The organism is Reichenbachiella sp., from assembly GCF_039944555.1.
GTDB lineage: Bacteria > Bacteroidota > Bacteroidia > Cytophagales > Cyclobacteriaceae > Reichenbachiella.
In genome coordinates this window covers 1-115,343 of sequence record NZ_JBDUYN010000020.1, presented here as the reverse complement: position 1 = coordinate 115,343, position 115,343 = coordinate 1, and the positions used below count along the sequence as shown (strand labels likewise).

Here is a 115,343-nt window from a genome sequence, read left to right as displayed (position 1 = left end):
TCTGAAAAAGGGCTGAGATATGACCTCACAGTTCCTTTTGCCAGGTATGTGGTGATGCACCGAAACGAAATCTCTTTCCCCTTTAAGCGATACCAAATCCAACCGGTTTGGAGAGCAGATAGGCCTCAGAAAGGCAGATATCGTGAATTCTATCAATGTGACGCTGACGTGGTCGGTACGAATTCGCTGATTTGTGAAGCAGAGATCATAGCCATGATCAATGAAGTATTTACCAAACTTAAATTGCCTGATTTCACGATTAAAATTAATAACAGGAAAATTTTAATTGGAATTACCGAGGTGATAGGCGCTCAAGGCAAAGAGGCAGAGTTCTGCGTAGCCATTGACAAGTTGGACAAAATAGGTATTGACAAGGTCAATGAAGAATTGCTACAAAAAGGATTTTCTGAAGAAAATATCCAACTACTGAAACCAGTATTTGGGTTCGAAGGGTCGATTAGTAACAAGTTGAGCTTTTTAAGCGACTATTTCAGTTCAAGTGAAATCGGTCTCGAAGGTGTAAGAGAGACGGAAGAAATCTTGAGCTACTTAAAATCCTACCAACTCGAAAATGACCATTTGGAACTAGATCTTACTCTAGCCAGAGGACTTTCATACTATACAGGTACCATTTTTGAAGTGAAGGCCAATGGTGTGCAAATCGGAAGCATTACTGGAGGTGGTCGCTACGATAACCTTACCGGCGTGTTCGGACTAAAAGAGGTCTCTGGTGTGGGCATTTCGTTTGGGGTAGATCGTATCTATGATGTGCTGGAAGAACTTAACTTATACCCGGAATCTACGGCGACTCAGGTGCAGGTCATGATTGTTAACTTTGGCGAAGAAATGACAAGCGTTGGTATTCAGTTGCTTCAATCATTAAGAAACGAAGGCATCCGGGCGGAGATTTATCCAGATGCATCCAAAATGAAGAAACAAATGACTTATGCTAATAATCTCAACATCCCGTTCGTTGTGCTGATAGGTGAAGATGAAATCAATGCGGGTAACTATACTTTGAAAAATATGGCAGATGGCGAACAAGCTGCTTACAAAAGCGATGATCTTATTTCTAAAATCAAGAATAGTCGCTAGATTGATAACTTTTACCCACTAAGTGGGATTTTATGTCTCGATGCTTGCGTCGAATAAACAAAATTTCAGTCAACTCAAACCTTGCGAACATGTCTCAAGGCAGTTGATTTGAAGGATTTCCGAATCAAATTTATAACCATTGAATCTAAGTAATCTCCATTATAAAATTCTGGTTTTGCTGTTTTTGATCACAGCAACGGTTCATGCTCAGCACACGAGTATACAAGGGAGATTTACGATTGATTTTGTGAAAGGATGTACAGGTATGACTGTAAATGTAACTACCGCTACCGGATGGACAGACGCCCAGTACTGGTACGAAGGGTTTGATTTGGGTACAGCCGGGGATGTTTCTGGAAGCTATACCTATACTACACCAGGGGAATTCTATGTGGCCATGTTAGTCTCTAACGACGTGCCAGAAAAACTGGATTCGATTCGAATTGAGGTCCTTGCTCCGGAATTACCTCAATTCACTATTCACAATTGCGCGGCTCATAATGTTCGTATTGAAATAGAAGATACTTATTATGACAGCTATTTTGTCGAATTTACAAATACAGACAACCAAGAAATAGGGCCGCAATCCTTTACTTCAGCTTACAACTATGGCGTGCAAGGCAACTATCGTATAGACGTCACCGGCAGGTTCAGTAATGGCAACAATGCCACTTGCGGAACAGATAATCGGGCATTCAACAGTATCAACACAATAGTAAGTCCGGTTCTTACTTCGGTCGAAACCACAGATGAAGCTTCAAATGGAGAATTACAATTAGGATTTACCCTAGGTGACGATATTATCTACAATCTAGAGAGCTCCACAAACGGAACCGACAACTTCGAGTCCATTTCTGTATTGTCCGGAGCGACCGCTACCCTATCTAACCTCAATACTGAAAGCGCCTTTTATTGCTATAGAATCAATACCTACGACGCTTGCAACGACCTTACACTTTTATCTGACGTTATTTGTTCGGTATACTTTGATGTAGCAGGTACAGAACAAGCCAATACCATTTCGTGGCAAACCGATACGGTGCAAGCCAATTCTTACAACATCATTAGAGATGGAGACCTTTTGATTAATATAACCAATTCATCTACCATCAGTTATGACGACAGTGAGGTGATTTGCAATAAGGAATACGTGTACAATGTCCAGCCTATTTTCACTTCAGGCTCTTCAGTATCAGTCGATACGGCCGTCATTGCCAACAAATCAGCGAGTCTGCCCGCTATCGGATATCCTTCATCTACTGTTAACATTGACAATAATGTTGAGCTCACTTGGGGACCGCCGGACACCGGTGAGATTCCGTTCAGACGATACGTGATAGAAAGAAACATCAGAGACCGTGCCTGGAGGTTTTATGATTCTTCTGAGGACACTACATATACGGATACTGAAGCCACATTTGTCGGTCAACATGCCTATAGAATCAGGTACGATGATGATTGTGGCAACTTAGCGATACCATCACCGGCTACCATACCTATGATTATAGAACAGGGAGCCGTGAGAGGTAAAGAGGTAAATTTCAATTGGAGCAAGTATGAGACTTGGCTCAATGGAATTCGCAGCTACACCATAGAGCGAATAGACGAAACCGGCAACCTGCTAGAGGAGTATACAGTTTTTAGTGGACGCGAAAAGGCAGTAGAATTTTCCCCCAATGACTCTGAGAATAAACTGATAAGAGTTCGAGCTGAATCACTAGACCCAACCCCTCAATTTACTTATTCAAATATTATTCTTACCGAACTAAGTACCACGATGTTCCTACCCAACGTGTTCACTCCCGATGATGATGGGCTCAATGATAAATTCGTTGCCAAGGGACCGAAGGTATTTAACTTTGAACTGGAAGTGTATAGTCGATGGGGCGTTTTAATCTTCTCAACCACGGACAATTTCAATGGGTGGGATGGTAAAATAAATGATTTGGAAGCTCCAGAAGGCACTTATATTTACAAAATATATTATGAAGACGCCGAAGGACGAAAATACGATCAATCAGGGTCGATGTTACTCATGAGAAAAGGATAGCGATATGTTTGATATGATGAAAATGATGGGCAAGGTGAAAGAGGTTCAGGAAAAGATGAAAGAAGCTCAGGAGGCCTTGGCTCAAATAGAAGTAGAAGGGGAATCAGGAGCCGGTCTTGTAAAGGCCGTGGTGAATGGTAAAAAACAAGTCATCAAGGTCGAAATCGATGACTCATTGGTAAATACTGCGGATAAAGATATCGTGCAGGATCTGATTGTTGCAGCCATAAACAAAGCCATGGATGAGGCCGATATTCTCGCCAAGGAGCATATGCAAAAACAGACTGAAGGTATCATGCCAAATATTCCGGGGTTTGACTTAGGAAGTATGTTTAATGGCTAATGTAGCCGTTGTCATATTAAATTATAATGGAGCACAATTCCTGGAACAATTCCTGCCTTCGGTAATCGAGCATAGCCAAGTCGCTGAAGTAATCATAGTGGACAACGCCTCCACTGATTCATCTCTGAAGTTCTTAAAAGGAAATTACCCTGATCTTCGTCTCATTCAATTTGAAGAAAACTTAGGCTATACCGGTGGGTATAATGCGGCGATCAATCAGCTGGATCATGACTACTGCGTATTGCTCAACTCGGACATCGAAGTCACTTCCAATTGGATAGAGCCCGTCGTTGATTACATGGAAAAAAATCCAGACGTAGCGGCCTGCCAGCCTAAAATTCTTGACTACAACGACAAAGAAAAATTTGAATATGCCGGGGCCTCAGGTGGTTTTATAGATACAATGGGTTTTCCTTATTGTCGAGGTCGGGTATTCGATACACTGGAAACTGACAAAGGACAATATGATAACATCGCCGCCATCACCTGGGCCACTGGAGCCTGCATGTTTGTGAGAACGACAGATTTCAAAAAAGCCGGTGGTTTTGATGTAGACTTCTTTGCACATATGGAAGAGATTGATCTATGTTGGCGTTTTCGTCTCATGGGCCGATCCTTGTTCTGTATTCCTGAAAGCAGGGTGTATCATGTTGGCGGAGGCACTTTGAACAAAATCAATCCACGCAAGACCTATCTCAATTTCAGGAACAACCTGTCTTTATTGTTTAAGAATGAAAGTAGCTTCAACCTGCTTTGGAAGTTGCCGTTGAAATTCGGTCTAGACTGGGCCGGAGCAATAAAATTAGGCCTTAGTCAATCTTGGGGACATTCATGGGCCGTCCTAAAGGCACAAGTCGATTTCCTGATTATGCTACCAAAAAACATGAAGAAAAGGAAACGGATCAATAGGACTCATGTCTCTAAAATACAAAACTCTTCATTCCTTTTACCGTATCAATATTTCGTCAAGGGAAAAAATACCTTTGATAAGTTACACCAAAAACCATAGCTGTGTCCGCTGAAGCAACCAGCATTTTGCTCTTCTCTGATACCCACATCGGTTTTGACCATGCACCCAATAATAAGCCAGGTAAAAATCGCAGAAGAGGCCCTGATTTTTTTCAAAACTTCAAATATGTCATTGACAAAGCCATCGAGTTGAAGGTAGACTACCTCATACACTGTGGGGATGTATTCGAAAAGCAAAGCGTACCGACTTTCCTGGTAGATCAGACCTATGCTGAGTTTCTCAGAATTGCCAATGCCGGCATCAAGCTTGTTATTGTACCTGGCAACCATGAAAGATCAGTTTTACCGCCTTCTCTTTTTCTAAATCACGACAACATTTACATTTTCGATTCTCCACAAACATTTTCCTTTCCTGACTTGTCGGTATCAGGATTTCCATATTATCGAGGTGATATTCGAAGCTTGTTTCCATCGTACAAAGAGGAGATAGAAAGTCAATTGAATCCCGAGAATTTCAATCTGCTATGCGTGCATCACGCGATAGACGGTGTGAAAGCTGGGTTCAATTTTTTCGAATTTAGAAACAGAAAGGATACGCTGGACATCAATGATCTACCAGGACAGTTTGATTTGATTCTGTCCGGTCATATTCACAAGCATCAAATTCTTAATACCACCAATTCCAAGGGGGATTCCGTACCAATTATTTATAGTGGGTCAACAGAAAGAACCATGTTCGATGAAATAGAAGAAGTGAAAGGTTGTCATACATTCAAAGTAGAAGGAAAGAAGTTCAAACATCAATTTCACCCTATTACCACTCGATCTATGCATAGAATAGACCTTAAATCTAAATCTATCCAGGTCGAACAAGTAGCTGACTTCCTGGTCGAACAAATAGCAAATTTCGACAGAGACTCTATTGTTCAACTTATTGCCGAAGAAGAGGCCATACTCTATGAATTGTCAAGGCTAAAAACAAATGGTTTTTTCGCCAACACCATGAACATTACCATTTCTGGCTTTTCGGTATTGCACCGCTTCAAACAAGAATAGCGTACAACCTTGCCTAACCATCAATGCCTGAAGCTTCAGAAAATCTTGTGATTAAAAAACTTACGGTGGATCAAGTCAAAAAATTTGAATTAGAATAATTCTAGTTTTCTATTTCCTCCAGATGGTCCAGATCGTATTCATCTGGGAAAGGGCTAATCTTTTCTTTGACCCGTTTTTCTTTGATTCGTTGCTCATCTCCGTTTTCTTCTTTTTCTTTCTTTTTGACTGAGCGCCGTCCGAACAGAAAATTGACTCCAACTCTCATATTGACATTCTGTATCTTGCGCACATCAGTAAAACCGATGACATTGTCGACCGAAGTGTATAACTGCATAATACCCAGTCGAGCTGCAAACCCACCACCAACAGCAAAACCCTGACTTGGCTTTTTAGAGACTGATGTCGAAACTGTAAGCATCTTACCCAACCGATGGGTATATCCAACACCATAGGTAAAACTCATTTTACCTAAATCATTTTTTGTCATGATAGTTGCTGTTACTGTTCCTTTTGGAATTACCTGATAAGAACCAGACAGAAACATCCGGGTATTGAGCTTCGACTTAAAATTATTAGTTGTTTCTACATAGTCAAACAACTGATCTAGTGTGTCAGCCAGTATATCACCTGCATTATCCAAATCACGAAGGTCCAGGCCTCCAAATGCGACTTCCGACTCAATAAGCTCGTAATTCTTAACGCCTTCCTCCCAGTTTATGCTGCCAATATCGTTTATAGCCAATGCTACTTTTAGTTTTGGACTGATTTCGAGATCTGCTCCAAAATCAAAGCCATACCCTTTGTTTGCATTGCTTACCAAATATCCATCTTCGTCAAAAGAGTCAAAACCGGCTGTATTAAAAACAGGTCGGTTTGTTCCTACCTGCACGGTATACGATTGAGCATCAGTAAGGAAACTAACATATGCATCTTCATCCACTTGTGCATGCGCAAATCCTTGAAGATATTTCAATCTAAATCCAACTCTGAGTTTTTTATTACCCATTATCAACAATTGATGAGAATATCCTATACCATATTCCCTATAATAAGTTCCCCCGCCTCGAATATTGTTTTCTCTTACCTCTTCTCCCAAAAACTCACCATTACCATACAACAGATATTCCATTACTCGTTTAGGATAGTAAAAACTACTTTTTGCTCTTTCATTAGCGAAAAGTTGAACAGCACCATTTTTCCCAATATGGAAACCGAGTTGAAACAGGGAAACAGAGGCATTGAAACTTAACCTGTCGCCATCTTTCATATTGGCCAACAAGCGCTCCGAATCGAGTTGCACCGAATCTGTTCCTTCAACGGCGGTAAAAACGTCGTTATAATTAAAGCTGTTATTGATATTTGTACTAACACCCGAAAGAAGCGGTAGTGAAATATAAAAATCAGCATCCGGAAAAAATACAGGGTTGAATATGCTGTTCTGCGGTGTTTGCTCGCCTAAGTGATAAAAAGACAGGTCACTTTGCGCGTTTAAAACCGTTGAGCCTATGAGTGCAACGATGATAAGTATGTTAGTTTTAATCATCTTAATCATAGCTCTATAGTTACTTCGCCCGCAAGAGACAATTCTACTTTCAGTTTATAATCAGCGTAAAGGGTTATAAATCGGTCTTTATCAGATTCGAAAGTGGAGATATTCGCCACTGCTAAAACCTTTTCGGCAATGAGTAGTGCATCTATTCCCTCTTGCGTTAAAGAAATACCGGAGGTGGATATCATCGCCTCTGTACTTTTCCCATCCGTTCCAACCGTCGGAGATTCAATCGCGGCAGCGTCTAACAATTCATACAATATATTGCCATTAGCATCTGCAAATTTGAGATCTATAGAACCAGAAAATGGAATTTCATTCGTTGATATTAGATTGAAGGTTAGGCTTTCTGCTTCATCAATATCGAGACCATCCAAATCAAACTCGAAATCTACAGAAAAGCCATCCATCTGAAACTGCATGGGAATGATGATCACGCTCTTTACTTTTATTTCACTGCTCGCTAATAAAAAATTAGGATCTCTTGTGGTTCCTACAGGATTGGGTACTCCTGAAATGGTGAATTCCATGGCAGTCGGTGCTGAGTTCAGCAGTTCATCTATATTACTGTTCTCATTGTTGATCATAACGGTATCAACCTTAACTTCCCCCTCTATATCCGGAGATGCTACTAGACCATCTATACCGGAGGCCTTCTCTGTCAACACTATTTCACTATTATCAGAAGCAATAGCCTTGACTTCATCAAAAGACAATTCGAAGTCCAAACCATAAGAATTTTTAGTGATCAGTAAGATACTTGGGTCTTCCAGTTTCAATCCGTCTCCCGAAAAATCATCGAGCGAGGGCATGGCAATCGTTTGGCTCTGCAGAGCAATTGGTTCACTGCCAAAATTTCCATATAATTTAGAGAAGCCAGGGTTATTAAATCCGAGGTCAAAAGTCATTTTATGCGAAGGAAGTACCTCCGTTCCTGAATCAAAACTGATCGTCCCGGTCACCTTTACCGCAAATTCATTTTCATCAGCAGAGTTTTTATAAAATTTTGATTTTAAACCACCCAAAGATCTCGAATAGCTATCTGTTACACTTCCACTTATATAGCTTAGTTGTTTAGTCTGAGTTAAATTCTCTTCGGTCTCAACATCCTGAGTTCCCTCAATCACCCATGTATAATCAATGTCACCTTTGAACGTAGATTCCATTTCAAAATCTAGCGTTCCAGAGCTAAAAAATAAAGAGTCAATTTCTTCTCCATTGTTCGCAGGAAATGAAAAGGTAAATGTTTGGTCCACATCAATCTTGTAACCAAACGGAGCTGCCGGTAAATTTACAGCTGGAGCAAATTCCTCCTGATTGGCCACAGAACCTATGGCAATTAGTTCGTTGTTACTACTGAAATCTGTGCTATCCTCAAAATAAAGAGCTATAGTTTGATCTTGGTCATTCACAACCAAGGACTCATTGTCCAGATCTTCAAGAAGCTCTAAAACGGTGTACTCCGAAAACCCGAGGCTGAGCGCTAAATGTGGTGAAATGGTTACTGGTTTTACTTTGTCTAAATCCTCAACGTGACAAGCTGTTGGAATAAACAAACAGGACCATGCGAGTGTCCTGAATAAAATGTTTCTCATAGCAGTTAAAAAAATGAAGCGGAAAATTACACTACACCTTTTCAAGAAGACTACAAACCTAAAGATAATATTTTTAGAATTGAACTTTTTCGATGAATGAATGGTATTCTACCATGTATCCTGTAGATCAGTAGGATTAAATTAAGGGGATTGAAATTATAGGTGGTTTGATTTAACCATAAGCATCAAAATGGTTGCTCTTATTTTCGTTTCAACTTTTGATATTGAGCGTTAGAATGAGTATTTTAGTTAGGTAAATCACACTTAAGCATCTAACCAAAAACCTTAATCCATTTTTCAAATTCCAATCTACTTCCAAAATCGGTGAAAATTAGCTTTGGAACATCAACAAAGAAGTAGAATAAAAGCCACTTGCATAAGTGGCTTTTTGCATTGATGCCATCAATTTATTAGGGCACAAAAACTATCTTACCCATCACTTTTTTGCTCGTAAGCTCATTCATGGCTTTAGCAACATTTTCCAGTGCATATTCTTTATGCACTTTTGCAACCACGGTACCTTCTTCCAACCACTTCACTATTGTTTTAAAGTTTTTTGCATTGACTTCAGGTTCGTTACGAAAGAAGCCTCCCCAAAAGACACCAACAATTGAGCACCCCTTGAGCAATGGTAGGTTGAGTGGAATTTTCGGTATATCTCCTGCCGCAAATCCGACCACTAAATACCTTCCTTTCCAACTAATTGCTCTCAACGCGGGTTCTGTAAATTTATCTCCGATAGGATCGTAAATTACGTCTACTCCTTTGCCATCCGTTAAAACCTTCGCCTGCTTTTTTAAATCTTCCTTCGAATAGTTGATGGTAAGATCCGCCCCCAGTGATCGGCAGTAATTTAGTTTTTCACCTGTGCTCGCCGCAGCGATGACTTTGGCTCCCAGAGCCTTCCCTATTTGTATGGCTGCCGTACCGACGCCTCCAGATGCACCCAATACCATCAATGTTTCTCCAGCCTTCAATTCTGCTCGATTCACTAAAGCATGATACGAAGTGCCAAAGGTCATCATAGTAGCTGCACACTGAACAAAACTGATACTGTCTGGAATTAGAAAGACATTAGAAGCCTTTCCTCTTACCTCCTCGGCAAACCCTCCCCAACCGGTGCCGGCCATAACCCGATCTCCTTCTTTCAGGTGGGTCACGTCCTGACCAACACTTTTAACAATACCTGCAACTTCTCCACCTGGAGAAAATGGCATCTCAGGTTGAAATTGGTACTTGCCTTCGATAATCAAGGTATCAGGAAAATTAAGCCCACTGGCTTTTACCTGTATTATTACCTCGTCCCTAGCCGGAATAAGTGATTCTATATCTCTGACCACCAAATTTTCGGGAGGTCCGTAGGATTCGCATAGAACTGCTTTCATTTTTAATTTTTTTTTAAACCATCATCAACTCAGGTTCAGACAAATAAATTAAATATCCGTCGACCTGATCGTATCCCATTTCACTTAAAATACTTTTGTACTCTTGCACCTGCCTCACATGTCCATCTGCTCGAGCTCCTGTCTTGTAATCGATCACAATCGCCTGATTGTCCTTCACTATCACCCGATCAGGACGCTTTAATTTACCGCTGGTGAGCAAGATAGAAGATTCGTTTTTGACTTCCCATTTCTGATTAAACCAATCCGCAATCTGTGGGATATTCCATATTTCCCGTAATTTTAATTTAATCTCAGCCATTTCATTATCCGTGAGTCCAAACTTTATCTGTGCCTTATTTAAGGCTGGAGTAAAGTCTTTTCGTGACTGAATCAATGAAAATACCCAATGAATGATCTGGCCATAATTAATAGAGTCTATTACCGCCTCTTCCAAGATTTGTCCCTTTTGTCTGAGTTTCAATCGTTGCTCTGGTGGCACAAAATCATTGACATTGAGAAAGACTTGATTAATCAGCGGCTTGTCATAGCTACTATACTCAGGCAGACGACCGATTCGAATGGGTATCAACTCGTCGTCCAGAAGAGATTTTTCCAGGCAATAGCTGTACAAGAGGTCTCCGACGTTGGAAATATTTTTGCTTTTCGCATTGACTTGCGAGACTACAAATAATGCCTCCTCTGCCCGGGTCAACGCCACATATAAAAGGTTAAGGTTATCGAGATAAATATCAGCCTTTTCCAGGTAGAAATCTTTTTCAAATACAGTTTGAGACAAGTCATTTTTGTAGCGAACAGGCACGTACGGCACCTGTTGCAATATCTCGGAGCCGTTCGTTTCACACCATAGTAATTGTTCATTGGTGCCAGAATGATCGAACTTCCATTGACAATATGGAACGATAACAACCTTGAATTGTAATCCCTTTGATTTATGCACGGTCATTAGCCGAATCGCTTCCTGGTCTTCTGAAACTTGTATGGACCGGGTATCGTGATCACTCCACCAATCAAGAAAATCGGTCAGACTATCATTTTCGTATTTCAGATAGTCTAAAACAAGGTCTTGAAATGCCAACAAATAAGCGTGATCATTTTGAACGACATACATTTTGAAATGATGAATAATTGCCTCTACCATCAGGGACAGATTCATTCTCGATAGTTGGTCTAGTGGTAATTCAGGCAGCTTTACCAATTCGCCTTTTGGTTCCAAACTGCTGGCATATTGCCGGTAAGCATACATCAATTGGCTCTTAGCCAGCTCTTGCGCAGGTGATGCTATCATTGCCAAACTCTGAAGGATAAGATGTACCGCCTTGTTGTTCTTTACATAAAGTGACTCATTGGATATCACCTCATATTTGTATCCATCTTCGCCCGAGGCCAACTGACACTCCATTAATCCTTGCACAATTTTCCTGCCTTGAGGATTGGTACGGACCAATATGGCTATATCATTCAATTGATAATTGGCATCTTGAAGCTGTTGCAGTTTTTTCACCAATTCACCGACTACATATTCATCAACATCATCAATGTCTTCATTTTTTTCATAAAAATGCAGGTCTATCAGTCCGTCACCAGATTCGTCAAATAACTCCTGCGAACTGCCGTGATAGGCGGCAATCATATTCAGATTCGATTTCACGGCTTCTCCCAATTGATTGCCCAAATGATTTTCAAGCATTAGAGGCGCGGCATGAAACAAATCATTGTTGAACTCAACAATAGTTTGTTTACTTCTCCGGTTCGTACTCAATCCTTCATCCTTGATCTGACTTTCACCAATGTCCTGTCGAATTTGCTCCAACAAGATTTTCCAGTTTCCACCGCGCCACCTGTATATGGACTGTTTGATGTCTCCCACTACCATTGAGAAATTTCCTGCACTGAGTGTATCCTGAATCAATGGTTTGAAATTGTTCCATTGCAATCCACTGGTATCTTGAAATTCGTCTATCAGGTAATGCTTATATCTGGTACCAACCTTTTCATAAATGTAAGGAGCGTCACTGTCATGTATGATCTCATTTAGGAATACGGGGAAGTCGGAAATCAATAGTAAATCATTGGCCTCCCTATAGTCGTTGATTTCTTCAGATATCCTCGACAATAAACCAAAGGTGTAGATGTACTTTATCACCTGATTTAATGATTGGTACTCTTTGTTATTTTCAAAGTAGTAGTCGATGGCTTTAGATAATTCATCCGCTAATCCTGCCACGAGTGCACTGTCAATAGCTACTCGAGCGTCAGCACCCTTGCTAAACCATTTGCCTTGCTCCAAGGCATCATAGACTCTCTTGCCGGGTTCGGCGAATTCACCATTACTCAATTTTTCCATGTAGCCACCAACGCCTGCGACTTTATAGGAAAAATCATCTCTTGTCAATCCATGTGCTTCCAGAATAGCATGAATACTATTTCCAATTACCGAAAGTCCCTGGACCAATTTTTCGCGACGATCATTAAGGCTTAGAATAAAATCGCTGATGAAATCAGGTTTGCCCAATTGGTCAAAAACCTTGTTTTTGTTCAGCACCAAAAATTCGTTGAATAGTTCTGAAGAAAGGCTTTTGATATCTTTTCGTGTATCCCATGATTTACCTTGATTGATTTGGTAAATAGCAAAGTCTGTCAACCATCTCACCAACTGAGGGTCATCAGCCATTTCGGCCAACATCTGATCGATCACCTCAGATATTACCTTAGGTTGATCAAGCTCTATTTTGAAGCCCGATTGAATCCCAATTTCACGCGCAAACGATCGAACAATTTTCTGAAAAAAAGCATCAATAGTCGTCACGGCAAAGAAGGAATAGTTGTGCAAAATGCTTCGTAGCAGCTTATCAGCTCGAGCTGATAATTGGGTTTCTGAGATACTCAGTTCTTTTGTCAAATCACCAGACATGTGGTGATACCCTTTCGCCAGTTGTTCGAGTGTCTCCAGGATTCTGGACTTCATTTCTTCAGTGGCCTTATTCGTAAACGTCACCGCCAATATCGTCTTGAAGTAATCTGGGTACTGTAGGGCCAGTCTAATATAATTATAGGTAAGAATATAGGTTTTTCCCGACCCTGCGGACGCTCGATATATGCTAAAATTCCTGATAGTGAATAGGAGTTAATTTCTCCTAAGAAAGTCAATATGAGGCTCTGAAACAAAAAAGCCGAAGACTAATTCTTCGGCTTTTTTCATCTGCAATTCTTATTCTTAGTCTTTTTTATCCTCTTTCTCTTTTTCCTCTTGCTCCTTCACATGATCTCCTTCTTCTAGATTCTTGGATACGGCCAGGTATGGCCCGGTGATAACCTTATCAGACTCGTTCACACCTTCCACAATTTCTATATTATCGAAGTCGCTGATTCCTGTTTTAACAATCCTCAATTCTGCCACACCATCCTTGTCCACAAAGACCACTTCTTTCAAATCTTCATCTCTATTTCGTTTGGTCTTATCGTCATCCTCTTCCTCATCACTCTTAGGTACCCTGGTAGTTACAGCACCTAGTGGTACCGAAAGCACATCTCTTTTGGTGTTTGTGATAATATCTACGCTAGCCGTCATACCAGGACGGAATGGAACCTTGTTACTAGCGATAAGGTCTTGATACGAACTGTTTAATATCCGAATCTTAACTTCGAACTCAGTAACTGCATCCGGTGATGCTTTGGCATTAGCTGTATTGGCTATTGCGGTAACTCTTCCTTTGAATTTCTTATCTAGATATGAATAAGCATCGACATCAATCTCTACTTCATTGCCCACTGCTACTCTGACGATATCATTTTCGTTCACATCCACGCGGACTTCCATATTATTCAAATCTGCAATACGCATTAATTCAGTACCGGCCATCTGAGAAGTACCAACGACGCGCTCCCCTTTTTCCACATCCAGTTTGGATACAATACCATTCATAGGGGCCGAAATCGTAGTAAACATCAGGTTTTCATTTGCTTCTTTTACACTGGCTAAGGCACTTTGAACCACGTATCTTGCCGCATCCACATTCTTTTCGGCTGATGTGAGATCTTGCTCGGCAATTTTAAAATTCGCATCTGCCAATTCCATGTCTGCGTTAGATATGGCCTTGGATCCATGTAACTGCTTTTGCCGTTTAAATTCCAACTCAGAACGTTTGAAAGATGCCTTAGAAGAAGCTAATCTTGCCTCTGCATCTGCCAAGTTGGCTTTTTGTTGATTCAGTGCGGCCCGTGTCCTATCCAGTGCCGATTTGAGATTGTCGGGCTTCAATTTGATCAAAACATCTCCTATTGCCACCGAATCTCCTTCTTCAATATTGAGTTCGATAATTTCTGCTGAAACTTCGGGGCTGATCTTTACCTCAACTATTGGCTGAATCATACCTGATGCGCTCACTTTCTCCGTGATATCTACCTTCTTCACCTCACCATAGGTCACTTCAGTTTTATCGCGCTCTCCGATCCAACCCTTCTTTTTCCCTATTACGAGGAAAACGATCAATATTAATGCTCCGCCGATCAAACTATAGATCAGCTTATTGTTGTCTTTTTTCTTAGCCATGAGTTTAAAAAGTAATGGGTTTACCTAAATAGAAATCAAGGATTTTTTGTTTGAATATAAAATCGTATTTGGCTCTGACCAAATCAGATTTTGCCATGTATAAGTTATTGTTAGCAACCTGATAATCAACAAAATTGGCAGATCCAAGATTGAATTGATTTTCTGTCACGCGAAATGCTTCTTCCAGAGCCTCAACCTGTTTTTGGTTGGCAGCGTGTGTCTTAGATGCAGCCATCATATCATTATAGGCAGATTCAATGTTTTGTCTGAGTTGGTTTTTAACCTCTTGAGAAGAGACCTCCGCCCTGTATTTGCTGAGCATAGATCGTTGAACTTCAGCCCTGGTTCTAAACCTGTTGAAAACAGGAATACTTAAATTAAACCCAAGACTCTTGCTAATATTTTCTCTGAATTGCTCACCTATCGGAAAGCCTGAACGAGTATCTACTACATTGGGAATGGTAACGTCTGAAAGCACCGCATCTCCGGTTGTCGAAACATAGCCTACTTGCTGCGTCATAATCGTAGTTCCGTCAAATATATTCCGGTCCTGATCTGCAAAGCTTGAATAATTGGTATTAAATCCCGCCGAAACGGTAAATGTAGGTGAATATGCGCCTTTGGATATCCTATAGTTCAGATCTGCCTCTTCAATTCTAAGTTGAGCACTTTTTATCTCTGGCATAATCGCCTCTGCCGTTGAATAAATTTGACTTGGGTTCATCAAGGCAGTTTCACCAACTTGCAAGTCTATCTCTGGTATTTCTATTTCAAACCGGTCTCCTGCAGGGATCAAAAGTGACTGTTTCAAATTGAGTATAGCCAGGTTATAACTATTTTCAGCATTAATGACATTCACTTCGTTGCTCGCCGCTTGTGCCTGTAAGTCTAATAAATTTGTAATCGGAAGTGCTCCCGCATCTACAAGCTTTTTGGTTCGGTCCAATTGCTGATTGGTACTGTTCAATTGATATTGAGCATTCGCCAATAGTTCCTGATTAAAGATTACATTCAGATACAAGGTAGCCACGTTTAATCCAACGTCATTCTTGGCCTTCTCCAAATCCGCTTCTGTTGCAGCATAATTTACATTGGCCTGTTTGATGCTGTTATTGGTTTGCATGCCATTGAAGACAGTTAAGTTACTCTGTCCATTGATATTGGATGAGTTGTTCTGCTGAGTGATAAACGTATTGGTCGTTGGGTCTATTGAACGCCCCCAATTGGCGCCATAGTTAGCACTCACATTGAAATTAGGTAGCCGTTCGAATTTGGTTTGGTTCTTCGTGACTTCACTCACCTTTAAATCTAACTGGCTTCTCTGAATAGTCAGATTCTTTTCAAACGCTATTCTGATGCATTCCTCTAGAGAGTACTTGTAATCCTGAGCCCAAGTATTGCCCATAATTAGCAGCGCAAAAACAAAAAGCAAACTTCTTTTAAACGGTTTCATTCTCATTGTTATTTACTTATCAATATCTGGTATATATATGACATGATGTATCCATTTGAGATTTCTCAAATACTGTAACGTGATATCATTCAACCCAGAGTCCATTTCCAAAATCTGGCAAGCCAAATCATTTTTACCTTTACGAGAAACAGTCATCGTTGCGATGTTACAATCGTCCTGAGCAATCACACTTGTGATGAAAGTAATACTACCCGGCACATCATCAGCTTCAATAATGATCGTGTGAAGGTTGGCTGAAAATCCGGCGGTAAAACCATTGACTTCAACGATTTTTACCACTCCTCCTCCTCGACTCTCTCCTTCCATTTCCACCACCTGATTACCTTTTTTAAGTTTCAGATGAATGGTATTAGGGTGTTTAGTGGAGGCATTACCTACTGATTTGAAACTGAATTTGAGACCAGACTTCTTAGCCTCGTCAAACGAAGTCTTAATTCTCTTATCGTCCGTTTTATAATCTAGCAATCCTGCAATAATTGCTCGGTCGCTTCCATGACCTTCATAGGTACGTGCAAATGAATTGTAGAAAATTATCTCTGCCTCATCCGGTATACCACCGAGCAATCTCACGCCTACTCTTGCTATTCTCACCACACCTGCCGTGTGTGAACTTGATGGCCCTATCATCACTGGCCCTATCATATCGAATACACTACTTTTTTCCACTTATTTTTTCGGGTTGCATCATCTGATTGACTCGATTAGTTGATCACTCATTAGACTGAGTCATTTAGATAATCGTTACATCAGGTGATTAGTTGTCTGAATGAAATATTTATTACAGCAAGTTAAAATTTAATCTGCTGAATACCGGAATGGCTTGAAAACCTTGCTAATTAGACCGCTACAGCTCCTTTGATATGTGGATGGGGGTCATAATTTTCCAAAGCAAAATCTTCATAGGTAAATCCGAAAATATCCTTTACTTCCGGATTTATCTTCATGTTGGGTAGTGGTCTGCATTCACGACTCAACTGCAGTTCTGTCTGCTCCATGTGATTTGAATACAAATGCGCATCGCCCAGGGTATGAACAAAATCTCCGGGTTCAAGATCACAAACTTGAGCCACCATCATGGTAAGTAAGGCGTATGAAGCAATATTGAAAGGTACCCCTAAAAACACGTCAGCGCTACGTTGATAGAGCTGACAACTCAACCTACCATCAGCCACATAAAATTGAAAAAAAGCGTGACAGGGAGGTAAAGCCATATTGGGCACCTCAGCCACATTCCAGGCATTTACGATCAATCGGCGAGAATTGGGATTATTTTTGATATCATGAATTAACTGGCTGATCTGATCAATGGTCTCCCCATTTTCAGTTGGCCAACTGCGCCACTGCACACCATATACGGGACCTAATTCTCCATTTTCATCCGCCCATTCGTCCCAGATGGATACACCATTATCTTTAAGATATTTGATATTGCTATCGCCCTGTAGGAACCACAGCAACTCATGGATAATAGAGCGAAGGTGTACCTTTTTAGTGGTAACAACCGGAAATCCTTCTGATAAATCAAAACGCATTTGATGTCCAAATACGCTCTTAGTACCAGTTCCTGTTCGGTCTCCCTTCTGAACACCCTCGTCCAGAATTCTTTGCATGAGTTGATGATATTGCTTCATGATTGGCTTTGAAATTATGGATTCTCACTTGAAGTGATAAAGGTAATTGATACCGTCGAAATCCACGAATTTCGAGGCACATATACATACAAAAAGACCTATCCATTCGAACAGGTCTTCCGCTTAGCATACAATTATATTATTTCAGTTGATTTGAGCAGAAGCTTCGTAAAAATTACTTTTCATCCCCTTCACTCCCGGAACTACTATAAAGAGGCTTCCGGCCAATGGATAATCTGTTAGTTCCTCGTCACTCATGTCCACTCTTGCTGTAGTGATAATCAATGAGTCAAGTTGCGTACCGACAAAAGCGCAAGAGGTGATATTGTGAGCCGGCACCTGCACTTTCCCAATCAACTCCCCTGTCTTTGGGTTCCACCGCCCAACCATGTTTCCATTCCATAGTGCAATCCATAGCATATCCTCAGAGTCAATAGCCATACCGTCCGGAAAACCAATGCCTCCAATTTCAATAACTACCCGTCCATTAGAAATATTTCCTGTTTCAAGGTCATAATCAAAAGCTTTAACGTTTTCATCAGGTGTGTCGATGTAATACATTGTTCGATTGTCTTTAGACCATACGATTCCATTTGAAATCGTGATGCTATCCAACTGCTGCCTAGCTGAGCCATTCTCTATACAATAGAGTGAGGCTCTGTAGGGTTTTTGTTCTAATCCCATAGAACCAACCCATAATCTCCCTTGCCGATCGCACTTTCCGTCATTGAAACGAATATTAGCTATTGAGTCTTCCGGACTTGTTATCAGTTCTAGGGTTCCGGACTCTAGGTCATAAGTATAAATTCCATCCTGAAGTGCCACCACCGCCTGGCCTAAAGAATTAGGTACGACTGTCCCTATCCGCTGACCTATGTCAATCATTCTTTGTTCCTTAGACTGGATGTTGGTGGTGAAGAACTTCTTACCTTCTATGTCAATGTGCCAGAACTCATTGGTCTCATGATTCCAAATAGCCCCTTCACCGAGTTCATTCTTCATCTCATAATATAAGGAAGCTGTCCATTCTTGTAGGGCTCCTTTATTTAACTCCTGTACCGCAGTTTCACTTTTGACCTGGCAGAATGAAATCAAACAGGCTAATACAATAATAGAGATGACATTACACAAATTCATACTTACTCGAAATTTAAAATTTTATGCTAAGATGGGAAAAGTGGTGGTCGAATAAGCGGGACATTTATCACAAATAAGTAGGTCAAAGATTACTTTTCCCAAATACTAAAGTCTTTACCTCTGCCTCTTCCAATAAGTTCAGACATATAATAATGCTCTAATGTATTTAGATCCTTAAGTAAGAATTCACGATCTGATTGAATTTCAACTACAGTAAACTCAAACTGCTCACCATAATTGGTCAGGATATATTTCTTATTAGTTCGGATATTATCTAATGCAATACTCATGATTCAAATTCTTTGGCAATATTACAATATTGTTAAATTCCATGAATTGAAATGAAGAATTATTAGTTTGCAAGAAATGGAAAAGCGACTATTATTCGGCCTATTAGTTTTAGCAAACTGCATATCAGTCAGTGCTCAGAACGGAAATTATGGCATGGGAGCAAGATCAGCAGCACTTGGAGGCTCTTCCATAACGATCGGAGACGAATGGGCGCTTTTCAACAATATTGGAGGATTGGCGGCGATTCAGGACAAAATGATATTCACCTCTGTGAAAAACAAATATGGAATATCAGAATTCACCAGTCTTGCTTTCGGAGCGACCTACCCTATTGCAGGCGGTACTGCGGGACTGGGTGTATTCAGATTTGGCGACGACCTCTTTAACGAACAACGATTGAATCTCGGATTTAGCAATCAGTTTGGGATTGTTAGTCTTGGTCTTAATGTCAGCTACTATCAATTGAACATTGAGGGGGCTGGTAGCAGAAAAACCTTACTCATAGACTTTGGAGGACGAGCCAAACTAACCGAACAATTGTTATTTGGCGCTCACGTTTCCAATTTGAATCAGGCCAAGCTTTCGAAGGTGACAGATGAAAGGATTCCAACTATTATGAAGACTGGTCTAAGTTATCGTCCTAATAGCGATCTCATGATCAATGCGGAGGTCGAAAAGGAGATTGACCAGGAGGCGCTGTTGAAATTGGGTCTTGAATATAAAGTATTAGACAACTTTAGCATTCGAACCGGATTCCATACACAACCTTTCGAAAGCAGTTTTGGATTGGGTTTTCATCCAGGTAAACTAAATGCGAATTACGCCTATATCAACAACCCTGATCTGGGTGGCATTCACGAAATATCCATCAGCTATAAGTTCAAGGATTGAGAAGAACACTGGCTATATTGATCGCGTTTGGTGGTATTAGTCATTCTCTACTAGGCCAGCGATTTGACAGGCAAGACATTGATATCCAGGATTTTATTGAAGATTTGTTTCAAGTTCAGGATGAGGATATCAACTACGATGACCAATATGAAACGCTTTATCAGTTATTCGCCAATCCAATTAACCTGAACGAAACTAGTAAGAACGAATTAAACGGTCTCTATCATCTGAATATAGCTCAGATCAACCAACTGATGAGTTATCTTGAAAGAAATGGACCCATGCTATCCATCTACGAACTTCAAGTCATTGAAGGTTTCGATCAAGCAACCATCAATAGCTTACTGCCATTCGTGGAGGTTCGTTCACCCGGAGATGAATCTACAAGAGGTAACCTGATCAAACGCATCACACATGAAAAAAACAACTACCTAATTCTAAGAACCGAACGAGTTTTGGAAGACCAAGAGGGGTATCTTAGGAATGACTCCTCTCGTTACCTGGGCTCTCCATATAAAGTCTATGGTCGGTTTAGATCCAGTCACTCCAAAGACTTCAGTGTAGGTCTGACGTTCGAAAAGGATCCTGGAGAACAAGTAGTTCTAGATGCTGAATCCAAGCGGTATGGATTCGACTACTATTCATTTCATTTATTTCTGGAGAATAAGGGAGCTTTCAAAAGTATTGCGATTGGAGACTACCAAATGCAGTTCGGTCAAGGATTGGTATTAGGCTCCGGTTTTAACCCCGGCAAAGGGGCAGAAACTATTACTACCGTCAGGAGAGGAAACTCAGGCCTACGTCCTTACACTTCCGCACTCGAGACCAGTTTCATGCGAGGAGTAGCCTTCACGTATTCAATCAAAAATTTGGAGATCACATCCTTTCACTCCAGACTGAAGCAAGATGGTATTGTCAGATCCAGAGACTTTTCAGGAGTATATGAAGAATATATCACAGGTATTCAAGATGTGGGCATGCACAGAACCTATTCAGAACTGGCCTCTAGAAAAGGGATTCAAGAAGAATCATTTGGCATGAATGTGACTTACTCTGATTTGAGAAAAAGAAACTTGCAGTTCGGCGCAACTTTCCTTCACAATAGTTTTGCCATTCCCATCCAAAAGACTCCTAATAATTACAACCAATTCGAATTTAAGGGAGACAAAAATTACAACATAGGCCTGTTTGCCAGTTACAACTGGCACAATTTCTTATTGTTTACCGAATTGGCTCGGTCTAAATCCGGAGGTACGGCGTTCGTAGGTGGATTTATGGGTAGTCTGTCACCAATTATATCCATGAGTTTTTTGTATAGAAACTATGCCAAAGACTATCACTCATTCTATGGGAACTCATTTGGTGAGGGATCAAGAAACATAAATGAAATTGGATTGTATTGGGGTCTCAAATTAACTCCGAATAGACGTACTGGGTTTGCGGCCTATTATGACAGATTCAAGTTTCCTTGGCTCCGGTTTGGAGTAAACTCACCTTCTCAGGGATATGAATATTTGCTTCGAGCAGAATATAAACCCAGCAGAAAAATCAAATTATATGCTCAATTTCGGGAACAAGCCAAAGAGGTGTCCATGTCGACTGAGGGAGGTAATCTTCATCGTCTGGAAAGTGGTATAAAACGAAACTATATCACCAACCTCGATTTCACAGCCAATGATTTTTTGATCCTTAAATCTCGCGTACAATTTAGCACTTACAACTTGGACAAAGAGCAGACTAAGGGTATGGCTGTTGTTCAGGATTTGAATATAAAAATCAACAAGTTCACTGTAAGTACAAGATTTGCCATTTTTGATACCGAAGACTTCGAAAATCGTCAATATGTGTTCGAAAAAGACTTACTATATGTATTCTCAGTGCAAGCCTATGCCAACCAAGGGTCTAGAAACTATATCATGCTACAGTATAAACCTACTCGTAAACTCTCACTATGGGCAAGATACGGTAGGTTTAACTATAGGAATCAGTCCAGCGTTGGATCTGGCCTCAATGAGTCACAAGGCAACACAAGGAGTGATATCAAATTTCAGGTTAGGTACAAATTTTAAGGCTTATGGAGTTCTTTTCCGGCTATTCGGCCAGGTAAAATACAGATAAAAAGGAGTTATTTCAATCATGAAGAAATCTTCCAGATTGACAAACAGTCATTATTCTTTTTAGCAGCTTGTCTTCTATTGCGGATTATCTTTTATGAATTCTTTTAGTTTATAGTTTAGGTTTTTAGGTAATTTAACTGCGAGAAAAAGCAGCCAACCGGAAAATGAAAATTATACACCGAATTTTAAAATTCATCCAGAATAAACCCCAAGCATCAGATCAATTGGGTCGTACGCTGGGACTAGGAAAAGAAGATCTACAGCAGAAAGTTTCTAAGGATGGTTCGGTAAGCACAGATGTACTCGAAAAAATATGTGAACTCTATCCTGAGCTCAATCCCATTTGGTTGGTGACCGGTAAGGGAGAAATGCTCATCGACGACTACCACGAAGTAGGCAAAGCAATGGAAAATGTGGAATCTCAGGACGGTATATACAATGTAATCGCCGGAAAAGATGTTGAGATTCAGTTGCTAAAGGAGCACATTCAGGGCTTGAACGAATTGATAAGGGTTAAAAATAAACTTATCGAAGAGTACAAAAATGCTTAATCTTACCTGATCAGGCACGCAATTTTTGATCCATCACCTTTTTCATTTCTTCCTTCTCATTCTTAAACATATCAAGAAGATAGACCATCTCATTAGAGTTTTTGATGAGAGCATGTCCCTTTTCTGTTGACTTGTAATTGTATATTTTCCAAAGTCTCATTGATAACACTCCAGATACAAAGATAAAGGTCATAATAAACGCCATGAGCCAGGAGGTCTTAGCATACTGATCCTTTTCGGCCTTTTCCCTGACATAGTCTTGATATTTGGTTAGTAGTGCGATTTTCTCATCTTCGTCCTCAAGCCAAGTTCTAGTCTCCACAGCTGACAATGCCATATCGTTAATCAACATGGTATAATGCAAAAGGCTATCAGTCTGATTTAGCTTTTCGAACGTTTTTCTCAAAGCATTGTTGGTAATTCCCAGTTCATTAATTTCTACATTCTTACTATTGTAAGCTAGACTCTTTTTAAAGTATTGCCAAGCTTTCTTATACTCTCCCTTTTTATTGCAGATTTTACCCAAGTTATTGTAGGTAACAGAGAGTTGGCTATCGTCATTCTCATATTCCAACGATTTATTAAAATAACTCTCAGCTTGCAAGAAGTCTCCAGCCAATTGATAAATGTTTCCAATATTATTATAGGCTTTCCATTTAAACAAATTGGGGTTCTTCGAGAGTTGCGAGATTTTAATAATCTCTTGAAAATGTTCCAGAGCCAAGCTATGATTGCCCACCTTTTGCTGTAGCAAACCAATTTCTATATAGATATTGGATAGAGCATCATAATTTCTTAGCTGTTCATTTATATCAATTGCAGTCAAGAAATATTCTATACCTTCATCCAAGCGATTAAGTCTTCTCAGGCTCCTACCTATGTTATAGTTGTAATGTCCTTTATTCTGTAAGGTTGTCTCCCCAGACTGATCAAGGGCTAGAAGAAAGTGAGATAAACTTTGCTCATACAACTCAGCTTCCAAGAAAATCAAGCCGATTTCATTGTTTAATTTAGAAATCACATTAACCTGACCGAAGGACTCCGCAATTTCGATTCCCTCTAGATAATCCTGGTAAGCAAGCTTATTTTTATCCTGAAGATAATATGAAAAACCCCTTAGGTACAATGCCTTGATTGCAATCGCAGAATCATTATTGCCATCAAGAATAATATCCAATTTGGCTATTGCCTGATCATATTGCTCATTTTTGTAATTAATGACTGCTTCATTATAGTAATCTTCGTCATCAATATCTGTCAAATCCTGACAAGAAGCAATGATTATGATCAATATGAAATATTTGAATGAATTCAATTTCATACACAAAGATAATTAGGGTTAGGTTGAATTAGGGGTTCTAGTACGTCAAATAAAATACATTTTGCTGTTCCATTCCTACGGATTCCCAACAGGGCCTGAAGTACCGCCACCTCCGGTTGTACTGCCGTCTTGACTTTTCTCTGGAACAATGTTATCATAAATTTCATCTGCTTTTGCATCGATACAACTGGTGAATACTGCACTTGTAAAAATTACTGCTAATAAAAGTGAACCTAACTTTTTCATGATTATAGATTTTGGTATAACTGATTAAAATTCTGAGTTTAAGTGAAGGCCAAAGCCACGCAAAACATATTGAAATAGTGGTTGAAAAAATCCCGCCGGGTCAGGTTGGGTTAGGTAAAAGGGTTAGGTCGGCTTATCTTGAATTTCTTCTTTCAATATCTCTGGTGGCCCTGGTTATTTCACATCTTATTTATCACTTTAGGTTATTCAATATCTTATCGGCGAGGTAGGTACCAGTTTCAAATCAAGCTGCGTATAGCTACTGAAGTTCTTACCGGATAGCAACATGTCCTCGTCATCTATTTTGTAGTACCAATTCACCGTCACTTCCATTCCGTCTTCCTGAAACTCCTTAAGCTGAGTCATCAACTGATAAAGGCAACGTGCCGAACCGGTATTGAAGTAGTCAAAGCTGAAATTGATCGAAAGAGATTTACGTCCTTCTGCCATATAATAGGCCAACAACTTATCTACCTTATTGTAAAAGTCATTCGGATCCTCAGGACTCGAATTCCCTTTAATCAGCAATGTTCGGTTGACCATCTCCAAAGCAACAAAAGGTGTGTTTGCCGTAGCTTTGATTACATAGTTGCGAAACCTTCTGTTATCTAGCGAGACATTCAAACCTTCATTTCTTGGAATTGCGATGATACCGTCCATAGCTGTGCTGTTTTTCAATTCGTACATAACAAATTATAATTTGCTATGTTTCAAAGCTAGGAATCAATGATAGATAGGACAATAGGTACTGATACCAAAATTTAGAATAGGCAAAACACTTAGCGAACAGGTCATATATACCTGTTTATCAATACTTTAGATACCGTGTTTTAGAGCGAACTTAGTTAAGCCCACGGCATTCTTCACCCCGGTCTTTTGTAGTAAATTTCTTCTATGTGCATCAACAGTTCTGATACTGATGTGGAGTTGGTCAGCTATTTCATAGTTGGATTTCTCTTCTACAATTAGCTTCAGAACATCCTTTTCTCTACTTGTTAAGAAACTAATTGGATTTTCTCGCATCTTCTCCTCCTTAGTCTTGGAGAATTCAGACATAATGACTTTTGTGATTTCTGAACCGTGATAAGCCTCACCATTATTGATAGCCTCAAGAGCTTCCAATAACACTTTTTTTCCTGCGTCTTTAGAAATGTAACCATTGGCACCAGCCTTCAGCATATTTACAATATGTTGCTCATCCACATACATGCTCATGGCTAAGACTTTGGTTTCGGCACTTCTTTTTTTAATCGCTCTGGTGCATTCCACGCCATCCAAGTTCGGCATATTAATATCCATAACAATAATATCAATGTCATTTTCAGCCAAAAAATCCAATGCCTCAACTCCATCGGACGCTTCAGCAACTACCGTATACTCACCAGATTCTGTGATTATGGCCTTGATACCATCTCTCATGATCTTATGATCATCTACTAGTAAAATATTGATACTCATGGTTAGACTAAAATTTCTATGGTTATAATTGATCCGTTATTTGACTCAAAGTCAATCTTTCCTCCTAAATATGCAACTCTATTCGCCATATTTTTCAATCCCAAGCCCGAACCCTCTTTGGTCTGACCGTCTTGTGGAAAGCCTACTCCGTCATCTTCTATACTCACGTACAGAGAATTAGGATGTCGTACAACCTGAATCGTGGCATTTGTTGCATGGGCATGTTTGAGTATATTATTCACTCCTTCCTGGCAAATTCTATACAAATTTGTCTCAAATTCTTCTTCAAATCGCTGGTCGATCTCGTCTTGAATAAGGTTATGAATAAAACTAAAGTTCACTTCCGATGACCTATTCACCTGACTGATCATAGTTTCTAATGCCGGAATGAGTCCATAGTCTACCAAAGCGGGTGGCATAAGATCATGAGAAATAGCTCTACTTTCCTGAATGGCACCTGAAATTAACCCGGATACACTAATCACTTTTTCTTTAAATTTATCGTCACTATATAACTCTGACAAAGAATCAAGTTCTAAACGTGCCACAGAAAGTGTCTGTCCAAGGCTATCATGAATTTCAGAGGCTATTCTTTTACGTTCGCTATCTTTTGCCTTTATCATGGCTCGAATTCTTAGGATTTCAGCTCTTTTTTCATTGTGCACATTTTTTATCACACCAATTACCCTCTCAGCATTTCCGTCAGCATCAGAATGCATAACACCTTCTATACGCAACCAACTAAAATCTCCTTGAACACCTTCGAATTGGAAATCTGAAGAGAATTTTTGGTCTGCCTGACGATTCATCACAAAGTATTCCTCCAGCACGGCTCGGTCGGAGGGATGAACTTTGTCAAGAAAGAAATCGAGCCTCATTCCCATTTCTTCTTTGCTGCAGCCAAACACTTTGTTTGTAGCCCCAAACCAGGAGATTCTTTTTTTTGTAATTGAATAATCCCAGGTTACTTCGTCAAGTGATTCAAGAATTGAGGTATTAAATTCACTTAAACTCTCTCTTTCTTTTATTACCCGGCTCTTTTCTAGCTCTACCGATAATCTTTGCCCAACTACATGAACCAAAGCATAGTTTTCTTCATTGAATTCTCCCAAATCAGCTACAGGAATTATAATCAAAGCGATAACTGTCATATGACTATCTAAGCATGGAAAAACGTAGTAGTGAGCTTCATGCATGATTTCCACAACTATTGTAGCTTTGAAAATTGATGAAGAAGTTAGGGCCGGTTTTTTCATTTGGCTAATTTTATTCATCAAATCTTGCTGCCCTGTAATTTTCTTACCTGGTCGCTCCATTTTACCTTTTGCCAAAAAGCGTTCAACGTAAAAATCTGTTTCTTCAATTCTTAATATGGCAGCACCTTTCACGTGCAACACATCCGTGATCACCTTTAAGGTTTTATCATATATCAAATGAATACTTCCGCTCACAGTATTTTTTTAATTGATATATGCAAATTTGCTATAAAAACTATCAAAAACCTCAAAAATTGAGTGGTGGCGCGTAGGTATAAAGCTGGTCATGTTATTCAAACAATGAATTAAGAACTGAGCCAGAAATTAGTAAAATCCATCTCATTATTACAATTTTCAGGTCAATTTATTTCGCAATGGCCGTATTGAATCACTCGATTTAGGTTTCAAATGCTTACAACTAAAGTGCGATTCCTATAGTTTCGCGGTGTATTCAGCAAAACTTCGCATACTTGTCTTTCAATTATAAAAAAATCGACCTGCCAATTATTGAATCCGTCCCCGAGATTCAAAATAATTTTGTAACCAATAATACGCAAATAGTAAATGCTCCACCCGGAGCAGGTAAAAGCACACTGCTTCCGTTGGCTTTTTTGGATCAATCCTGGCTCAATGGGAAAAAGATAATGATGTTGGAGCCTCGACGGCTGGCTGCAAGAACTGTGGCCAACCGAATGGCGGAATTATTAGGTGAAAAAACAGGGCAAACCGTTGGTTTTCGTATTCGCTTCGAAAACAAAACCTCTGATCAAACCAAAATTGAAGTACTTACTGAAGGTATCCTCACCCGAATGATCCATTCGGACAATTCATTGGAAGGTGTTGGTTTGGTCATCTTCGATGAATTTCATGAACGTAGCATTCATGCGGACGTAGCACTTGCACTCTGTAGAGAGGCTCAGCAGGTATTACGTCCTGATTTAAAGATATTGATTATGTCAGCTACATTAGACATGCCAGAGCTGAGTAAGCTGTTGCAGTGTCCTGTCGTAAAGAGTGAGGGACGACAATATCCGGTTGAAATCAAGTACACCGGTGACACAGACATGATGATGCTACCTGAATTAGCAACACGAGTCATTACTCAAGCGGTCAAGGAAAATGACGGAGATGCTCTGGTTTTTTTCCCCGGACAGGGTGAAATAAGAAAATGTGAAGAAATATTACGAGGAAAACTTAAAGGGTTTGCCATCCATACTTTGTACGGTCAACTACCTCATGGCAAGCAAATGGCTGCTATCAGGCCAGATATCAATGGTAAACGTAAAGTGGTTTTAGCGACCTCTATAGCAGAAACTAGCCTAACCATCGAGGGTATAAAAATAGTGGTAGATACAGGCTACGGTCGAACTTCCAAGTTTGACCAGAAGTCAGGACTTTCTCGACTACATACCATTCAGATCTCAAAAGATTCGGCTGATCAGCGTGCAGGACGTGCGGGAAGACTGAGCGCAGGAGCCTGCTATCGCATGTGGTCGAAAGCAACCCAGGACAGACTGGAACTGCATGGAACGCCCGAAATATTGGAAGTCGATCTTTCTTCCCTGGCATTGGATTTAGCCAAATGGGGTATCGTGGATTCAAATCAATTGACTTGGCTCACCCCGCCCCCGCAGGGAACCATGAAAAGAGCCACTGATTCACTTCATGAACTTCAAGCCTTAGATAACGGCAGAATCACTCCGCATGGCGAATTGATGCATGCCCTGCCCTGTCATCCTAGAATCGCTCATATGTTACTTGAGGCAGAAGATCAAGGACTGTTAACTTTAGCGACAGACCTAGCAGCTCTGATAGAAGAACGAGATCCGTTAGGACCAGAGGCTGGTATCGATATCAATGAGCGTGTTATTGTACTGCGCCGTCAAAGAGGAGAAAGCAGATTAGGTAGAAAATTCAACCGAATAGAAAAAATTGCATCTTCATACAGGATGCTTTTCAAACTAAATGAAGCAGATAACGCCACAGTCGACCCATATGAAACAGGACAACTTTTGGCGCAAGCCTACCCAGAAAGAATAGCTTTTGCAAAACCCGGAAACAATGCACAATTCAAATTATCTAATGGCAAAATTGCCATGGCCGGCCATCGAGATGATCTGGCTCACGAACCTTGGCTAGCAATTGCACATATGGACGCCAGAGAGGGAATGGGAAAGATTTTCATGGCCTCTCCCCTCAATCCCAAAGACCTAGCTCCAATGGTCAAAACACTGGAGGTGATTAAATGGGACACGAAAGATGGTGGGTTAATTGCCAATAAAGAAATGCGAATAGGCAGCATAGTACTTCAGTCCATACCACTCCCTGATCCTGATATCGAACATTTGGAACAAGCCATTTGTGATGCGGTCAAATCTGAAGGCAGACATTTACTCAACTGGGATGAAAATGTAATCCAGTGGCAAAACAGGGTGCTGAGCCTCAAAAAATGGAACCCTCAGGGCCAATGGCCAGATGTAAGTATAACCACCTTGATTGCCACGAATGAAGAATGGCTTAAGCCTTACCTAAATCAAATCAAACGTCCTGAAGACTTAAAAAAAATCAACCTACAAGATGTATTGCATCATCATCTGCCATTTGAATTACAAAGTGAATTAAACCTGTTGGCACCACAAAAGATCAACGTACCTAGCGGCTCACAAATCCAAATTCAGTATTTTGAAGATGGGGCACCTCCAGTTTTGGCTGTTAGACTTCAGGAAGTATTTGGCATGATAGAAACTCCAAAAATCAATAACGACCAAATCACGCTGCTGATGCATCTACTTTCACCAGGTTTCAAACCTGTACAGGTCACGTCGGATTTACAAAGTTTCTGGAGCGATACTTATTTTGAAGTCCGGAAGGAGCTCAAACGACGTTACCCCAAGCATGCCTGGCCGGATGATCCGCTCGTTGCACGAGCCATCAGTGGAGTGGAGAGAAAGAACAAAAAAAACCCTAATACATAAGCATCAGGGTCTGTCTTGGTTAATATTTGAGGTATAAGCTAATACTTTGCCATCTCTGGATCTAATTGATCTGCCCACGCTAAAATGCCCCCTTTTAGATTGTAGAGATTTTTGAAGCCTAGCTTTTCAAGTGCGACAATAGCATCAGCGCTACGCTTGCCACTACGGCAATGTACCACTACATCTACATCTGACCTGATATCGTTTACATGATCGGTAATCTCACCTAGAGGAATCAATTCCCCTTCTAAATTTGCAATCTCGTATTCATAGGATTCACGTACATCGATCAGCTGAAATTCTTTCTTTGTGGCCTTCCACTTACTCAATTCTTCCACTGTGATCTCATTCACTACTTTCTCTTCTTCTTTTTCACCGAGACCGCAAAAAATCTCATAATCTATCAATTCGGTAACCGCCGCAGTATTTTTGTTTTTATGAATCTTCATCACCCGAGTCTCAAAAGACAAGGCATCGAATAAAAACAATCTACCTGCCAATGGATCACCAATACCACTAACTACCTTTAAGACTTCATTGGCCTGCAAGGACCCAATGATACCTGGAAGCACACCAATCACCCCTCCTTCTGCGCAGCTTGGCACCAATCCCGGTGGCGGCGGTGTTGGGAACAAATCTCTATAATGAGGCCCATATTCACCTTCCTTATTCTTATAATTGAAAACCGAGACTTGACCTTCGAATCTGAAGATTGAGGCATAAACGTTTACTTTGTCTAAAATCACACAGGCATCATTCACAAGATATCTGGTAGGGAAGTTATCCGTTCCATCTGCAACAACATCATAGTCTTTCACAATATCCAATGCATTTTCTGAAGTAAGCATGGTATTGTGGACAGTGAAGTTGACATGAGGGTTTAATTTTTCCAAACGTGCCTTGGCAGCTTCCGATTTCGGTTTTCCAACATCATCTACAGTAAACAAAACCTGTCTCTGTAAATTACTATCGTCCACCACATCGAAATCAAGAATGCCAATATTGCCAACGCCCGCCGCTGTCAGATATAGTAACAGTGGACTGCCTAAGCCACCTGTGCCTACCACAAGCACTTTAGCCTCTTTTAATCTTCTTTGCCCTTCAATATTAAACTCAGGGATAATCAAATGTCGACTATACCGTTCAAGTTCTTCTTTTGAGAAATTAATTTCTGCCATTGCTCTTAGTTTTATCGTATTCCTCCTGCGATAGCAGGAATGATACTGATGACACTATTGCCATCTACTTCTGTATTTTCATTGTTCAAAGCATTGATATCTTCGTCTCCAACATAAATTCTGATGAATTGGCGAATCTTGCCTTCGGCATCAAAAATATGTTTATTCAAATCCGGGAATTGTTTTGCCAGATCCTCTACTGATTCTTGAACAGTTGTTCCATTAGATTCAACAGATGCTTCGTTGTTTGTGAATTTTCTAAGGGGTGTAGGTATAATAATATTTGCCATGATTCTATGTTAATTGCTATTCAATAATTCTTCTTCAAATCGGTTTTCTTCATTCAATTGCCAAGAAGTTGTTTTTTCCACAATAGTTTCATTTACGGAGGCTATAATGTATGAAAAAAAAGGTACCGCCTGCTTCAGGTCATGTTCCGAGGGAATGGCCGGATGCAAAGGATGAGAATGAAAGATTCCCAACAATTCGATTTGATTTGACAGTGCATATTTCTCTGCTTTCATATAATCTAGAGGATCCACTTCAAATCTTCGACGTTGGTCGCCTTCTTTGTTGTTTTCTAACGGAGCATATTCGGTTACAGTTTTCGACTTGCCATTGGACTTGCCATAAAAAAAACCTACACACTCATTGGGAAAGTCTGCTAGTGCATGTCTATGCATTTCTTCCAAAACTTCTGATGCAACTTTGACTTGCCTTTCCATTAAAACAAAGACTTAATTACTTCACTGTATTTCTCAGCGTTATCCGGAAAGAGAGTTACGATTACGCCCTCGTCTATTTCATCAGCCAATTGCAAGGCTCCTTTGAGATTAGCAGCAGCTGATGGGCTAATCATCAGTCCTTCTTTTTTGGCCGCAAGCTTCAAGGTTTCATAGGCATCAAAAGTGTCTACATTCATAAACCGATCAGCCAAAGACGGGTCATAAATGGTTGGAACTTTGGCCGTTTCCATATCTTTCCAACCCTCTAAACCGTGCAATGCACCATCAGGTTGCAAGGCAATCGTTGTGATACCTTCATTCACTTCCTTGAGTGCCTTACTTATTCCTGTAAAAGATCCTGTGGTACCCAAGCCAGTAACAAAGTGAGTCAAACTCCCATTCACTTTGGAAATTATTTCCTGACTGGTCGTCTCGTAGTGTGCTTTCCAGTTATTTTCATTTCCGTATTGATCTGCCAGAAAGTATTTATCCGGCTCATTTTGATAGAGTTCCAGAGCTTTCTCCTGAGCTTCATCGGTTGATCCAAATTTTGATGTATAGACAATCGATACGCCGAGACCTTTGAGTAACATTTTCCGTTCCCAAGAAGCATTCTCAGGCAAACAGATGGTGACAGGAATGCCTAATCTGGCACCGATGGTAGCATAAGCTATCGCCGTGTTGCCACTCGAGGCATCCAAGAGAATTTTACCATTGCCCAAGTCTCCATTCAAGACCGCTTGTTTGATGATATTATAAGCAGGTCTAGCTTTCACGCTGCCTCCAAACTGCATCCATTCAAGTTTAGCTAAAATCCGTACGGATTTTTTGGGAGAAATGTGCTGAAGCTCGTACAAAGGCGTATTGCCAATGTGACTTCCTAGAGTTAGCACGCTTTCAATAATTTCTGATTCCTGACTGATTACCATTGTAGATTCTAAATTTTTAAACGAAAAAGGCCTTTCTCTAGTTGAGAAAGGCCTTTTTATATTTTTATCCTATGATATTTCTATAAACAATTACTTTCCCATAAACACCAATTAGGTGCACAACAGCAACAACATGCCATCATCGCGTTTTGAATTGTGTTTACGGTACTTTTTATTTTCAATGTCTTAAATTTTGACTTCTTCAACGCAAGTTTCTAAGATAAGTTTATGATATCATAATTTTTTAGAATTTATTTTAGTCAAATGCTAATTATTTAACATTTTAGTAATCAATACCGATGGTTATTAACAATATCAAAATCTCTTTATCACCCTACTAGCGATTTCATCTCCGATTGCCAGAGATGATGTTGCCGCTGGTGAAGGAGCATTACATACATTCACAAAATGATCACTCTCTAGAATATGAAAATCGTCCAACAGCCCTCCGGACCTGTCGCAAGCTTGTGCTCTAACACCTGCCCCTCCTGGCTCTAAATCAGATTCTCTGATATCCGGTATAAGTTTTTGTAAGGCTTTAGTAAAGGCTCCTTTAGAGAATGATCTATACATTTCACCAAAACCTGTTTTCCAATATTTCATTGCAACCTTTTGAAAGCCCGGCCAAGCCAACGTTTCTAACAGTTCAGAAACATTGATGTCGAATTTGGTATACCCCTCCCTTGCAAAAGCGAGCACTGCATTGGGTCCTGCCTCAACTCTACCATTCATCATTCGCGTAAAATGTACACCCAGGAAAGGGAAGTTTGGATCTGGCACCGGATAGATTAAGTTTTTCACCAAATGCTTACTACTTTCCTTGAGTTGGTAGTACTCTCCTCTGAAGGGTACAATTTTCAAATCGGGCTTAAGAGGCGTCATTTTTGACACTTTATCAGAATAAAGTCCTGCGCAATTCACAACCAGCTTTCCGTCATATTCACTGGTAGACGTAAAGACGCGACTGCTTGTACCCATATGGTTTATTTTCCTGACTTGCTGATTGTAATATATCAATACACCTGATTCCTGCAGGTTAGACTCAAGTTTTTTGCACACTTGTTTGTAATCGATGATACCGGTTTGAGGAACATATATACCTTTTACTCCATGTACATAAGGTTCGTGTTCTTTGATTTCTTCTGTGTTTAACCATTGCATATTGGCTAAGCCATTTTCTTCACCGCGTGCAAAAAGTGTTTCTAAATATGGAACTTCATGATCGTTTGTGGCTACAACAACTTTTCCACAAAGATCAAAATCAATATCTTCTTTTCGGCAGAAATCGAGCATGAGATCATATCCCTTGATGCAGTTTAAGGCCTTCAAACTTCCTGGCTTGTAGTACAACCCAGAGTGAATTACACCACTGTTATTGCCCGTCTGATGTTGTGCGGCCCCAGCTTCTTTCTCAAGTATTGTAATGGAGAGGTTAGGCGATTGCTGTTTGATTTGCCAAGCAGTGGACAAACCAACTATGCCTCCACCTATAACAAGTACATCTTTCATGTTAGCGCGTATTTCTGGCGAAATTAGCCAATGAAAAATGGAATATTAAGTAGTGTCTTACTTTTTGGTAAAATTCAAGGCCGTAGAATTAATGCAGTAGCGTTGACCTGTCTCTGTGGGACCGTCGTTAAAAACGTGACCCAAATGTCCTCCGCAATTTGAACATGTGATTTCTGTTCTCATCATGCCATGAGACTTATCGAAAGTTTCTTTTACAGCCAGCTTGTTTATTGACTGATCGAAGCTTGGCCACCCACAACCTGAATCGAATTTAGCCTCCGACTCAAAGAGTTCGTTTTGACAACCCGCACACAAATACTTTCCATCTTCCTTATGGTCATTGTATTTACCGGTAAATGGTCTTTCGGTGCCCTTTTGTCTAAGAATATGGTATTCTTCCTTTGAAAGTTCCTCTTTCCACTCTTCCTCTGACTTTTCCATGATTAAAGATTAAAGTAAATACCTAGCGAATATGATGGATTGGCAAAGATTAATTCTCCTGAGTAAACAGAACCGTAGTTAAATGTAGCACCAAATTTCTGGGTGATATTGTAAGCTACTTCATAGGTATAACCTACATATTCCGTGTTGTTCGAAAATATACTAGCTCCATTTTCAATATTTGAATCTCCATTTTGCAAGGAATTTAACCATCGAAGCTTATAGGCCAATATCAATTTATCTTTGATCACAGCACCGGCCTCAAAATTGACGCGAGTTTCATCGGAAAATCCATTGGTTCGGTTGTTAAATTCAAACCCAAGGCTAACAAAAGCATTAACACTCCCAAATGATTTGGCTGTGCTCGCGGTAAGTCCAACAATTTGATTGAACTCACCATCTCCAGTAAGCAATGGTATCGTAGCAGCGTCATTAGTATCAAAATCGTTTTTACCTAGCGGCAACCCTAACCATAGATGTGCACTCAAAACAACAGGTTTGCCCACAATCAGCCCATACTTTAGACCAATATCCGTATCTCCAATTGAGTTGACTGCTCTACCGGAAATATTTGTCGATCCTGTTGTTCCAGAAACAACTTCATTGTGATAAGATCTCGCAAAGAATGGAAAATATACCTGTGCATTTAGCCGATCTGTAATCCCATATTCTCCGTAGAAACTTGTATTGAAAGTTCCTATGGTTACATTCGGGTCAACGTCACCTGTGGTTGTGTAATGCTTATTGGCTATCACCCACCATTGTCCAATTTTAAAGTATCCCTTACCTTTGGCGTGCACCCAGCCACCACCGGCAAAAGATCGTTGACTAGTCACTAATATGCATAGTAGCACAAGGGTAAGTTTAATGATTTTCATATTTTAGTTTTAGTCCAAAATTTCACCATGTCCAACTTTGACGTTGAATGGTTTGCAAAAATAGAGGAGGTAGGCATAAGTATCTACAGTAAGTTCCTCCGCTGATACAGCGTAACTATGAGCCCCGGAAAATACCGTTACAGCTCCAATCTCAAGGGCTCCACTTGTTGTAGAAGGATTATTAGATAAATAAACATATAGACCTGGCAAACCAGTATCAGCTGTATAATTGTCGGCCACATCGATTTTGACTCCTCCATCTACATTTGTAATGACAAAATCACCAGTTAAAGGGTAGCTACTTGTGGTAGCAATTACACCAGACTTCGCACCTGAAGTAAGCACCACGGTTTCGCTAGATGCCTCCACGGAAATCTTATCCATGATCTGATTGTTTTTGGTGAGTACAACGGATATTTCTGATTCTCCAGCTTGCAAAGCTGTGACGGAGCCATTTCCATCTATAGAAAGTGCTGCTTCATTAGATGAAATCCATGTCACTTCAGCAGCTTCCTCCATGCCAACATTATTAAGATAACGGTGCATGAGCATATAAGAATCTCCGATTTTCAAACTCATGATTGGATTGGTAATTTCAATTTTTACATCGACCAAATCATCAATTACATCTGTTCCTACACATCCTTGTAGAAAGCCAAGAAACAACAAAAAGTATACTCTTAAATTCATATTATAAAAAAACAAAAAGATTTAAGTATAGTTCCCGAGAGGGGAAATTATTACAATTATTCTTCCTGAAAATGGTGGCGCTTAAAAATATTTGAAGGCGTAACTTTAAAACTGGTAGTTCCACGTACGTGTTTGCAGTTGACTTCCAGGTCGTCGAATCCAAAAACATAAACATTCATTTCCACATTCAAATCTACGTTGTGCGTAAATGCCTTTTTTAGAAGACCCCAATGACTCTTAAACTCTTCCTTCTCCCTTTTATTAAGGCTGCCGACGTTTTCATGAATGGTATTTGTAGATATAAAAGTTTCATTCAGTTCCAATTGAACCTCTCCCATTGTAGTATTCGACGCATTCAACGCCTGATCATATACATGTCCAGCCAAAAGTTCGTGATTTTTAATAGAGAGCAGGGCTGATTTTATTGAGTCGTTTTTAAAGTCGTCATAAGGAAACTCTCGTTGCAGCCAAATGTCACTTACCTCAACTACTGAAAAAAGTATGGTGTCATATACTGCTAGGCTATATATGCTGATTGGCACTAAAATCATGGTGAAATTTTGATGTTCTGTAAAGTGCTTCACATATATATCAACGTCTTCACCAATTCTTACATCTCCCTTTTTAATTTCAACAGATTCAGCATGAATATGACGTTCTTTTTCTAAAAACTGCTTTAAAAAATCTTTAGAAGATGCCAAATTATGAATAATGCTCTCAACCTGCTCTAGATGATTTTCTTGGATATAGGCCTCCATAGACTCACCTACTTCTTCGTATTGACTCAGGGCCTTAGTGGTTGACAAACATAACATGACCAAAAGGAAAGATTTGAAGAGCTGGTCGATCATAGTTATTTCTTAATTCTAACTAAATTGATAATTTCAATCGCAAACGAATGATTCAAAATTGGGCTGTCGGAATTAATAATTACCTACCCCAGTAAACATTAGATAATTTACTCAATTAAAGGAACAAAAATGAGTCTGAGAAAGTTTAACTTAGTTTTAATCCAATCATGCATTTCGCATTATCTCCACTAAGCTTTTCATTAATATGAGCAGATTGCTCTTTCATCGGCATGACTGAATACCCTTTAAGCATTTGTAGAAAATTTTTGCCTTCCACGCTAGGGTCATCAGACGGGATAATTTGATTGATCATATCCTTTGACACCAAGTAAATTATAGAGACTTCTTCAAAAGTTTTCTGTTCAATGCTTCCATCAAAGTTATTTAGATCTATAGCTTCGCTCGAACCCTTTACGGATTTCAGCTCACCAGCTGACCGAGCACAATAGATATCTTGATTCGCACCAGCATAAGAGACTTTGTTTGACTTGTTATCAACCACCACTATGGCAATATCGAAAGAACCAATATCTCCATGTGCACCAAAGCGGTCTTTAATGCTTTTGGCCAGTAGTTGAATAATTTCCGTACTTTTCACTACTCCTTCCTTATATACAATTTCAGTAAGACTCATATTAATGAATGAGTTCAATGCGATAGGATTCATTTTACAACTGGCCCCATTGTAAAATGCGCATATTGACTTGTCGTTAATATTTCCAAACCAGTATCCGTGTTGATTAGTTTTACTTTTATCAAACACTACAAATCCGTCCTTAAATATTTTTTTCACATCCTTCTCTTCCGGAAGGAATGAAAAAGCTAACTCTGTAGGGTCCAGACCCTCTTTGCCCTGTTTGAACTTATTTTCAAGATGTTTTTTCTCTAAAGCCTTATCGAATTCTACTTTAAGTTGATCTCTGTCCCAAGGTTTTACAAGATACTTGTCCAAACCGAACTCATTGACAGCCCTAATAATAGCTCCAATATCACTAAACCCAGTCATAATCATACGTACAATGCTAGGGTGCTTAGGTACAATTTTAGCGAGTAAGTCTACACCTGACATACGCGGCATTTGTTGGTCAGTAATAATTAGATCTACCTTTTTATCATTTAGAATTTCCAGTGCATCAAATCCATTGAGCGCAGTAAATACATTGTAGTCTCTTTTGAATGCATGCTGAAAAATCCTAAGATTTACAGGCTCATCATCCACATATAAAATGCTATACTTTTTAACACTTTCCTTTCTTTGCGGACGTTGTAATACTAATTCCATACTAACCTAATTTCAAATTTTCTTCTTCTAAAATATTGTCGTCAACTTCTAGTTTCTTTGGTAGATTTATAATAAAAGTGGTTCCCACACCCATTTTACTCTCAACTCTGATCTTACCTTGGTGCTTCTCAATAATGCCATGAGAAATCGACAGCCCCAACCCTGTTCCCTTACCAATCTCTTTGGTCGTGAAAAAAGGATCAAAAATTTTATCTTTAATATCATCTGGCATGCCAGACCCATTATCCGATATTCTAATCTCAATTGATTGATCATCAAGATTAAGTGTTTTGATCTTTATTTCTCCATTTTCATCAATTGCATCAATTGCATTATTTATCAAGTTTACAAATACTTGATTGAGCTGCCCAGGAAAACATTGAATCTGTGGTAGACTTTCGTCCATTTCCTTGACAATCTCTGTCTTATTTTTGTACTTATTCTTCAAAATCAAAAGAGCTGAATCAAAACTCTCATTAAGATCGGTCTCTTTGATCTCAGCTTCATCATGTCTTGAGAAACTCCGGAGACCATTGACTATTTCAGTGATTCTTACAATTCCATATCTTACATCTTCGAGCAACTCCTTACTTGCATCTTGAATTTCACTCAAAAAGTCTTCATCTTCCTGCAATACCTTAGCATACTTCTTGATTTCGTCTAATGAATCCAGAGCCAATACTTTTTGATAATTTTCAAGAAAACTCTCAAGTTCTCCAAAATTTTTGGTCAATGACTGGACCCCACTAGATACAAAATTAATAGGGTTATTAATTTCGTGTGCAATACCTGCGGTCAGCAATCCAAGTGAAGACATTTTTTCCGCCTGAACAAGATGGACCTGAGTATTTTTCAAATCAAGGTTTGTTTTCTCCAATTGCTCTTTAGTCGCTTGTTCCTTCTTTAAGAGCACCTTCAAATTGACATGTGCCTTTTTAAGCTTGTTGTTCATTGCAAGCATCGCCTCAGAACTTTTCTTTAATTGGATATTTCGGTTAAGAATGGTTTTCTGCTGCTCAGCCAGGTTTTGATTTTGCTCTCTAATTGTCTTGCTATTATTATAAGTTCTGTAAAAGGCTATACCCAAAATGGCAAGAATCAAGATGGTGGCGCCAATAGCAATAAAATATAGCATTTTGGCTTGGCGGTCACTTTCTAATTTTTCTGCTTGGAGTTCAGTTTGCTGTCTGAGAATCTTTCGCTCCTTTTCTAAAAGTTCTAGTTCTTTAGCACGTTCGGCTTCACTTAACTTTTGCAGTTCGGCATCAATCTGAAGCCGTTCGAGTTCAGCCTCTCTAGTACTGGCCTCATTTGTTTTTTCCGTAATTAGGAGTTCCTGTTTGGCTCTTTCTGCCTCCAATTTTTTCTTCTGCAATTCCTGCGCTTGTAACCTTGCCTGCTGCTCAATAATTTCTATATCTTTCAACTTTTGTTGAGCTTTCAATCTTTCCCTCTCTTGTGCGAGCTTCCTGTTTTCTACTGTAGATATTCTGGCTCTGGCCTCCTGTTCGTAGCTTTCTGCCAGATTCTCTCTGGCTGTAGACAGCTTAGGTGCAATTTTATCGGGGTCACCTATTTGAAGCTTGACAGCCTCATACAACGAACGATACTTTACTTCCTGATCTTCATTTCCTTTTTCCTGATTAACAAGAGCTAACATATTATAGGTATCAAGTAGGGTAATTCTTGTATTCCTTTCTATTCCTATCTTTTCGGCTTTATCCAAATTATTGGCAGCTACTCTTAAATCTCCGCGATCAATAGCCAGTTTTGCCATCTGATTATAATTACGAGCCATCCCCTCAGGGTTTCTTTTCCTTTCGTTTGATTCCAGAGCTCTTTCAAAGTACTCTATTGCCTTTCCATAATCTTCGTTGGCAGCAAATGCCTTACCAAGTGTTTCCAAGGACATAGTATTTTGTCCATCCAGACTAACAGAAATATTGGCAAACTTCAGCGCATTTTTATTGTCCCTGATATTAATATATTGTAAAGCCAAGTTTCTTGTAGTGTTCGATAGATTAGCATTATTTCCTTTATCCTTTATTCGGTCATAATATGCCAATCCATATTTGGTAGATTGCGCTGCATTATTCATTTTAATGTTGTCAAGAAATAGTTGCTTCTGTGCAGAGCTGATATACGAGTACAAACTCTCAGAAATTGCAAGCTTCAGCAATGATTCGAATGTTGTAATGGATTTGCTAAATTGATTAGACTTACTATAATTATAGCCTAATGCTTGAATCGCATTTGCTTTCTCCCTCTTTTTTCCAAGGTTGTTGAAGTTGTCAATGGCTCTCTGGTAATAATCACTGGCCTTCTCATATGCCCGCATGTCAGAATAAGTATTCGCTAATGCTAAATTTCCTTTTCCTAAGTTTTCCTGATCATTCTGACGTTCTGCAGTAAGGATAATGGCTAAGAAAGAAGAGACTGCCTTTTTATAATCCTTTTTAGACAGGTATATCTGACCTATTACCTCCCGGAATTGAATTATCAATTCCTGATTCCCAAGAGTTTCTGCCTGATCCAATCCTAAAAGAGCATGCCCAATGGCCCCTTCCAAATTTCCCCTTTTCTGATTGTATTTAGTTTTTTCGAGAAGAGATGCAGCCTCCGTATAGCTGGCTTGCTGAGCGCGCAACGTCATGGCAGTACACATGACGAGCAAGAATATTAAGGCTGCCGTATTTCTCATAACTTACTTTTGCTTCCTGAACTCAATCTCTGAGCGATTCTTTAGGACATCAAAACAGATCAAACCCGAATATCAATTTTCCAATATTCATTCAATCCAAATTGACTATACAAGTATGATCTTTTTAAAGACATATCAAAAAGATTATAGATAATATGTATCCATTATTCGACCAATTTATGGAATACTTCTATGAATTGAATCGATGATCTAAATATAGCAATTCTTTAAATATTTACTTTGTTATATTAACTTGTATTATTCCAATAAACCAGCAAATGACACATTTGCCTCTCAAATTTCGAAATCCTAGTCTGTTTTGACTCCATTTTTATTGCAAATTGACTTAATAAGGACGGTTGATACTCTCGCATTTTTGATTTGTTGGATATTCACACTATGTTTATTTCTTATAACTAACTGAATGCTATGAAACAAATTCTTATTCTAACCCTAATTATAATTGGCTTTAGTGGCTGGTCTCAGGCTCAAGACGAATCTGAGGACATCACAAAAGTGATTGACGAACTGACCGTAAAATGGGATGCCGAGGCTGTCAGCCTAAAGAAATATGATGGATTGGCTAACTACTGCCAAAACAGAACCTATCGCGTAGAAATGGTGCGTTTATTAAATAAAATTCATCATTACGATACAGTACTTTATCAAACCGTTAAGGCCAAATTTAATACGAATAGCGACCCTGAGGCGAAAGCAACGCTAAATGACATTGAGCATGTCGAAGTCAAGTATACAACCAAAAGCTTTCTCGATTTTCTACACAAGGAATGCAATAAGTTCAATGATGTTGAAAAGAACTACGGTAGTAAGGGTGGCAATAAGTACATCAAAGAGACGGAAGCCTTGGAAAAGGAAGCTGGTAAGTATATTGAGGTGATAACGCAGAGAATAGACCTAATAGATGAACATGTTCATCATTTGGTTGGATTGTAAGGACTAGGTCGAATATTAATTGCCTGACGATGATGCGTTAACCAAACATATTTCTGACAAAAAAGAAAGTTATCACGCGTTATTTGATTTCAGAACCTAAGTCACCAAATTCTTCAAATTGGAAAAAGCCCAGTCTCAAAATGAGACTGGGCTTTTTGTTTAAAGTGTACTTTTCTTTGATGCTAGGCTACAGATTCATGCTCTTCTATCCCTACAATACTTTCTGTCACATTAATAATATGATCACCAATTCTCTCGCATCCGAAGATGATGTCTCTATACACTATACCTGTTTTAACATCGTAGTGGTTTTCCTCTACACTCTTCCAGTGATTCTTGCTAAGCTCTTTCTTTAGCCTGTTGATGGCTTCTTCTTTGGCCATAGCATTTTCAAGCTTTACTTCAGAATAGTCTGACTTTAAATTTGAATGCATTTCAATCAGTGCTTCATCTACCAATCCAAAAATTTCCTTAATATTGGATTTTTGGTCGTCTGTAAAAGTCAAATTATCCTTGTTCTTTCTGTTAATTTCCTTTGACATACGCATCACAATATCTGCAGCTCTTTCTAAGTCACTGGTAATGCTTATAATGGCACGGATTTCTTCAGATGTTGCAGTACTCAGTCTCCCTTCGGAAACTTTGACCAGATAATCATCAATCTCCATTTCCAATTCATCCGTACGGTCCTCATACTTAGATATCTTTTCTGTGAGATATTCTACTCTTTTGGTGTCTTCCGATTCAATCAGCTCCTGAACAAACGCACTCATCTTAACAATATGCTTACCAAACTTAGCTACTTCTTTTCTGGCTTCCATCAGAGACAGTTCTGCTGTTCTCATGAGTTGAGTCCCAATAAACTCCAGATGAAATTCTTCATCTTCATCATCTTTAGAAGATATCATTTTGGTCACAATCTGTTCAATTTGGGGAACAAACCAAATCATTATCAACGTATTAAGTATATTGAAACTAATATGAAAATAGGTTAACCCCCATTTTATAGCTCCTGTTTCCGTCAATGGAGATCCATTGCCAGTGCTGACCATGATAGAATCAATCCCAGTAAGGTAAAAATGGAATATGAGAAGCATCCAAACTACACCAAAAACATTGAACATGAAGTGGGCAAGAGCGGCCCTTTTCGCATGTACATTACCTACCAAGGCAGCAAGGTTTGCTGTGATTGTGGTTCCAATATTTTCTCCAAGTACAATACCCGCGGCCATATCATAAGGAATCCATCCATTATCACACATGATAAGGGTGATTGCCATAGCCGCACTGGATGACTGAACTACAACAGTAAGAACAGTACCTATAAGTACGGCGATGATTACCGATAAAAAACCGAGGTTATTTAAATCAGTGATCCATGCAAGAATTTCAGGATTATGCTTCAAATCGGGCACTGCACCTTTCAAGGCACTAAGCCCCATAAATAAAAGTGCAAAACCAATTAAAAACTCCCCCCAATATTTGATTTCCGGTTTTTTTGCAAAAAGCATAGGAAAGCCTACCGCAATGATAGGAAGAGTGTAGTGCGAAATACTGAATTTTGAGAATCCAAATACCAGTATTAGTACTGCTGTAATCGTCGTACCGATATTAGCACCCATGATTACTCCAATCGCTTGTCTGAGTTTTAGCAAACCAGCGTTCACAAAACTCACTACCATAACTGTGGTTGCAGACGATGATTGGATAATGGCCGTTGTCAAAAAGCCGGTAAAGACTCCACTAATTCTATTAGAAGTGATAATACTCATAACAGATCTCAGAGAATCTCCCGCAACCTTCTGAATTGATTCGCTCATCACCTTCATTCCATAAATGAAAAAGCCGAGCGCTCCTATTAGTTTAAAAATGTCATAAATTCCGTATTCCACGAGATTGTTATTTAATTTTCTGAATTGATTTTAAAATGCTTGCAAAACTAGTAATTAAAAAGAAGCTCAATTTTAAATAATTGTTAAGCATAAACCCAAATTGCACACAGATACCTTTCACATGTTAACAATTTCATAATATACAAGATAGCAAAGTGTTCTAGTTTTGCAGCTTGAATTATGGAAGGTAGTACAACGCAAAAACAACTTAATGTAGTCCAATTTGTCCTGAGTATTTCTCTGGCTCTTTTTGTCTTTTTGTGGTCCCTTGATTTAATGACCAGCACTTTTCAGGTAATTGGAAACGAGACAGTAATAAAAGTGCTGTCAGTTACGTCCAATCCTTTTATCAGTTTATTTATTGGCCTCTTTATTACTGCTGTGATTCAGAGCAGTTCGACCAGTACCTCACTCATTGTAGCTATAGTAGCTTCCGGAGGAATGGCATTGGAAAATGCTGTTCCCATGATCATGGGAGCCAATATGGGCACTACTCTTACTAGTACCATAGTTTCTCTGACTTATATCACAGATAACAAAGAATTCAAAAATGCCATTGCAACGGGAGTCATGCATGATTTTTTTAATATCATGACCGTGATAATTTTATTCCCACTAGAATATTACTATCACGTACTCTCCAAACTTTCAATATTGGTAGCGTCAATTTTTAATCAATCACCAAATTTGAACCCCACCGGACAAGAATCCCGCTTTGGTCTTTTTGATTATATCAACGGCTTTTTGATCGATTCCGTAGCGTACAAAGCTATACTCGTCATTCTTGCATGTATATCCCTATTCGCATCCATTAAAATAATTTCGAAAATAATTTCAAAAAGAATGATCGGTGGATCTGATGACAGGTTTCAAGAGGTCTTTTTTAACAAAAGATTGAAGTCGTTTGGATTGGGCACCATGTTGACCGCAGGCATTCAATCAAGCTCCATCACAACTTCGATCATCGTCCCTCTAGGAGCTACTGGTAAAATCCACCTTGGCAAAATTTTTCCATATATTGTTGGTGCTAATATTGGAACAACTATTACAGCCTTAATTGCGGCTTTTAACAAATCGGAAGCGGCATTAAGCATCGCATTGGTTCATTTTCTTTTCAACTTAATTGGGACACTAATTTTTCTATTCATCCCCTATCTCAATAAGTTGCCGATTCTCTACTCTAGAAAATTTGGTCTGATGACTGCACAGTACAGAGTTATAGGGTTCTTTTATATCCTCTTTGTATTTTTCATATTACCGCTGGCACTGATCTTTCTCAATAGACTCTGAATAGAGCCAATTAATATGTGCTTTCTATTTGTTAACAATTGCTTAACATTAAAGTAATTTTAATGTAAACGCCTGCCAGATTATATGCTATAGCTTCGCGGCTTATATTCAGAAAATATGAAATTAATTTACATCACTTTAGCTTTGGCTACATGTGCCGTTATGGCCCAAGCTCAATCATTCGACGGCAGTAAGGTTGGCAAAGGACTTAGATTCATGCCAAAAGATTCATCCTTTAGTATCCAATGGAATACTCGGTTTCAGAACCTATATGAAGGAAAGTACAACATAGAATCTGAAGAATGGAATGACAAATTTCTAATCAGAAGATTTAGATTAAAATTCAAAGGTTATGCCTTCGACCCAAAGTTGGAGTATAAAATTGAACTGGCGATTTCAAATAGGGATCAGAAGAATTCTTCACCCGAAGATGGTTCTAACATTGTATTAGATGCTGTAGTTAAATATAAGTTTCACAAAAACTGGCAACTATGGGTCGGACAAACCAAGCTACCTGGAAACAGAGAGCGTGTGATTTCTTCTAAAGATTTGCAATTTGTAGATCGAAGCAATCTCAATAGTAAATTCACTATTGATCGAGGCAAGGGTCTGCAACTTAGACATGAGTACTCAGCTGGTAGTATGGTGCTACGAGAGATAGTTGCCATTACCATGGGTGATGGTCGGAACGACATCGATGCAAACAGTGGTGGATATAACTATACAGCAAGAGGTGAAATCCTTCCTTTCGGTAAATTCACGAATAAAGGAGATTATTTTGGTTCTGATTTGGCAAGAGAAGCGTCTCCCAAACTATCCATCGGCGTGACCTATGATTACAATCAGGATGCAAGCAATAGTGGTGGGCAGATTGGAAAGGCACTTGACACAAATAGTACCGTAGCCAATATTGTAATAGATGCCATGTTTAAAATGAATGGTTTTTCTTTTATGGGAGAATATGTCGATAAATGGGTAAAAAGCGGTGATGCCACGTCAGGACTAAATTCTAGTGGAGACCAACAAGCCTTTTATACCGGAAATGCCTTAAATCTTCAGGCGGGTTACCTGTTCAAAAACAATTACGAAGTAGCTGGACGATTCACTTCAACCTCTCCTGAAAATACTGTAAAAGCACTTGGTGATGATTTTGACAACAACAGATACTCAATAGGGTTTTCAAAATATATTTCAGGGCATACGGTAAAGGTACAATCCACCGTTTCTTATGTTGACTATGAAACAGTAGCTGATAGTAAAGATGAATACCAGTTTCTAATGCAAATGGAAATTGGATTCTAAGGGTTCACACCTATAGAAATTTAAAAAAAGCTGTGCCAATCGCACGGCTTTTTTTAATTAGAGTCCTTGAGTTTGATAATTTCGTTTTGGAGGTTTTTTACTATTCCAGACAGCTCCTCAATGGTTAGATCTTCCTTACCATTCGCATCCGGAAAGTCGATACTTATAAATGCTTTAGACTCCCATACCTCGATTATATCTTTTGCATCAACTTGGTATGGCGAATAAGATTTATTGTCCGACACGAGAAAAAGCTTTCCATTCTCTTCTACATAATTGAAAACTCTCTTATAAACTATCCCTTCCTCTTTACTAAGAAGGACATACGTTTTTCCATTCTTAATGTGAGAGATATTTTCTAAATACTCGCCAATAATTACGGTTCCAGGCTGCAATGGCAACATGGAATCTCCAGATATTTCAAAAGCTCTATAGGTCGCATTTTTTGGCAACATGGGCAATTGAAATTTCGGCATGTTCTCAATATAGGTCGGGTCCGCATACCCATTCATGTAACCCGCTGATGCTTTCTGTGGGATCAATTCTATATTCTCGTTTTCCTCACTGTCAACAGTGATAGCAAGAATTCTACTACTCCCTTCCTCAGCCTGATGCAATTCATCCTCTGAAAGTTCGCTAACGACCTTACTGATTAAAGTATCAACACTTACATTGAATAGTTCAGACATTCGAAGAAGGTTGTTCAACCTGGGATCCGCTCTACCCTCTTCATATGCTCCTACCAGAGATCTTTTTATCCCAATAGACTCTGCAAATGTCTCCTGAGTATATCCGAATTTTTTTCTTAAGAACTTTATATTGTCGTTTACTTTGGCTACTTCCATGTTCAAATATGTATTGTTAACAAACTTAACAGAACGTCATGATTTATGCTACTGTCAGGCATCGAATAACACCATACCTGTATCGCTTTGACTGTGCCTTCCGATTGAATAGAGGTTAATGTGATGAAAATTCTTCCTGTTCTTAATTTGATCCAAACGTTTCAGGATTTTCTCGACTACATGCTTCAATGTTTCGCCAGAATCTGCCAGTACATATCCGTACATCTTCTTTGTCTTCTGTACAGATGCATGAAATTTGACCTGACACTTGCCTGACTTTAATTTTTTGGACGTGAGTTTCAATTTGTATTCACCACCTACTGTATACGTTTTCATTACTAATTATTTTGTCATTAAATTAATTAAACCTGTTGATTGATCAATTAATTAGCGCTAATGACAATAAAATTAGCATTATATATTCTAACGGCAAAATTAATTACTAATTTTTTTAGTAAGAAGGAGGCAAACCTCTATTTCTTACTAAATCGGCCTTTTCTCTGTCCGTTCCTTTTTGGCTTGGACGAACGTTGCTTTGGATTGTATTCTGGCCCTTCCCCAATGTGTTCTGGGATTTTGATCTTTTGTACTTCTTTACCAATCAATTCTTCAATATTGGAGAAGTTGTACATATCCTCTTCATTCACAAAAGTGAATGCTACACCATTGGCATCCGCCCTACCGGTACGACCAATTCGATGAACATAATCCGCTGCATCTCCTGGCACATTGTAGTTGATAACCATATCAATACCCTTGATATCAATACCCCTGCTCATCACATCGGTGGCCACCAAGACATTAATTTTTTTATTAATAAAGTCTTGAAGGACAGATTCTCTTTTGGATTGCTCTAAGCCAGAATGAATGGGAGCCGCATTGACTCCCAGGCTGGAAATCTCTCTGGCTATTTTGTCCACTTCGCTTTTACGTGATAAAAAGACAATCACACTGTCCATTTTCTTAGCAGAAAAAATATGCTTGACCAGCTCCGGTTTTTGTCCATCATAAATCATAAATGCACCTTGCAAAATGTTTTCAGATGGCTTGGCAATGGCAATATTTATTTCTTCCGGCTCATTGAGAACTTCTTTAGCTAGTTTTCTGATTTTTGGTGGCATAGTTGCCGAAAACATCAGTCGTTGACAATCTCCTGGAATGAATTTCATGATTTTCATTAGATCATCATAAAACCCCATATCCAACATGCGGTCTGCTTCGTCCAAAATAAAATGTTTTACTTTAGACAAGTCTACATACTCCTGATTGAGATGAGCAATCATTCTGCCCGGTGTAGCAATGATAATATTAGCTCCTTTAATGAGAGCTTTCTTCTGTACGTCCCAACTCATACCATCTCCACCGCCATAGACAGCCAATGAGCTTATTTCCACAAAATAACCCAGCCCTTGTATCTGCTGATCAATTTGAACTGCTAATTCTCTGGTGGGGACTACTACCAATGCGTCTATACTACCATGATCCGTCTGATCGTTGATTTGTTGCATGGTGGGCAACAAAAAAGCAGCGGTCTTACCCGTTCCTGTCTGCGCACAGGCGATTAAATCTTTATTTTCTAATATGATGGGAATGGCTTTCTCCTGAATGGGAGTGGTATTCTCAAAACCCATGGCATCGACTCCATCCAATACTGGAGGGTGAATGCCAACTTCTTTAAATTTCAATGTAGTTATTCGTATTGATAGAACTCAAATCTAATAGTTATTCTCCAGTTTCTCAGGCTTGCCTTTAATTTCTAGTTCATCATTAGTGTTTGGATAGCTATTATTTTTAAAATTAATATCAGCCATACGATGGGTTGGATCAATTTCTATTCGCTCGATATCATCTTTGTTTACATCAATTGTAAACGAATAATAGGGATTTACCCAAGTCCAAGGCGTCATCAACAGCTCACCGTTGCTTAACGTTCTGTTTCCCCGAGACATACCAATTGGAATATGGTAATTTAGTTTTTCGCCATTATTCAAAGTTAAAACTAAATCTAATGGCATCGGCATTAGACCAATTCTCTCTAATTCAACTTTGGATCCTTTGCCATCAACGGCAACATTGGTTATGGCATAGTCAATCGTTTTTGTTGTCTTAATCCAATAGTCAAAAAACCAAGACAATTCCATACCACTCTCTTTCTCCATAATTACTTCAAAATCTACTGCATTAGGATGTTTGAACTTCCACTTATTATAGTAACGCAGCATAGCGGCATCAAACTTGTCCTTTCCCATAATGTATTCCAAATGCAACAACGCCAGGCCTCCTTTTCTGTAAGAGGCCATTGCGTAAGCCAGGTTCGTTTCAAAATGATCCGCATGGGTGGTCAAGGGTTCTTCCAAACCTTCCTCTACAATGTATTTGTAAAACTTGTAGGCTGAACTCATGAAGTTATCAGATGGATAGTTTTCATTAAAAAGATAATCCATAGTCATATCATCATAATAAGTATTGAACCCCTCGTCCATCCAATAGTAATGGCTTTCATTTGTACCCAGGACCATTTGATACCAACTATGAATGAATTCATGAACGGTTACTCCAACCAATCCTTTCAGTGATCTATGTCCGGTCATTAGTGTGGCCATGGGGTACTCCATACCACCATCTCCACCTTGAATTACTTTATAAACCGGGTAAGGATACTTCCCACATCTTTCCTCAATAAAAGGCACTGCCTTTTTTATATAAGTTTCCAATTCTATCCATTGGTTTTCTAAAGTATCAGTCTGATAATAGAGGTGAAAATCCAAGCCTTCTCGCACATTCAACACTTTGTGCTTATAGTCCGGATCGGCTGCCCATACAAAGTCATGAACATTTTCGGCAACGTATCTATGTGAGACTTTATTCTTCTTCCTGGTTGAATTTTGAGCAATTCCTGAGGCTGCAACTACATAGTCACTATCGATACTTATAGTAACATCAAAATCTCCCCAGGGACTATAAAATTCCCTGGCTACGTAGTCATAAGCATGCCAACCAGAGTAGTCATATTCTGCCAATTTAGGGTACCACTGAGCCATAGATAGTCTAATACCTTCACTGTTGTCACGTCCACTTCTCCGAATCTGCAAGGGTACCTGACTTTCAAATGTCATCTCGAATGTAACCTTCGAATTAGGCATAATAGGCTCATTAAGTATTACTTTCATCACCGTTCCATCTATCTCGTAGATTAGCCTCTTGCCATCCTGCGTTAAGGACTTTATTTTGTGATAGCCAATTTCGTCCTCTTTCAAATGAAATATACGGTCTCCTACTCTTTTGTCGGGATCTGGCAGCGTCCTACTTCTTACATCCATCATACTTCCAGGCTGAAAGGCATTAAAATAGAGGTGATAAAATACTTTGGTTAGCGTATCTGGTGAATTATTATAATAATTCAATTCTTGAATACCTGAAAACTGATTAGCCTCAGCGTCCATGTCAATCTCCATTTTATACTCTATCCGTTGTTGCCACCTGTTGGTCTGTGCATTTGCCTGGATTGCAACTAAAACTACCATGCAACCAAATATCCCTTTTGAGATCATACTATATTTTTTTGTTCTTATATGTCAGCAAAGTAAATACAATTCGGTTGCACTCGGATAAAATTGTGATGGATAGAAATATGTGGTGGTCGGCGGTCAACCAAGTAAAAAATTTAAGGCCCGAAAATTCCGGATTTAATACTAAAAATTGATGTTAGGTATTACAAACCTCACTCCAGGCAACTCTTCAAAACTTCCCTGTTTATCTCGTGAATGCCATCGAATGAAATAATCTCTGGTTTTAAGCCAATCACATCTTCCATCTTTGCTACTTCCGGTTGATAATTCCTGTCCAATGCGTAATATTCATCCTGATTTCCTAAAACGACTTTGAGTCTAGCTTTATCGGATACATGTTTAAAATCATCAGGTACTAATTCGGGAGGAAACCCTCCTGCCCAAAGAATTAAAGTACTAAAACTAAGTTTTGAGTAGGCCGCCATGCGGCTGACCATAGATACGCCTTGAGAGAACCCCATAAGATGTACTCTGAACTCATTTAAGTCATAGCTTTGAAACACCTCCTCGATCACTGCGTCAAAGTAGGCTTTTTGATTCTGCATATCCGTTTCACGACCTTCCCTGGTCATCCAGCTTGCCCCAACGTTCTTCTGATCAGGTAGGTAGAATTTGGACAAGCCTTGTAAAGCAACAACGAAATGCTTTTTTGCATCAAACACATCAAAACGCCGAATAAAATATTTGGCCAACTGTCCATAGCCGGGACAGACAATCCATATATCTCTGGTCTCTGCGGTCAGCTCATTGAGTGTATAGTAGGGAGCTGAATAATTAAAACCGATATGATGCTCCATCAGTCGGCCGAGTATGTGATGCGATAGATCACCCCTGCCCGATCGTCGGATACAAGCATAGCACCATCTGGCATAATTAATACATCTACAGGTCTTCCAAAGGCCTCTTGTTCGGCTTCGTCCAACCAACCAAAAGCAAAGGGTTCATAACCTGAGGCCTTTCCATTTTCCATTTTAACTCTTACAATCCTGTAGCCAATTTTTTTACTTCGGTTCCACGAGCCGTGCTCAGCAATGAATATATCATTACGATATGCTTCAGGGAACATGTCTCCAGTGTAAAATTTCAATCCAAGCGGTGCAACATGGGGCCCTAACTTCTGTGCTGGAGCAACGAAATCTGTACAGCTGTATTCTCCTCCATGCGTAGGGTCAGCAATATCTCCTCCATGGCAATAGGGATAGCCGAAATGCAAACCAGCGGCTGGGGCATGATTCAATTCGCATGGTGGTATATCATCTCCCAGCATATCCCTGCCGTTGTCGGTAAACCACATCTCTCCAGTTTCCGGATGCCAAGTAAAACCTACTGTATTTCTGACACCGTTGGCAAAAATTTCAAAACCTGAACCATCCTTGTTCATTCTGGTAATCGTTGCATAAACGTCTTTTTTGCTTTCGCAAATATTGCAGGGTGCCCCAACTGGAACATAGAGTTTGCCATCAGGACCAAAAGCAATATATTTCCATCCATGATGCTTATCGCTTGGGAAGTCTTCTGAGATCAATACTGGCTTATCCACATTATTCAAGTTGGATTCAATATTCGCAAACTTCCAGATTTTGTTTATTTCAGCTACATACAAATCACCATCCTTAAACGCCACGCCATTTGGTGTATTCATACCTTCACCTATGATATACTTTTTGTCCGCTTTGTGGTCCCCATTACTATCTTCCAATGCGTAGACCTTATCATCCTGTCGTGTACCTACATACAGGATACCCGCCGGACTTAGTGTCATTGAACGTGCATTGGGCACATTATCGGAATACAAATCTATTGAAAAGCCTTCCGGAAGCTCAATACGTCTTAGCGCCTCGACTAAAGTTTCATCCTCGTATGACTCCTCACCTTCGACAACAGGGGCGTCATTTTTTGAAGCGGATTCGCATTGGAAAAAAGATAAGGCGCTGACGATCAGGATAAGGATATTGTTAAAATAGGGCATGTTGTAATTAGGTTATCTATAGATAAATTTACAAGGGTTACTATCCAATATCAAATGATCTGAGAGTTTTAATTCCCTACGATCCTTTGCATATTTGCGACATGATTTCAATTAATAATTTATCGTATTATCTGGGCAGCAGGGCCCTGTTTGAAAATGCCTCACTCCATATAAAGCCCAAGGATAAAATTGGCTTGATTGGTCTAAACGGCACCGGTAAATCTACTTTATTGAAAATAATCATCGGACAACTTCAAAAAGACAGCGGAGAGATCAGCATGGCTAAGGAATGTACGATTGGTTTTCTGAATCAGGACTTACTCTCCTTTCAGTCAGATGAGTCCATTCTGTCTGTGGCTATGGAAGCTTTTTCAGAAGTCATCAACATTCAGCACAAAATCGACAAGATTCTGCATAAAATGGAGACCAACTATGAAGATAAGTTGGTAGAAAAACTTTCACGATTGCAGGAAGAATTTGAAGCAAAGGACGGCTACGTACTCCAAAGCAAAGCCGAAGAAGTGTTGGAAGGAATTGGCTTCAAAACAGAGGATTTACAGCGTCCACTAAAGGAGTTTTCCGGGGGATGGAGAATGCGCGTGATTCTGGCAAAACTTCTACTTGAAAAGCCTTCAATTCTTATGCTCGATGAGCCTACTAACCACTTGGATCTTCCTTCTATCCAATGGATTGAAAACTATTTGAAATCTTATGAAGGCGCTGTGATCGTAGTATCACACGACAGGCAATTTTTGAACAACACAATCAACAAAATTGTAGAAGTAAGCGGCCAGGCATTGACTCCTTATCCGGGTAACTACGACAACTATCTTGAAGAGAAAACTCTAAGAAATGAATTGCAAAAGAACGCTTTTGAAAATCAACAATCTAAAATTCGTCAGACTGAGAGATTTGTAGAAAGGTTCCGTGCAAAGGCCACCAAGGCCAGGCAAGTTCAGTCCAGAGTGAAGGCACTGGAGCGTATGGATAAGGTTGAAGATGTAATTGAAGATAATGCTGCTGTCAATTTTAAATTCAATTTTAGCAAGCAATCAGGTAGACATGTCGCCACACTGGACAATATTTCAAAATCCTATCCAGGTATTGATATTCTTAAAAATGCTAGTGGCTTGATCGAACGAGGTGACAAAATAGCATTGATAGGTGCCAACGGAAAAGGAAAGTCGACCTTACTTAGAATCATAGATGGTGAAAAAGTTGAAGGCAAAGCACAAATGGGATTCAATGTTAATCCATCTTTTTACGCTCAGCATCAGCTGGAGTCTCTAAATGTTGACAACGAAATACTGGAAGAATTGAAGCAGTTTGGCTCGGGTAAGTCCGAACAGGAACTGCGTGGGGTATTGGGTTGCTTCCTGTTTTCAGATGAAGACGTGTTCAAAAAAATCAAGGTACTTTCTGGTGGAGAAAAGTCGAGAGTTGCCCTGGCAAAAACCCTGATTTCCGAGGCCAACTTTCTGCTACTTGATGAACCAACCAACCACCTGGACATTCAGTCGGTAAACATTCTGATACAGGCTCTGCAGCAATATCAGGGTTCGTTTATACTTGTATCTCACGACAGGTATTTTGTGACTCAGGTTGCTAATAAAATCTGGTGGATTGAAGACCAACAGATCAAAGAATATCCTGGCACCTACGAGGAATATACCTGGTGGTGTGATAAGCACAACAAGCCTAAGGATACCTTCAAACCTACAATTGTTAAAGAGGAGAAACCTAAAAAAGAGAAGAAGCAGAAGTCCACTGATGGTGAACAAAAGGAATTGTCACGCCTAAAAAAGGAATTGACAAGAGTAGAATCTGATTTAGAAAAACTTGAAGCTGAAAAAACCGAATTAGAATCAAAAATGGCTGATCCTGGCAACTTCAATGATGCCAATAAACTAACTGAAATAAACGAGCGCTATGAAGTCAATGGCGGGTTGCTTAAATCCAAGGATCGGGAATGGGAATCATTGGTGGAGAAGATTGAAGAAATGGAGAACTAATGTCCCTATATTCTCTTAGATTTGAGTGCACATAGGTTTTAACATAGCACGTTAGTATGCCATATCAAATTGATAACAAGGTAACATTAACTAATTTATGACCTTAAAGTAACGATAATGTTACTTTGATTAAGAATTTTAACTGATCCAAAACTATGAAACAGATAACTAAACTACTTCCGATAATTCTTGTAGCACTAATAGCTTATGGCTGCAGTACCGGATCAACTTCTGAAGAAAGAAAGAAAATAGAAAAAATGGCTGCAGAGGAGACCGAAACAAGAACCGTTCATGATATTGATCAGCTTCTTAAGGACCTACCTTCTCCTTCGCTAGTTCCCTTCACTCTCAAATCGATCAATGCAGAGTTTGATAATGATCTCATTAATGATCTGAAAAATTTCGAAAAGTATAAGGGAAATGCTGATAAGATGGCTATGAATATGGGCGTATTCGCTTCAGATGTTAGTTATTTGGCAGCCTATGGTTTTGAAGATGTATGTTTAAATTATTTGAAGACTTCTCACAATATTGCAAAGGCACTCGGGGATTCAACTATCTATGATGATGCACACCTGCAAAATTGCATGGGGCACATTAAAAATCAAGATCAAGAAGAAATTGCTAAGCTGCTAAGTGAGCTTTTCATTACCACTAGCGTGCAAATGGAAAAAGGACATCATCTCAATATGGCAGGGTTGGCACTAGCTGGTAGCTTTATTGAGGGCTTGTATCAAGCGGTTGTTACCATAGATAAGACTCCAGCGACAGAAGAAAATGAAAGACTTTTGAGGCCTCTAGTCAAGGTTGTTTTAGATCAGGAGCCCGCTTTGAAAGAAGTCATTAAGGTACTAAAAGACTTGCCAAATGACGACGCCATAAGTACCGTTGTGACGGAACTACAGATTTTGGATATACTCTATAAAGGAGGGCTCAAAGAAATTGATGAGAAGCTGAAAGAAAACCCAAATTTTGTGGTCAAGAAACACATGCTTGTTGACATCGACTTAGAAATAAAGAGAATTCGACAATGGATCGTTGAATAGATTTCAGCATCTTTCTGCTCACCTGGGTCTTGGCTATAGCCTAGACCACACGAGAAAACAGGTAACTACTTCTTATCCAGAGGCTTATCCATTTTCATAATAATGGATTTGAACATCTCCCAGGCGCGATAGAAGCGATAGTGAATCTTGAAATCAGAATCTTCAACCAAATTTTTTTGTGCATAAAACAGCATCAAACTATTGAGCTTGGCAAAGAGTTCCTCTCCTAGCCTAGTTCGTTTTGTAAATCCAAATGGAACAAAGCCCATCATGGCCACTCGCTGACTACCAAAAGGTTCAACATAGTGTTCTTCCACTAATCCTAATCCTTCCAAACGATCCAAAATATCTTCAATAGACCCACCAAAAAGAGATGCATATTCGAAGATGGGGTCTTCCAATTTTTTTCGTGTTGTATAAAAAAGCATTGAGTTCAGCATTTCCAACATACCTTCAAGCGCTTCGGCCCTGTTGCTCCATCTTGTACGATGGTGAGTGGTCAGCGAGTCTAATGACATCTCAAGAAATATCTTAGTATCCTCTTCTGAAATGTCCAATTTTTCTACTACGTATGCCAAAATGGGCACCCACATGTATGACTGTTTTGAAGTGAATAGCAACTCAGGACTCGGGTCGCTCTCCATTTCTGGTGGAAGATATGGTGTGGTCATGCACAATAAGCCGTACTCATCTACTTTAAGTATGGCTTCATTACGCTCATTGATTAATTGTTCAAGACTCATTAAGGTGAATTAGTTACTTCTTAGGTATGTTGCTGCAGTCAATATTACGAATTATTCACTAGTTATCAAATCCTATTTATTGAACTTCATTTGATGTAACATCAGGCCGGAAGCTGGCGCAATGAAATATTCGGGAGATTCGGAAGGTTTATCCAATGATTCCCTAATATCATCCAATGTGATTTCATGTCTTCCCAAACGGAACAACCTGCCTATCATCAATCGGATTTGATTTCTCATAAAACCCATTCCTTTCACTCGATAGACATAACTCTGATCAGGAAAAAAGTTAGCCGTCCATATATTGTTCTCCACTATCTCACTCAATAGTATTTCGCGATCGAATTGAGTGCCTTCATTTGGCTTGTAACAATATTCTTTAAAATTGTGCTGACCGCTGAATAGCCCCGCTCCTTCTTTCATTAAATCTATATCAAGTTTAGATTGAATGTAAGTGATATATGGTGCAGCAAACGGATGATTCTTCTCACCATACGAGAAGAGATATAGGTATTCCTTTTCTTTCGCATGCTGAATCACATTGAACTGAGCATCCACTTCTTCAATTGCTGTTGCACGGATGTCAGCTGGCAAGTTTTCATTAAACGCTTTCATTAGTTGATCAAGGTCTTCCGGCTCTTGCAAAAAGAGTTCGAAGGCCGCCTGAGTAGCGGAAACCATTGCATCAGTACGGCTTGCTCCTAATATTTTAAAAGGCTTTTCCTTCAATATATACTTCAGCGTTCGTTCGATCATTTCCTGAACGGTTTTTACACCAGGCTGCCGTTGCCAGCCATGATATCGAAAGCCAAGGTATTGAACCTCTATGAGGTAGAAATGATTTTTTTGCATGCTGCGTTAGATGATTACTTCTTCAATGGCAAAGATCATTCTATATACCATCATCTACAACGATCAACGGTGTTCAATTTTTCGGTAAGCCTTAAGTTATTTTAGACAGCCAAGTTACCTTGTGGAAGTAAAATCGTAAAGCATGCCCCTTCACCTAATACGCTCTCTACACTGACACTCCCATCCATAGCTTCTACTTGTCGCTTCACCAAATACAACCCGACCCCGCGACCATTCCGCTCATGAAAGCGTTGATTTAAATTGAAAATTTGAGTTCCATGCCGGTTAAGATCTATTCCTAGTCCATTATCCTCCACCTTAATTTGCATGCCCCCGGCTCTTTCTTCAACAGTCAAATTGATATCCAGGCCTCGTTCGAGATCGCGGTAGTGATATGAATTGATCAACAACTCTCTCAATGTCCTCTCCAGATAGGGCCTTACACTATACACTTCGTCTAACGATGTCGTACCTGTAAAGCTCACTTCCGCATGTCTCGCCTTTTCCTTTATCCAGGTTTCAAGATCCGTAATCAAGTGAGCCACACTGATTTTCTCTTTCTTATTTTGTTCTTCACGCTCAAGATCAAGTAGGTCATTCAATTCTTGAACCACATCATCTATTTCTTCGGCTGATTTATTAATCATATTTATCAACCTGTCATTTTTTGGATTATGCGAATTGTGAGAATCGTAAACATTTGCTAATCCAATGATATTGACTAATGGGCCCCTAAGGTTATGCGCAGTTATATTGGCATATTCCTCTAAACGAGCACTGTAATTGGTTAACTTTTCATTGGCTTCTTTGAGTTCTCTGGTTCGTTCAGTCACCTTTTTTTCCAACAGGTCATTAGATTCTGAGAGGCTTGTATTAGCCTCTTTGAGTGCAGCTCCCTGTTGAGTGATTTTAGCATTTTGTTCCAGCACTTTTGCATTCAAAGATTCTTGAATAGTAAGTGCTTTTCGTTTACCTAAAAACATAAACAAGATGGCCAGGAATAGCAGTAACAACAATCCTGTAATGACTATAATCAGATTCCTCAATTGTTCTGCACGTTTGACTTTCTCGGCTCCAACCTCAATCCAGTAGTCAATTTTTGAGTCCATTTCGGCCTTTTTAAGCTGTTCGGTTACTAGTAATGCATTCTTTAATTCCGTTTGTTTCAGGTACTCTTTTAAAAACGCATTAGACTGTTCAAATTGGCCTTGCACTTCTGTCAAGTAAGCCAAAATTCTAGTAGATGCCAGTATAGAGGTGCCAAAATCATATTTATTGGCCATATCATAAGACTTACGAGCATACTTATAAGCTGAATCTAATTGATTATGTCTGACGTAGAAATCTGCAAGCTCTGAATAATTCAACGCCTCCGTATTTTTTTCCACCAGCCTCTTACTTTCTTCTATCCTTTTCTTCAAATAAACTTCTGACAATTTCTTGTCTCCAGTTCTGTCATAAAGATCAGCCAATTCCATGTATCTTTCCGCAATGTACGATTGCCTTGGATCCATCAAGGCAATACCTTCTTCAAGAAAATAAATGGCTGAGTCTGTCAGATCATTTCTATTATACCATTTACCTAACTCAAAAGAAGTTTCAAAATCAAAACGGAGCGCAACTGCTTTCTCAAAAAACTTTTTGGCTGAGTCTTGCTGTCCCTGCATGCTGTGCCATTGCCCCTGATAAATCAGATACATCACTTGATTATCCAGCTCAAGGTCCTCAGATTTCAACTTATTCAACTGAGTTTGTGCCAAAACTGTATGTTTTCGTCTGATGGCCAGTCTTACAAGACGCAGGCGCCTTTCATTCCGTTGATACTTAGAGCCATGCTTTTCAGCAAGATCTATGCATTTCAATAGATTTTCTACACCAGCCACATGATCGTCATTAACAAAGTCAATGAGATACTTGGTGTAGTAAATGGAAGATTCAAGTGAACCTTCTCCAATGTCCCTACTTATCCAGAGGGCACTATCGGCATACAAGTGTGCTTCTTCGCTAGCCCTATAAAGACAGGAGCTCGTAGCAACATTAGAAAGTGCTATACTTTCATGAAGTTTCAAGCCAAACTTTCGTGCCAGATAAAGAGCTTCTCTAGCACGATCCAACCCAATGGAAATGTCGAATTTGAATTGCCTTTTTAGATAGAAAAGTAACAGTTCTAATCTTTCTCTTTTGTCAACAGTCCGGTGAAGTAAACCCTCTACTTCGTCTAGGGTGAGTGAAGAAGTTCTATAATAGAGTAATTTGGCTTCGAAACTATCTTGCCCTATCAATTCTACTCCTGCAGATTTACTGGAAATGTTCGAAAATGCAACCTGAGGTATTAAAAAAAGGCTCAAGAAAAACGCCTGATGGTTTATCACAATTGAAAGAATAGAGTTTAGTCCCTCCTTTCAATTTAGCTAAAAAAAATGATAGTCGAAAGCCGGTAAGAGTTGGCCAAAGATGATAAGTAAACGGGCTTTAGGAGATGCCATCAGGAATATATACTGTATATCACAATTCCCTTACCCAGATGTTTCGAAAGGAAATCGGACTCTCATGATCCTGTAATCGAATCGGTGCCTTTCCGTGAGCTTCATTTTTTGGTTGTCCCAAATACTCCGTAGTACCGAGAATTTCTACATGGTTTTGGATAAGTATACCGTTGTGAAAAACTGTGAGATAGCCTGAAGAAACTTTTGACCCATTGTCATCAAATCTAGGAGCTTTGAAAACGATATCATAGGCTTGCCATTCTCCTGGCTTTTTCATGGCATTAACCAGGGGAGCATGTTGTTTGTAAACTGCTCCTGCCTGACCATTCGAATAGGTTCTGTTTTGGTAGCTGTCCAAAATCTGCACTTCGTACCTGGATTGAAGAAACACGCCACTATTGCTCTTGTTTTGTCCTTTGTACTCTTCTGTCCCAATGGGTGCCTTCCATTCCAGGTGAAGTTGAATATCGCCAAAGGCTTGTCTGGTTTCTATGCTTCCGGTATTTGGCACCACACGCATGGTGCCGTCATACAATTCCCATTGGATCTTGTTCTTAGATCCTATTTCTTGCCAGGCATCGAGGCTTGATCCATCAAAAAGAATAATTGCATCTGACGGTGGCAGACCTTTCTCAGCAGATGCTACCACAGGTGGTTCGGGTTCCCAAACTTCAGTATCCTCAGGTTTAACTTGTCCTACTGTTGCTGAACTGATCAACAAAAAAACAAAAAACAGTCTCAATCTTTTCATTCCGATTATTTATTCAATCCTAAAATCTCATTCACCTTTTCCTGATCTACCTCTGAACCTGCAAAGTCATCAAAAGCTTTTTTAGTAACCTCAATGATATGATCAGAAATAAAAATAGCACCTTCTCGTGCGCCTTGTTCTGGCGATTTGATACAGCATTCCCATTCCAAAACAGCCCAACCATCATACCCGTATTGGCTTAGTTTGGAGAATATTTGTTTAAAGTCTACCTGTCCATCTCCTAACGACCTGAACCTTCCAGGACGATCAGCCCAATTTTGATAGCCTCCGTAAACGCCAGATTTGCCGTTAGGACGGAACTCAGCGTCCTTGACATGAAACATGCGAATATGCTCATGGTAGAAATCAATAAACTGCAGATAATCCAAATGTTGGAGAACAAAGTGGCTGGGGTCGTATAATATCCTTGCACTAGAGTGATTGTTAGTTACCCCTAGAAAACGCTCGAAGGTCACACCATCATGCAGGTCTTCTCCCGGATGCAGTTCATAACAAACTTCAATACCCAAATCTTTACAAAAGTCGAGGATCGGTATCCATCGATTAGCCAATTCCTGAAAACCTGTTTCAACCAAACCTTTTGGTCGCTGTGGCCAAGGGTACATGGTATGAAATAGTAAGGACCCCGAGAATGAACCCATCACATCTAATCCCAAGTTACGACTCGCTTGAGCTGCGGCTTTCATTTGCTTATTTGCCCATTCGGCTCTTTTCTTTGGATTGCCATGAAGTGAATCGGGAGCGAAAGCATCAAACATGGTGTCATATGCGGGATGTGAGGCTATTAACTGTCCCAGAAGATGAGTGGACAATTCGGAGATTTGAAGCCCAAATTCATTTACCGTACCTTTTATTTCATCACAATAATCCTTGCTACCACCAGCTTTTTCGATGTCAATTACGCGCTTGTCCCAAGCCGGAATTTGCACAGCTTTATATCCTAGCTTAGCGGCCCATTCACAGATATTCCTCAGGTTATTGAACGGCGCGCTGTCATCGATAAACTGCGCTAAAAATATGGCCGGTCCTTTGATTGTTTGCATATTATAGACTTACCCAGACGTTGCCGTCACGATTTGATTGTACTACTTTTTCAATGAAATGCATGCCTCTGACTCCATCCGTCACGGTGGGAAATTCCCCATCAGACAAGGGTTGTTTTCTTATGGCTTTAGCCATTCCTTTATAGATATTTCCCATGGCATCGAAGATTCCTTCCGGATGTCCTGGTGCCATTTTAGTGCTTTCCATGGTAATCTCAGCATTATATGAATTGCCTGGTTTCAATACCTGAATCGGTTTGCCCTCATTGAGCCAAGTCAGCTCGGTAGGGTTTTCTTGTCTCCATTTCAACGAGCCTTCTTTACCGTATACCTGAATGGTGAGGTTGTTTTCTTCGCCGGTGGCAATTTGGCTTGCACGAATCACCCCTTTTGCACCACCCAACCTGATGAGTACAGTACCATCTACGTCCAAGGTATTGTCTTCATATAAATAATTGAGATCAGACAAAAGATGATCTACCTGCAATCCAGTTGTGTATTCAGCCAGATTGAAAGCATGCAATCCAATATCTCCAATACAGCAAGAAATCCCGGACATTTTAGGATCAAGCCGCCAGACTGATTTTCTCTTTTCGGAATCGTGAATAAAAGGATTGATCCACCCTTGATAGTATTGTACATCTATACGTTGAATGTTACCAATCTTACCGGTGCTGATCATCGCCTTCATCTGACGAACCATAGGATATCCTGTATAGGTATGCGTCAGACAAAATTGTTTGCCGGTTTCCGACACCAACTTTTTTAATATTTCGGCTTCTGCTGACGTCATTGTCATGGGCTTTTCGCAAATGACATGAAAGCCGCCCTCTAGCAGCCGTTTGGCCATTTCATAGTGAAGTGAATTTGGCGTAACGATGGATACCACTTCTATCCTTTCTTCTGCGGGCAGAGCATTCTCCTTCTTGATCAATGCATCAACATCGGGGTAAACTCTATCCGCATCCAACTCCAGTGCTTTAGCGAAAGCCAAACCATTTTCATAATCGACATCAAATGCACCACCCACCAAATCGTATCGCTCGCCCATATAAGATGCTATTCGATGCGCAATACCGATGAAAGCCCCCTGGCCTCCGCCCAACATGCCCATTTTGATTCTTCCCTTATTCATTCGAATGTTATAAATTTTTATAAACTATGTTTTCGTCCCTGAAAGCAAACCCAAACAGCAGCATAATGACTGCGGCAAAGCCTGCCGGGAAGAACCATATTTCTTTCCACTGATGCATGCCGCCTTCCAACATATAGGTATCCGTAATTTTACCAGCTATCCAAAACCCAACCAGCATCCCTACGCCATAAGTGGCCAAAGCGATCAGTCCCTGTGCTGCACTTTTATGTTGTTCTCCAGCTTTTGAATCCGTATAAATCTGACCGGATACAAAAAAGAAGTCATAGCAGATTCCGTGCAATGCTATACCTAAAATCAACATAGCAGTTAGTTCATCTGCATTTCCAAGAGCAAAAAGAATATATCTGACCGCCCATGCCAGCATGCCGAAAATTATGGTCTTCTTAAACCCGAATCGTTTAAAAAAGACTGGAAGCAATAGCATAAACAGTACTTCGGAAATCTGTCCAATCGTCATTTTACCCGTCGGGTTGGCTATACCAATTTCTGCGAGGAAAGGGTTTGCATTTTGATAGTAAAAAGCGAGAGGAATACAAATCAAGACTGAAGACACAAAGAAGATTAGAAAATTTCTATCCTTTAGCAGCTTGAGAGCGTCCAGTCCAAAAATATCAGAGACACTGACCCGTTCATCTTTTTTGCTCTGCGGGGGTGTTTTAGGCAAGCTAAAGCTAAAAAGACCTAAAAGTGCAGAAGCAATGGCAGTCATAAGAAAGGTATTTTGCAATAAGCCGTCTTGAATACTTTCTTTTGAATCCCAATGGAATAAATAACTAATAGCAAGGCCTGCTACTATCCATCCGATAGTTCCCCAAACCCGGATGTATGAGAACTCCCTGGCCGGATCAGTCATTTGATTGAAGGCCACCGAATTGACAAGTGCTAGTGTGGGCATATAGGCCAACATATACCCTAGAATATAGGGATAGAAAGCATAGAACTGGGTCGCCTGGGACATCTGATACATGAGCACTGCACCAATGAGATGCAACACTCCCAAAATTCTTTCAGCATTGAAAAAGCGATCAGCGATCAATCCAATGATAAATGGCGCTACGATGGCACCCCACGATTGAGTAGAATACGCCATACCGGTTTCCACCCCTGTAGCATTTAGATTATTACCCAAAAATGTACCTAAGGTAACAAACCAACCACCCCAGATAAAAAACTCGAGAAACATCATTACTGACAATTGAACCTGAGTTGTTTTTTTCATTTATTTCAATTAAAAAATTATTGTATAAATTAGACCACTCAATATTTGATATCCATATTCCGTATCAATAGATGAGCAAAATAGGCTTATTGACAAACTTTTGTGTTTAAAATACTTCAATGAATAATATTAAACAAAGCATCGTTCCCTTCAAGGGTGAAAATGGTTCGGTCTACCACGCAGATACCTGCCTACCCTTGGTAGATGCTGTACGGAGAAACAAAGTTCAATTCAAGGCTCTCGCACGTCATACCTATCCCGGTGATCGCCTTACACTGGACACCAAGGGTCTGAATACGATTGGCTATTGGAGTGCCAATGAAGAACAGGATTGGGGGCTGGACTGGCATCGCAATGAGGGTGTGGAATTTCACTTTTTAGAATCCGGACACATGCCGTATGCGGTGGAAAATACAGAAACAGAATTGTTTCCCGGTGATTTCACAATAACGAGACCCTGGCAACAGCATAAGGTTGGCAATCCACATGTAGGCATTGGTAAGTTCTATTGGGTGATCATTGACGTGGGTGTTCGTCGTCCGCATCAACCCTGGGTCTGGCCAGACTGGATTGTACTTTCAAACGACGATCTGCAACGGCTAAATATGCTTATCAGACAAAACGAACAACCTATTTGGAAAGCTACGCCCGAGATCAAGGCGTGTTTCAAACTGATCAATCAAACCATACACCAGGATGTCAATGGGTCTTCAGCCTCAAAGCTAAGAATACATATCAATGAACTGCTTATTCATCTGTTAGACATGTTTGACAATGGCAAAATGATTTTAAATGAATCGTTGACAGACAGTATGCGGTCGGCTAAGCAATTCATCGAAGAACTGTCCAACAACCTTTCTCATCCCTGGACCATTGAGGAGATGGCCGCTTCATCCGGATTAGGAGCTACTCGATTTACACATCACTGCAAGCAACTCACCAATCTCACCCCTATGCAGTTGTTGACTCAAAAGAGAATTGATTGGTCAAAGCTACTGCTCATAGAAAACCCGGAGATGAGCGCCACCCAAATCGCCTACAAATGCGGCTTTGCAACCAGCCAGTATTTTTCAACTGTTTTTAAAAAACATGAAAAATGCTCTCCTCAGGAGTATCGCAACAGACCGCTTGCCGTAACCGCCGGCAGTCAGCTTGCTTAAATGTATAATTTCATTCATTGAATAATTTTAAACAAGCCATATATCTATATGCTATAATTTAGATCAACTTTTACACTCTATCAGACACATTGTATTGTATACTGATAGATTTTATACAAAAGTCGGTAGTTAATTATTTTCTGAAGGCATATAAACCTATGAGCACCCATACATTTTCTTTTATTCGTTGTCTGTTAGCCGGTTGTTTATTCATTCTGGTTACTTCTTGTGGATCCAACAAGAAATCAGGTGCTGAAGCGATTGACAAATTCAAAGTGAAACAGTTGCTGGAAAAGAACACCTGTTTCGCCTGCCATAAGCAAAATGAAAGATTGGTGGGTCCTTCTTATTTGGATATTGCCAAGAGAAATTATAGTGACGAACGCATCGTAGAGTTGATCTATAAGCCTGAACCGGAAAACTGGCCGGATTACCCTGCACCTATGATAGGACTACCTCATTTGGATAAATCAGAGCTCTTGGAAATTGCTCGTTGGATCAATTCACTCGAATAACAACCAGGTACTGACAAGAAATAAGTATGGGTATAAAAGAGAAAAACTGTTCATAAATGGCAAACTTAAATAGCAAATCATCTAATGAATATATCTACGACGCAATAGTTGTGGGTTCCGGTATTTCCGGAGGTTGGGCAGCCAAAGAACTTTGCCAGGCAGGTCTGAAAACTGTAGTTTTGGAGCGTGGAAGAGACGTGAAACACATCCAGGACTATCCCACCATGAACATGGATCCCTGGGATATGAAGTATAAAGGGGAACTGCCCAGGGAAGAAAAAAAGAAATATTATAAGCAAGCTCGAACCGGCTATACTGCCCGTGAGGAGCATGCTCATTTTTTTGTAAAAGATACTGAGCACGAATACAACGAAACTCAACCTTTCGACTGGATGCGAGGATATCAGGTCGGTGGCCGGTCTCTGGTATGGGGCAGGCAAAGCTACCGATTGAGCCCTATGGATTTTGAAGCCAACAAGAAAGACGGGTACGGTGTAGACTGGCCAATTCGCTACAAAGATCTGGCCCCTTGGTACGATTATGTAGAATCTTTCATTGGGGTAAGTGGTAGTATGGAAGGCATCCCGCATCTGCCGGATGGCAAATTCATGCCTCCATTTGAATTGAACTGCGGAGAAATCGATGTAAAATCCAAACTTGAAAGTAGCTTTCCGGAACGACATCTGATCATAGGACGAACCGCTCATGTGACCGGGCCCAAAGAAGGTCGTAATCAGTGTATGGCCAGAAGTCGATGTTCACGAGGGTGTCCGTATGGTGGATATTTTAGTAGTCAGTCCAGTACGCTCCCTGCGGCTGAGGCAACGGGAAATCTGACCTTGCGTCCGGATTCAATCGTGGCAGAGATCCTTTATGATGCGGATACGCAGAGAGCCACGGGTGTAAAGGTTATTGATAAAGTAACCCATGAAGAAACTATCTACAAAGCCAAAATCATATTTTTGAATGCCTCGGCCATCGCATCTGCGGCTTTATTGATGAACAGTAAATCAGATCGATTTCCTGATGGTATGGGAAACGACAGTGGCGAACTGGGGCATAATATCATGGATCATTTAATGGGCGGTGGTGCCGGTGGCAATATCGAAGGATTGGATGATAAATATTATTCAGGAAGAAGGCCAACCGGATTTTACATCCCAAGGTTCGTAAACCTTGATAAGCAATCGGAAAAAGACTCATTTATTCGAGGTTATGGATATCAGGGTGGTGCAAGCAGAGTGAATTGGGGAAGAGGTGCAGGTGATTTTGACTACGGAGCTGAATTCAAGAATGAAATGCTCAAACCAGGCCCCTGGTGGATTGGCATGGGTGGATTCGGAGAATGCCTCCCCTATCATGAAAATTTCATGACGCTGAACTATGAGAAAAAAGACCAATGGGGACTCCCCACTGTGACCTTTGATGCGGCATTCAGGGAGAATGAAAAAAACATGGTCAAAGACATTGGAGATTCGGCTGCAGAAATGCTGGAAGCTGCGGGTGTAAAGAATGTGCAATCTTCGGCCAATATCACCAACATAGGACTGGGTATACACGAAATGGGTACCGCCAGAATGGGCAAGGACCCCAAAACTTCTATACTCAACGAATGGAATCAACTACACGCAGTATCCAATGTGTTTGTGACGGATGGTGCCTGCATGACCTCATCGGCCTGTCAAAACCCGTCACTTACCTACATGGCCTTAACCGCTCGCGCGGCTAACAAGGCTGTAGAACTACTCAAAACTAACGCACTATAAAAATGGACAGAAGAGACGTAATAAAATCCATGTCACTGGCGCTCGGGTATTCTTTGACGCCTGCAGCCCTGACCACATTATTGTCATCATGTGTACAAAAAGGTACTGTAGATTGGAGTCCTGTATTCCTTTCGGCAGACGAGGCTTTTGCTGTAGAGCAGTTGGCCGAAGTGTTCTTACCGAAAACCGAGATACCCGGAGCTAAAGACGTCAGAGCCATCGCTTTTCTTGACGCCTTTATATCAGATATTATGAAACCTGCGGATCAGGACAAGTTCAGACTAGGCCTTAATCATTGGATCAAAAAATTTGAAGTAAGGATTGACAAATCAATAGCCTATGCCACAGCTGAAGATTTCAAAGCGGATCTAAAGAGTTATTTTGATATTAGCAAAGAGCGACAGACTGAGATAAAAGAGCTTCTCAATACGATCGAACCAGGTGAAGAAACTGAGGAGTACTTTATTTATAGTTTTCTATTTAAAGTAAAAAACCTAGCTATGCTCGGTTTTTATGCCTCAGAAGAAATCGGGGAAAATGTACTTTCCTACTTACCGATACCGGAAAACTATCAAGGTTGTATCCCAGTCGAACAAATTGGCAATGCATGGTCTTTGTAAAACATAAATAACAGACTCATGAAAAGAAGATCGTTTTTCAAGCTTGGCGCCACCGCAGCCGCTGTGCCTTTTTTAGGTAACGCGGTGTACGCACATGATTCGTCTGGTTTCTTATCTGCCAATGAAAAACCATTCAACCTTAACTATGCACCTCATTTTGGGCTATTCAAAGAAAGCGCTGGCATGGACCTGATCGATCAAATTCAGTTCATGTATGATCAAGGATTTCGTTCGTTTGAGGACAATGAGATGGGTAAACGCACGGTTGATGAACAAGAAAGAATTGCCCGAAAAATGGCTGCTCTACAAATGGATATGGGCGTGTTTGTCGCTAATACTATTACCTGGAATAGGCCTGGTTTGGTGACTGGTGAAAAAGAATATACAGACAATTTTGTTAAGGAAATAAGAGAGTCCGTTGAGATAGCGAAACGAGTCAACGCCAAATGGATGACCGTTGTCCCCGGTCATATAGATTTATCCCTGGAGATGGGTTATCAGACAGCCAACCTGGTAGAAGCCTTGCGCAGGGGATGTGAAGTCTTGGAGTCTCATGGACTCATCATCGTCCTGGAACCACTCAACTGGTGGGCCAATCATGCCGGTCAGTTTCTGACTAAAATCCCACAAGCCTATGAGATATGCAAAGCAGTAAACAGTCCTTCTTGCAAAATCTTGTTCGACATCTATCATCAGCAAATCTCTGAAGGCAACATCATACCCAATATAGACAAGGCGTGGTCAGAAATAGCCTATTTCCAAATTGGTGACAACCCGGGTAGAAAAGAACCTACAACAGGCGAAATCAACTACATCAATGTCTTCAAGCATATCCACGCTAAAGGGTATGACGGCCTCTTAGGCATGGAACATGGGCAGTCTCTTCCCGGAAAGCAAGGTGAGCAACGTGTGATTGAGGCCTATAGAAAAACAGATAATTTTTAAATCGACAAGAAAAACATTGAAATGAAAACTAACATAACAAGACGAAACTTCATGAAACAGTCCGGGGTGATCTCAGGAACACTGGCCATTTCAGCCTCTCCCTTATTATCGGCATGTAGCAAAGCTGTAAAAAACAAGCCACTCTATGATATTTCGCTAGCACAGTGGTCTTTGCACAAAGCACTGTTCGCAGGCGAATTGTCTAATCTGGATTTTGCCAAAGTGGCAAAAAGTGAGTTTGGCATTTCTGCCGTAGAATATGTAAATGCTTTTTTTAAAGACAAAGGCAAGGACAAATCCTACATCAATCAAATGAAGCAAGTCGCAGAAGACCAGGGCGTTAAAAGTCTATTGATCATGATTGATGGCGAAGGATATCTGGGTGACAATGATGAAACCAAAAGAATACAAGCGGTGGAAAATCATTACCAATGGATAGAGGCCGCCAAGCAGCTAGGTTGTCATTCTATTCGCGTCAATGCTGCCGGAGAGGGTACCGCAGAAGAGGTACAGCAAAATGCGATCGACGGCCTGGGGCGATTAAGCACATTTGCCAAGGACTATGACATCAATGTGATTGTAGAAAATCACGGCGGCTACTCGTCCAACGGGCAATGGCTCAATCAGGTCATCTCTTCTGTAAGTATGCCCAATTGTGGCACACTGCCAGACTTTGGCAACTTCTGCATCACGAGAGATGAGGAACGAAATTGTATAGACGAATATGACAGATATCAAGGCATGAAGGATCTCATGCCATTTGCCAAAGGAGTAAGTGCCAAATCTCATGATTTTGATGAAAATGGCAATGAAATCCATTCAGACTTCACCAAGATGCTTAATATCGTGAAAGATTCAGGATTTACCGGATACGTAGGCATAGAGTACGAAGGAGAAGTAATGAGTGAATATGATGGCATCAGAGCTACCAAAGCACTTTTAGAAAAGACAATAGCCAGCTTGTAGCTCATTAGATAAACGATCAGACCATGGGGCAAAAAGATTCAACAGCCGTCAACATCAATTCGAACAAAGGCAATCACTTCGATGTGATCGTAGTAGGCTCAGGCATGAGTGGTGGATGGGCGGCCAAAGAGTTTACCGAAAAGGGCTTTAACACACTTGTTTTAGAGCGAGGGAGAAATATCGAGCATGGCGACTACCCTACTGCCACTATGGAGCCTTGGACAGACGATCATGGCATGGCGCTGAACCCCGAGATTATACGGGATAACCCTATTGTAAGCAAGTGTTACGCATTCAATAAAGCCCAGGAGCATCATTTCGTAAAAGATAATGAACATCCTTATATTCAGATCAAACCCTTTGATTGGATCAAAGGCTATCAGGTGGGTGGAAAATCTCTCATGTGGGCCAGACAGGTTCAGAGATGGAGCGACCTGGATTTTACCGCGAATGCCAAAGACGGATATGGCATAGACTGGCCGATCAGATATGCAGACCTGGCTCCCTGGTATAGCTATGTTGAAAAATTTGCCGGTATCAGCGGAAATCGGGATGGATTGGATCAGATTCCTGATGGCGAATTCCTACCTCCGATGGAAATGAATTGTGTTGAACAACATATCAAGGAAAAAATAGAAGCGGCTTTTCCGAATAGAAATTATATTTCTGCCCGCACGGCCAATCTAAGTCAGAGGCACAATGAGCGCGGTCCTTGTATGTACCGAAATCGCTGTGGACGCGGCTGTCCTTTTGCCGGGTATTTCAGTGCCAACTCTTCTACTCTTCCAGCAGCCAAAAAAACAGGCTATATGACCTTGCGTCCTCATTCGGTAGTACACTCAGTGATCTATGACGATGTCAAACAGAAAGCCACTGGTGTTCGGGTAATTGATGCCAATACCAAAGAGATCATCGAGTATTTCAGCAACGTCATCTTTTTGAATGCAGGTACTTTGAACACGACCGCCATATTACTAAATTCCAAATCTGAGCGCTTTCCCGAAGGGCTGGGCAATGAAAACGATGTACTTGGCCGGTATCTCATGGACCACGATTATCGCGGAAACATCAAAGGCACACTTGAGGGATTCGAAGATAAGTACTACAGTGGCCACCGACCTACCTGGTGCTATATGCCTAGATTTAGAAATTTCAAAGACGACAAGCAGAAGGATTTCCTGAGAGGTTACGCATTTTCTACAGGGGCCAGCAGAAGGATTGGAAATACAGAAGCCGCAGAAAAAACCATAGGCGCTGATTTCAAAGACAAGCTGACAGCGTTTGGACCTTGGACCACGTCATTCGGACCTATGGGTGAGCAGCTTCCCTATCACGACAATAGAGTGACTTTGAGCAAAGCAAAAACTGACGAATGGGGAGTCCCCTTACTTGAAATTGATTGCGAATTCAAATCCAATGAAGACCGCATGCTGGAGGATTCGCTAAATACTGGAGCCGAAATGCTGGAAGCCCTGGGATGTAAAGACATCTACGCGGATAAAAATGAGAATTGGAATCCTGGCTTGAGTATTCACGAAATGGGAACTGCCCGCATGGGTCGCAGTCCAAAAGACTCCATATTGAATAAATATAACCAAGTGCACAACGCCAGGAATGTATTTGTATCAGATGGGGCTTGTATGACTTCCTCAGCTTGCCAAAATCCATCACTGACTTATATGGCTATCACCGCCCGTGCAGCCAATTATGCCATTGATGAACTGAAAAAAGGGAACTTATAACGCATAAGTCATGAACAGACGCGAAGTATTAAAATCAGTAGGACTAATTGTAGGAGGTGCTGTGGTAGGTGCAGATGCTTTTTTGAGTGGATGCTCATATACCGAAGAGGCAAACGGCATCCTTAGTCAAAAACAAGTGAATCTGCTTGAGGATATTGCGGAAACCATCCTGCCACATACTGAACAATCGCCAGGAGCGAAAGATGCGCAAGTGGGACAGTTGATAAATCGAATCGTAAGTGATTTCTATTCAGCCCCCGAACAGCAAGTCCTGTTAGCCGGATTCTTTTCTTATCAGGCCCACAAATTCTCTTCCTTGCAATCAGATGAAAAAGAAGCTTATCTCCTATCTCAGGAAGCAGATGCCAAAGCCAATCCAATAGCCACATTTATAAATGAAAAGGGTGAAACATTTGACACAAGGCCTGCCTATATCATGATTAAGCAGTTATCGCTATGGGCCTATTTGTCATCGGAGATTGTTGCCAAAAGTAATTTCAACTTCCTACCGATTCCCGGGAAATACGAAAATTGTGTGACTATCACTGAGGGTACCAAACCTATGTATTACAACCCCTGGTCGGGAGCGGCTATAAGGAGGAACTGACCATATACGGCGTTTACTTAGAGAACCTTGAAAAATAGGTCTTCTCAACATACCCAAGCTGATTGGCCTCAGATATGCCGTTGATTCTGATGACTACTTTAGCTGGTAGATCCAGGTTTTTGTAATTGATTCTTGCCTCACCATTTTCATCAAAAATGACCTTTGGTGTCCAAAAAAGAGTAGACTTCAGCATCGAAAAGCCTGTCGTATCTGTGTTCGTTTCGAACTTTCTCCTTGGCTCGAAGAAGTCCACTGATACGGCCCTTTCAAAATCATTCAATAGATTCTGTTCCAGTTTTTGTTTTGTAAAAAGTTGATCCTTATCCTCATGTTCTACGATACCAGTTTTCACTACGACGACACCACCACCGGCATCTGTACCATAACTGATCACCGCTGCCGAACTGCGAATCACATGGATGGACTGGATATGTTCGACCCTGAGATAATCTAGATCGAGGTAACTATTGCCTATTGGAACACCATCTAATACAAACAAGGCAGGATATCCTCCTCCTCCAAATGTAGACCCTGTTATCTTTGGTACTCCTCTGAAAACCACATTGCCAGGCAAAGGCTTGTCTACATGTGCTACGTTGGTTATCTGCCTGAGAATGTCTATAAAACTCTGGCCTTGCCTGAGTTGAGAGCCTTGTTTGATCGTGGAGGTAAAGCTGCCATAATTTTGACCTTTTTTAGATAAAAATTCCTGCACATAACTTTCATCTTCTACCAATAGATCGGGAAGGATTTTGGCATTGCCAAAGCCTTCTGTACCATCTAAACGCTCTTGCTCTGCCATAAGCAATTCAAAAGACAAACCCTGGATTGATTTGGGAACATATTCAACGTCTTTGATTTTTATTTTTAAGTTTTTTGCATTTTCATCATCCGCGAGGCCAATAATGAAACCCCGGTTCTCCTCTGAAAGCAGTGACACAGGCAGTGTGAAAAAACCAAATTTGTCGCTCGTGATTATACTCCGGTCCCAGGTACCTTTTACGATTGCTATCACATCCACCCCTCCCTGAGGCATATTGTTTTTGTCCAAAACTACACCTTGTAGAAACTCTTTTTCGTCTATCAGTTGATCCGAAGAACTTTCATTTGTCCTTGAACCGGTAGGCCAACCGAGTCTTTTGTAGTCCAAAACCAGTAAGGCATCATTGACATTTCCATCATTGAAAATATCGCCGGGCAGAAAACTGGTTTGGTTAAGTAGCTGACTAGATACCGCGCTTTCTAATAACAAAGTCGAGACAATATTTGATTGCTGGAAGGTTTTATGAAAAACTGAAAAATCTTCGGTTATGGACATGGAGAATTCTCCTGATACAGGATTACCCAGGTGATCTTTCGCCAGCACAGACAGTTCCACCGTTTCATCTACTTTTTCAAACCCATCCGAAAAATTAAGTTCGAACTCAACCACTTTTTCATTATCAATAAATATGGGTCTGTCCAGCAGCCTATTTCCTGAACGATCAAAAAGGCAAAACTCCGCTATACCGCTTTCCAAGTCCTGAGTAGAGACCACCACCTCTTCTTCTTGTTTCAAATTCAGTCTTGAAAAATAGTTCACCTTCCCTGAGCTGATCAGGGCAACATGCACCAATGAATCAACACTGGAAGATTTTGAAATACGAACTGAAACCTCTCCTTTTCCTTCGTCAGACAAGGCCATCGCATAGCCTTCTGTACTTGCTTTTGGAAGTTCAAATTTCTTGTCCAGACCAGGAACTTCCAAGTAATAGATCTTACCTGGCAAAGGAGTCATCTGAGCCGACCCGATACCATTTGATCGAATCACTACTTCTGTAATTTCACTGTTGTCCTCATCTACAATAGCACCACGGAAATTAACCGGTATGCCCTTCAAATCGGTTGTTCTGATGCCTATTCGATTCTCTACACCTTCCAGCATGGATTTACTTTCGGGATAAAATGAAACCAACAATTCCTTTTTGGTAACTGCAGGTACAGTGAAATAGAAATTGGTCTTATTTTCGTTGAAATTGGTCGTTAATTCTATGATTGGCTTGTGTATGTACTGATTTTGATCAAGCGACAATTGATGCGTGGCCACACCCATTTTGCCCGTTCGTCCTGAGCCTTTGGCAATGACCACTCCCTGATTGTACAGTTTGTAGTCATACTTCACTTTTCCGATCGGTTTGTTATTGATATCCATGGTTTGGATATTGACTTCAACGCGGTCACCGGATTGATATATCTCTTTATCAAACGTAAGATCGCATTTCTTAAAAAGTGAGTTGTAACTGCGTATTTCAATGACTTGAGTAAAGGCCTCATCATAATCCTTCATCTCCTGGGTATATGCACTCAAAACATAATTTTCATATTCGAGCGAATCCGGAATATAGATGGCCCCGTCGGCGACTCCTCCTTCAAGCAGAAATTTATAGCCCAATACTTTGTCTCCCTGATGAGTGAGAACATCCGTATAAAGCACCTTGCTCAAGGTTGAAAGTCTGGTGGTGGTCTGCTCAGTCACATAGGCCTTCATCCATATGCTATTGCCAGGTTCTACCAGGTTGTTGTCGATATGCACATAGAGCTTTTCCCTTAGTGATTTATTTGCATAGCTATCTAAAAGTCCCTGGATTTTATTCTTTATCTCATCCTCATGGTCGACAAGAGTAAAACTAAAAACAGAAATTAGGCAGAGTAGTAAGACGGTGTTTTTCATACAATGGTAATTGTAATAACCTAAACAGAATTATCTTCTGTTTACCTTATGTTTTTATTCAATATCTATCTAAATAGGTTTGAATAAAATCCCATAACGAAATCAATGATTGTGCTATAGGGTAAAGATATTCATCTTTACTCGGTTTTAAGAAACAAACACCAAGTGCTGGATTTCAGTCAGGCTGCAGATCCAATGTTGCCCCGCTGAAACGGTTTCAATATTTTGCTGTCGACAAGGAAGGTACCAAATGGAATGAGAGAGGCAAGCAAAAGCCAAAACGAAATTCTGAAGCCCCATTTATGGATATAGATATTCTGAAAACTGAATACTACATAAAGTATAAAAAGCCAGCCATGCACCATACCCACGTAAAGATTGGGTTCTCTGATGTCCATCGCATATTTCAGAGGCATGGTAATTCCAAATAGCAAATAGCTGATGCCCTCTAGCAAGGCCAATAGGCGCAGTCGGCCGAGCGGTGATTTCATGTTCATATTATTCAACTTTTCCCTTCATGTCTTCGAACAAAACGGTATCTCCTGTTCGCATTTTCTTTCTTCTACGCGTTTCTACTTCTCCATTTACTGTTACCTCTCCCTGATCAATTCTGATTTTTGCCTCACCACCTGTTGCTACCCAGCCAAACGCCTTGAGCAAGTTGTTGAGTTCAATATATTCCTCATCTGCTTTTAGTTTGAATACTTCCATGAGTGTCTTGATCCAGAGGTAACGCTTTTGGGTTTCGGGTTGCAAATATTGGTAATTTTCCATCGTCCTGAAACATTTGGAATGAGTGGTTTTACCATTCACCTACATTTTCCCAAACATTCTCATCAGACCATAAAGGACTATCGCAAAAAGGCCGACCGAAATGGCGATCGTAGGCTCTGTTCGCCCTGGAAAGAAAACAGCTACCAGCACCAATCCTAGTACCAGCAAAACAACCAGTGCAAAAATACCTGGCCTGAATTGATCCCGCTCACGACTGTCTTTTGGCACTTTTTAATGTATAACCTACCAATTAGCATTACTATGCCGTCCTTTAAAGCATGTAAGGAAAGTGCTCAGTTATTTGCTAACTACATGTTGCAATAATGAATTGAATCGACCAACTTCAAACTCGTTGTCTCATCACCAGATTCATTCTTTTTACTGCGTACCCCATGACATGTACCAGCGCTCCTACTCCGAGATACATGGCATCCATCCATCGCATCTTCCAACCAAAGATTTGTCCAATGGCTTTGAGTAAATCCGGTCCAAACCATACAATGATCGGTGTAAGAATAAAACAGACTATCCAATTGTCGTATTTTTCTCTCGCATACTGAGAAAAGTTGAACTTATCGTGCCTCCTATCATATCTGTCCTTGGTGAGGGACCATTCAATAATGATATAGGCGAGCAGGCCATAAAAAGCTAGAAAATAGGGATTGAGGTACCAGGCGTCCATTTTGAAAGGTATTAGGTCATAGTTGGTTTTTATCTGCCATTATTGTTGCAAATAACGGTGCGATAAAGATAGCATTTTTTGTCCTCAGGAAGATTTACCGGACATAAAAATATTTCAACTTCGGACCTAGTTCACCTTTTTAGCCAGGGTATCATGATGCTCCAGCAACAGGGAGCGTAGATAGCTTCCGATGAAATTAACGCCTTCAAAGCCAGCGTCTTTGGCAGCCTGATCTTCTACCCCAAAGCTTATTTCCGGTCCGGCAAAATCATGCAAATCTTTGTACCAACCGATAGTGAATATGTCCCATGATGAACCGAAGACTCTGGTAAAAATAAAATTGGGTCGATGATCAAATTTTGAATAAAACACATTTTCAGCCTCCCGCTGTTTGAGCAATTCACCCTGCTTGCCTGCCAGTGCCGTAAATATCTCGATATGAAATAGATCGAATCCTTCCATGGCACGGCTGAAATCCGCAACTTCAGGCCCGGCCACGATGGCTTCGTCCTGAAAAGAAACCATATCAAAAAAAGCATCTCCGTATGGCTTTTCCAGTGTTTTAGATTTAGCCCGTTTGTCACTTAAGATTTTGGAGAAATATTGATCCATACTTTCCATAGGATAAATCACCATCACGTCCCAATGATCCCCTTGGCTATGTCTTAACAGGTAGGGCTTACTCGTTTGGTAGTTTTGATAGTTGGCAATATCGGTTTTGATGAGGTCAATCAGCTCTAACAAACTTCCGGGCTTTGCTCTGAGCAGTGTGACCTTGTAAAGTTGATCTGTGTTTTGTGCCTTGATCTCCAGACTTGAAAGAAAGACAAGGATGAGTAAGATTCTTTTCATGATCAAAATGGGTTGTGGATGGCTAAGATAACAGAATGTCTATCAATACAAATTTGATTCACTGCTAACTAAATCGAATACAGCATCGATTACATCAAACCTGAGATCTGTTTATTTTTGGTTTTGACCAGGGTATTGGGTACTTTTTGACTAACTCCTTCTTAGAAGAATAACAATCAACTAGCTAAAAGGCTAATGGAGGTCGCTTGCACATTTTATTAATGACAGCAAGACTTACTCAAATCTGAGGGTTGCGATAGTTCCTGTATCAATTCGCGTCTTGGTGTTTTTCAAATCCTTTTTCTCTAATTGTTTCAATGGTCTTTTTAATGGCCTCTTTACCTTCTCCCTTGATCCCTGCCTGATCCAATACTCCGTCCAACCCTGCATCTATGCCTTTGTCTATTGCCTTTCTAATTCCCTTTTTAACCAAATTGCGAATCGTTTTATTTTTTATACCATCGGTCATTTTATCGATGATTCCGTCGACTGCTTTGTTGAATGTGATTTTATTATCTACTGGCTTTAAGTCCTTATAGATTCGCTCCATTTCTCGCCATTTCCATTCTTCGATTTGCTCTTTTGTAGGTTCTGGTACTTTAAAAAGATCATGAATGTTTGGCTTTTTCATCTCCTCCTCCAATTTCTCTGGTGAAAAATCTTTCAACTTCAGCTTGGTATCAACACCAAACCCCATCGTGATCTTATTAAACCTAACTTCTACCCTTCGATTGGCTGCATTTGCTTTTTTAGTCTTGATCTTGAGCTCAGACTCTCCGCTTCCGCTCTTAATCATTTTATGCTCTGGGATTCCATGACTAATCAATTCGGCAATCACCCGACCTGCTCTTTTTTCGCTAAGTGTCTGATTATTTTCCTCTTTACCCACAGCATCTGCGTGTCCTTCAATGACCAGGTACGCATCCGGGTCTTGAGAAAGCAAAAAGGCAATCGTGGCAGCTTTTTCTTTGATTATCGCTGTGTGCTTTGGTGTCAGGTCATGCTTATTGGTAACAAAACCATCTAGTGTAAAAGACCCCAACGACTTGTTAAAAGCATCTTCAAAAGGCTGTTTGCCCGAGCCCAATGATAATTTAGATGAGCTTGAGTCATCATCCTGCTTTTGGATTGACGAAGCGTTTCCCTGCTGCACGGTATGTGTGAGCTCATGAGCCAGCAGATGCTTACCCGAACTACTATCCGGATTGTACTTTCCCTGATTGAAATAGATGTTTTGTCCGTGGGCAAAGGCCTGAGCTCCCAACTCTTGGTTCATTCGTACCGCATTGGAATCATTATGGATTTTAACCCGACTAAAATCGACTCCAATTCTATTTTCCATAAATGAACGAGTTTCATCAGACATCGGTCTACCGCAGCCTTTGCTGCTTCGTAGGCTATTTTCGATGGACGGACTTGCCACTTCTTGGTTTGTCGATGAACGTTTGGTTTGCACCGGTACTTTGTCTTCTTCCTCTTGAAGTTGCAGCTTTGTTTTTACCTCATCTTCTTCAGCCGGTTGGCGTTGCAGTTTAGGCCCTACCTTTTCCTTTTCTTTTGGCTTAAGCAGTAATTTGGGTTTGAGTTCTTCCTTATCTTCCTGCTTTTGAATGAGCTTGGGTGAGATCTCTTTATCCTCCTCTTGCAACTGCAGCTTTGGTTTTATTTCTTCATCTACCTCTGTTTGACGTTGCAGCTTGGGTTTGAGTTCTTCCTTATCCTCCTGCTTTTGAATGAACTTAGGTGCTACTTCTTTTTCTTCATCTGCCTGTTTTTGCACCCCATGTGAAATGCCTGCTTCCAGCGGCTTACGCTGGACCTTTGTCGGTTTAGGGCCGTTGACTACGTGATCAGCTACGCGATCGGCTTCCTGCTCGTGTTTGTCATTGGGCTTGCCGATCTTGAGTTTGGTTTGAACACCTAAGGCTTTTGCAGCATGAGACAATCCCTTACGAGTATTTGATCGTTCCTGAGTAGGTGTTATTCTCTTCTTTTTGGGTTTGGCTAGAGTGGTCATGGTGTATTAAAGTTAGTGGTTTTTGAGGTGGTGAGCAAGTTCATCTAATGCTTATCAAAGGCCGGAGGACTTATGCCAGATTGAGATAAAGGCACAAGCTAGACACCGCACTAATTGGGGGAAAACATTACTTATAACTCTTTTTCTGTAAGGGATTAATAAAACCCCATTAAACAAAAGGTTGAAATAGCATTACATATATGCAAAGTAGAATCCAAAGGGCAATAAATGAAAATTTAGGACTCCTAAAAATGAATAGAACCTTTTTGAACTTTTTTCGAATCACATAATCTGAAATCACCCCACTTATCAAAGCGTAAATCCCAAAAATGAAATCACTAGATACTGATAGACCTAATAAAAATCCACAAATAAAAGGGATAAACGATACCAATATAGCGATAGTCATAAAGGCACCTACCCATTGGGGAGAGCTAAGCGCCCAAACATATTCTATCTTTGGATCATCGGTTGTCTGCATATTTAACTATTTAGATCAAGGTTTAATTGACAAAGTTCCTTGAGCCTAGCTCTATTGAAAATGGATGCTATGCTTTAAATTACTCATATCTCATTCGCGATAGACATTAGAAACTGAAAATCGGCTTCTGCAGCTTGTAGAATTAGCGGTTTGATTTGTTGTAAGGTCGACTGCATAAAGGAATCCTGCAATAAGGTATTCAGTAATTGGTTGACAAGGACCTGTTCTTGTGACATACAGTTAGAACCAGCTCCTCCTTGCAAGAGGCCTGGCAAACATTTAGACAATTGTAAAATTTGTTGACCAGTGGTAAATAAAACAGCTGAAGGGTTCATTTCTTCTTGTCCGGGACTGATTCCCATTGCACCGAGTTGAGCATTAAGTTCGGCCCTCCTATTTAGGGCATTCCGGTCAAATGTTTGAATAGAACTATTCAACAATGCCCTTGCCACCTTCTTTGCACATTCATTGACATCTCCACCTTGAAAGAGTCCTCTGTTTTGAGCAATATATTCCTCAGGAGTTCCATAGTATATGGAATAAATTGGATTCAATCTAATATACAAATTGAATAAAGTATTGGCACCATTTCTACAACTTCTGTCCTTATCTACATTTTGACTTGACACATCATATGATCCTTTTCTCGAATCAGAAGATTGGCCACATGACAATGTGAATAGAAGTATGAATAAAACTAGAAAAAAGTATTTCATGATTTTAGATTTAGATTGAAATAAATCTTAGGCAATCAATGAATTGATTTGAGTCTCGATGGTTGCATTTTTGAGAATCAATTTAAGTGGTTGTACATAAAAATTCAATCCCCATTTATGGCCAATTTTATAAAAAATAATAGGCGATTTAAGTTAAAATGAGGCTCCTTAGTTATTTACATGTACTCCTGAGTCATTTTCACGTGCTACTGAAGGTGTTTAACAAGAACAAGTCACGGATTGCTAATTCACGCCAATACGGTGCGCGCGTTACGCCGAAAAAGCTAAACGCGCGCTATCTAGTTTTAAAATTATCAATATCGAAAGCACTACATCTGCGCTTGGGCACAAATACTTAAATACTCTCTAAACTTAACTTTCTCTGCATATTCTATAGTCTTATCTCCTCCTAGTGCTGGAAGTGGTACAAATCCATAACATTCGTCTGACTCTAAAGCGCCCAATTTCTCATAACATTCCCTAAATAACTCTTCTGATAATTCTTCTCTTTTAACTGATTCGTCTAAGAACAAAACATTAAACATAAAATCAAAATCACTGTCCGATATAATTACCGAATAGTCACTATACAGTATGTCATAAACAATTACAGAGGTTTTCTCAGGTTCAATTGATAAAATAAAAACTGAACCAAAAGCAGTCTTTCCAAAAACATAAAACTCTCTACTTTTAATCTTGAATAAGGCATCCTTCACCTTTAAATCTTCAATAATATCTATGGACTCTTCTGGATTGACTAATGAAAATATTCCTTTATTAAAACTTGCCAACCCATGTTCATCCCATATATCAATTAGTTCTTTTGGGAAAATAGAATCATATTTTTTTCTATTCTCAATAGATAATTCCTCCCCTTTAACAATATTATTGTACTCAATGTAGAAATCTTTCATCATAATTTTTCAATTAGCTAACTACCAGCTTAACATTCATTTTAACTTTTGATCGGTCTTCTTTGCTCAAACTTTTGTGTGCCTTTTCTACTACGGCATCTACTTGGTAAATCTTATTTTTCCACTGACCACCTATAGAATAATTCACACTACCTACACCTAGACTTACAATACCGCCATCATCACCTCCTGCCACCTGATCAGGATCATGCAATGCCACATATTTATCTACTATCTCTCTTGCTTTATCTCGGCCAATCTTATGTTCATTCATAACTCTTGTCACTTCAGACGTGTAAAGTTCTTTTTTTGCTGCTCTCTGTTCTTCAGCAGATTCATCACTTCGGCCAGAGCCACCGGTTTCAACTGCTTTTTTAAGATATTTAGCTCTATTGGCCTGCCATTTATCTACGGTAAGCTTCCTAATTCCTTGTTGCTGATTATCCAATTGACGCTTGTATTCCTTTTCATAAGCTATTTTTTTATCTGGATCAGTCATCTTATGATAAGATCGACCATAAGCAAAACTAATAGTTACTTGCTGAGTTTCCTTATCCACCTCAACACTAGCGACATCTATTAATTTCTTGAGTCCCCAGGACCTACCAAATTTACTTATTATAAGTGCTAGCTTGCCAAGTTTAGCTTGAACTTTCTGTTGCTTAGCTTTATCTCCTTTTGCATTCTTCTTTTCTGATTTTAAGGAATTACTAACTCTCTTAATTCTATCTAAACCACTAAAGACAACCTTGGTCTTTCCTTTCCATCTAGGGTCTTCGGAATTCGCCTTAATCTCTTTCTTACATTTATTGATTTTAGTCGATAATGACTGTTTCTTGCTTGCCATTATTAACCGGTCTCCTTCGAAGTACAAAGTGTGTTGATCACCAGCCATATCGAACGTTTCAGGTTTCAGCTTCCCTTCTTTCTTATCCTTCTCAACCTCCTTATCACTGACCTTCTTCTTACCTCCTTTGCTCTTGCCAAACCAGCCTTTCACTTTGTCGGCGATTTTCTTTACGGCTTTTTTGATGGCATTTCGTACTTTGTTGCCGAGCTTGGTGATTACTTTTTTAATTTTTGTAGCAATGCCACCCAAGCCCACAAAGCGCGCCAGGAAGGTCATCAGCAACGTCATGCCCAGTCCGAGCATTTTTTCAATGTACTTGGCGGCACTTCCAATCTTACCATCTGCTATGTCTCCAATACTATTGAAAACTGATTTCACAAACTCGACGATGCGATCCCAGTTATTGACAAAAAACATCACCGTATCGTAAATCAGGAGTACGGCCTGCACGAATGCTCCGGCAGGGTTGAGCATAGTCAATAATTTTATACTCGCTTTCTTTACGATTTGCGCTACGGCCCATTCTTTGATGGCACCAATCACCGTATCCTTTAAATCAGATAGTCTTTCTTTGATTTCTTCCCACAGGGCCATAGGGCCTTCATTCACCACTTTTGTGATCAGCTCGTATCCGGATTCGGCAGCCCTTACGACAGGCTCCCCGATGTGCTTGACTAATAGCCCTCTAATAAAATCCCAACCAATATTTAGGGCGGATGTAACCATAGTGAAGACACCAGCTAGATTAAATTTTTCCGGAATTTTCAAGGCACCTCCTACCGCACCGGTCAGCCAACCGACCAATGCATTTCTCAAATGAAGGCCGAAGTTATTTTTGAAGTTTTCGAATCCACCTCCTACGGCGGCTCCTACATTTTTGAAGAATCCAATAGGGTCAGTCACTATGGTCGTAATGGTTTTCCTGGTCTTTTTCAGAATGCCCATTATTTCTTTTGGCGATTTGCCTGCAGCCGTCAGTGCCCATTCAAACACTTTCATCAATGCGTCCAATAGGAATTTGCCCAACCGGCTAAGCAGTGGACCCATGGCAGCCTTCATATCTTCTATCTTCTCATCAATAGCCTGGATCGCTGCTTCGCGTTTTTCACTTAGCTTGGCCTCAAGGGCTTTTTGCTGCTCGTTGACTTTTTTATCCAGCGCATCCAATTTGCCTTTGATTTCATTTTGTGCTTTCAGTCCGGCACTTCTTACATCGCTACCTAATGTTTTTACATAATTCTTGATTTGGGTGCGTGCTCCTGAGATTATTTTTCGACAGTCTTCAATTACTATTTTACTGGCCTTGGTAATAGTAGCTATTGCTCCATCTATCTTGACAACATATTTTTCCCGCTCTTCTTTGAAAATTCTTTTAGGTTCTGACAGTTCAGTAATGTCACTAAAAAGGTCCTTGATCCAACGTCCCTTGCCTATCCACCCGCTGTACCGTCTGGATTTAAATGCATCCATTCGACTAGTGATATTATCTTCCAGTTCTTTGGTTGCCTTGGCCTGTGCATTATCGAAATCGGACATCGCTCCGGTCTCGAGTTTTTTTATTTTGTCGGTGACTGTTTTATTGGCCGTCTCATAGATACCATTGATACGGTCAGTTACGGCTTTTCTTTTTAGCTCAATTTTGCTCTTGGTGCCCCCTTGATTTTTGGCTACGGCATTTAGGTTTTTATTCCGTTCTGCCCGCATACTATGCTTAGCCGTATTTTCTTCTCGTTGTAGATCCTGGTCTAATTTGACGTGTGCGTCTGCTTCTGCCTTTCGGATTTCATTTTTTCCTGTCTTCGTTTTTTGTTTGAGTTCTTTTTTATTGGCATTGGCCTTTCCTATATCGCCCGTGGTGATCTTATCAGCCACTTCTTTTACGCCCGGCATGTCCAATCCCTCTTTGGCAAACAGGTTGTCAGTCTCTTTGTCGGTCTCCTCTATAAAAGCCAATTGTTCGTCTTTCACTTTCGGCACCAACTCCTTGCCTAAATTGAGTCGAGGTGTTTGCACGGCCTTTTCAACAGGGGGCAGAGCCTGTGCTTTCACGATTTGCTGTGGTTTTTGCCCGGTGGTATCCAGTTGTTTATAGGTCTCAGAAATACCACTGGTTTGCTCAGTAATCGTACCCATGATACCAGCTGTCATATTAGGCATGGTCGATTTGATATTGTCCAAATCCTCCAACGTAGTTACATTCCTGATTAGGTTTTGTACTGCCTTTGCGCTATCTTTTTTGGCTTCTGATTCTTTTACAGCAGGTTTATTTTTTTTGCCCATGGATTCCACCTGAGCACTGTTCATCTCTTGTTTTTTGTCGTCAGGTGTTTCCTGCACGGCAGCTTGAGTTTCTGCTACTTTTGTCGCCGTGGATTTTTTCTTTTTTTCGTTCGTAGCAAGCTTCTGAATACCTGCAGTTCTGAGCTTCAATTTCGCGGCTGAACCGGTCTTCAACTCAGCACCTGCTTTTCCTTTTGAGGCCACCATTTTGCCCTGCAATTGATCCGCTAGTCCATCCAACTCAGGTTTATTAATTTCGATCTGACGGGCTCCTTTGCCACCTCCTTCTGCCTTGCCTCCTGCTCCGCCCTCCTTGGCACTGCCTTCTGCAGGTGGTTTACTTTTTCCCTGGGCTTCTTTCCCTTCTCCAGCCTCTTTCTCCCCTCCTGGCGCTACTGCCTCATCCTTTCTTTCTTGTTCATTTTCCTCTTTTTCTGAATTTTCAGCAGATGGTGTCGCTTCCTTGGCACTACCTTTCTCAGAAATGCCTTTGGTTGCCTCTCCTTTGGCTGATTTACCTACTACTTCTGTCAAAGCTTTAGAGGCTTCTTTTGGGCTTATATCCGTTCCGGTATCCTTTTGATCTTTATCCGTTTTTTCTTGAGTATCATCAACCGTATTTTGAATCGGTGGTTTTAAACTGGCAGTCTGATTTGCTCCGTTACTTTCAACCGGTGTACTTGCTTGTTTCTTCGTCCAGGGCGCAACGTTGGAGGCCTTTGGATTCGGTCGTACCTGCGAGCCTCTTACCATTTCGCTTTTCCGTCGGGTTGGAGCAGGAGCTAGTAAACTAGATACTTTACCGAGTACTCCATCGGGCTCTTGATTAGCGTCACCACCCAATTGATTGGCAGCAAACATATCCCGGGCTCCAGCTGCCTCCATGGTTTCGACGGCCTCTGCGCCATTCTTATCCAGCTCCTGCGCTTTGGGCTGTATTGTGTGAGCAGCAGCTTTGCTATTGGAGGTTTTAGTATCGGTTTTGGTGGCGGTTTCCATTTACTAGTCCTCGCTTTATGAGAGGAATTGAGTTCTATTCAAATCGCTTTCCCTTCCTTTTGGAGTTCTTTTCATATCCTTATCTTCCTGAAATTGAAGGTCCCGATTTTATGGTTTTGGTGATGATCATGACGTATGGCGTTATTTTTTTTCTGATCATGGGCCAAGTCACGCCAATGATGGATTCTATAATAAATCTAACGACATCCAAATATTTAATCAATGGCCATTTATGGCTAGTTTTAGAGAATGAAGGGGGCTGGAAGGAGCCATTCTAAGGTAGGCTATCTACGCAGCTACATGTCCACTACGACCTTTGCTTACATAATTAGGGTCGTAGGACCGCTGCGCTTAACCTACGACCAGAGGGTGAATGAAGGGGGCTGGAAAAACCTATTTAAAGTTTGCTATCTACGCAGCTACAACCCGTGAAAATCTAAGTAGGGATAATTGAATTCAACGTGTGAAATGTCTCCTCTGGCCTCAGGATCGTTGTGATTTAATTCCGACCAGAGGGTAGAAAATTTTCTCTTACAGATACAGCGTACGCGTTACGCTGAAAAAGTTAAACGCTCGCTACTGGACGCTCAATGTCGTTAATAATTCATCATGGATATAAAATAATTAAGTGCTCTAAACTATCAACGATCTTATCATTAACCTTTAACGTTTTGAACTCTTTAGCATTTAAGATTTTCTTAAATCTTTTTATTACTGCCTCTTTCGTGATCTTTCTCGAATCAAAAACCCACCTTAAATCACTTACATCAATTTTACCTATTTCTTGTACTCTGTCTACCACATCGTATAAGAATTGATCTAAATATTTTTTACTTATTCTTTTCACAGATTTTAGCTCGTACGAAATACCGAACGCTTTAATATCAGTAAATCTACCCCTTGCACCGATTTTATCATATAGTTCAAAATTAACTGGTGGCCTGATTTTATTTGAAGCAAACTTTAGTATAAACTCAGCTCCCATGACCTTTGTATCGCTAGAACTTGCATACTCATTTAATACCCGATGAAAATTCATACTATCAAAAAAAAGATTTATTGAGTTAATAATATCTTTATCCGACTCACTCAGTAATTTAGTCAAAACACTTTTCTTTATATTCGGATTTTCAATCAGCCAGGTAATCGATTCATCATTTAGATCTAAGGTTTTGAATTTCATGAAAAACTTATAATCACCCGAATGGGCTCCGCTCAACTCAACCTTATTCTTAAAAATGTTCCCAAAGCTCCATTTTGCTTTCTTGGGACTCATTTCGTCAACAGTTTTTTTAGGAATCTTCATTGTGTTTTTGGTCAAAGTAGCACCTGTCCCAAATATTGGAACCATAGCAAACGCAGCAATAGCCGCATCTGGAAACTCCCCTTTTATCACATAGTATAATACATTAGCCCCATCAGCAAATATGCCCACTACCGGAACCATACCTGCTAAATCCAAGGCGGTATGTACCCACTGAGAAATTCGCTCATACTTTCTTTCATCAATATCTTTTTGAATACCGATTGCAAACTCCTCTAAATAAAATGTTCCTGGTATTAAAATTGTTATTTTAAAATTTGGTTCTATCCGCAAACCGATTTTGCCATTACCATCAATCACTTTTTCATCACGAGATAGCCAAAAGTCTCCGGTTAGGAATTCAACTGCAAACCATAATTGATTAACAGGAAAGGTATCTCCCGGTATTAATTTTTTACCCTCCATGCCATGCGTGCTCAAACCTTCCGATTGGAATTTTTTCGCAATCTTCTTCTTTGTGCTTGGACCTAAATACCCATCTACATTTAGTCCTAATACTCTTTGGACTGCAATGGTCAATCGTACGAATTCAGCTCCCAAAAACTCCTTTCTATCTACCTTATGAAATAGATCCCGATCACCACTTAATCTTGCCATTCCCCATACAAATGGTCTGTTGAATTTATTCTTAGCACGATTATACTTCACCCTTCTTAAGTACCATAGCCCTTTACTAACCGTAGAGGCATCTAACTTTCCCGTTGCATGCTTTCCCATAGCCGCCTGTGCTCCTGCGACAAGTTCAGCAAATTCTATCCCTAGTGATCTGGAAGCAATAGCTGCTTGCCAAAGAGAATTATCACCAGACACCAAATACAAATACCGAATCAAGGTGTAATTGAATTTATGCTTCTCGCTATTATATCTTACAGCCTCGGCATATTCTCCAACAAATGCTGGAAACCTTCTAACTGAACTCTCCCCCCCCTGCTGTACCGTATGCGTCAACTCGTGCGCCAAAAGTTTTTTACCTGAATTACTGCCAGGATCATATTTTCCCTGATTGAAATAGACATTGTTGCCATGCGTGAAGGCCTGAGCACCCAACTCTTTATTCATCTGCACGGCATCACTGCCAGTATGAACTTTGACCTGGCTGAAGTCTGCTCCTATTCGGCTTTCCATAAAGGAACGGGTATCATCGGGCAGAGCACTTCCTCCGCCTTTACTTTTATTGAGGCGGTCCTCTAAGGAGGAGCCGGAAGTGGATTCAGGAGAGAAACGCTTGGTCTGAATAGGCTTTGGTGTGATCGCCGTTTCTTCATCTTCTCGAAGTTGAAGTTTTGGAGCAAGTCGTTCGCGATCATCTTCCATCAATTGTAGCTTCGGCGCTACTTGTTTTTCCTGATCCTCCTCTTCTAATAGTTGAAGTTTCTCAGGCCCTTCTTTCCCATTGCTCTGCGTTTGTTGTACTGTACGGTCCGCAGTCTGCTTCTGCACCCATGGCGTAATACCAGTGGTAATTGTTTTTTGTTGTACTTGTCCGCTTTGTGATTTCCCCCTTACCGGCGATTGATCCGGCATAGACACCACCTTGTCCGCCACAGCATCGGCCTCTTGCTCGTACTTATCACCTGGCCTACCGATTGATAGTTTGGCCTGTACACCTACGGCTTCCATGGCTTCCTCTCCCTCGATACCATTCTTATCTTGTTCCTGGGCTTTGGGTTGTATCAGGTTAGCAGCAGCTTTGCTGTTGGAGGTTTTCGTATCGGTTTTGGTGGCCGTTTCCATCTTTCTTCTGCCTACTCTTTTTTTAAAAGCAGAGAAATTGTTTTAGATCGTTTTTCCTTCTTTCTGAAATTCCTTTTTGATCCCTTCTTCCAAATCATTGAGTTTGATCTCATTGCTGTTTCGCCTAAGTGCCATGAGCGAACTGTACCGTATGACGTTCATGGTCGAGCCCCCAGACAATTCATACTTGCTTGAAATCTCTTCCAGATTGATTTTGTTTTCCAACACGCACTTTGAAGAAAAGCCTTTTTCCCACAATCGTCTTCGCTCTTCCGACTTTGGTATAGGAAAGGGTATAATCGACTCAAACCTTCGTGTAAAGGCCTCATCCAGGTTACCCTTCATGTTGGAAGCTAAAATGATGATACCGTCATAGATTTCAATACGTTGGAGGAGATAGGACACTTCTTGATTGGCATAACGATCATGCGCATCTTTCACCCCTGTCCGTTTTCCAAATAAAGCATCTGCCTCATCAAAGAAAAGTATCCAATTCTTGCTTTCTGCCTGTTCAAATACCCTGGACAGATTCTTTTCTGTCTCACCTATGTATTTTGAAACTACCATGGACAGGTCCACCCGATATACATCCTTGCCCGTCGATTTGCCTAAGAGGCAAGCGGTCATAGATTTCCCAGTGCCCGGTGGTCCATAAAAAAGACATCGGTAGCCGGGTCTGATTTTTTTACCTAGCCCCCAACCATTCATGAGCACATGGCCATGCTCAATCCAGGTTCGTATTTCGTCTATCTGATGAGCTGTATTTTGTTCGAGCACAAGATCTCCCCACTCGAGGTCTGTAGTGATATGCCGAGCAGGGAATTTGATGCTCAAATCGGGTTTTCGAATAGTTCCTGAGGTAAAGTAATCGAGTACCTCTTCGGATAGTCTGAGAACACCACTCATGATTGGCTCTCCATCAGCTACGGGATCCATTTTTAAAATATTGTGCTTGGCAAAGAAATGATCTCGATCGAACAGGGAATGAACAGAAAGGCCCAATTCGAGATCTCCTCCCGACAATAAGAATAACAAGGTCTCTCCTGTCGGCATGAATCCGCTATGCGTCTTGCCTTTTTGCCCTCCGAATTCGGTAAAACCACGATCATAGGTTGAATTTCTTATAAAAAACAAATCCAATAATTGCGGTTTAACATGTGGGATAAGGGTCAGTACCAGGGCTACCCGTTGTTCAAAAGTGATTGAATAATGATCTAAGAACCCGGCGTATAGCGAACTTTCAGCTGCGAATTCAGGGGGTGAGACTTCATAAATACTTTGGTAACTACATTCTTTCTCAAAATAAAGGGCCATCCTGGTTTCCAATAGTCTAGCGAACCACTCTAATTCGAGGTTGAGGTCTTTTGCATTATTTGATAGTTTCTCATTCATAGGTATCCTTTACCACTCCACATGTATCAATTCTTTGTTCCAGGGCAACTTCACCATGCTGATGCTCCAGGGCAATTTATCCATCAGTATGTCGTAACCTTTTTGCTCAACCTTAAGCAGCCAATCTTCTCCTTTGCGAATCAACTTTCCCTCCCTTTTCAAGAATGATCCCCTCAAACCGGCCACTGATGTGCCCTTAAGTGCCTCCCAATTTTGAATAACGCCCTCCAGTAGTTCTTCACATCCATCCATCTCTTGTTGCGTCAAAACCACATCCATCGGAATGGGTTCTCCAATATCCAAACCACACATTAATTTGTTGAGCGGGTAGTTGTACTCCAGGCCTTCCTGTTCTCCAAGAGCCAGATACTGTAAGGCATGTGCGGCTCTATATTTTTTTTCTTCATTATCAAACTGATTATTTCTGACCAAGTCCATGAGTTCGAAGAGCTTGGTCAGATAGGGCCAAAGGATAACAAGTCCTGAATTTTGTATGTAGCACTCCTGGATTTCAACCTCAACCTCAGACTCTTTTTTCTCCTCTTTTAAGTCTTTTTTAGATTGATTACTTGATTCAATATTCAGGTCCTTGGGATTAACCGTATTTTCTTCCTGGTTATTGAGCTGGTGGTTAGGAAGCCGTTTTTTAGCAGATTCCTTTGCCGCCCTAAGTTTGTCTCGGATTTGATCTTCGTGCTTTGGTGTGAGTCTTCCAGAATCCAAATCATTCGATAAATTCGATGTTGCGTCCAGCATTTCTCTAAAGGTTGCAAACATTGAATTATCAATAGAAGACATCCATTCAATCATACCTATAGTCACTTCCTGATGAGAAAGATTCAATACAGCAGAGATAGCTTTGAGCAGATGCTCAAGCAGCGCGAGAGTAGTTGAACTACTGGATTGATTTTGCAGCCAGACAAAGTACTCGGTCTGAAAAAATGAAGCGGGGAGAGATTTAAAGATTGGGGGCTCTTTTTTGTTCTCCATGCATTGGGCGAGTTCTTTTATCAGTACAAACTGATCGCTCGGTTGGTTTTTTTCGAGGGCCTGAATGATTAAAAAGGTTATATCCTGAGGGCATGCTTCGACAAGTCTTTTGCTGAATAACTTATGTTTTTTTGCCTGTTGAAGATAGTTATATGTTTCCTGAGAAGGGTCGGTTAACAATTCGCGAAATATAACAAAGAGAGATTCATCGGAAACGTCGACTGTCCACCATGGAGCTTTGCCGGTATTCAAAAAGTGAATAAATACGGTAAGATTGTCCTCATGAAATTGTTGATCCTCCACGGTTGTTTTATCCATTGCCTTTTCTGCTTTGGACCACAGCTTCTCGATTTCTTGTTTTAAAGCCTCAAAGGTTTCACTTGGAGAAAATGTCTTTACGGCACCGGCCAGGTGTTCTGTTATTTTATTAAGGACGAAGAGCTTAAATTCTGATCGGTACTTTGTTGTCTTTTGTGATTGACTAGATTTCACTAATTCCTTGTATACCTTATTTACCGGCATGCCTGATTTTGAGTAGATGACATTGACTAGTGATAGAACCATTTCGGGCGAAAAGTGCTGGATAAGTCGCTTTCTTAGCTGTTGATCGCTGAACACTTTCTTAAAAAAATTCACCACTTTTTCATCAGGCTCATTAATCAGTGCTTTGAGCAAGTGGTCTGGATTTGAGTGACCCCGATAAGCATTTCCATAGGATAAGATACCTTTTTTCAAAAATGCAGTCAGCGATGTCAGCATTGAACTCACTAAAGTTTCATCCTGTTCAGCCAAATCGGTCTCTTCGGTCTCTTCGGTTTCTTTGGTTTCTTTGGAAAAAGTCACCTGCTGAACCTCATATTCGGTATACCGCTCCATGTAGTCAATCAGTCCTTCTAAACTTCTAATTTTTTTATTCTGACTCAAGAATTCGAAGAATATCTCGCAAAGCATTTTATCTAAACCAAGACTTGATTCTTGCGAAACACGATGATCAAGTGCCGTTTTCCACTTTTCAAATTGTCCGTCGAAGATCTTTTGAAAACCAGGCATCAATATTTCAATGATCAGAAATAGTTGCTTGGAGGCAAAATGATCTACCAATCGCTTCCGAAAAATGGATGCTTGGATGCCCTTCTCAATAGCCTCGAGGGTTGGCTCTTTTAACTGATGAAGACAGTTGTCTAGTAATATATTTAAATCGGTTATTTCAATTCCGCTGTCTTTAGGTAAGACCCCTGTTTGAAGGAAATCAAATAGCAGATTGACCTCTCGAATGGTGTAAGTCTGATTTTCAGGCTTCTGTTCTTTTTTGTGATCAAGAGTCTTCTTATGGTCCTTATTCGGATTTCGAGATACAGAGGCATACTTAATCAGCTTTTGCTCATCTACATTCTCTTGATGCTCATTAAAGCAAGTAAAAATATTAAACCAAAAGGTGGCTTCTTTGCTCCATTCAGCCTTTGAACCCGAATGGCCATTAGTCTTTGTTAGGCACTCTTTATATAGCACCTCTATGGTCTCGGATTGACTCGGATCCATCATGTCAATCACGGAGAAAAGCGATTTCAAAGAGAAGTAACTGGCCAATCTTCTCCGAAAATAGAGAGAGGGAATTCCTTTTTTTATGATGGCTTGCAATTGGCGATAATCAGAGACCAAGGCCTCTTCTACAATCATGTCCAGGTCAATATCATTCTGTTTGGAGGCCCACCAGGGAAAGGTTCCTGTACTCAGGAAATACCTAAGAAGATTTAACTGTGACCCCGATGCAGAAATAACATCTACACCAGCCGCCGTATCTGAGGTCGCGTCGGACAAAGCTTTAGCCAATGCCTTATGGAAAGTGTCGTACACTTTCTCGGGAAGTTCTGAATGAAATTGCTCGTAAGAGACCTGGCCCAGATCCAATTCCATTTTATTGAGCCTGACCACATCCAAATCAGGAATGAGTTCGTTACATGCTTTTTCCAATAATGGAACAATAGTATTTTCATTCATGCCGCCCAGTTCATGTTGCAAGGCCGAAGCGATGCTCTCATCGTCGACTTTTATTTCCCATGTTTGGGTTTTAATGATATTCGATTTGTTTGCTAGTCCTACCATGGTCACTTATGAAGACTGAGTTCTGATTTCCGCCAACTCACTGAGCAACTGATGATGTGCATCGTTTAGCTCCTCAAAATGTGTATTTCTTAAATTTTCATCGGCGGGTTCCGGGCTTGCATTTACTATCAGCCAGTTTTTGTATTTAGCCTCAAATCGTGCCATAGTAGATGCTTCTACCCAATAGATGTCTGCAAGGATATGAGCAGGCGTTTCCATTGCTACTACTCGCTCAGCGTACCTCCCAAATTCATTAATACCATCACCCGCTTGCATGAATCTGTTGAGCCAACGGGGCAAGAGGACTGTGATCCTAAAAGAATAGGGATCAATTATAAGGTCGCCGTTGTCGTTGATATGATCTGCGGAGACTGGTATCAAATCATCCTCAACATTTACATTTCCTATAGTTTCGCAGATTTTAGGGCGCAATAGAATATGTTCTATCACCCTAATTCTCTCAGTCTCTGCTGCCTTCTCTTTTTCAATTACCAATGGCAACACTTTTGCAAGCAACTCCTTTAGTCTATTGATTTCATTGTCTCTCTTTTGTTTGGAATCAAAGGTTTTGAGAGACACCGCGAATACATTTTTTTGCTTATCTGTGACCCGGAACTCAAATTTATCGTCATCTTCTTTCTTATGATCTCCTTTTGATCTTTTTCTCCTTCGATGCCATCTGTGTCGCCTTCCGTAGTATCTTCTGCGGTCATCATCGTCGTCATCGTCATCGTCATCAGATTTCCTGTCCCTGAGTCGATCTGCTCTATGTTTCCTTTCATGATGGCCTCTAGAGTCATCGTCTTCATCGTCAGACCTTTTCCTTTTCTTTCGCTTTGGTTTTCGTCTTTTCCCATCATCACCATCATCATCTTCTTCTTCATCCTCTTCTGTATGTATCCGTTCGATAATAAAGCTATCCATCCAATTGACAATGAAATCACAGGCCGATTCATGCGCCACCTCCGGATCAGAAAACCCCTGCTTGCTTATTAAGATCACTTCATTGTTTTCATCAAAAAGCTTAAACTCCCATTTACCGTCTGATACCTCCTCCACTCTGATAAATCTGTCTAATGCCTCAAAATCATATTTCTCATTTTTCAACCCCAAAAGCCTTGATAATCTGAGTTCGAATCCTGATAGCAGGTCGATGTCTTTAGTGTCGTTTTCTAATGACCCGACCGAAAGATAGTCTATGGCCTGCCCTCTGTTTCGGCTTAATTCCGGATAGTCTTGCAAGAAAGATATCTTGTTGCTGGTCAGATCAGATAATGAAATGTTGTCCTTGGCATAAGTGGTATATTCCATGAAGTCCTCCGAAAATCTCGCAATCAAATGTTCAAGAAATTGATTCCTTCTGGTTGAAAAATCGGATTCACTTTCAACTTTACTCTGTAGTGATTCCTCATAGTTTTCTTCTAGTAGTTCGCTGGCATTTGGGACGCTGTGTAAAGGCTGGGTGAAATAAGTACTCTTTACATTGGCATTCATTGAAAACAAATCTGTAATATGGGCGAGCTGAGAAAAATGATTGGCCAGCAGTTGTTCGAAGAACAATAGATAAGCTTTCAATTGCCGGGCCTGGTTTTTGCGCATGTCAGATACCGATTCAGGCAGCCCCTCTTCACCAATTCCATAGATCAAAGGGAAATGATTTTGCAATGAATCATAGGCATCTATTGCTGTCCTTTCACCGGTTGGAACATCAAGATCCTCGTGGCCCATATACGCCTGAAGGGCATTTGATTCGGTTTCCATGTCATCACCAAATGTTGGCAGTGTCGTGCGCACTGGTAAATCATTGAGGGTAATTTCGAAATCGGATTTGTCAAAACTCAGTTTGGCCTGGTAGGTTTCGGGAGCAATCAGTTTCAAACAATGCCCTACCTCCTTATTAATTACCTGATTGTAGATATAGTTCGATACTTTGAGGTCACTGACGGATTGAACACCATCAATTTTCATGATGATATTGATCAATTCTGAGGTATAAATCACATCTCTCAGATTCAATACATCCAGGTCTTCGGATCGAATAAATCCATGGTCGAGCAAAGGGCCCTCAAAAATTTGATCTGGTGATAATCCCTGATCCAATAATTCCTGAAGCGAGTGAAACTTTATAGATGGGCTGAAGAGATTATTTAGTCCCGTATAGATCTTTGAAAGAACTTCCTGGGCGTCCGTACCTGCAGCTATTTCTACGGAAGCTGTGACGCCAATTTCCTGAACACGTACTGCCTTAAACTGATAGAAATCTTCGCAGAGGTTTCTATGCCTATTGAGCTTTTTTCTTACCTCTCCTACCCTGGCATGGGTAGTAATTATCTTGTTATGAAAGTACCTTATGAGACCGTCGGTATTCTTTATTTCTCTTAGGACAGCCCCTGCCAACTGATCCGGTTTCGAATTGGCATCTGTAAATTTGATTCTAATTTCGAATTTGTCAATATCCAGTTCGTGATCGGAAAATTTAATTTTTGAAGAATAATGATATCGATCATCACCTCGGTACTCTACTGAAACTTCCTGGTCCTTATAGTTGGACATACGAGTAATTTCATATTGTTCGGTCCAGTGTGCTGATACCTGATCCCAATATGGAAATTCCACCTCTATGGGGTGCGTGCCGGAGTCGTCGATTATTTCCCATTTGATGATGTTGCTGTTGAGGTCTTCTTTGCGATAAGGAAGATCTACCGAACTTTGGTGAACGTAATCTTCTTCTAATTCCAATTGAATATCATACAGCCCATTCAATCTTACCCTGGGGCCATTCTTGTAATTGAGTTCATCGGTGGTCTGATCAAAGTATATGTCTTTTTCATACTTGATCGGTTTTTCAAACCAGGCATTTCGAACGCCTTGGCAATCGATAATCAGTCTTCGGAAATCATTAACGGTTAGTGGATTACAGGGCAGAATTTTAGCCGCTGTGTAAAAGTTGTTTTGAAGGTTTTCTGTGCCACTGGCCAGAATATCTCCAATGCCGTAGTCCGTACGATAGCCCAACTCCGTCAACGCATAGCACAGCACCTCAAGAATCGTAATTCCGGGATCATGTAGGTTATGATCGGTCCAGGTGGTACCGGCCAGTTGCTGGATATACTCAATCCCCTTTTCTCTGAGATAGGTATAATCCATGCTCTCATGAGCCGGTCTCTTTTTTGATATCGTGGTTGATTCAATCAAATCGCTCAGTAAAGAACTACTTTACCTTTTCCTTCTTTTGTGAACTATCTTCTCCGTTTCCTGATCCATTGCCATTCAGTTGTTGGCCTGCCTGTAGTTGGATTTTATTGATCAGCTGATTGACCTGAACGAATGGCAAATTGCCCAATGCGTTGAGCACTGCATTGGCTTCATCGATAGATAATTTTAGACTTACTTCTTTCATGGTTATTTGATTTTAAATGTCTGAGGATATTTCAAATGAGATAATGTTTCTATGATCTGCCACGTAAACTATCCCGTTGGGATCTACTTCAACATCACGAGGATACTGCAATTGTCCCGGGTCAGTTCCTTGATGCCCCCAGATCGCAATAAGTTCGTTTTGAGCATTCAATTTTATAACCCTATAATTATTGGAATCTGCTACATAAACATTTCCTTCATTGTCCACTGTAATCCCATGTGGATAATAGAAATAAAAATTATTTGATATCTGTTGTTCTAATCGATATAGAAAAAGGCCCTCAGTACTGAAAACTTGAATGGTATAATTATTTTCAATCTGAGATATCACATATGTTTTTCCATCACCAACAGCAATAGAATGAATATATTGAAATTGACCATCATCAGTCCCGTTAGCGCCAAATTGCCTCTGATATTCTCCATTTGTTGAATATACTTGTATTCTGTAATTGTTGGAATCTCCTACATATACTTCGCCTCCCTCTATACCAATGCCCCTTGGATAGTTGAGTTGACCATCCTCACTGCCTTGAGTGCCCCATTTTCTAATAAAATTTCCTTCAGAATCAAAAACCTGTATCCGGTGATTGTTGGAATCGCACACATAGATATTTCCATCGTTGCCCGTTGTAATACCATTTGGGTATTGAAATTGACCATCTCCACTACCTCTTGAGCCCCAATTGGCTATAAAGTTCCCCTCATTATTAAATTTTTTAATTCTACTAATATTTATGTCGAGTGCATAAATATTTCCATTCGCATCAACAGTAAATTCCGAAACGTTACTGAGCTGTCCATCCTCACTGCCATAACTGCCAATATAGCCTTTGAGCCTGATCTTGGGCTTTAAGTTAAAGGTGAGTTCATAATCAGTGTAATCGGTGTTATCGGCATTAAGGTATTTACCAATAAGTTTAATTTTAATCACAGACTCCATATAGATGTTGGTGGACAAATTATCTAAGTCATAATCTGATATGAAAATCTGAAGTGTGTTCTGTGAGAAATTTGAAGATAATTCAAAAATAAAGGTTGAATAACCAATTGAGTTTTTATAATTTGTATACGATTGTCTTAAAAATGAAGGTTTTTCAATTGAAAGCATACAATATCTCCTATCTGGATCAGGAGCAATTTGAGCGCCTTCCTCAAATACGATTTTGATACCTTGAGCAAGGTCTTCAGCCCGGATTTCAGCATTATCTTCTAATGGTATATTGTTACCGTTGCCATCCACAATATGTGTTCCTTGAATGGGCAAGGTCTGTCCCGAACCTCCTGAACCCGTAACGCTAGACCCATCGGCCATTTGGAATCCTTGTGCAGTAATGATCCCGTCCACATCCAGTTTTGAATTTGGGTCGTTGGTCCCAATACCTACATTGCCATTGGCTCTAATGCGCAAGGCTTCGATGGGAGCCACATCAGCTGTGGTCTGTTTGGTATAAAATGCGAGATCTCCTTTAGATCCACTACCCCTTTCTATATGGAGGATACCAGCTCCCACTTTGCCTGCACTACCAAAGGCAATACCTGCTCCTTTATTTGCTGTAGAGCTTCCTTGTATCAACAAATGATACTTAGCGGGATCTTTTAAATCACTGACCGCATCTAAACCCAAATCATAAATGTGCAGTTTGGTATCTGGAGAGGACGTACCAACGCCCACGTTTCCGCCATCTTCGATAAAAACACCTTCGCTGTTCTGATCAAGTAATTTAAGTCCATTGGCATTAGGCGCCTTGATTTCACTGGCCTCCATGTTATCGGGAAGCACGTCATTTGAAAGTATACTGCCAGTAATAGTCGAAGGATCAATTGGAGGGAGCCTATCTGGATCGATGGTTCCGGTCTTGATTTCAGAGGCTTCAAGGTCAGTAATATTCGATCCATTTCCGATTAATCCATCTGCCTTGATATTACCGTTGACTTCCAATTTTTCCGTAGGGTTGGATACATCAATACCTACATGGCCTCCATCTTTAATGAAAATGCCTTGATTATTTTTATCAGATAATTTCAGTCCACTCGAATCAATGGCCTTAAGTTCGTTAACCGAAACAACGTCAGGGACCAAATCATCTGAGATAGGATCTCCTACGATAGTTGCAGAATCAATTTGAGGAAGCCTTTCTGCATCTATGGTTCCGGTTTTGATTTCAGAAGCTTCAAGGTTAGTAAGGCCAGAGCCATCACCTGAAAAAGCCGTAGCCTGGACCGTACCGTCTACTTCCAACTTCTCGGAAGGATCAGAGGTGCCTATACCGACATTGCCTTGATCATCGAGTCGCATCACCTCTACAGGTGCTTCGTCATTGGTTGTTTGCTTGGTGTAAAATGCCAAGTCACCTTTTGAACCGCTATCTTTTTCTACGTGCAGCATGGCTGCTCCTACCTTATCGGCACTACCAAATGCGAGACCCGAGCCTTTTCCAGATGTAGCGCTTCCTTGTATGAACAAGTGATATTTGTTGGAATCTTTTAAATGCTCTGGTGAGTCCAGTGTGTCCAGATGCAGATCATAGATATGAAGTTTCGCTTTCGGACTAGTGATACCCACTCCGACCTGGCCTCCTTGCTGGATAAAAACTCCATTACCCTCATCATCGAACAATTTTAGTCCGGCACCGGATTTTGCATTGATTTGATCTACATTGATGATATCCGGTACATGGGTGGCATCCAGGACGCCAGTTGTAATTTCTGAGGCATCAATATTTGTAAGTCCGGCACCATCACCGGAAAAAGCGGTAGCCTTTACGGTTCCGTCGACATCCAGTTTTGCATCAGGATCAACCGTACCAATACCTACCCTTCCATCGCTTCTTACCGCGAAATGCTCCACTCCCGTGTTGCTTTGTATTTTGAGTCCGAATGTGGCGGAGGCGTTACCTTTCGATTTTATAATCAGGGCTTCTCTACCCGATTGTAAAAGTGAATGAATAGTGACCACCTTAGGTTGATCTGCATTCTCATCCCCTAAACTTGTATTTCCAAGTACATTGAGGTTACCGTCTGTTGTGATGTTTCCCTCGGCGTGAAGACCTTTGGTCATTTCCAGCGGAGAAATGAGTTTGAGTGATGTACTTTGATTGTCGGACTGAAGCGTTCCGGATATTTTTATTTTATCATCAATATGATCGCCCAACTGTACGTCGCCTTCATGGTGATCTACTTTTCTGGTTGTCATCTTACCGATGACCTCCATTTCACCATGGACAGTAAGTTTAGTACCAACTGACATAGCTCCAGTCGATTTGATTTCTCCCTTAACCTCGAGCTTAGCGGTTGGGTCGTTCGTACCGATTCCTACATTGTTGGAATCGCTCACAGTTATTCCATCATCGATTTTGTTGACAAATGAGTCGATCAATTGGCGAAAATGATCTTCGGTAGGTCTATCTCCGGTTTCGAAATATTTTTTAAGTGTACTTCTGTTTTGTTCTTTTAAGTTCATAACTATCGTTATTTATCAGTACTAATTCACTTCAAAATTTACGTCTATCATCATGTGACCAACGCCCAATTCTCCTCCTTTGCAAGCTGCATCAGTTGATTTCACTACTGAAATATGATGGTTTTCTGCCGATACCAATACAGCCCTGGAGCTGGTGGCTTCGACTATTTCCGTATCCTCCATACTCACTATGAATTCCATATCTTCGCTAATTGCCATGAGCCCCACGCCTACCCCGATGTGCTTGACACCTCTCTTAATATGATAGAGTCTAAACTGGTTGACAAAATCAACGTACTCCCGACTCATGATAAATTTGAGAATGGCAGACTTGTGCACTCTTCCGGTCAGCGTCATTTCCACCTCTTTGTCGAACGCCCAAGGCGAAAGAAATTCTTTGATTTCCCGATTGAGTTGCTGACCATAAAACCCTTGATCATAGCCTTCCCTAAATCCAACACTGAAATCAGCCAGTACCTCCTCATAGGTGGGATTGAGTACCTCAAGCGTGACGAAGGAAGAAACAAGCCCCTGCAAATAGTTTTTGATTTCATAGAGGGTATTTAAGCTTGTCTTTGGCTGCAATGGGTTAATTGCATTCTTATTTCTGACGTTTTGGATGACAATCAAAGTCACTGAACCAGGCTTCAATTCTGAAATTCTGTCGGTATAATTCAAACATCTGACTTTATAAATAGATGGGAACTTTTCCAGTACCAATCGTTCGTAGTCCCAAACCGTAATGGCTCTATTTTTATGTCTTAGTCTCTCGCTTACCCGCGCATAAAATGTGTTTTTTTTCTCTGTTGGCTTGCCGCCAAAAGATGCATAGGGTTGTTCTACCGATTTTATTGCGGTATCCTTAATGGCCAATTTGCTGATGGAATTCTTTTTCAGCAGTTGTTCCAGATGTCCAGGATCGTTTTTCTGATCAACAAAGACAGCTGTAGCCGCCTGGGTTCGTAAATCAATTATTTGGCACAAGCCTTCTGAATGCTCATTGATTGTGGCTTTCAACCAATGCAGACCATGAGGCATGAACGAATTATCATTGGAAGCATGTTCGGGCAGATCGAAGGAAATAATTCCGGAAGTTTGAAAGTCATTTGTGTTGTCTGCCAGAATTCGAAGTTCGTCGAATTTCACCCATTGATTATTTGCCATATAGCTCCAATCTACATTTCTGCTAATGTTTCCCGCTTCAGAACCAGGTTCGACAGAAGACCCCTCTGCGACTTGAAAAAGCACATTCAACGAGTCGTACGGTTGGACACCCTCTATCCCAATTAACAGATTACCTTCTTCGTGAATCTGTGGCAACAGGGGAAAGTCGAAAGGATCGAAAGAGGTAAAAGGGTGCCTTTCTGCTTCACCGAAAGGACCTATATGGAAAAATTGGTCTATCCTTTGATCGAAAGTGCCTCTTAAAGAATCCTTTTCCTTGCTCACAGGAAAATCAATGGTCTGACTCGATTTATAATTTAGCGACAGGCCCTCGATCGTGGGTGTATATGGTTCTTGCGGGAGGTCCTTTTCTTCTACCTCTTCTTCTTCATCTTCTAACAACATTTGATTTGCGTAGGCCCTTGGAAACTCCTTGTGCCCGAATTCAGCGGTTAGTTTCATTTTCAAAAAACCTCTGACCACATCGCGGTGATACCCCTCCAACTCAATCAAGTCCTCTGCTCGCTCAAAGTCTTTTATGCTCCCTAGTGACATTCTGACTATGCCTGCCTCGGGTTCTTCTAATAGAGCTGGTTCTCTGATCACTGACACCACTCGAGCTTCTTTCACAATTCTTTTAATCAGCTCAATTGAACCTTCACGGTCTTTCTCTTCCGTAAAAAACTGACTGACTCCAATGATCTCATGATTGGTAGCTATTAGTGAGAAATAGAATCTACCATCGGAGGCTACCTTTCTAATGTATTGCTCGTCTTTAATGGCATTTCTTTTCACTGAATCTATGCCATTTTCAGGGCCGTTTTCATATTTATAGCCTTCACTCCTTAGTACGATATTGCCAAAGTCGTCTACCAGTCTAAAATAATAGGGGTGTTTGCCTCTCCCTGTAAAAATCTCAAATCTGTTTCCTTCGAGTGTGGACTTGATCTCCAGGTCGTCGCCAGTTCTTGAGGATTCAAACAATGGAACCGTACCCTGGCTGTGCCAGCTTTTGTCGTAAAGGACCTGAATTTCAGTTGTAAAGTCTTCGACCTGAGGTCTGACTTCTTCAGGCCAGTTTTTGTATAGCTCCTCAAAATCCGGAAGGTCACTCCACTTTATATTCACGCTTAGTGCATCCAGTTTTTTCCGAAAGACTTCAGCATTGCCTACGCGAAATTCATAGCCTTTTTTTGGTACCGGACCATAGGGCTGAAATGGGGCGTTAGGATCTAATGTAGAAAGGTTCGATTCAAGAATATTGTTGTAGACATTCTTTACATCCACAGAAATAGATGCGCTGAGCAGGTTATAAGCACATAACTTTGCGTAATGTCCCTGATTGATCTGCAATTGCATCAAGGGAAGTTGCGTATCAAAATTACCTCCAAGCACCTCTTTGTTATAGGCTACAATTGATGGAGTCATGATATCTGTTTTTACTATGATCCTGAGTCGGTTTTGTCCAATGGGCTGCACCCAGGTATCCACGGGTTCAATCCATTGTTCTTCTCCGCTTAGGTACGCCTTGAATGTTTCGGAAAAATCGAGCGTTTCCCATGTGCCTGTATCTGATTTATTTTTTGCAGACTTTTTCTCGCCTAATTCCAGGATGATTGAAATGGTTCTGATCCCTTCTTTAAGAAGAAGAATTGGAGAGGCAAAAGCAAAACCAACTGTTGCATCTTGCATGGTACGGTCCTCAGCTGGCAGGATGACATATTCCTCCTCCTGATTAGCTATTGGTACCTTTTGATATTGCGTTTTTCCAAATCCAAACCATTTGGGTTCATCGCCCTCCAACGGCGTACCCAATCCATCCGCTGAGTTGGCTACGGGGGCAGCGAAAACCCCATGTTGATTGACCTTATCTAAAAATATGGATTTGATGCTCTTAATCTGTGCCTGGTTGATCACCGTATCCTTGTCGAGACGATAAAAAAGTTCTTTGCCCGTCTGGTCTTTGCCAGCGGAAAAGGTCGCATTTTCGGCCTTCAGTAAATGTCTTTGAACATTTTTAGCCAATTCAAATATGACGTGAACCTGATCGGGTGTTGCATCTTTTTCTTCGAATCGCAGCACTTGCTGATAGTAAAAATCAAGGTGCTTTCCCGTCAGGGTATTGATATGACTTTGTGAATGTTTGAACAATTCAAGAAAAGTGAGGTACAATGCGTAGTGCGGTGTAGACTCAGGTACTGTATCCTGATCAAAGAACGATTGCCAATGCGTAGGATTATTCCCATGATGATCAAAATACTTGATGAGCTCAGCAAAACTCCGGGTGAAATTTTTTAGGCCCGAGACCTTCCTGTCATCAATGGGATTGTTTTCGGGTTTTAATGTTTCCAGGAGTCTCAGTCCTTGAACTATGCCGTCGCTATGTTTATTTTTTTTACTCATGGTGAGCTGATCGTTGCCTCATTTACATAATATGGAAAGACGTAATTACTTCTTGTATTCGTGGTTCTAATCATATATTCAATGGAAATCAGCACTTTGCCTTCCTGCGCTTCATCGGCCTGAATTCTTACGTCTTCTACTCGAATTCTAGCTTCATGAAATAATATGGATGATTTGACCAAATCCTGAATGTGAGATTCCAGCGCAGTGGTAATCGGCTCAAAGGACAAGCTACTGAGGTCACAGCCAAAGTCGGGCTGCATAATGCGTTCGCCAGGTGATGTTCCTAGTATTATTTCCAAAGATTTTTGGATGTCCTGTTCTTCAGACGTGGTCTCTACGCGCTGATCTTCCAGGGAAAATACCGGGGGAAAGCTCCAGCCCGTACCAAGAAATGACTGGCCTAATGTTGCTATTTTTTGGTCTTGTTGTTTCATATCATTTTCATCCAATTAACACCGTGGGACATCCCGCAGCGATACTTCCGCCATGCGCTGTTGTATCTCCCATTCGAGCCGCCGGCATGCCGCCTATGAGCACTGTAGTAGATCCCATCGCTATAGTATCCGGAGGTCCTGCGCAGGTAGCCATATCGCCCACCCGGGCAGCTGGCATACCTCCTATCATTACTGTTGGTTCACCAGGTGGCATGATAGGCCCACCTACGTGAGGTACTGGTACCGGCCCCGGGATTACCATTGGGCAGGTATGCATGTCTGTTGATCTGGCAGCGGCCATTCCCATATCTTCCTAATTTATTTGTACTAATGATCCTTTTAAAACTGCGATAGCTCCGGTGGTAACTTCAGCACCGGCTCCTCCATCAGCCTTAAATTCAGCGGAGGCTTTTATTTCTATGTTTACGCCTTCTGTCTTGGCGTCACCGGAAGCAACTGATTCAATATTAGTCCCCTCTATTTTCACATCGCCAGCTGCCTTGAATATCAAATCTTTCGAAGACTCAATTTCAATTCCATCGGCTGTCATGGCTATTTTATTGTCGTTTTGATCTTTGATGGTTATTGCTTCGTCGCTTTCACTCAGGCTTATTTCATTACCGCCGGGTGTACTAATGAGTAGACTAGGGTCTTCATCATTAAAGAGCACTTTCATTTCGCTTTTTGTAATGATTCCCTTCTCATTGTTGTCATCGGAGGCCTCCAAGGGTGCTGGTTTGGCACTACTGTGAAGCATCCCTAATACCACCGGGTACCTGGGGTCATCTTGAAGAAATCCGATGACCACTTCATCATCAATTTCTGGTCTAAAAAATATTCCACGACTGTCCCCGGCATCTGAAGCAGCAACTCGAGCCCATAAACCATCTTTTTCTTCAGAAATATTGGGTGTGACTACCAGTATTCTGTGCTCTCCGTCCGGATCCTCGCCCACTTGCTTGACAATCCCGATCTGCAGCCCGTGAACACCTGGCAAGAGACCACCAGCTGGAGGCGATGTAATTCCGTGTTTTTCGGCAAACCAGTCTGTGGATAGACCAAACTGTATATCTGTTGTCCAGTTTCCTTCAAATATCTCATGCTTTACGGCAGAGATGTAGACGTTTCCATTGAACCGCTCTCCTACGCCTGAGACGGTGATCACCGTGCCCAACTTGATTCCCGAAAGACCGGGACACTTGATCCAGCCTCGCACCCTGGAAAAACTTGATTTTAAGAATTTGGCATCAGCCCATGCCTTAAGTTCCTCACCGGTAACAGCACCTCCATGCTTCATTTGTACTGTTTCCGGAGAAGCGATATCCGCCAAATCTGTCGGGCTCAGATTCCCCGGATCGGAAATTTCCAGATTTTCTCCCTCTTCTTCTATCATGGCCTGACCTGATGGATCCCATGAGGCACCGGCAGTGCCTGCATATTGTGTACGGGCCTCAACTTCTGCTTCCAATTCAATGATGGAATCACCATAAATCAGCTCCACCTCCGGGGATTGCCCTTCATCCGGAGAAACAGCCGATAACTTACCGTCTTCAACCACTATTACCTTACCATTCGCTTCGGCTCGACTCAATATAAAATCCCAATCTGTGGCCTCATACTGGACCATTTCTTTGTGAACCACATCGGTCGGTTCTATCTCAGTTTCCAGGCCATATTTACCGGTAATTTCTTCTATGATTTCACTGTCCTTGAGCTCGTAGAAATAATCACTATTTCTACCAATGGTCATTTTCGCTGTGTCATCTCTGCATTCGAGAATTAACACTGACCTACCCTCTCTGATCTTAATGCTGTGTTTGGTTATCGTTCCGATAAAAACATCATCGTTTTCGGATTCATATCCGGCCTGAATTACCAGTTCTTTTCCGGGAATAAAATCTTCACTATTGCTCACCTCAAAATCACCAATGGCGACATCTCCGTCTATCAATGTAATTCTTGCATACGGTATCCTGTTAACTTCCTTGTGGGTTCGAATCGACAATATTTCCAAGGGCTGATCAGCTTCTGCTCCATCTACAAGAAGTGTATAAGTAACCAGTCCTGAAGTTTTTTTGATATCGGTATTCATACTCTTTTCTTGTCGATTGGCGGAAATAATATTTTTGTACCTGCTTTGAGCTGTCTTATGTTGCTCAATTTGTTTACCCTGGCTACTTCCAGATAGTAAGAAGCATCTCCGTATATTCTATAGGTCATTAATGGAAGGGTGTCTCCTTCCTTAACCGTGCGAATGTGAGTCAGGTCCGGTGAACTATTGACCTTGTCCTTATACTCAGTTTCTTTATCTATGGAGCCAGTCAATTTGGCATCGGCAATAGCTCGTAGAGGAGTGCCATCGGATTCGAATAGTGTATATTTTACGTTGACACCATCCAATCTCCCTTTGAATACACCACGCTTATTCTTGCCCCAGATAATCTTTAAGTAACGTGGTTCATGAATTTCACCGTCATAGTCAAATGCCCCACTCATAAATTCCTTGAGCTGATCAGGAACTGATTTCGGCTCTTCTCTTATGCCTCCAAATGAAATACCATCACTCACAATCCCTGTACTATCAAATACGAGCTTTAAGCTCAAATTTTGAGGCAAGACCCGATCAAACTGCCTGCTTCCAATTTTAGTACCGGCAGCCTTGGGTTCGGTATATTTTATCTTGTAATCCTCTGCATACGAATCAGGATTGATCAAAACGGTAAACTTTTTCTGATCTTGCGAATACTTATTGTCCTTGAAAGAAAGGATAATAAGTTTTTCGAGTTTTCCCTGGGCGAATCCTAGCATTACCTTTCTTCTTTCTCTTTGAGAATTTGCATGACTTGTTCTACACAATCAGCAACAATCGCTGAAGTCGACGGCATGCTGGAGTTGGCTTCCGACGAAGCTGTTTCAGATGCTTCGCTCCCTATGAAGGCTCTAATTACGAGTTCTTTGATTTCTAACGGCATGGTCTCAAATGGCAAGAGTCATAAAATGATTGTACTTCAACTTGATTGTTTCCATCACCACTGAATTTTCGTTGGCGTTGAACCCTGAAACCGACCACTCCACAGGGTATGCATTGACTACATACCATGCGGATATCGGAATGTGTAAATCATTGAGAAGGGCAATGGTCACATTGGTTGGTTTAAACTTAAAGTTTTGAACAGCATCTCTGCACCAGGGAATCAGGCCAGAACCGATAATCTTACCTCGCTTAAAGGTGAGATCACTGAACTTCACTCCTTTTGGAAGCTGGTGAGTAAAACGGTTTTCTCCTCCTTCTCGAACTGGCTCTGTTTCGATGGTTGATGTCAGTCCTGATATTTCCTGAAACATGATGTCGTTGGGTGTCTGAGGAAACAATTCAAAAAAAGCCACAAAATGAAAACCTACTGCGGGATACTGCAAAAAACTCATGATTTAGGCACTTGCATATTCCATAGTCACACCCTCGTGAGCAAGTTCGATCGACTCTATTGCCACTTCATTTCCATCTGCCTTCAAAGTTGGGTTTTCGACTTTTGTAGGCCAGGCTTGTTTTACTTTCCAAGTAACTACAGGATTATGCTGCTCATCTAACAAACTGATGATGAGGTCTCGTCTGGTAATCGTGTTGAGGTTAACATCACTCCACCATGCGTAGTATTCACCGTCTCCTTTGAATATTCCTCTTTTGAGGGTGATGTTGCTGTCTTTTTGAATACCAGGCATTTTCATTGTATGTTCTGGTTGAAATCCGTGACGATACTCTATAATCTGCGTTTCTGTATTCATACCAGAAACTTCTGAGAACTCTATTTTCGTACCTCCCCACTCGACCTGGAAGTGAAAAACCGGAATTGGATAATTAGCCATGATTTTTATATTTTTTAGTTTAGATATTAATTAAAAAAAGAAGTGATTAAGCTTCTTGAAGCTTGTGTGAAAACTTCAGAATAATGAATTCCGCTGGGCGAACTGCTGCCATACCTATTTCAATATTCATCCTTCCTTCAAGAATGTCCTGCGGAGTCATAGTAGTGCCTAATCCTACATTTACAAAAAATGCCTGATCCGGCTTGGCTCCTGCCAATGCTCCGGCACGCCATAATCCGGTGAGATAATTCTCTATCATAGCCTTTGTCCTGACCCAGGTATTGGCGTCATTGGGCTCAAACACAACAAATTCAGTTGCCTTTTTCACAGATTCTTCTACCATATTAAACAGTCGTCGAACCGGTATGTAACGCCATTCGTTATCGTTTCCAGCGAGAGTTCTAGCTCCCCAAACCATAACTCCTTTGCCTGTAAAGCTTCGGATTGCGTTGATCGACTTGCCTGTAGTATGAACATTCAAATTCTCCTGATCCAGGTGAGATATTTTTATGGACGGCTTCACTACATTATTCAATGATACATTGGCCGGTGCTTTCCATACGCCACGATTGCTATCTACTCTGGCATAAACACCTGCAATTGCTCCACTGGGTGGAAGCGTGATTCTCAATTTGTTGATCTCTGCTTTTATCTCATTGTACAGGGCAGTATCTGACGTTTTTTTAGAATCAAGTGTCACCGAACCGGCCGGTGCAACCAATGCGTAATCAGTAGTCGTAAGAGCTACAGCATCGCTGCCGTTTCCTTTGACTACGATCGAAAGATTGTTTTTTTCAGCTACCAGATCCCAGGCCGCCACCAACTGTGCCGCTGTTGGGGCATTGGCTCCCTTCACTACACTTATTGTCAGTACTTTTTTATTGAAGCTAAATTTGATAGTGGCATCAACGGTGTTTTCAACTACTTTCACCTTCATCCCATGAGTAGGTGAGCTAAAAGTAAGACCATTACTTCCACTTGTAGAAAAGGTATGATCCTCATGTAGACTTACGTCGCTGTCTTCGTAGGCATAATTAAGACTTGTTTCCAAATACGGATAGTATGCTGCCCCATATTTCAGATAGTCTGTACCTATACCTCCTCTGAAATCGAAACCGAAGGGATCATCGTCTTCATTCTGAACGTCGAAAATCCCGAATCTGTCTTGTAGGTTATTGCATTGAGTCAATACTCGCGTACACAAACCAAAGTAATCACTTCCGAGACTTACAGCCTCTGAAAACACGAATAGTGTAGGCTCATCTTCCAAAGCGACCTTATCTATTCCCTTCTCAAAATCAGCTTTTGCAGGTACTCCGGAATAGTCTCCGATGGATACGATGTAACAAGGTCCCCCTCCATTGTTAAAATATATTTCCATGTTATGGAACATAAAATGTTTGGGTTCTTCATGAACATGAGCCGAAAGCGTGGGCGTAGTTCTTACATCAATTTCGACCCTCTTAGGGCCTCCGAACAGTTCCTTATACTCCAGTAGCGTAGTAATTCTAATCGGTTTAAAGGACAGGTCTTGTCCGTCGCGAACCGCTTTTTCGGTGTATCCGATGAAAGCTGGAATTGCTGTTGCTACCTGAGCAACGGATGCGGGCAGGGTGGATATCTCTTCGACATAGACCCCGGGGGTTTTATATGGTGCAGCCATAATTTATTAGGTTTTTTAGTTTATTAAACATCAATGTATACTTCTGATTTAAGATTGTTGACCGCCGGATTTGGCAGGTCATCAAGTGCTATATTCTTCTCTCCATTTGAAAGCACTAATCGCAGGCTTTTTTTGGGAGACTCGTATTTCGGTATGGATTGAGGTTCGAAGGTCTCTTCTATCACCTCTCCTGATTCGAAGGTTACTATTTCACCAGTAAGACCTTCGTTGGTACTGTTTTGAGCAAATTTGATCTCTTCGGTGTATCTCGATCTGGTCTCATCATTATTATAATTCTCCTTATCCACTATGGAAAAACCATAGCCTTCATAGTCCTTGGTTAATCTCACATGGTATTTCCAGCTTACTGCTTTGTTCGGGAATTCAAGATGAAATCTCGAGGTTTTCCCATAACCAACAGATTGATCCTTGCGGATCGAGAGTACTCCAAAGGGCTTTCCGAATGCGATGAGATCAGTTACAAATATCTTGTCTGTATTAACGATTTCTCCGTCTACTTCTACCGCTATGGTATAGCGACCTGTCGGGTGTCCGAGAAGTACTAGCTGATCGCTAAAAGTCCCGTCATGCCCTTGTACCTCTTTGTTCAATATCAGAACTCCGCTATCATCGTACACGAGAAACTTCACCAAACTCCCTTGAGTCGTATACTCGTATCTAACGGTTCTGGGGCTCAACGGCAGAACATTCTCATCGCCTATAGCCAGCTGATAATCCACAAAATCCTCATCCTGACTAGCCACCACGACATTGGAATTGTCGAAACTATAAATTGATTTTGGTGAAGGTGATTCTGGCAGCTCTGTGAAATTGTAAAAGGAAGTGTTTTTGAGATGCATGGAAAAATGGAAAGTGCTTCCTTCTTCCAGTTCCAGAAATGGTTCTTTGGTTTCTTCATCTACCTGATGCAATAAACTGAGGCCGCTTCTTTCTTTTTTTAGTACCAGTTTGAATCGGGAGAGTAATCTCTGCGTCTCTACAGTAGGTTTGATTTCAAAATCCTCACATTTAAGATCATCATAGTAACTATGACTTATTAGCACATGAAACAGTGGTTTGTAAACTTTGCTCATAATTAAGTAGTGAAAATTTCCTTAGACATGCCTGATACACCTTCAAGTGTTTCAAGAATTTTATTGTCTTGAATGGTCAGCATTCTGATTTTATAAATCGCGGATGGCATATACTTAGCACCCAGGAAGCCCCACATATGATTAAGTTGCTCAAACGATGGCGTGAATAATTCCAACACCAACTTTTCTATGCGTGGATCCAGCGAGGGAGAATTCTTGTGATCAAAGAAATTCATACCTTGATAAAAACTAAGCACGCTTGATAAATATTTCAACCCTGACCTATAGTCGGAAAAGTGAGCTGAAAATAAAACATGTAGATTGAGATTGATCGCAGGATTGGTTCTGAAAATAGCACCATCATCTTCTTTGATATATGATGACTGAGGTTTCAGTACTTTCTCTTCTTCTACATTGACCAATGTAACAATGATAGAATCGTTGAGGGCGTTGTCAATATTTCCATCCTGGGACAGGATGTTTCCCATCACAGCTCTGTTGGGCTCACCTGCAGTCTCTAACTTTTTGTTGAGCTCGATAACAAGAAATTTTAATACCTCATCGATCATGATTTGTCAGGTTACGTCGATAATTAAAATTTCTCTTGAGCAAGTAGACCAATTATGCCGGCAAATTCAATAGCCATTAATGGCTATTTTCCATGCAAATCAAAGCTGAAAGTAAGTAGAGGCCACTTTTATCAACTCTGCGGTGTTTTTTACATGCAGTTTAGAGATCAGATTCTTACGGTGATTGATTGCCGTATGCACGCTGATATAGAGTTTATCTGCCAGTTGCTTGGCCGACAATCCGTCCGCTATCAAATGCAACACTTCTCTTTCTCTGCGGGTCACCGAATGGCAATATTCTTCCATTTGCTTTTTTTCCATCTGACCGCACACACGGTTTTCATCCGCATTAGAGCTGTCTTTGTACATGGTTTTGGAAATTTTTTTGGCCATTCCAAACAGACGATTGCTCTGGTCTGAATCTGTGAATACAATCATATCTACTTCATGCCAGACCCAATGCCCCTGGGCATGTCTGAGCCGAAGTTCTAATGTTCTGGATCTGTTTCGACTCTCATTTAGCAGATTCAAATACTCTCCAAGCACAACGGGATAATCTTCTTCGTGAACCAAAGTCTTTAGAAAATCCATACCCCCACTAAAAAAATCCTGCGGTGAATATCCATTGGTCGCCCGTACTGAATCACTGACATAAATTAACTCCTCTGTTTGGGTATTAAAATAGAAGAGAACGGTGCTTGAAAATCGGTCAAAAACTTCTAAGGTAACCTTAGGGAAAACTCCATTAGAAATTGAATCCGAGTTGGTTGAAAGCGCTTCGGTATTCAACATGGCAAGTAGGTATAGCCGTGGTTGAAAGCGATTTCAAAACGAAACGAGAGTATCCATTTGGCAACGAAGTATAGTATCAACAAAAGGATCGAAATGATGGACAGAGCCAGAAGGCTTAGGTAGCGTAAATTGAAGTGATTTTTTTCCATGATTCTGAGATTAGGTTAATTAATTAGTCAATTAACATCTCTCAAAATGCTGGCTATCAGATGATCCTTGAAACCAGTAATGTTGGGTCAAGGCTTTGTAAGAAAATTATAACATAAAGTTAGATGTGATAAAAATTAAAATCTTGCCATTGTTATTCAGAATTCTGCCAAACAGAGTAAGCCCCTCATCCAAACCTGATATATGTCATGGAAATAATGGAGAAGACAACCGGAAGGAGGATTTGAAGGTACAGGAGTATGGAATTAATCTAAATGCTGTCAACTTTTTTCAGGACGCCTCACCAATCAATTTGCATCAACATGAATAGAGTCAGAATCTGCAGAACCGTGCGGACGCTCTATCCATTTTAGGTCACAGGACCGCTCCGCTTTACCTACCACCAGTCGAAGACTGGCTGCTGATGCTTCGACCTTAGGTTACTTCATTTTTTTAAGCTTAGCTGGATTTTGACGAGTATCAAACAAAGTGACGGCCTCTATCTCTTGTGGATTAATTCTGTAAAACAAACTTGTTTGTTTGGTCACTACACATTTGAACAATCCTTTTATTTCTATGGATTCAGGGCAACTTTTCGGATAATGGGATATTCTTGACATGCTCTTGTCCATCTTGGTAATAAATTCCTTTTGGACTTTCTCTGACCATTCACTTTTAAGGTACTCTAGAAGATTTGTTAACTTAGACTTGGCTGTAGTAGATAATACTACTTTCTTTCTCTCCATTACCGATACCGGGACATCACTTCTTCATAATCAAACTTCTGACCTCTATCTAGCTCGTTCATTCCTTGTTTGATCTCAAGCCTTTGCTCTTCGGTCAAATCATTCCAAAAATCCCTCTCATTGGCTTTTACAAAATCCTTGAACTTTTCAATAAGGCTAATATCCTTAACCTGAGTAATGTATTCTATCAAACTGTACTTTTCTGCCTGTATGTCCATATACCTAGGGTTTGCTTTCTTCAAAGATAACGATTCCCATAATAGATAATTAGACCATACCATAAATTTAGGACATCATACTACGAAAAAAAGCCATAAATACTCAAAACAAATGGTACATCAATCAGTATGTCAGCCAAAGCGAGTCCTCATGAAAACGCCCTGGCAGAGAGGGTTAATGGAATCTTAAAGGGCGAATATGGTTTAGATAGGTTATTAGAGGATCAACCCAAAGCCATAGTCAAAGTAGATCAATCGATGGCTTCCTATAATCTCAAACGACCCCATGATAGTATAGGGGGCAGCTCCCCAGAGCAAAAACACAACGAAGATCACTGGAATTAGGACTTAGCAGGACTACAGTCAACTAAAACCAGAATTAAAAAACTCAGTGTAAACTCAACCTAGGACTATAAAACAAACTGTCAACCACAATTAGGATTAATCAATATCATTGTAAACCAATAACAGAATTTAATGTAAAACCTGTCAACTTATTTCAGGACGCCTCAGTATCACTGAAAAATAGGTTTGTGTCACTGGAAAATACATCTGTGTCATGAATAAGTCTGTTTGCGTCTCTCAGAAATGCGATTGTGTCATTAGAAAATGCATCTGTGTCACTCAGAAATGCATTTGTGTCATTAGAAAATGGGTTTGTATCACTCAGAAATGCATCTGTGTCACTCAGAAATGCGATTGTATCATTGAAAACTGAGTTTGTTTCATGAGAAAAAACGATTGCGTCGTAAAAAAATGTCCTTCTCCCTCTGGTAGCATCTTCGCGACCCGGTCCGCTAAGACCTATCAGTTTGCATCAACATGAATAGAGTCAGAATCTGCAGAATCAAGCGGACGCTCTTCTTATTCTAGGTCGTAGAACCGCTGCGCTTAACCTACGACCAATGAGAGGTGTTATTGACCGATGCAGAAAGTGACTTGTTTAAATAATCAATTACAGTGTTTGCATGAGACGTTGGACACCATCAAAAAACAATATGTTACATGATGAAAGTCATTTCATAAACAGGTTCGCTACAGTAATTTGCTTTCAAAAACATATTAGTATCATGAGAGCAACATTCTTATCTATCTTGTTCATGCTACAATTTATTTTCTCTTATGGACAAGTAGATAATCAATCAACAAAAAATACCAGTTTAGGTTTTGAATTAGATGCATTACCATACATAACTGGAGGATACTACGGTTCAGCTTGGGTTGGTCACAATCACTTTAGATACCGAGCTGTTATCGCAAATGTTGAGGTACCTGATTTTTTTGTAGAAGATGGATTTACCAACAACGAAGTACAAGCATATGCAGCTATAATAGATTACTTTTTTAAACCTGGCTTTGAAGGTTGGTGGATTGGAACAGGTTTGGAGTATTGGGATAGCAAAATACAAACTGATGCAAAACTGGAAACTGCCGAATTCAATAATACCATATTTACTTTAGGCGGCGGATATGTATGGAAATTTTATAAAAATTTTTACTTAAATCCTTGGGCGGCAGGACATCTTCGTATTGCTGGTGATAAAGACGTAATAGTAGATGATAGCACATTTGAGACCTCAGCATTTACCCCGGAATTTTCTCTTAAATTAGGCTGGCATTTCTAAACTAAAATTAAGATCATGAAAAGGCGAAGGCTCATGACAATAGCCAGTGTTGATACTATTTCTGACTGTGGATTGGCATATCTTTAAATAACAACTATCATAATCGTAGATACAAGCAGATAATTAATGATACTTGAAGGCAACAATTAGGGTTTTAAAAAAAATCCGATGGCGCGCGTTTAGCGGTAGCGCAACGCGTGACTCATTCCAAGGGCACAACGTCCAACAAGCCCTTCTTACCTGAATAATCTCTCGCAGAACTATACCAATAATAAACCGATTCATCTACTACTTCTGACTCAACG

The 115,343-nt window shown here is 40.6% G+C and carries 94 protein-coding genes (1 of these 94 running past the window's edge); 25 read left to right on the top strand and 69 right to left on the bottom strand.

What is annotated here, in order from left to right; genetic code table 11:
* The 5 genes from hisS to ABJD64_RS24915 all read left to right on the top strand — a co-directional run.
* Window positions 1–1,095, top strand: partial view of a histidine--tRNA ligase gene (gene hisS / locus ABJD64_RS24935; RefSeq protein ID WP_348181064.1) — the 3' portion only. 276 nt of this gene lie to the left of the window's left edge; 1,095 of the gene's 1,371 nt are visible here — the last part of the coding sequence; the start codon falls outside the window, past its left edge; it ends in the stop codon at window positions 1,093–1,095.
* Between the two features lie 139 nt (window positions 1,096–1,234).
* Complete coding sequence (locus ABJD64_RS24930) at window positions 1,235–3,145, top strand: gliding motility-associated C-terminal domain-containing protein (RefSeq protein ID WP_348181062.1); 1,911 nt, start codon at window positions 1,235–1,237, stop codon at window positions 3,143–3,145.
* 4 nt (window positions 3,146–3,149) lie between these two features.
* The gene (locus ABJD64_RS24925; protein ID WP_348181061.1) at window positions 3,150–3,488 is read left to right on the top strand and encodes a YbaB/EbfC family nucleoid-associated protein; all 339 of its coding nucleotides are present in this window, start codon (window positions 3,150–3,152) and stop codon (window positions 3,486–3,488) included.
* On the top strand, window positions 3,481–4,497 hold the full coding sequence (locus tag ABJD64_RS24920) for a glycosyltransferase family 2 protein (protein ID WP_348181060.1): 1,017 nt from the start codon (window positions 3,481–3,483) through the stop codon (window positions 4,495–4,497). Before ABJD64_RS24925 ends, ABJD64_RS24920 begins: the two co-directional genes overlap by 8 nt.
* A gap of 2 nt (window positions 4,498–4,499) precedes the next feature.
* A complete protein-coding gene (locus tag ABJD64_RS24915; protein WP_348181059.1) occupies window positions 4,500–5,513 on the top strand; it encodes a DNA repair exonuclease in 1,014 nt (337 codons plus the stop codon).
* A gap of 100 nt (window positions 5,514–5,613) precedes the next feature.
* On the opposite strand, the gene ABJD64_RS24910 is transcribed toward ABJD64_RS24915, so the two are convergent.
* The 10 genes from ABJD64_RS24910 to ABJD64_RS24865 all read right to left on the bottom strand — a co-directional run bounded on the left by ABJD64_RS24910 (window position 5,614) and on the right by ABJD64_RS24865 (window position 19,144).
* Entirely contained in the window at window positions 5,614–7,065 is a 1,452-nt protein-coding gene (locus tag ABJD64_RS24910) for a DUF5723 family protein (RefSeq protein ID WP_348181058.1), read from the bottom strand.
* Window positions 7,062–8,657: a hypothetical protein gene (locus tag ABJD64_RS24905; RefSeq protein WP_348181057.1), complete on the bottom strand. Its 1,596-nt coding sequence runs from the start codon at window positions 8,655–8,657 to the stop codon at window positions 7,062–7,064. Before ABJD64_RS24905 ends, ABJD64_RS24910 begins: the two co-directional genes overlap by 4 nt.
* A 410-nt stretch (window positions 8,658–9,067) precedes the next feature.
* A complete protein-coding gene (locus ABJD64_RS24900; RefSeq protein ID WP_348181056.1) occupies window positions 9,068–10,042 on the bottom strand; it encodes an NADPH:quinone oxidoreductase family protein in 975 nt (324 codons plus the stop codon).
* Between the two features lie 13 nt (window positions 10,043–10,055).
* Window positions 10,056–13,160, bottom strand: a complete 3,105-nt coding sequence (locus tag ABJD64_RS24895; RefSeq protein WP_348181089.1) for a UvrD-helicase domain-containing protein — start codon at window positions 13,158–13,160, stop codon at window positions 10,056–10,058.
* 117 nt (window positions 13,161–13,277) lie between these two features.
* Window positions 13,278–14,612: an efflux RND transporter periplasmic adaptor subunit gene (locus ABJD64_RS24890; protein ID WP_348181054.1), complete on the bottom strand. Its 1,335-nt coding sequence runs from the start codon at window positions 14,610–14,612 to the stop codon at window positions 13,278–13,280.
* Between the two features lie 4 nt (window positions 14,613–14,616).
* Window positions 14,617–16,065, bottom strand: a complete 1,449-nt coding sequence (locus ABJD64_RS24885; RefSeq protein WP_348181053.1) for a TolC family protein — start codon at window positions 16,063–16,065, stop codon at window positions 14,617–14,619.
* 12 nt (window positions 16,066–16,077) lie between these two features.
* Window positions 16,078–16,752, bottom strand: a complete 675-nt coding sequence (gene sdaAB / locus ABJD64_RS24880; RefSeq protein ID WP_348181051.1) for an L-serine ammonia-lyase, iron-sulfur-dependent subunit beta — start codon at window positions 16,750–16,752, stop codon at window positions 16,078–16,080.
* Between the two features lie 170 nt (window positions 16,753–16,922).
* Complete coding sequence (locus ABJD64_RS24875; RefSeq protein ID WP_348181050.1) at window positions 16,923–17,717, bottom strand: thymidylate synthase; 795 nt, start codon at window positions 17,715–17,717, stop codon at window positions 16,923–16,925.
* 144 nt (window positions 17,718–17,861) lie between these two features.
* Window positions 17,862–18,854, bottom strand: coding sequence for an SMP-30/gluconolactonase/LRE family protein (locus tag ABJD64_RS24870; RefSeq protein ID WP_348181048.1), 993 nt, complete (start codon window positions 18,852–18,854; stop codon window positions 17,862–17,864).
* A gap of 89 nt (window positions 18,855–18,943) precedes the next feature.
* Complete coding sequence (locus tag ABJD64_RS24865; RefSeq protein ID WP_348181046.1) at window positions 18,944–19,144, bottom strand: hypothetical protein; 201 nt, start codon at window positions 19,142–19,144, stop codon at window positions 18,944–18,946.
* A gap of 76 nt (window positions 19,145–19,220) precedes the next feature.
* Here ABJD64_RS24865 and ABJD64_RS24860 point away from each other — a divergent pair, with 76 nt between their 5' ends.
* From ABJD64_RS24860 to ABJD64_RS24850, 3 genes are all read left to right on the top strand, one after another.
* Window positions 19,221–20,036, top strand: a complete 816-nt coding sequence (locus ABJD64_RS24860) for a hypothetical protein (protein WP_348181045.1) — start codon at window positions 19,221–19,223, stop codon at window positions 20,034–20,036.
* Entirely contained in the window at window positions 20,033–22,105 is a 2,073-nt protein-coding gene (locus ABJD64_RS24855) for a helix-hairpin-helix domain-containing protein (protein WP_348181044.1), read from the top strand. Before ABJD64_RS24860 ends, ABJD64_RS24855 begins: the two co-directional genes overlap by 4 nt.
* Window positions 22,106–22,317: 212 nt before the next feature.
* Complete coding sequence (locus ABJD64_RS24850) at window positions 22,318–22,704, top strand: hypothetical protein (RefSeq protein ID WP_348181043.1); 387 nt, start codon at window positions 22,318–22,320, stop codon at window positions 22,702–22,704.
* Between the two features lie 10 nt (window positions 22,705–22,714).
* On the opposite strand, the gene ABJD64_RS24845 is transcribed toward ABJD64_RS24850, so the two are convergent.
* The 5 genes from ABJD64_RS24845 to ABJD64_RS24825 all read right to left on the bottom strand — a co-directional run bounded on the left by ABJD64_RS24845 (window position 22,715) and on the right by ABJD64_RS24825 (window position 27,180).
* A complete protein-coding gene (locus ABJD64_RS24845; RefSeq protein WP_348181042.1) occupies window positions 22,715–24,025 on the bottom strand; it encodes a tetratricopeptide repeat protein in 1,311 nt (436 codons plus the stop codon).
* A gap of 75 nt (window positions 24,026–24,100) precedes the next feature.
* The gene (locus tag ABJD64_RS24840) at window positions 24,101–24,271 is read right to left on the bottom strand and encodes a hypothetical protein (protein ID WP_348181041.1); all 171 of its coding nucleotides are present in this window, start codon (window positions 24,269–24,271) and stop codon (window positions 24,101–24,103) included.
* Between the two features lie 207 nt (window positions 24,272–24,478).
* Window positions 24,479–24,958, bottom strand: coding sequence for a DUF1987 domain-containing protein (locus tag ABJD64_RS24835; RefSeq protein WP_348181040.1), 480 nt, complete (start codon window positions 24,956–24,958; stop codon window positions 24,479–24,481).
* 129 nt (window positions 24,959–25,087) lie between these two features.
* Window positions 25,088–25,729 (bottom strand): response regulator transcription factor, encoded by a 642-nt coding sequence (locus ABJD64_RS24830; RefSeq protein WP_348181039.1) that lies wholly within the window; start codon window positions 25,727–25,729, stop codon window positions 25,088–25,090.
* A 2-nt stretch (window positions 25,730–25,731) separates the two neighbouring features.
* A complete protein-coding gene (locus ABJD64_RS24825; RefSeq protein WP_348181038.1) occupies window positions 25,732–27,180 on the bottom strand; it encodes a histidine kinase in 1,449 nt (482 codons plus the stop codon).
* A gap of 275 nt (window positions 27,181–27,455) precedes the next feature.
* On the opposite strand from ABJD64_RS24825, the gene hrpB reads away from it, so the two are divergent.
* Entirely contained in the window at window positions 27,456–29,960 is a 2,505-nt protein-coding gene (hrpB, locus tag ABJD64_RS24820; protein ID WP_348181037.1) for an ATP-dependent helicase HrpB, read from the top strand.
* 38 nt (window positions 29,961–29,998) lie between these two features.
* On the opposite strand, the gene moeB is transcribed toward hrpB, so the two are convergent.
* The 11 genes from moeB to ABJD64_RS24765 form a co-directional block, all read right to left on the bottom strand.
* Complete coding sequence (moeB, locus tag ABJD64_RS24815) at window positions 29,999–31,138, bottom strand: molybdopterin-synthase adenylyltransferase MoeB (protein WP_348181036.1); 1,140 nt, start codon at window positions 31,136–31,138, stop codon at window positions 29,999–30,001.
* A gap of 11 nt (window positions 31,139–31,149) precedes the next feature.
* Window positions 31,150–31,428, bottom strand: coding sequence for a MoaD/ThiS family protein (locus tag ABJD64_RS24810; protein ID WP_348181035.1), 279 nt, complete (start codon window positions 31,426–31,428; stop codon window positions 31,150–31,152).
* A 9-nt stretch (window positions 31,429–31,437) separates the two neighbouring features.
* Window positions 31,438–31,863 (bottom strand): M67 family metallopeptidase, encoded by a 426-nt coding sequence (locus ABJD64_RS24805; RefSeq protein ID WP_348181034.1) that lies wholly within the window; start codon window positions 31,861–31,863, stop codon window positions 31,438–31,440.
* The gene (locus tag ABJD64_RS24800) at window positions 31,863–32,792 is read right to left on the bottom strand and encodes a cysteine synthase family protein (protein ID WP_348181033.1); all 930 of its coding nucleotides are present in this window, start codon (window positions 32,790–32,792) and stop codon (window positions 31,863–31,865) included. The genes ABJD64_RS24805 and ABJD64_RS24800 overlap by 1 nt, the downstream gene beginning before the upstream one ends.
* A 315-nt stretch (window positions 32,793–33,107) precedes the next feature.
* Window positions 33,108–34,301 (bottom strand): L-2-hydroxyglutarate oxidase, encoded by a 1,194-nt coding sequence (gene lhgO, locus ABJD64_RS24795; protein WP_348181031.1) that lies wholly within the window; start codon window positions 34,299–34,301, stop codon window positions 33,108–33,110.
* Window positions 34,302–34,358: 57 nt separating this feature from the next.
* Window positions 34,359–34,742: a peptide-methionine (R)-S-oxide reductase MsrB gene (gene msrB, locus ABJD64_RS24790; RefSeq protein WP_348181030.1), complete on the bottom strand. Its 384-nt coding sequence runs from the start codon at window positions 34,740–34,742 to the stop codon at window positions 34,359–34,361.
* 2 nt (window positions 34,743–34,744) lie between these two features.
* On the bottom strand, window positions 34,745–35,620 hold the full coding sequence (locus tag ABJD64_RS24785) for a hypothetical protein (RefSeq protein WP_348181029.1): 876 nt from the start codon (window positions 35,618–35,620) through the stop codon (window positions 34,745–34,747).
* A gap of 9 nt (window positions 35,621–35,629) precedes the next feature.
* Window positions 35,630–36,310 (bottom strand): Ig-like domain-containing protein, encoded by a 681-nt coding sequence (locus ABJD64_RS24780; protein WP_348181028.1) that lies wholly within the window; start codon window positions 36,308–36,310, stop codon window positions 35,630–35,632.
* Between the two features lie 56 nt (window positions 36,311–36,366).
* Window positions 36,367–37,161 carry a hypothetical protein gene (locus ABJD64_RS24775; protein ID WP_348181026.1) on the bottom strand — a complete coding sequence of 265 codons (795 nt, stop codon included), beginning with the start codon at window positions 37,159–37,161 and terminating at the stop codon, window positions 36,367–36,369.
* A 145-nt stretch (window positions 37,162–37,306) separates the two neighbouring features.
* The gene (locus ABJD64_RS24770; protein ID WP_348181024.1) at window positions 37,307–38,443 is read right to left on the bottom strand and encodes a response regulator; all 1,137 of its coding nucleotides are present in this window, start codon (window positions 38,441–38,443) and stop codon (window positions 37,307–37,309) included.
* A 1-nt stretch (window position 38,444) separates the two neighbouring features.
* A complete protein-coding gene (locus ABJD64_RS24765; RefSeq protein ID WP_348181023.1) occupies window positions 38,445–41,144 on the bottom strand; it encodes an ATP-binding protein in 2,700 nt (899 codons plus the stop codon).
* 429 nt (window positions 41,145–41,573) lie between these two features.
* Between ABJD64_RS24765 and ABJD64_RS24760 the strand changes: the two genes are divergently transcribed.
* On the top strand, window positions 41,574–42,098 hold the full coding sequence (locus ABJD64_RS24760) for a hypothetical protein (RefSeq protein WP_348181022.1): 525 nt from the start codon (window positions 41,574–41,576) through the stop codon (window positions 42,096–42,098).
* A gap of 182 nt (window positions 42,099–42,280) precedes the next feature.
* Here the strand turns inward: ABJD64_RS24760 and ABJD64_RS24755 are convergent, their stop codons facing one another.
* Window positions 42,281–43,990, bottom strand: coding sequence for a Na/Pi cotransporter family protein (locus ABJD64_RS24755; RefSeq protein WP_348181021.1), 1,710 nt, complete (start codon window positions 43,988–43,990; stop codon window positions 42,281–42,283).
* A 180-nt stretch (window positions 43,991–44,170) separates the two neighbouring features.
* Between ABJD64_RS24755 and ABJD64_RS24750 the strand changes: the two genes are divergently transcribed.
* Together ABJD64_RS24750 and ABJD64_RS24745 are read left to right on the top strand one after the other, a co-directional pair.
* Entirely contained in the window at window positions 44,171–45,280 is a 1,110-nt protein-coding gene (locus tag ABJD64_RS24750) for a Na/Pi symporter (protein WP_348181020.1), read from the top strand.
* 117 nt (window positions 45,281–45,397) lie between these two features.
* Window positions 45,398–46,582 carry a porin gene (locus tag ABJD64_RS24745; RefSeq protein ID WP_348181019.1) on the top strand — a complete coding sequence of 395 codons (1,185 nt, stop codon included), beginning with the start codon at window positions 45,398–45,400 and terminating at the stop codon, window positions 46,580–46,582.
* 53 nt (window positions 46,583–46,635) lie between these two features.
* Here ABJD64_RS24745 and ABJD64_RS24740 read toward each other — a convergent pair whose 3' ends face one another.
* The 6 genes from ABJD64_RS24740 to ABJD64_RS24715 form a co-directional block, all read right to left on the bottom strand.
* Complete coding sequence (locus ABJD64_RS24740; RefSeq protein ID WP_348181018.1) at window positions 46,636–47,427, bottom strand: helix-turn-helix domain-containing protein; 792 nt, start codon at window positions 47,425–47,427, stop codon at window positions 46,636–46,638.
* A 54-nt stretch (window positions 47,428–47,481) separates the two neighbouring features.
* On the bottom strand, window positions 47,482–47,763 hold the full coding sequence (locus ABJD64_RS24735) for a hypothetical protein (RefSeq protein WP_348181016.1): 282 nt from the start codon (window positions 47,761–47,763) through the stop codon (window positions 47,482–47,484).
* A gap of 137 nt (window positions 47,764–47,900) precedes the next feature.
* Window positions 47,901–49,112 (bottom strand): DEAD/DEAH box helicase, encoded by a 1,212-nt coding sequence (locus tag ABJD64_RS24730; RefSeq protein ID WP_348181015.1) that lies wholly within the window; start codon window positions 49,110–49,112, stop codon window positions 47,901–47,903.
* Window positions 49,113–49,142: 30 nt separating this feature from the next.
* The gene (locus ABJD64_RS24725) at window positions 49,143–50,978 is read right to left on the bottom strand and encodes a M1 family metallopeptidase (protein ID WP_348181013.1); all 1,836 of its coding nucleotides are present in this window, start codon (window positions 50,976–50,978) and stop codon (window positions 49,143–49,145) included.
* Window positions 50,979–51,148: 170 nt separating this feature from the next.
* Window positions 51,149–51,793, bottom strand: a complete 645-nt coding sequence (locus ABJD64_RS24720; RefSeq protein ID WP_348181011.1) for an alpha/beta hydrolase — start codon at window positions 51,791–51,793, stop codon at window positions 51,149–51,151.
* Window positions 51,793–52,965 carry a sorbosone dehydrogenase family protein gene (locus ABJD64_RS24715; RefSeq protein ID WP_348181009.1) on the bottom strand — a complete coding sequence of 391 codons (1,173 nt, stop codon included), beginning with the start codon at window positions 52,963–52,965 and terminating at the stop codon, window positions 51,793–51,795. The genes ABJD64_RS24720 and ABJD64_RS24715 overlap by 1 nt, the downstream gene beginning before the upstream one ends.
* Window positions 52,966–53,066: 101 nt before the next feature.
* Between ABJD64_RS24715 and ABJD64_RS24710 the strand changes: the two genes are divergently transcribed.
* Window positions 53,067–54,977, top strand: coding sequence for an ABC-F family ATP-binding cassette domain-containing protein (locus ABJD64_RS24710; RefSeq protein WP_348181008.1), 1,911 nt, complete (start codon window positions 53,067–53,069; stop codon window positions 54,975–54,977).
* A gap of 155 nt (window positions 54,978–55,132) precedes the next feature.
* Window positions 55,133–56,023, top strand: coding sequence for a hypothetical protein (locus ABJD64_RS24705; RefSeq protein ID WP_348181007.1), 891 nt, complete (start codon window positions 55,133–55,135; stop codon window positions 56,021–56,023).
* Window positions 56,024–56,088: 65 nt separating this feature from the next.
* Here the strand turns inward: ABJD64_RS24705 and ABJD64_RS24700 are convergent, their stop codons facing one another.
* The 7 genes from ABJD64_RS24700 to ABJD64_RS24670 form a co-directional block, all read right to left on the bottom strand.
* Window positions 56,089–56,766, bottom strand: coding sequence for a hypothetical protein (locus ABJD64_RS24700; protein ID WP_348181006.1), 678 nt, complete (start codon window positions 56,764–56,766; stop codon window positions 56,089–56,091).
* Window positions 56,767–56,838: 72 nt separating this feature from the next.
* A complete protein-coding gene (truA, locus tag ABJD64_RS24695) occupies window positions 56,839–57,618 on the bottom strand; it encodes a tRNA pseudouridine(38-40) synthase TruA (RefSeq protein ID WP_348181005.1) in 780 nt (259 codons plus the stop codon).
* Window positions 57,619–57,719: 101 nt separating this feature from the next.
* Entirely contained in the window at window positions 57,720–59,966 is a 2,247-nt protein-coding gene (locus tag ABJD64_RS24690) for a HAMP domain-containing sensor histidine kinase (protein WP_348181004.1), read from the bottom strand.
* Window positions 59,967–60,123: 157 nt separating this feature from the next.
* Window positions 60,124–60,855 (bottom strand): DUF1080 domain-containing protein, encoded by a 732-nt coding sequence (locus ABJD64_RS24685; RefSeq protein WP_348181002.1) that lies wholly within the window; start codon window positions 60,853–60,855, stop codon window positions 60,124–60,126.
* Window positions 60,856–60,860: 5 nt separating this feature from the next.
* Window positions 60,861–61,919, bottom strand: a complete 1,059-nt coding sequence (locus ABJD64_RS24680) for a sugar phosphate isomerase/epimerase family protein (protein ID WP_348181001.1) — start codon at window positions 61,917–61,919, stop codon at window positions 60,861–60,863.
* A gap of 1 nt (window position 61,920) precedes the next feature.
* Entirely contained in the window at window positions 61,921–63,054 is a 1,134-nt protein-coding gene (locus ABJD64_RS24675) for a Gfo/Idh/MocA family oxidoreductase (protein ID WP_348181000.1), read from the bottom strand.
* A 7-nt stretch (window positions 63,055–63,061) separates the two neighbouring features.
* A complete protein-coding gene (locus tag ABJD64_RS24670) occupies window positions 63,062–64,294 on the bottom strand; it encodes a nucleoside permease (RefSeq protein ID WP_348180999.1) in 1,233 nt (410 codons plus the stop codon).
* Window positions 64,295–64,413: 119 nt separating this feature from the next.
* On the opposite strand from ABJD64_RS24670, the gene ABJD64_RS24665 reads away from it, so the two are divergent.
* The 8 genes from ABJD64_RS24665 to ABJD64_RS24630 all read left to right on the top strand — a co-directional run bounded on the left by ABJD64_RS24665 (window position 64,414) and on the right by ABJD64_RS24630 (window position 72,615).
* Window positions 64,414–65,454 carry an AraC family transcriptional regulator gene (locus tag ABJD64_RS24665; RefSeq protein ID WP_348180998.1) on the top strand — a complete coding sequence of 347 codons (1,041 nt, stop codon included), beginning with the start codon at window positions 64,414–64,416 and terminating at the stop codon, window positions 65,452–65,454.
* Window positions 65,455–65,612: 158 nt separating this feature from the next.
* Window positions 65,613–65,969, top strand: coding sequence for a c-type cytochrome (locus ABJD64_RS24660; RefSeq protein WP_348180997.1), 357 nt, complete (start codon window positions 65,613–65,615; stop codon window positions 65,967–65,969).
* Between the two features lie 56 nt (window positions 65,970–66,025).
* Window positions 66,026–67,735 carry a GMC family oxidoreductase gene (locus ABJD64_RS24655; protein WP_348180996.1) on the top strand — a complete coding sequence of 570 codons (1,710 nt, stop codon included), beginning with the start codon at window positions 66,026–66,028 and terminating at the stop codon, window positions 67,733–67,735.
* 2 nt (window positions 67,736–67,737) lie between these two features.
* A complete protein-coding gene (locus ABJD64_RS24650) occupies window positions 67,738–68,355 on the top strand; it encodes a gluconate 2-dehydrogenase subunit 3 family protein (RefSeq protein WP_348180995.1) in 618 nt (205 codons plus the stop codon).
* 18 nt (window positions 68,356–68,373) lie between these two features.
* A complete protein-coding gene (locus tag ABJD64_RS24645) occupies window positions 68,374–69,300 on the top strand; it encodes a TIM barrel protein (RefSeq protein ID WP_348180994.1) in 927 nt (308 codons plus the stop codon).
* 21 nt (window positions 69,301–69,321) lie between these two features.
* Window positions 69,322–70,266 (top strand): sugar phosphate isomerase/epimerase family protein, encoded by a 945-nt coding sequence (locus ABJD64_RS24640; RefSeq protein WP_348180993.1) that lies wholly within the window; start codon window positions 69,322–69,324, stop codon window positions 70,264–70,266.
* Between the two features lie 23 nt (window positions 70,267–70,289).
* Window positions 70,290–72,008, top strand: a complete 1,719-nt coding sequence (locus ABJD64_RS24635; RefSeq protein ID WP_348180992.1) for a GMC family oxidoreductase — start codon at window positions 70,290–70,292, stop codon at window positions 72,006–72,008.
* A 10-nt stretch (window positions 72,009–72,018) separates the two neighbouring features.
* Window positions 72,019–72,615: a gluconate 2-dehydrogenase subunit 3 family protein gene (locus tag ABJD64_RS24630; RefSeq protein ID WP_348180991.1), complete on the top strand. Its 597-nt coding sequence runs from the start codon at window positions 72,019–72,021 to the stop codon at window positions 72,613–72,615.
* Between the two features lie 13 nt (window positions 72,616–72,628).
* Here the strand turns inward: ABJD64_RS24630 and ABJD64_RS24625 are convergent, their stop codons facing one another.
* From ABJD64_RS24625 to ABJD64_RS24490, 28 genes are all read right to left on the bottom strand, one after another.
* The gene (locus ABJD64_RS24625; RefSeq protein WP_348180990.1) at window positions 72,629–75,325 is read right to left on the bottom strand and encodes a Plug domain-containing protein; all 2,697 of its coding nucleotides are present in this window, start codon (window positions 75,323–75,325) and stop codon (window positions 72,629–72,631) included.
* A gap of 179 nt (window positions 75,326–75,504) precedes the next feature.
* Complete coding sequence (locus tag ABJD64_RS24620) at window positions 75,505–75,816, bottom strand: DUF3817 domain-containing protein (protein WP_348180989.1); 312 nt, start codon at window positions 75,814–75,816, stop codon at window positions 75,505–75,507.
* Between the two features lie 7 nt (window positions 75,817–75,823).
* Window positions 75,824–76,099 carry an RNA-binding S4 domain-containing protein gene (locus tag ABJD64_RS24615; RefSeq protein ID WP_348180988.1) on the bottom strand — a complete coding sequence of 92 codons (276 nt, stop codon included), beginning with the start codon at window positions 76,097–76,099 and terminating at the stop codon, window positions 75,824–75,826.
* 39 nt (window positions 76,100–76,138) lie between these two features.
* Complete coding sequence (locus ABJD64_RS24610; protein ID WP_348180987.1) at window positions 76,139–76,327, bottom strand: hypothetical protein; 189 nt, start codon at window positions 76,325–76,327, stop codon at window positions 76,139–76,141.
* Between the two features lie 115 nt (window positions 76,328–76,442).
* A complete protein-coding gene (locus tag ABJD64_RS24605; RefSeq protein ID WP_348180986.1) occupies window positions 76,443–76,781 on the bottom strand; it encodes a hypothetical protein in 339 nt (112 codons plus the stop codon).
* Window positions 76,782–76,907: 126 nt separating this feature from the next.
* Complete coding sequence (locus tag ABJD64_RS24600; RefSeq protein WP_348180985.1) at window positions 76,908–77,633, bottom strand: hypothetical protein; 726 nt, start codon at window positions 77,631–77,633, stop codon at window positions 76,908–76,910.
* 268 nt (window positions 77,634–77,901) lie between these two features.
* Complete coding sequence (locus tag ABJD64_RS24595) at window positions 77,902–79,650, bottom strand: DUF4157 domain-containing protein (protein WP_348180984.1); 1,749 nt, start codon at window positions 79,648–79,650, stop codon at window positions 77,902–77,904.
* Between the two features lie 564 nt (window positions 79,651–80,214).
* Entirely contained in the window at window positions 80,215–80,847 is a 633-nt protein-coding gene (locus tag ABJD64_RS24590) for a hypothetical protein (RefSeq protein ID WP_348180983.1), read from the bottom strand.
* Window positions 80,848–81,176: 329 nt separating this feature from the next.
* Window positions 81,177–81,764 carry a T6SS immunity protein Tdi1 domain-containing protein gene (locus ABJD64_RS24585; RefSeq protein ID WP_348180982.1) on the bottom strand — a complete coding sequence of 196 codons (588 nt, stop codon included), beginning with the start codon at window positions 81,762–81,764 and terminating at the stop codon, window positions 81,177–81,179.
* A gap of 10 nt (window positions 81,765–81,774) precedes the next feature.
* The gene (locus ABJD64_RS24580; protein ID WP_348180981.1) at window positions 81,775–85,890 is read right to left on the bottom strand and encodes a polymorphic toxin type 15 domain-containing protein; all 4,116 of its coding nucleotides are present in this window, start codon (window positions 85,888–85,890) and stop codon (window positions 81,775–81,777) included.
* 607 nt (window positions 85,891–86,497) lie between these two features.
* Complete coding sequence (locus ABJD64_RS24575; protein WP_348180979.1) at window positions 86,498–88,948, bottom strand: DUF4157 domain-containing protein; 2,451 nt, start codon at window positions 88,946–88,948, stop codon at window positions 86,498–86,500.
* Window positions 88,949–88,990: 42 nt separating this feature from the next.
* A complete protein-coding gene (locus ABJD64_RS24570; RefSeq protein ID WP_348180978.1) occupies window positions 88,991–90,340 on the bottom strand; it encodes an ATP-binding protein in 1,350 nt (449 codons plus the stop codon).
* A 9-nt stretch (window positions 90,341–90,349) separates the two neighbouring features.
* On the bottom strand, window positions 90,350–93,433 hold the full coding sequence (locus ABJD64_RS24565) for a contractile injection system tape measure protein (protein WP_348180977.1): 3,084 nt from the start codon (window positions 93,431–93,433) through the stop codon (window positions 90,350–90,352).
* A gap of 6 nt (window positions 93,434–93,439) precedes the next feature.
* Window positions 93,440–96,628: a hypothetical protein gene (locus ABJD64_RS24560; protein ID WP_348180976.1), complete on the bottom strand. Its 3,189-nt coding sequence runs from the start codon at window positions 96,626–96,628 to the stop codon at window positions 93,440–93,442.
* A 16-nt stretch (window positions 96,629–96,644) separates the two neighbouring features.
* Entirely contained in the window at window positions 96,645–96,833 is a 189-nt protein-coding gene (locus ABJD64_RS24555; protein WP_348180975.1) for a hypothetical protein, read from the bottom strand.
* A 12-nt stretch (window positions 96,834–96,845) separates the two neighbouring features.
* Entirely contained in the window at window positions 96,846–100,316 is a 3,471-nt protein-coding gene (locus ABJD64_RS24550) for a hypothetical protein (RefSeq protein WP_348180974.1), read from the bottom strand.
* 21 nt (window positions 100,317–100,337) lie between these two features.
* The gene (locus ABJD64_RS24545) at window positions 100,338–103,883 is read right to left on the bottom strand and encodes a YegP family protein (protein WP_348180973.1); all 3,546 of its coding nucleotides are present in this window, start codon (window positions 103,881–103,883) and stop codon (window positions 100,338–100,340) included.
* Window positions 103,880–104,320 carry a GPW/gp25 family protein gene (locus ABJD64_RS24540; RefSeq protein ID WP_348180972.1) on the bottom strand — a complete coding sequence of 147 codons (441 nt, stop codon included), beginning with the start codon at window positions 104,318–104,320 and terminating at the stop codon, window positions 103,880–103,882. Before ABJD64_RS24540 ends, ABJD64_RS24545 begins: the two co-directional genes overlap by 4 nt.
* Window positions 104,321–104,327: 7 nt before the next feature.
* The gene (locus ABJD64_RS24535; protein ID WP_348180971.1) at window positions 104,328–104,627 is read right to left on the bottom strand and encodes a PAAR domain-containing protein; all 300 of its coding nucleotides are present in this window, start codon (window positions 104,625–104,627) and stop codon (window positions 104,328–104,330) included.
* Window positions 104,628–104,633: 6 nt separating this feature from the next.
* The gene (vgrG, locus tag ABJD64_RS24530) at window positions 104,634–106,412 is read right to left on the bottom strand and encodes a type VI secretion system tip protein VgrG (protein ID WP_348180970.1); all 1,779 of its coding nucleotides are present in this window, start codon (window positions 106,410–106,412) and stop codon (window positions 104,634–104,636) included.
* On the bottom strand, window positions 106,409–107,128 hold the full coding sequence (locus ABJD64_RS24525; protein ID WP_348180969.1) for a LysM peptidoglycan-binding domain-containing protein: 720 nt from the start codon (window positions 107,126–107,128) through the stop codon (window positions 106,409–106,411). Before ABJD64_RS24525 ends, vgrG begins: the two co-directional genes overlap by 4 nt.
* Window positions 107,128–107,292 (bottom strand): DUF5908 family protein, encoded by a 165-nt coding sequence (locus tag ABJD64_RS24520; protein ID WP_348180968.1) that lies wholly within the window; start codon window positions 107,290–107,292, stop codon window positions 107,128–107,130. The genes ABJD64_RS24525 and ABJD64_RS24520 overlap by 1 nt, the downstream gene beginning before the upstream one ends.
* Before the next feature lie 4 nt (window positions 107,293–107,296).
* Window positions 107,297–107,746, bottom strand: a complete 450-nt coding sequence (locus ABJD64_RS24515; protein WP_348180967.1) for a phage tail protein — start codon at window positions 107,744–107,746, stop codon at window positions 107,297–107,299.
* A 3-nt stretch (window positions 107,747–107,749) separates the two neighbouring features.
* A complete protein-coding gene (locus tag ABJD64_RS24510; protein ID WP_348180966.1) occupies window positions 107,750–108,184 on the bottom strand; it encodes a phage tail protein in 435 nt (144 codons plus the stop codon).
* 46 nt (window positions 108,185–108,230) lie between these two features.
* Complete coding sequence (locus ABJD64_RS24505; protein ID WP_348180965.1) at window positions 108,231–109,847, bottom strand: phage tail sheath C-terminal domain-containing protein; 1,617 nt, start codon at window positions 109,845–109,847, stop codon at window positions 108,231–108,233.
* A 23-nt stretch (window positions 109,848–109,870) separates the two neighbouring features.
* Window positions 109,871–110,941 carry a hypothetical protein gene (locus ABJD64_RS24500; protein WP_348180964.1) on the bottom strand — a complete coding sequence of 357 codons (1,071 nt, stop codon included), beginning with the start codon at window positions 110,939–110,941 and terminating at the stop codon, window positions 109,871–109,873.
* Window positions 110,942–110,943: 2 nt separating this feature from the next.
* Entirely contained in the window at window positions 110,944–111,510 is a 567-nt protein-coding gene (locus tag ABJD64_RS24495; RefSeq protein WP_348180963.1) for a DUF4255 domain-containing protein, read from the bottom strand.
* Window positions 111,511–111,609: 99 nt separating this feature from the next.
* Entirely contained in the window at window positions 111,610–112,302 is a 693-nt protein-coding gene (locus ABJD64_RS24490; RefSeq protein WP_348180962.1) for a LuxR C-terminal-related transcriptional regulator, read from the bottom strand.
* Window positions 112,303–112,576: 274 nt separating this feature from the next.
* On the opposite strand from ABJD64_RS24490, the gene ABJD64_RS24485 reads away from it, so the two are divergent.
* The gene (locus tag ABJD64_RS24485) at window positions 112,577–112,780 is read left to right on the top strand and encodes a hypothetical protein (RefSeq protein WP_348180961.1); all 204 of its coding nucleotides are present in this window, start codon (window positions 112,577–112,579) and stop codon (window positions 112,778–112,780) included.
* Window positions 112,781–113,194: 414 nt separating this feature from the next.
* On the opposite strand, the gene ABJD64_RS24480 is transcribed toward ABJD64_RS24485, so the two are convergent.
* Window positions 113,195–113,413, bottom strand: a complete 219-nt coding sequence (locus tag ABJD64_RS24480; protein ID WP_348180960.1) for a hypothetical protein — start codon at window positions 113,411–113,413, stop codon at window positions 113,195–113,197.
* Window positions 113,414–113,512: 99 nt separating this feature from the next.
* Between ABJD64_RS24480 and ABJD64_RS24475 the strand changes: the two genes are divergently transcribed.
* Window positions 113,513–113,758, top strand: coding sequence for an integrase core domain-containing protein (locus ABJD64_RS24475; RefSeq protein ID WP_348181088.1), 246 nt, complete (start codon window positions 113,513–113,515; stop codon window positions 113,756–113,758).
* A 725-nt stretch (window positions 113,759–114,483) separates the two neighbouring features.
* Window positions 114,484–115,038 carry a hypothetical protein gene (locus tag ABJD64_RS24470; RefSeq protein ID WP_348180959.1) on the top strand — a complete coding sequence of 185 codons (555 nt, stop codon included), beginning with the start codon at window positions 114,484–114,486 and terminating at the stop codon, window positions 115,036–115,038.
* Window positions 115,039–115,343: the final 305 nt, after the last annotated feature.

Coding starts and splice junctions, on each gene's coding strand:
- ABJD64_RS24735 (WP_348181016.1), bottom strand. CDS start 47,763: ATGAAAACGTATACAGTAGGTGGTGAATACAAATTGAAACTCACGTCC.
- ABJD64_RS24725 (WP_348181013.1), bottom strand. CDS start 50,978: ATGATCTCAAAAGGGATATTTGGTTGCATGGTAGTTTTAGTTGCAATC.
- ABJD64_RS24760 (WP_348181022.1), top strand. CDS start 41,574: ATGAAACAAATTCTTATTCTAACCCTAATTATAATTGGCTTTAGTGGC.
- ABJD64_RS24500 (WP_348180964.1), bottom strand. CDS start 110,941: ATGAGCAAAGTTTACAAACCACTGTTTCATGTGCTAATAAGTCATAGT.
- ABJD64_RS24830 (WP_348181039.1), bottom strand. CDS start 25,729: ATGAGTATCAATATTTTACTAGTAGATGATCATAAGATCATGAGAGAT.
- ABJD64_RS24660 (WP_348180997.1), top strand. CDS start 65,613: ATGAGCACCCATACATTTTCTTTTATTCGTTGTCTGTTAGCCGGTTGT.
- ABJD64_RS24620 (WP_348180989.1), bottom strand. CDS start 75,816: ATGAAATCACCGCTCGGCCGACTGCGCCTATTGGCCTTGCTAGAGGGC.
- ABJD64_RS24580 (WP_348180981.1), bottom strand. CDS start 85,890: ATGGAAACCGCCACCAAAACCGATACTAAAACCTCCAATAGCAAAGCT.
- ABJD64_RS24740 (WP_348181018.1), bottom strand. CDS start 47,427: ATGGAAGTAGCCAAAGTAAACGACAATATAAAGTTCTTAAGAAAAAAA.
- ABJD64_RS24890 (WP_348181054.1), bottom strand. CDS start 14,612: ATGGCTAAGAAAAAAGACAACAATAAGCTGATCTATAGTTTGATCGGC.
- ABJD64_RS24705 (WP_348181007.1), top strand. CDS start 55,133: ATGAAACAGATAACTAAACTACTTCCGATAATTCTTGTAGCACTAATA.
- ABJD64_RS24495 (WP_348180963.1), bottom strand. CDS start 111,510: ATGATCGATGAGGTATTAAAATTTCTTGTTATCGAGCTCAACAAAAAG.
- ABJD64_RS24845 (WP_348181042.1), bottom strand. CDS start 24,025: ATGAAATTGAATTCATTCAAATATTTCATATTGATCATAATCATTGCT.
- ABJD64_RS24570 (WP_348180978.1), bottom strand. CDS start 90,340: ATGAATGAGAAACTATCAAATAATGCAAAAGACCTCAACCTCGAATTA.
- ABJD64_RS24480 (WP_348180960.1), bottom strand. CDS start 113,413: ATGGACATACAGGCAGAAAAGTACAGTTTGATAGAATACATTACTCAG.
- moeB (WP_348181036.1), bottom strand. CDS start 31,138: ATGGCAGAAATTAATTTCTCAAAAGAAGAACTTGAACGGTATAGTCGA.
- ABJD64_RS24885 (WP_348181053.1), bottom strand. CDS start 16,065: ATGAAACCGTTTAAAAGAAGTTTGCTTTTTGTTTTTGCGCTGCTAATT.
- ABJD64_RS24545 (WP_348180973.1), bottom strand. CDS start 103,883: ATGAGTAAAAAAAATAAACATAGCGACGGCATAGTTCAAGGACTGAGA.
- ABJD64_RS24685 (WP_348181002.1), bottom strand. CDS start 60,855: ATGAAAAGATTGAGACTGTTTTTTGTTTTTTTGTTGATCAGTTCAGCA.
- ABJD64_RS24575 (WP_348180979.1), bottom strand. CDS start 88,948: ATGGAAACGGCCACCAAAACCGATACGAAAACCTCCAACAGCAAAGCT.
- ABJD64_RS24650 (WP_348180995.1), top strand. CDS start 67,738: ATGGACAGAAGAGACGTAATAAAATCCATGTCACTGGCGCTCGGGTAT.
- ABJD64_RS24655 (WP_348180996.1), top strand. CDS start 66,026: ATGGCAAACTTAAATAGCAAATCATCTAATGAATATATCTACGACGCA.
- ABJD64_RS24805 (WP_348181034.1), bottom strand. CDS start 31,863: ATGGAAAGGCAAGTCAAAGTTGCATCAGAAGTTTTGGAAGAAATGCAT.
- ABJD64_RS24505 (WP_348180965.1), bottom strand. CDS start 109,847: ATGGCTGCACCATATAAAACCCCCGGGGTCTATGTCGAAGAGATATCC.
- ABJD64_RS24635 (WP_348180992.1), top strand. CDS start 70,290: ATGGGGCAAAAAGATTCAACAGCCGTCAACATCAATTCGAACAAAGGC.
- ABJD64_RS24715 (WP_348181009.1), bottom strand. CDS start 52,965: ATGCCCTATTTTAACAATATCCTTATCCTGATCGTCAGCGCCTTATCT.
- ABJD64_RS24750 (WP_348181020.1), top strand. CDS start 44,171: ATGGAAGGTAGTACAACGCAAAAACAACTTAATGTAGTCCAATTTGTC.
- lhgO (WP_348181031.1), bottom strand. CDS start 34,301: ATGAAAGATGTACTTGTTATAGGTGGAGGCATAGTTGGTTTGTCCACT.
- ABJD64_RS24665 (WP_348180998.1), top strand. CDS start 64,414: ATGAATAATATTAAACAAAGCATCGTTCCCTTCAAGGGTGAAAATGGT.
- ABJD64_RS24775 (WP_348181026.1), bottom strand. CDS start 37,161: ATGATCGACCAGCTCTTCAAATCTTTCCTTTTGGTCATGTTATGTTTG.
- ABJD64_RS24555 (WP_348180975.1), bottom strand. CDS start 96,833: ATGAAAGAAGTAAGTCTAAAATTATCTATCGATGAAGCCAATGCAGTG.
- ABJD64_RS24920 (WP_348181060.1), top strand. CDS start 3,481: ATGGCTAATGTAGCCGTTGTCATATTAAATTATAATGGAGCACAATTC.
- ABJD64_RS24785 (WP_348181029.1), bottom strand. CDS start 35,620: ATGAAAATCATTAAACTTACCCTTGTGCTACTATGCATATTAGTGACT.
- ABJD64_RS24645 (WP_348180994.1), top strand. CDS start 68,374: ATGAAAAGAAGATCGTTTTTCAAGCTTGGCGCCACCGCAGCCGCTGTG.
- ABJD64_RS24905 (WP_348181057.1), bottom strand. CDS start 8,657: ATGAGAAACATTTTATTCAGGACACTCGCATGGTCCTGTTTGTTTATT.
- ABJD64_RS24900 (WP_348181056.1), bottom strand. CDS start 10,042: ATGAAAGCAGTTCTATGCGAATCCTACGGACCTCCCGAAAATTTGGTG.
- ABJD64_RS24860 (WP_348181045.1), top strand. CDS start 19,221: ATGGAAAAGCGACTATTATTCGGCCTATTAGTTTTAGCAAACTGCATA.
- ABJD64_RS24470 (WP_348180959.1), top strand. CDS start 114,484: ATGAGAGCAACATTCTTATCTATCTTGTTCATGCTACAATTTATTTTC.
- ABJD64_RS24745 (WP_348181019.1), top strand. CDS start 45,398: ATGAAATTAATTTACATCACTTTAGCTTTGGCTACATGTGCCGTTATG.
- ABJD64_RS24810 (WP_348181035.1), bottom strand. CDS start 31,428: ATGGCAAATATTATTATACCTACACCCCTTAGAAAATTCACAAACAAC.
- ABJD64_RS24490 (WP_348180962.1), bottom strand. CDS start 112,302: ATGTTGAATACCGAAGCGCTTTCAACCAACTCGGATTCAATTTCTAAT.
- truA (WP_348181005.1), bottom strand. CDS start 57,618: ATGCAAAAAAATCATTTCTACCTCATAGAGGTTCAATACCTTGGCTTT.
- ABJD64_RS24510 (WP_348180966.1), bottom strand. CDS start 108,184: ATGGCTAATTATCCAATTCCGGTTTTTCACTTCCAGGTCGAGTGGGGA.
- ABJD64_RS24520 (WP_348180968.1), bottom strand. CDS start 107,292: ATGCCGTTAGAAATCAAAGAACTCGTAATTAGAGCCTTCATAGGGAGC.
- ABJD64_RS24625 (WP_348180990.1), bottom strand. CDS start 75,325: ATGAAAAACACCGTCTTACTACTCTGCCTAATTTCTGTTTTTAGTTTT.
- ABJD64_RS24925 (WP_348181061.1), top strand. CDS start 3,150: ATGTTTGATATGATGAAAATGATGGGCAAGGTGAAAGAGGTTCAGGAA.
- ABJD64_RS24615 (WP_348180988.1), bottom strand. CDS start 76,099: ATGGAAAATTACCAATATTTGCAACCCGAAACCCAAAAGCGTTACCTC.
- ABJD64_RS24840 (WP_348181041.1), bottom strand. CDS start 24,271: ATGAAAAAGTTAGGTTCACTTTTATTAGCAGTAATTTTTACAAGTGCA.
- ABJD64_RS24680 (WP_348181001.1), bottom strand. CDS start 61,919: ATGCAAACAATCAAAGGACCGGCCATATTTTTAGCGCAGTTTATCGAT.
- ABJD64_RS24535 (WP_348180971.1), bottom strand. CDS start 104,627: ATGGGAATGGCCGCTGCCAGATCAACAGACATGCATACCTGCCCAATG.
- ABJD64_RS24700 (WP_348181006.1), bottom strand. CDS start 56,766: ATGAGTCTTGAACAATTAATCAATGAGCGTAATGAAGCCATACTTAAA.
- ABJD64_RS24770 (WP_348181024.1), bottom strand. CDS start 38,443: ATGGAATTAGTATTACAACGTCCGCAAAGAAAGGAAAGTGTTAAAAAG.
- ABJD64_RS24525 (WP_348180969.1), bottom strand. CDS start 107,128: ATGCTAGGATTCGCCCAGGGAAAACTCGAAAAACTTATTATCCTTTCT.
- ABJD64_RS24670 (WP_348180999.1), bottom strand. CDS start 64,294: ATGAAAAAAACAACTCAGGTTCAATTGTCAGTAATGATGTTTCTCGAG.
- ABJD64_RS24875 (WP_348181050.1), bottom strand. CDS start 17,717: ATGAAGCAATATCATCAACTCATGCAAAGAATTCTGGACGAGGGTGTT.
- ABJD64_RS24565 (WP_348180977.1), bottom strand. CDS start 93,433: ATGGTAGGACTAGCAAACAAATCGAATATCATTAAAACCCAAACATGG.
- ABJD64_RS24605 (WP_348180986.1), bottom strand. CDS start 76,781: ATGGACGCCTGGTACCTCAATCCCTATTTTCTAGCTTTTTATGGCCTG.
- msrB (WP_348181030.1), bottom strand. CDS start 34,742: ATGGAAAAGTCAGAGGAAGAGTGGAAAGAGGAACTTTCAAAGGAAGAA.
- ABJD64_RS24595 (WP_348180984.1), bottom strand. CDS start 79,650: ATGACCACTCTAGCCAAACCCAAAAAGAAGAGAATAACACCTACTCAG.
- ABJD64_RS24590 (WP_348180983.1), bottom strand. CDS start 80,847: ATGAAATACTTTTTTCTAGTTTTATTCATACTTCTATTCACATTGTCA.
- ABJD64_RS24710 (WP_348181008.1), top strand. CDS start 53,067: ATGATTTCAATTAATAATTTATCGTATTATCTGGGCAGCAGGGCCCTG.
- ABJD64_RS24585 (WP_348180982.1), bottom strand. CDS start 81,764: ATGATGAAAGATTTCTACATTGAGTACAATAATATTGTTAAAGGGGAG.
- ABJD64_RS24800 (WP_348181033.1), bottom strand. CDS start 32,792: ATGGTAATCAGTCAGGAATCAGAAATTATTGAAAGCGTGCTAACTCTA.
- ABJD64_RS24630 (WP_348180991.1), top strand. CDS start 72,019: ATGAACAGACGCGAAGTATTAAAATCAGTAGGACTAATTGTAGGAGGT.
- ABJD64_RS24675 (WP_348181000.1), bottom strand. CDS start 63,054: ATGAATAAGGGAAGAATCAAAATGGGCATGTTGGGCGGAGGCCAGGGG.
- ABJD64_RS24865 (WP_348181046.1), bottom strand. CDS start 19,144: ATGAGTATTGCATTAGATAATATCCGAACTAATAAGAAATATATCCTG.
- vgrG (WP_348180970.1), bottom strand. CDS start 106,412: ATGAATACCGATATCAAAAAAACTTCAGGACTGGTTACTTATACACTT.
- ABJD64_RS24640 (WP_348180993.1), top strand. CDS start 69,322: ATGAAAACTAACATAACAAGACGAAACTTCATGAAACAGTCCGGGGTG.
- ABJD64_RS24870 (WP_348181048.1), bottom strand. CDS start 18,854: ATGAATTTGTGTAATGTCATCTCTATTATTGTATTAGCCTGTTTGATT.
- ABJD64_RS24720 (WP_348181011.1), bottom strand. CDS start 51,793: ATGGAGCATCATATCGGTTTTAATTATTCAGCTCCCTACTATACACTC.
- ABJD64_RS24850 (WP_348181043.1), top strand. CDS start 22,318: ATGAAAATTATACACCGAATTTTAAAATTCATCCAGAATAAACCCCAA.
- ABJD64_RS24780 (WP_348181028.1), bottom strand. CDS start 36,310: ATGAATTTAAGAGTATACTTTTTGTTGTTTCTTGGCTTTCTACAAGGA.
- ABJD64_RS24600 (WP_348180985.1), bottom strand. CDS start 77,633: ATGAAAAGAATCTTACTCATCCTTGTCTTTCTTTCAAGTCTGGAGATC.
- ABJD64_RS24765 (WP_348181023.1), bottom strand. CDS start 41,144: ATGAGAAATACGGCAGCCTTAATATTCTTGCTCGTCATGTGTACTGCC.
- ABJD64_RS24540 (WP_348180972.1), bottom strand. CDS start 104,320: ATGAAACAACAAGACCAAAAAATAGCAACATTAGGCCAGTCATTTCTT.
- ABJD64_RS24910 (WP_348181058.1), bottom strand. CDS start 7,065: ATGATTAAGATGATTAAAACTAACATACTTATCATCGTTGCACTCATA.
- ABJD64_RS24550 (WP_348180974.1), bottom strand. CDS start 100,316: ATGAACTTAAAAGAACAAAACAGAAGTACACTTAAAAAATATTTCGAA.
- ABJD64_RS24835 (WP_348181040.1), bottom strand. CDS start 24,958: ATGTACGAATTGAAAAACAGCACAGCTATGGACGGTATCATCGCAATT.
- ABJD64_RS24515 (WP_348180967.1), bottom strand. CDS start 107,746: ATGAGTTTTTTGCAGTATCCCGCAGTAGGTTTTCATTTTGTGGCTTTT.